The sequence below is a fragment of the Pseudomonas sp. P5_B3 genome (assembly GCF_056400405.1).
Genome location: NZ_JBFULI010000009.1, coordinates 1 through 115343 on the forward strand (window position 1 = coordinate 1; position 115343 = coordinate 115343).

General features: G+C 58.5%; 104 protein-coding genes, 3 tRNA genes and 7 pseudogenes (1 of these 114 running past the window's edge). 74 read left to right on the forward strand and 40 right to left on the reverse strand.

Annotated features, from left to right (window positions below):
* Positions 1-139 precede the first annotated feature (139 nt).
* Positions 140-1048, forward strand: a complete 909-nt coding sequence (locus tag AC1DRN_RS07970) for a LysR family transcriptional regulator (protein ID WP_457265978.1) — start codon at positions 140-142, stop codon at positions 1046-1048.
* A 9-nt stretch (positions 1049-1057) separates the two neighbouring features.
* Here the strand turns inward: AC1DRN_RS07970 and AC1DRN_RS07975 are convergent, their stop codons facing one another.
* Positions 1058-1312, reverse strand: coding sequence for a hypothetical protein (locus AC1DRN_RS07975; protein ID WP_057400121.1), 255 nt, complete (start codon positions 1310-1312; stop codon positions 1058-1060).
* A 97-nt stretch (positions 1313-1409) separates the two neighbouring features.
* Between AC1DRN_RS07975 and AC1DRN_RS07980 the strand changes: the two are divergent.
* Positions 1410-1490: pseudogene (locus AC1DRN_RS07980) on the forward strand (glycine zipper domain-containing protein); the annotation flags it as partial.
* A 144-nt stretch (positions 1491-1634) separates the two neighbouring features.
* Here AC1DRN_RS07980 and AC1DRN_RS07985 read toward each other — a convergent pair.
* Entirely contained in the window at positions 1635-2675 is a 1041-nt protein-coding gene (locus tag AC1DRN_RS07985; protein WP_457265977.1) for an Ldh family oxidoreductase, read from the reverse strand.
* Between the two features lie 122 nt (positions 2676-2797).
* Between AC1DRN_RS07985 and AC1DRN_RS07990 the strand changes: the two genes are divergently transcribed.
* The 3 genes and pseudogenes from AC1DRN_RS07990 (at position 2798) to AC1DRN_RS08000 (ending at position 3859) form a co-directional block, all read left to right on the forward strand.
* Positions 2798-3109 carry a hypothetical protein gene (locus tag AC1DRN_RS07990; protein WP_457265976.1) on the forward strand — a complete coding sequence of 104 codons (312 nt, stop codon included), beginning with the start codon at positions 2798-2800 and terminating at the stop codon, positions 3107-3109.
* A gap of 91 nt (positions 3110-3200) precedes the next feature.
* A pseudogene (locus tag AC1DRN_RS07995) lies at positions 3201-3332 on the forward strand (peptide ABC transporter substrate-binding protein); the annotation flags it as partial.
* A gap of 155 nt (positions 3333-3487) precedes the next feature.
* Complete coding sequence (locus AC1DRN_RS08000; protein ID WP_223463112.1) at positions 3488-3859, forward strand: fe2+ zn2+ uptake regulation protein; 372 nt, start codon at positions 3488-3490, stop codon at positions 3857-3859.
* Positions 3860-3867: 8 nt separating this feature from the next.
* Here the strand turns inward: AC1DRN_RS08000 and AC1DRN_RS08005 are convergent, their stop codons facing one another.
* Complete coding sequence (locus AC1DRN_RS08005) at positions 3868-4056, reverse strand: hypothetical protein (protein ID WP_007970993.1); 189 nt, start codon at positions 4054-4056, stop codon at positions 3868-3870.
* Between the two features lie 157 nt (positions 4057-4213).
* Here AC1DRN_RS08005 and AC1DRN_RS08010 point away from each other — a divergent pair, with 157 nt between their 5' ends.
* Positions 4214-4351: a hypothetical protein gene (locus AC1DRN_RS08010; RefSeq protein WP_178086788.1), complete on the forward strand. Its 138-nt coding sequence runs from the start codon at positions 4214-4216 to the stop codon at positions 4349-4351.
* Positions 4352-4358: 7 nt separating this feature from the next.
* On the opposite strand, the gene AC1DRN_RS08015 is transcribed toward AC1DRN_RS08010, so the two are convergent.
* Positions 4359-5282 (reverse strand): LysR family transcriptional regulator, encoded by a 924-nt coding sequence (locus AC1DRN_RS08015; RefSeq protein WP_223463111.1) that lies wholly within the window; start codon positions 5280-5282, stop codon positions 4359-4361.
* A gap of 117 nt (positions 5283-5399) precedes the next feature.
* Here AC1DRN_RS08015 and AC1DRN_RS08020 point away from each other — a divergent pair, with 117 nt between their 5' ends.
* From AC1DRN_RS08020 to AC1DRN_RS08055, 8 genes are all read left to right on the forward strand, one after another.
* On the forward strand, positions 5400-6395 hold the full coding sequence (locus AC1DRN_RS08020) for an aldo/keto reductase (protein WP_457265975.1): 996 nt from the start codon (positions 5400-5402) through the stop codon (positions 6393-6395).
* 207 nt (positions 6396-6602) lie between these two features.
* Positions 6603-7049 (forward strand): DUF411 domain-containing protein, encoded by a 447-nt coding sequence (locus AC1DRN_RS08025; RefSeq protein ID WP_223463109.1) that lies wholly within the window; start codon positions 6603-6605, stop codon positions 7047-7049.
* Positions 7049-7483 carry a YqaA family protein gene (locus AC1DRN_RS08030; protein ID WP_457265974.1) on the forward strand — a complete coding sequence of 145 codons (435 nt, stop codon included), beginning with the start codon at positions 7049-7051 and terminating at the stop codon, positions 7481-7483. Before AC1DRN_RS08025 ends, AC1DRN_RS08030 begins: the two co-directional genes overlap by 1 nt.
* Positions 7484-7568: 85 nt before the next feature.
* Positions 7569-8594 carry an alpha/beta fold hydrolase gene (locus AC1DRN_RS08035; RefSeq protein ID WP_457265973.1) on the forward strand — a complete coding sequence of 342 codons (1026 nt, stop codon included), beginning with the start codon at positions 7569-7571 and terminating at the stop codon, positions 8592-8594.
* Between the two features lie 13 nt (positions 8595-8607).
* Complete coding sequence (locus AC1DRN_RS08040) at positions 8608-9561, forward strand: D-2-hydroxyacid dehydrogenase family protein (protein ID WP_223463106.1); 954 nt, start codon at positions 8608-8610, stop codon at positions 9559-9561.
* A 279-nt stretch (positions 9562-9840) separates the two neighbouring features.
* Positions 9841-10383: a tetratricopeptide repeat protein gene (locus AC1DRN_RS08045; RefSeq protein WP_223463105.1), complete on the forward strand. Its 543-nt coding sequence runs from the start codon at positions 9841-9843 to the stop codon at positions 10381-10383.
* A 66-nt stretch (positions 10384-10449) separates the two neighbouring features.
* Positions 10450-10932 carry an RNA polymerase sigma factor gene (locus AC1DRN_RS08050; protein ID WP_411740717.1) on the forward strand — a complete coding sequence of 161 codons (483 nt, stop codon included), beginning with the start codon at positions 10450-10452 and terminating at the stop codon, positions 10930-10932.
* Positions 10932-11693 (forward strand): anti-sigma factor family protein, encoded by a 762-nt coding sequence (locus AC1DRN_RS08055; protein WP_223463104.1) that lies wholly within the window; start codon positions 10932-10934, stop codon positions 11691-11693. The genes AC1DRN_RS08050 and AC1DRN_RS08055 overlap by 1 nt, the downstream gene beginning before the upstream one ends.
* Positions 11694-11740: 47 nt before the next feature.
* On the opposite strand, the gene AC1DRN_RS08060 is transcribed toward AC1DRN_RS08055, so the two are convergent.
* Both AC1DRN_RS08060 and AC1DRN_RS08065 read right to left on the reverse strand, forming a co-directional pair.
* A complete protein-coding gene (locus AC1DRN_RS08060; protein ID WP_457265972.1) occupies positions 11741-13042 on the reverse strand; it encodes an ATP-binding protein in 1302 nt (433 codons plus the stop codon).
* 4 nt (positions 13043-13046) lie between these two features.
* On the reverse strand, positions 13047-13748 hold the full coding sequence (locus AC1DRN_RS08065) for a response regulator (RefSeq protein WP_223463102.1): 702 nt from the start codon (positions 13746-13748) through the stop codon (positions 13047-13049).
* Positions 13749-14041: 293 nt separating this feature from the next.
* Between AC1DRN_RS08065 and AC1DRN_RS08070 the strand changes: the two genes are divergently transcribed.
* The 10 genes from AC1DRN_RS08070 to AC1DRN_RS08115 all read left to right on the forward strand — a co-directional run bounded on the left by AC1DRN_RS08070 (position 14042) and on the right by AC1DRN_RS08115 (position 26148).
* Positions 14042-15199 carry an efflux RND transporter periplasmic adaptor subunit gene (locus AC1DRN_RS08070; protein ID WP_457265971.1) on the forward strand — a complete coding sequence of 386 codons (1158 nt, stop codon included), beginning with the start codon at positions 14042-14044 and terminating at the stop codon, positions 15197-15199.
* Positions 15200-15214: 15 nt separating this feature from the next.
* Positions 15215-18313 carry a multidrug efflux RND transporter permease subunit gene (locus AC1DRN_RS08075; protein ID WP_457265970.1) on the forward strand — a complete coding sequence of 1033 codons (3099 nt, stop codon included), beginning with the start codon at positions 15215-15217 and terminating at the stop codon, positions 18311-18313.
* Positions 18314-18447: 134 nt separating this feature from the next.
* The gene (locus AC1DRN_RS08080) at positions 18448-19089 is read left to right on the forward strand and encodes a DUF1345 domain-containing protein (protein ID WP_223463099.1); all 642 of its coding nucleotides are present in this window, start codon (positions 18448-18450) and stop codon (positions 19087-19089) included.
* A gap of 76 nt (positions 19090-19165) precedes the next feature.
* On the forward strand, positions 19166-20005 hold the full coding sequence (locus AC1DRN_RS08085; protein WP_223463098.1) for an AraC family transcriptional regulator: 840 nt from the start codon (positions 19166-19168) through the stop codon (positions 20003-20005).
* A 53-nt stretch (positions 20006-20058) separates the two neighbouring features.
* Positions 20059-20667, forward strand: a complete 609-nt coding sequence (locus AC1DRN_RS08090; RefSeq protein ID WP_223463097.1) for a LysE family translocator — start codon at positions 20059-20061, stop codon at positions 20665-20667.
* 140 nt (positions 20668-20807) lie between these two features.
* Entirely contained in the window at positions 20808-21833 is a 1026-nt protein-coding gene (locus AC1DRN_RS08095) for a LacI family DNA-binding transcriptional regulator (protein ID WP_457265969.1), read from the forward strand.
* 152 nt (positions 21834-21985) lie between these two features.
* Entirely contained in the window at positions 21986-22768 is a 783-nt protein-coding gene (locus AC1DRN_RS08100) for a sugar phosphate isomerase/epimerase family protein (protein WP_457265968.1), read from the forward strand.
* On the forward strand, positions 22761-23747 hold the full coding sequence (locus AC1DRN_RS08105; protein WP_457265967.1) for a sugar kinase: 987 nt from the start codon (positions 22761-22763) through the stop codon (positions 23745-23747). Before AC1DRN_RS08100 ends, AC1DRN_RS08105 begins: the two co-directional genes overlap by 8 nt.
* A 103-nt stretch (positions 23748-23850) precedes the next feature.
* Entirely contained in the window at positions 23851-25149 is a 1299-nt protein-coding gene (locus AC1DRN_RS08110; RefSeq protein WP_457265966.1) for an MFS transporter, read from the forward strand.
* A gap of 21 nt (positions 25150-25170) precedes the next feature.
* Positions 25171-26148: an NAD(P)-dependent oxidoreductase gene (locus AC1DRN_RS08115; RefSeq protein ID WP_223463094.1), complete on the forward strand. Its 978-nt coding sequence runs from the start codon at positions 25171-25173 to the stop codon at positions 26146-26148.
* A 126-nt stretch (positions 26149-26274) separates the two neighbouring features.
* Here AC1DRN_RS08115 and AC1DRN_RS08120 read toward each other — a convergent pair whose 3' ends face one another.
* A complete protein-coding gene (locus tag AC1DRN_RS08120; protein ID WP_223463093.1) occupies positions 26275-27462 on the reverse strand; it encodes a pyridoxal phosphate-dependent aminotransferase in 1188 nt (395 codons plus the stop codon).
* A 291-nt stretch (positions 27463-27753) separates the two neighbouring features.
* Between AC1DRN_RS08120 and AC1DRN_RS08125 the strand changes: the two genes are divergently transcribed.
* The 5 genes from AC1DRN_RS08125 (at position 27754) to AC1DRN_RS08145 (ending at position 34496) form a co-directional block, all read left to right on the forward strand.
* Positions 27754-28950, forward strand: coding sequence for an RHS repeat-associated core domain-containing protein (locus AC1DRN_RS08125; protein ID WP_457265965.1), 1197 nt, complete (start codon positions 27754-27756; stop codon positions 28948-28950).
* Between the two features lie 423 nt (positions 28951-29373).
* Positions 29374-29928: a fimbrial protein gene (locus AC1DRN_RS08130; protein ID WP_223463091.1), complete on the forward strand. Its 555-nt coding sequence runs from the start codon at positions 29374-29376 to the stop codon at positions 29926-29928.
* A 173-nt stretch (positions 29929-30101) separates the two neighbouring features.
* Complete coding sequence (locus AC1DRN_RS08135; RefSeq protein ID WP_223463115.1) at positions 30102-30791, forward strand: fimbrial biogenesis chaperone; 690 nt, start codon at positions 30102-30104, stop codon at positions 30789-30791.
* Positions 30792-30828: 37 nt separating this feature from the next.
* Positions 30829-33360, forward strand: a complete 2532-nt coding sequence (locus AC1DRN_RS08140) for a fimbria/pilus outer membrane usher protein (protein WP_457265964.1) — start codon at positions 30829-30831, stop codon at positions 33358-33360.
* A 101-nt stretch (positions 33361-33461) separates the two neighbouring features.
* A complete protein-coding gene (locus AC1DRN_RS08145) occupies positions 33462-34496 on the forward strand; it encodes a fimbrial protein (protein WP_411740716.1) in 1035 nt (344 codons plus the stop codon).
* Positions 34497-34569: 73 nt separating this feature from the next.
* On the opposite strand, the gene AC1DRN_RS08150 is transcribed toward AC1DRN_RS08145, so the two are convergent.
* The 4 genes and pseudogenes from AC1DRN_RS08150 to AC1DRN_RS08165 all read right to left on the reverse strand — a co-directional run bounded on the left by AC1DRN_RS08150 (position 34570) and on the right by AC1DRN_RS08165 (position 42051).
* Positions 34570-36033, reverse strand: coding sequence for a hypothetical protein (locus tag AC1DRN_RS08150; RefSeq protein ID WP_457265963.1), 1464 nt, complete (start codon positions 36031-36033; stop codon positions 34570-34572).
* A 134-nt stretch (positions 36034-36167) separates the two neighbouring features.
* Positions 36168-38381 carry an autotransporter outer membrane beta-barrel domain-containing protein gene (locus tag AC1DRN_RS08155; protein ID WP_457265962.1) on the reverse strand — a complete coding sequence of 738 codons (2214 nt, stop codon included), beginning with the start codon at positions 38379-38381 and terminating at the stop codon, positions 36168-36170.
* Positions 38382-38611: 230 nt separating this feature from the next.
* Positions 38612-40603, reverse strand: coding sequence for a hypothetical protein (locus tag AC1DRN_RS08160; protein WP_457265961.1), 1992 nt, complete (start codon positions 40601-40603; stop codon positions 38612-38614).
* 236 nt (positions 40604-40839) lie between these two features.
* Positions 40840-42051: pseudogene (locus AC1DRN_RS08165) on the reverse strand (pyridoxal phosphate-dependent aminotransferase).
* Positions 42052-42463: 412 nt separating this feature from the next.
* Between AC1DRN_RS08165 and AC1DRN_RS08170 the strand changes: the two are divergent.
* Complete coding sequence (locus tag AC1DRN_RS08170) at positions 42464-42823, forward strand: DUF6124 family protein (protein WP_223463085.1); 360 nt, start codon at positions 42464-42466, stop codon at positions 42821-42823.
* Between the two features lie 130 nt (positions 42824-42953).
* Here AC1DRN_RS08170 and AC1DRN_RS08175 read toward each other — a convergent pair whose 3' ends face one another.
* Both AC1DRN_RS08175 and AC1DRN_RS08180 read right to left on the reverse strand, forming a co-directional pair.
* Positions 42954-44090, reverse strand: a complete 1137-nt coding sequence (locus AC1DRN_RS08175; protein ID WP_457265960.1) for a glycerate kinase — start codon at positions 44088-44090, stop codon at positions 42954-42956.
* Positions 44091-44347: 257 nt separating this feature from the next.
* Entirely contained in the window at positions 44348-45469 is a 1122-nt protein-coding gene (locus tag AC1DRN_RS08180) for a sugar diacid recognition domain-containing protein (RefSeq protein WP_457265959.1), read from the reverse strand.
* 170 nt (positions 45470-45639) lie between these two features.
* On the opposite strand from AC1DRN_RS08180, the gene AC1DRN_RS08185 reads away from it, so the two are divergent.
* From AC1DRN_RS08185 to rarD, 3 genes are all read left to right on the forward strand, one after another.
* A complete protein-coding gene (locus AC1DRN_RS08185; protein ID WP_223463082.1) occupies positions 45640-46950 on the forward strand; it encodes an MFS transporter in 1311 nt (436 codons plus the stop codon).
* 207 nt (positions 46951-47157) lie between these two features.
* Entirely contained in the window at positions 47158-48171 is a 1014-nt protein-coding gene (locus AC1DRN_RS08190) for an aldo/keto reductase (RefSeq protein WP_223463081.1), read from the forward strand.
* Positions 48172-48368: 197 nt separating this feature from the next.
* Complete coding sequence (gene rarD / locus AC1DRN_RS08195; RefSeq protein ID WP_223463080.1) at positions 48369-49250, forward strand: EamA family transporter RarD; 882 nt, start codon at positions 48369-48371, stop codon at positions 49248-49250.
* 139 nt (positions 49251-49389) lie between these two features.
* On the opposite strand, the gene hppD is transcribed toward rarD, so the two are convergent.
* Together hppD and AC1DRN_RS08205 are read right to left on the reverse strand one after the other, a co-directional pair.
* The gene (gene hppD / locus AC1DRN_RS08200) at positions 49390-50466 is read right to left on the reverse strand and encodes a 4-hydroxyphenylpyruvate dioxygenase (protein ID WP_223463079.1); all 1077 of its coding nucleotides are present in this window, start codon (positions 50464-50466) and stop codon (positions 49390-49392) included.
* 250 nt (positions 50467-50716) lie between these two features.
* Complete coding sequence (locus AC1DRN_RS08205; RefSeq protein ID WP_223463078.1) at positions 50717-51661, reverse strand: DMT family transporter; 945 nt, start codon at positions 51659-51661, stop codon at positions 50717-50719.
* Between the two features lie 77 nt (positions 51662-51738).
* Between AC1DRN_RS08205 and AC1DRN_RS08210 the strand changes: the two genes are divergently transcribed.
* From AC1DRN_RS08210 to AC1DRN_RS08220, 3 genes are all read left to right on the forward strand, one after another.
* On the forward strand, positions 51739-52611 hold the full coding sequence (locus AC1DRN_RS08210) for a LysR family transcriptional regulator (protein ID WP_223463077.1): 873 nt from the start codon (positions 51739-51741) through the stop codon (positions 52609-52611).
* Between the two features lie 112 nt (positions 52612-52723).
* Positions 52724-54256 carry an EAL domain-containing protein gene (locus AC1DRN_RS08215; RefSeq protein ID WP_223463076.1) on the forward strand — a complete coding sequence of 511 codons (1533 nt, stop codon included), beginning with the start codon at positions 52724-52726 and terminating at the stop codon, positions 54254-54256.
* A gap of 233 nt (positions 54257-54489) precedes the next feature.
* Positions 54490-54855, forward strand: a complete 366-nt coding sequence (locus AC1DRN_RS08220) for a histone-like nucleoid-structuring protein, MvaT/MvaU family (protein ID WP_223463075.1) — start codon at positions 54490-54492, stop codon at positions 54853-54855.
* Positions 54856-55019: 164 nt separating this feature from the next.
* Here AC1DRN_RS08220 and AC1DRN_RS08225 read toward each other — a convergent pair whose 3' ends face one another.
* The gene (locus AC1DRN_RS08225) at positions 55020-55538 is read right to left on the reverse strand and encodes a DUF4946 domain-containing protein (protein ID WP_223463074.1); all 519 of its coding nucleotides are present in this window, start codon (positions 55536-55538) and stop codon (positions 55020-55022) included.
* Between the two features lie 144 nt (positions 55539-55682).
* Here AC1DRN_RS08225 and gloA point away from each other — a divergent pair, with 144 nt between their 5' ends.
* Positions 55683-56204 carry a lactoylglutathione lyase gene (gene gloA, locus AC1DRN_RS08230; protein WP_223463073.1) on the forward strand — a complete coding sequence of 174 codons (522 nt, stop codon included), beginning with the start codon at positions 55683-55685 and terminating at the stop codon, positions 56202-56204.
* Between the two features lie 192 nt (positions 56205-56396).
* On the opposite strand, the gene ahpF is transcribed toward gloA, so the two are convergent.
* From ahpF to AC1DRN_RS08245, 3 genes are all read right to left on the reverse strand, one after another.
* Positions 56397-57959 (reverse strand): alkyl hydroperoxide reductase subunit F, encoded by a 1563-nt coding sequence (ahpF, locus tag AC1DRN_RS08235; RefSeq protein WP_223463072.1) that lies wholly within the window; start codon positions 57957-57959, stop codon positions 56397-56399.
* Positions 57960-58086: 127 nt separating this feature from the next.
* Entirely contained in the window at positions 58087-58650 is a 564-nt protein-coding gene (ahpC, locus tag AC1DRN_RS08240) for an alkyl hydroperoxide reductase subunit C (protein WP_007975937.1), read from the reverse strand.
* 406 nt (positions 58651-59056) lie between these two features.
* The gene (locus AC1DRN_RS08245) at positions 59057-59995 is read right to left on the reverse strand and encodes a site-specific integrase (RefSeq protein WP_223463071.1); all 939 of its coding nucleotides are present in this window, start codon (positions 59993-59995) and stop codon (positions 59057-59059) included.
* A gap of 179 nt (positions 59996-60174) precedes the next feature.
* Here AC1DRN_RS08245 and AC1DRN_RS08250 point away from each other — a divergent pair, with 179 nt between their 5' ends.
* Positions 60175-61185, forward strand: coding sequence for a DNA-binding protein (locus AC1DRN_RS08250; RefSeq protein WP_223463070.1), 1011 nt, complete (start codon positions 60175-60177; stop codon positions 61183-61185).
* Here AC1DRN_RS08250 and gorA read toward each other — a convergent pair.
* From gorA to galU, 3 genes are all read right to left on the reverse strand, one after another.
* Positions 61182-62540 carry a glutathione-disulfide reductase gene (gene gorA / locus AC1DRN_RS08255; protein WP_457265958.1) on the reverse strand — a complete coding sequence of 453 codons (1359 nt, stop codon included), beginning with the start codon at positions 62538-62540 and terminating at the stop codon, positions 61182-61184. The genes AC1DRN_RS08250 and gorA overlap by 4 nt on opposite strands.
* A gap of 107 nt (positions 62541-62647) precedes the next feature.
* Positions 62648-64108, reverse strand: a complete 1461-nt coding sequence (locus AC1DRN_RS08260) for an MFS transporter (protein ID WP_457265957.1) — start codon at positions 64106-64108, stop codon at positions 62648-62650.
* Between the two features lie 389 nt (positions 64109-64497).
* Positions 64498-65337, reverse strand: a complete 840-nt coding sequence (galU, locus tag AC1DRN_RS08265) for a UTP--glucose-1-phosphate uridylyltransferase GalU (protein ID WP_093220174.1) — start codon at positions 65335-65337, stop codon at positions 64498-64500.
* A 272-nt stretch (positions 65338-65609) separates the two neighbouring features.
* Here galU and AC1DRN_RS08270 point away from each other — a divergent pair, with 272 nt between their 5' ends.
* Positions 65610-65798, forward strand: coding sequence for a hypothetical protein (locus AC1DRN_RS08270; RefSeq protein WP_223463728.1), 189 nt, complete (start codon positions 65610-65612; stop codon positions 65796-65798).
* A 137-nt stretch (positions 65799-65935) separates the two neighbouring features.
* Positions 65936-66217: a hypothetical protein gene (locus tag AC1DRN_RS08275; protein WP_223463727.1), complete on the forward strand. Its 282-nt coding sequence runs from the start codon at positions 65936-65938 to the stop codon at positions 66215-66217.
* A gap of 11 nt (positions 66218-66228) precedes the next feature.
* On the opposite strand, the gene AC1DRN_RS08280 is transcribed toward AC1DRN_RS08275, so the two are convergent.
* Both AC1DRN_RS08280 and AC1DRN_RS08285 read right to left on the reverse strand, forming a co-directional pair.
* Positions 66229-66459, reverse strand: coding sequence for a hypothetical protein (locus AC1DRN_RS08280; RefSeq protein WP_046038394.1), 231 nt, complete (start codon positions 66457-66459; stop codon positions 66229-66231).
* Positions 66460-66531: 72 nt separating this feature from the next.
* Positions 66532-66888 carry a hypothetical protein gene (locus AC1DRN_RS08285; RefSeq protein WP_223463726.1) on the reverse strand — a complete coding sequence of 119 codons (357 nt, stop codon included), beginning with the start codon at positions 66886-66888 and terminating at the stop codon, positions 66532-66534.
* Positions 66889-67089: 201 nt separating this feature from the next.
* Between AC1DRN_RS08285 and AC1DRN_RS08290 the strand changes: the two genes are divergently transcribed.
* From AC1DRN_RS08290 to ada, 5 genes are all read left to right on the forward strand, one after another.
* Positions 67090-67392, forward strand: coding sequence for a DUF1883 domain-containing protein (locus tag AC1DRN_RS08290; protein ID WP_007912251.1), 303 nt, complete (start codon positions 67090-67092; stop codon positions 67390-67392).
* 37 nt (positions 67393-67429) lie between these two features.
* A complete protein-coding gene (locus tag AC1DRN_RS08295) occupies positions 67430-67597 on the forward strand; it encodes a hypothetical protein (protein ID WP_191624874.1) in 168 nt (55 codons plus the stop codon).
* A gap of 117 nt (positions 67598-67714) precedes the next feature.
* On the forward strand, positions 67715-68419 hold the full coding sequence (locus AC1DRN_RS08300; protein WP_223463725.1) for a 2OG-Fe(II) oxygenase: 705 nt from the start codon (positions 67715-67717) through the stop codon (positions 68417-68419).
* Positions 68409-69089, forward strand: a complete 681-nt coding sequence (alkB, locus tag AC1DRN_RS08305; RefSeq protein WP_223463724.1) for a DNA oxidative demethylase AlkB — start codon at positions 68409-68411, stop codon at positions 69087-69089. Before AC1DRN_RS08300 ends, alkB begins: the two co-directional genes overlap by 11 nt.
* A gap of 87 nt (positions 69090-69176) precedes the next feature.
* Positions 69177-70241, forward strand: coding sequence for a bifunctional DNA-binding transcriptional regulator/O6-methylguanine-DNA methyltransferase Ada (gene ada / locus AC1DRN_RS08310; protein WP_457265956.1), 1065 nt, complete (start codon positions 69177-69179; stop codon positions 70239-70241).
* Here the strand turns inward: ada and acuI are convergent, their stop codons facing one another.
* Positions 70242-71225, reverse strand: a complete 984-nt coding sequence (gene acuI, locus AC1DRN_RS08315) for an acrylyl-CoA reductase (NADPH) (RefSeq protein ID WP_223463722.1) — start codon at positions 71223-71225, stop codon at positions 70242-70244.
* Between the two features lie 267 nt (positions 71226-71492).
* Between acuI and AC1DRN_RS08320 the strand changes: the two genes are divergently transcribed.
* The 6 genes from AC1DRN_RS08320 to AC1DRN_RS08345 all read left to right on the forward strand — a co-directional run bounded on the left by AC1DRN_RS08320 (position 71493) and on the right by AC1DRN_RS08345 (position 75898).
* A complete protein-coding gene (locus AC1DRN_RS08320) occupies positions 71493-72560 on the forward strand; it encodes an NAD(P)H-dependent flavin oxidoreductase (protein WP_223463721.1) in 1068 nt (355 codons plus the stop codon).
* Positions 72561-72682: 122 nt separating this feature from the next.
* Complete coding sequence (gene modA / locus AC1DRN_RS08325; RefSeq protein ID WP_223463720.1) at positions 72683-73450, forward strand: molybdate ABC transporter substrate-binding protein; 768 nt, start codon at positions 72683-72685, stop codon at positions 73448-73450.
* Entirely contained in the window at positions 73451-74131 is a 681-nt protein-coding gene (gene modB, locus AC1DRN_RS08330) for a molybdate ABC transporter permease subunit (protein ID WP_223463719.1), read from the forward strand. It begins immediately after the preceding gene.
* A 3-nt stretch (positions 74132-74134) separates the two neighbouring features.
* Positions 74135-75214, forward strand: coding sequence for a molybdenum ABC transporter ATP-binding protein (gene modC, locus AC1DRN_RS08335; RefSeq protein ID WP_223463718.1), 1080 nt, complete (start codon positions 74135-74137; stop codon positions 75212-75214).
* Positions 75215-75315: 101 nt separating this feature from the next.
* The gene (locus tag AC1DRN_RS08340; RefSeq protein ID WP_223463717.1) at positions 75316-75537 is read left to right on the forward strand and encodes a hypothetical protein; all 222 of its coding nucleotides are present in this window, start codon (positions 75316-75318) and stop codon (positions 75535-75537) included.
* A gap of 130 nt (positions 75538-75667) precedes the next feature.
* On the forward strand, positions 75668-75898 hold the full coding sequence (locus AC1DRN_RS08345) for a hypothetical protein (RefSeq protein WP_056724476.1): 231 nt from the start codon (positions 75668-75670) through the stop codon (positions 75896-75898).
* 148 nt (positions 75899-76046) lie between these two features.
* Here AC1DRN_RS08345 and AC1DRN_RS08350 read toward each other — a convergent pair whose 3' ends face one another.
* On the reverse strand, positions 76047-76709 hold the full coding sequence (locus AC1DRN_RS08350; RefSeq protein ID WP_223463716.1) for a TetR/AcrR family transcriptional regulator: 663 nt from the start codon (positions 76707-76709) through the stop codon (positions 76047-76049).
* A 178-nt stretch (positions 76710-76887) separates the two neighbouring features.
* Between AC1DRN_RS08350 and AC1DRN_RS08355 the strand changes: the two genes are divergently transcribed.
* Both AC1DRN_RS08355 and AC1DRN_RS08360 read left to right on the forward strand, forming a co-directional pair.
* Positions 76888-77730, forward strand: coding sequence for an NAD(P)H-binding protein (locus tag AC1DRN_RS08355; protein ID WP_223463715.1), 843 nt, complete (start codon positions 76888-76890; stop codon positions 77728-77730).
* 92 nt (positions 77731-77822) lie between these two features.
* Positions 77823-78017 carry a hypothetical protein gene (locus tag AC1DRN_RS08360; protein ID WP_223463714.1) on the forward strand — a complete coding sequence of 65 codons (195 nt, stop codon included), beginning with the start codon at positions 77823-77825 and terminating at the stop codon, positions 78015-78017.
* A 126-nt stretch (positions 78018-78143) separates the two neighbouring features.
* Here the strand turns inward: AC1DRN_RS08360 and AC1DRN_RS08365 are convergent, their stop codons facing one another.
* Complete coding sequence (locus AC1DRN_RS08365) at positions 78144-78749, reverse strand: transglycosylase SLT domain-containing protein (protein WP_457265955.1); 606 nt, start codon at positions 78747-78749, stop codon at positions 78144-78146.
* Between the two features lie 390 nt (positions 78750-79139).
* A complete protein-coding gene (locus tag AC1DRN_RS08370; protein ID WP_457265954.1) occupies positions 79140-80072 on the reverse strand; it encodes a helix-turn-helix transcriptional regulator in 933 nt (310 codons plus the stop codon).
* Between the two features lie 586 nt (positions 80073-80658).
* Between AC1DRN_RS08370 and AC1DRN_RS08375 the strand changes: the two genes are divergently transcribed.
* From AC1DRN_RS08375 to AC1DRN_RS08390, 4 genes are all read left to right on the forward strand, one after another.
* Positions 80659-82008 carry an MFS transporter gene (locus AC1DRN_RS08375; protein WP_457265953.1) on the forward strand — a complete coding sequence of 450 codons (1350 nt, stop codon included), beginning with the start codon at positions 80659-80661 and terminating at the stop codon, positions 82006-82008.
* Positions 82009-82122: 114 nt separating this feature from the next.
* Positions 82123-82815 carry a fumarylacetoacetate hydrolase family protein gene (locus tag AC1DRN_RS08380; RefSeq protein ID WP_223463710.1) on the forward strand — a complete coding sequence of 231 codons (693 nt, stop codon included), beginning with the start codon at positions 82123-82125 and terminating at the stop codon, positions 82813-82815.
* A gap of 42 nt (positions 82816-82857) precedes the next feature.
* Complete coding sequence (locus tag AC1DRN_RS08385) at positions 82858-83616, forward strand: SDR family oxidoreductase (protein WP_223463709.1); 759 nt, start codon at positions 82858-82860, stop codon at positions 83614-83616.
* Between the two features lie 33 nt (positions 83617-83649).
* Positions 83650-84606, forward strand: a complete 957-nt coding sequence (locus AC1DRN_RS08390; protein WP_223463708.1) for a 2-hydroxyacid dehydrogenase — start codon at positions 83650-83652, stop codon at positions 84604-84606.
* Positions 84607-84711: 105 nt separating this feature from the next.
* Here AC1DRN_RS08390 and AC1DRN_RS08395 read toward each other — a convergent pair.
* Positions 84712-84984: pseudogene (locus tag AC1DRN_RS08395) on the reverse strand (divalent metal cation transporter); the annotation flags it as partial.
* Between the two features lie 357 nt (positions 84985-85341).
* Between AC1DRN_RS08395 and AC1DRN_RS08400 the strand changes: the two are divergent.
* From AC1DRN_RS08400 to AC1DRN_RS08415, 4 genes and pseudogenes are all read left to right on the forward strand, one after another.
* Positions 85342-86469: a RelA/SpoT domain-containing protein gene (locus AC1DRN_RS08400; RefSeq protein ID WP_457265952.1), complete on the forward strand. Its 1128-nt coding sequence runs from the start codon at positions 85342-85344 to the stop codon at positions 86467-86469.
* 103 nt (positions 86470-86572) lie between these two features.
* On the forward strand, positions 86573-88015 hold the full coding sequence (locus AC1DRN_RS08405) for a DUF2971 domain-containing protein (protein ID WP_457265951.1): 1443 nt from the start codon (positions 86573-86575) through the stop codon (positions 88013-88015).
* Between the two features lie 1052 nt (positions 88016-89067).
* On the forward strand, positions 89068-89496 hold the full coding sequence (locus AC1DRN_RS08410; protein ID WP_457265950.1) for a hypothetical protein: 429 nt from the start codon (positions 89068-89070) through the stop codon (positions 89494-89496).
* Positions 89497-89703: 207 nt separating this feature from the next.
* Positions 89704-90042, forward strand: a pseudogene (locus tag AC1DRN_RS08415) (SOS response-associated peptidase family protein); the annotation flags it as partial.
* 47 nt (positions 90043-90089) lie between these two features.
* Here AC1DRN_RS08415 and AC1DRN_RS08420 read toward each other — a convergent pair.
* From AC1DRN_RS08420 to AC1DRN_RS08430, 3 genes and pseudogenes are all read right to left on the reverse strand, one after another.
* Positions 90090-92048: an AAA family ATPase gene (locus AC1DRN_RS08420; RefSeq protein WP_457265949.1), complete on the reverse strand. Its 1959-nt coding sequence runs from the start codon at positions 92046-92048 to the stop codon at positions 90090-90092.
* A gap of 47 nt (positions 92049-92095) precedes the next feature.
* Positions 92096-93157: a phage portal protein gene (locus tag AC1DRN_RS08425; RefSeq protein ID WP_477786665.1), complete on the reverse strand. Its 1062-nt coding sequence runs from the start codon at positions 93155-93157 to the stop codon at positions 92096-92098.
* Positions 93157-94182: pseudogene (locus AC1DRN_RS08430) on the reverse strand (phage terminase large subunit family protein); the annotation flags it as partial. The gene AC1DRN_RS08425 and the pseudogene AC1DRN_RS08430, both read right to left, overlap by 1 nt.
* Before the next feature lies 1 nt (position 94183).
* Here AC1DRN_RS08430 and AC1DRN_RS08435 point away from each other — a divergent pair.
* Positions 94184-94390: pseudogene (locus AC1DRN_RS08435) on the forward strand (site-specific integrase); the annotation flags it as partial.
* 81 nt (positions 94391-94471) lie between these two features.
* Here AC1DRN_RS08435 and AC1DRN_RS08440 read toward each other — a convergent pair.
* The 7 genes from AC1DRN_RS08440 to AC1DRN_RS08470 form a co-directional block, all read right to left on the reverse strand.
* Positions 94472-94558, reverse strand: a tRNA-Leu gene (locus tag AC1DRN_RS08440).
* A gap of 195 nt (positions 94559-94753) precedes the next feature.
* Positions 94754-94827, reverse strand: a tRNA-Cys gene (locus tag AC1DRN_RS08445).
* Between the two features lie 47 nt (positions 94828-94874).
* Positions 94875-94950 (reverse strand) — tRNA-Gly (locus tag AC1DRN_RS08450).
* A 63-nt stretch (positions 94951-95013) separates the two neighbouring features.
* A complete protein-coding gene (gene pgsA / locus AC1DRN_RS08455) occupies positions 95014-95574 on the reverse strand; it encodes a CDP-diacylglycerol--glycerol-3-phosphate 3-phosphatidyltransferase (RefSeq protein ID WP_007992985.1) in 561 nt (186 codons plus the stop codon).
* A 32-nt stretch (positions 95575-95606) separates the two neighbouring features.
* The gene (gene uvrC, locus AC1DRN_RS08460; protein WP_477786666.1) at positions 95607-97430 is read right to left on the reverse strand and encodes an excinuclease ABC subunit UvrC; all 1824 of its coding nucleotides are present in this window, start codon (positions 97428-97430) and stop codon (positions 95607-95609) included.
* Positions 97431-97432: 2 nt separating this feature from the next.
* Positions 97433-98074: a response regulator transcription factor GacA gene (gene gacA, locus AC1DRN_RS08465; RefSeq protein ID WP_008015884.1), complete on the reverse strand. Its 642-nt coding sequence runs from the start codon at positions 98072-98074 to the stop codon at positions 97433-97435.
* Between the two features lie 98 nt (positions 98075-98172).
* Complete coding sequence (locus tag AC1DRN_RS08470; protein ID WP_457265946.1) at positions 98173-98646, reverse strand: GNAT family N-acetyltransferase; 474 nt, start codon at positions 98644-98646, stop codon at positions 98173-98175.
* A 663-nt stretch (positions 98647-99309) separates the two neighbouring features.
* On the opposite strand from AC1DRN_RS08470, the gene AC1DRN_RS08475 reads away from it, so the two are divergent.
* Positions 99310-100389 carry a 3-deoxy-7-phosphoheptulonate synthase gene (locus AC1DRN_RS08475; protein WP_457265945.1) on the forward strand — a complete coding sequence of 360 codons (1080 nt, stop codon included), beginning with the start codon at positions 99310-99312 and terminating at the stop codon, positions 100387-100389.
* 57 nt (positions 100390-100446) lie between these two features.
* On the opposite strand, the gene AC1DRN_RS08480 is transcribed toward AC1DRN_RS08475, so the two are convergent.
* Positions 100447-101511 carry a hypothetical protein gene (locus AC1DRN_RS08480; protein ID WP_477786667.1) on the reverse strand — a complete coding sequence of 355 codons (1065 nt, stop codon included), beginning with the start codon at positions 101509-101511 and terminating at the stop codon, positions 100447-100449.
* A 338-nt stretch (positions 101512-101849) separates the two neighbouring features.
* Here AC1DRN_RS08480 and AC1DRN_RS08485 point away from each other — a divergent pair, with 338 nt between their 5' ends.
* The 11 genes from AC1DRN_RS08485 to AC1DRN_RS08535 all read left to right on the forward strand — a co-directional run.
* The gene (locus AC1DRN_RS08485) at positions 101850-102731 is read left to right on the forward strand and encodes an esterase/lipase family protein (RefSeq protein ID WP_223463979.1); all 882 of its coding nucleotides are present in this window, start codon (positions 101850-101852) and stop codon (positions 102729-102731) included.
* A 106-nt stretch (positions 102732-102837) separates the two neighbouring features.
* Positions 102838-103119, forward strand: coding sequence for a peptidylprolyl isomerase (locus tag AC1DRN_RS08490; protein ID WP_223463978.1), 282 nt, complete (start codon positions 102838-102840; stop codon positions 103117-103119).
* A 135-nt stretch (positions 103120-103254) separates the two neighbouring features.
* Complete coding sequence (locus tag AC1DRN_RS08495; protein WP_457265943.1) at positions 103255-105123, forward strand: extracellular solute-binding protein; 1869 nt, start codon at positions 103255-103257, stop codon at positions 105121-105123.
* A complete protein-coding gene (locus tag AC1DRN_RS08500) occupies positions 105123-106187 on the forward strand; it encodes a microcin C ABC transporter permease YejB (protein ID WP_477786668.1) in 1065 nt (354 codons plus the stop codon). Before AC1DRN_RS08495 ends, AC1DRN_RS08500 begins: the two co-directional genes overlap by 1 nt.
* Positions 106187-107209, forward strand: a complete 1023-nt coding sequence (locus AC1DRN_RS08505) for an ABC transporter permease (RefSeq protein ID WP_457265942.1) — start codon at positions 106187-106189, stop codon at positions 107207-107209. Before AC1DRN_RS08500 ends, AC1DRN_RS08505 begins: the two co-directional genes overlap by 1 nt.
* Before the next feature lie 14 nt (positions 107210-107223).
* Positions 107224-108801: an ABC transporter ATP-binding protein gene (locus tag AC1DRN_RS08510; RefSeq protein WP_457265941.1), complete on the forward strand. Its 1578-nt coding sequence runs from the start codon at positions 107224-107226 to the stop codon at positions 108799-108801.
* 146 nt (positions 108802-108947) lie between these two features.
* Complete coding sequence (locus AC1DRN_RS08515; RefSeq protein ID WP_457265940.1) at positions 108948-110363, forward strand: sigma-54 interaction domain-containing protein; 1416 nt, start codon at positions 108948-108950, stop codon at positions 110361-110363.
* A 288-nt stretch (positions 110364-110651) separates the two neighbouring features.
* Positions 110652-112043 carry a GntP family permease gene (locus AC1DRN_RS08520; RefSeq protein WP_102702089.1) on the forward strand — a complete coding sequence of 464 codons (1392 nt, stop codon included), beginning with the start codon at positions 110652-110654 and terminating at the stop codon, positions 112041-112043.
* A gap of 7 nt (positions 112044-112050) precedes the next feature.
* Positions 112051-112824: a 3-hydroxybutyrate dehydrogenase gene (locus AC1DRN_RS08525; protein ID WP_108217301.1), complete on the forward strand. Its 774-nt coding sequence runs from the start codon at positions 112051-112053 to the stop codon at positions 112822-112824.
* 127 nt (positions 112825-112951) lie between these two features.
* Complete coding sequence (locus AC1DRN_RS08530) at positions 112952-114907, forward strand: acetoacetate--CoA ligase (protein WP_457265939.1); 1956 nt, start codon at positions 112952-112954, stop codon at positions 114905-114907.
* Positions 114908-115097: 190 nt separating this feature from the next.
* A protein-coding gene (locus AC1DRN_RS08535; RefSeq protein ID WP_457265938.1) for a PAS domain-containing hybrid sensor histidine kinase/response regulator crosses the window boundary here: on the forward strand, positions 115098-115343 show its 5' portion. The gene runs 2292 nt beyond the window's last position; only the first 246 of its 2538 coding nucleotides appear in the window; it begins with the start codon at positions 115098-115100; the stop codon falls past the right edge of the window.

Genomic DNA, 115343 nt, shown 5'->3' on the forward strand with positions numbered 1-115343 from the left:
CCTTGCCACCGGGCAAGGCGCCGATTTGCAGGGCCGCAACGATTGACTTGGGCATTTCGAAAACTCCATTCGCATCAGGGGTTGCTCATTCTCCGGCGTCACATGATCATCAATAAAGACCGATTCACTGCTGAATGATATGAGCCAAATGAATATCACCGACATCGACCTCAACCTGCTCAAAGTCTTCGAAGCGCTGCACGAAGAGTCCAGCGCCAGCCGTGCCGCCTTGCGCCTGGGCGTGACGCAATCGGCAGTCAGCGCGGCCTTGCGTCGGTTGCGCGAGGTGTATGGCGATCAACTGTTCGTGCGCACCGGACGAGGCCTGGCCCCCTCGCTCAAGGCCAATCAGCTCAAACCGGTGGTCAGCGATGCCCTGAACAAATGCCGGCAGAGCCTGGCGATGGTCGATCCGGCCGCGCAACAGTACGAAGGTCGCTCGGTCACTGTGGGAATGTCAGATGATTTCGAGATTGCCTACGGCCGGCGGCTGATCAAAGAAATCGCCCGCAGTGCGCCGAAGTTGCGGCTGATTTTCCGCCAGACCCACAGCCAGATCGTCGCCCAGGCGTTGCTGGAGCGCAGCATTGACCTGGCTATTACCGCGGGCGGGTTTGCCGAGCGGCTGCTCAGCCGTCAGGTGCTGGGGGAAGGTGGTTATTTGTGCCTGGCGGACCCGTCGAGCCTGGTCGAGGGCCAGCAGAGCATCAGTCTTGAGGAGTTTGTGGCCCGCGAACACATTCTGGTGTCGTCCGGCGGTTTTATCGGGATTACCGATGAAGGATTGGCGGCGCTGGGACTGAGCCGACGGGTGTGCGCCTCGACTACGCATTTTGCCGCGTTGCCGCATTTGCTCAAAGGCAGCCGGGCCGTGGCGACCATTCCGGCCCATGCCGCCCGAAGCATCGCAACGCTCAGCGGACTGGCGCTGCTGCCCTGCCCCCTGGCGTTGCCGCGTTACCCGATCGAACTGGGCTGGCGCACCAGTACCCAGCTCGACCCGGTGGTGTTGAAAGTGCGCGAGGCGATTGTCGCGAGTTTCACGTGACGACCGATGTTACTTGTTGGCCGCCATCAGGCGATTGACTTCACTGCGCACCATGTTGGCGAATTCCGGGGGCGACATACCGTCCAGCTCGGCACGTACCCATTCAGCCCACTTGCCTTTGCGCTTGGCCCGCTCGCCGAACAACCGCGCGGCCTCGCCCTTGGCTTTGCCGAGGTTGTTTTGCCAGAGTTCGAACAGACGGGATTTCTCGTCTTCAAGCGCAGCGCGCTCGGCGAGGGGTTTGTCGGCCAGATTGAAGCTCATGGGAATTTCCTGCTGCGTAAAATAGGCGACATCTTACACTGTAGGACGAAATGTCCTGCGTCGGTTTTTCAGCAAGATGGCCTTCCCCGGCAAAATAATTGGTGGGCATCCATGGCAAACCGTGGCCATTTGCGTCGGGTTCGGTCTGGTCGTCGGGTTGCTGCTGGGCCAGCGATAAACGCGCAATCCGCCAGCCATGAAGTCCCCTGTGGGAGCGAGCTTGCTCGCGATGGCGGCAGTCCAGTCAACATCTGTGTTGAATAGGCTGACGTAATCGCGAGCAAGCTCGCTCCCACAGGTTCTACAGCGCCTGTTGACAGCGTCACTCCCCCGCCAGCTCCCGCAAGTTCGCCAGCATCTGCGCATCCAGCTCAATGCCATTGACCTGTGATTTGGCGCGTTGATGGTGACGCCGGTCACCGGGCAAACGCTTCAAGCCGACACCGTGCATTTGCCGCACCAGTTCCTGGCTGCGCTCGGCAAAATTTTGCCCCGCCGATTTGCTCGGGTCGATCACGATAAGCAATTGGCCAGTCCAGGGCGTCTTGGCGCCGGGATGGTTGTTCCAGTCGAATTCGAAGGAAAAATTGCCGCCGGTCAGTGCCGCCGCGAGCAACTCGACCATCATCGACAATGCCGAGCCCTTGTGCCCGCCAAAAGGCAGCAATGCGCCGCCCTCAAGAATCGCTTTCGGGTCTGTGGTCGGCTGGCCGAGGCTGTCCACGCCCATCCCTGCCGGCAAGCGTTTGCCCTCGCGTGCGGCAATTTGCACATCGCCATGGGCAATGGCACTGGTGGCCAGGTCGAAGACAATCGGTGCGCCATCGGCCCGCGGCGCAGAGAAGGCAATCGGGTTGGTGCCGAACAGCGGCCGGTCGGCACCGTGGGGCACCACGCAAGTCATGCTGTTGACCACGCTCAAGGCCACGAGGCCTTCATCGGCGAAGGGCTCGACATCCGGCCACAAGGCAGCGAAATGGTGCGAGTTACGGATTGCCAGCACCGCAATGCCGGCACTTCGGGCCTTCTGCACCAGTAGTTCACGTGCAGCCGCCAGGGCCGGTTGCGCAAAGCCGTTAGCGGCGTCGACCCGCACAAACCCTGAAGCCACATCTTCGACCACCGGAACGGCCTGGCCATTGACCCAGCCGCTTTGCAGCGTCGAAACATAACCCGGAATCCGGAATACCCCGTGACTATGCGCGCCGTCGCGCTCGGCACTGGCGCAGTTTTGCGCAAGCACCCGGGCAACGTCGGCCGACGTGCCGTGACGCAGAAAAATCTTCTCGAGCAAAGCGCTCAGCGCTTCGAATGACAGGTGTGACGAGATCGCAGTAGACGTGTGATCGTGTGGCGCAGACATCTGAAGCTCCAGACTGATTATTGGAGGGAACAACAGCGTACAAAGACCCGCCGATTAACAACGCGCGGCGAGCGACCTGTCAACCTTTCGCTCAGGGTCGATGAGGTATATCCGTATCACGAATGCCCAAGGCCCGTGCGTTAGCCTTGTCGATGGAAACACCCAAGGAAGAATTGTTCGCACGCTGGAACAGTGGACTGAAAAAGTGGGTCAGCCTTGATTCGATTCCGGATTCTGATCACGTCGGCAAGGCCATTCTACGGCTGACTGGCAGCAAGACCATGGAGAAGGCACGGGAAGCTTTTTTAAACGTGCAGGATCCGAAATCCCGAGCCGATGTCATTTTGCACAATGCCGACTCGATCGCCTTTCTGATCTGCGAAATGGACCGGCAACTGGACCCGGTGCCGGTCGCCACGACCTCTGACACCTGATCCCGACGTAATAACGCGCAGATCTGCGGATCTGCGCTGCACAGCGGTGTTTGTCTTGATCTCTTTTTCACGCGCCTCACGCGCACTGTGGATTCGCGTGACCGGTACCCAATTCAACGTCTGGATGTATGAAGACCAGGTCAAGGTCAATCTGATCGAAGGCTCGGTACTGGTCGGCAGCAACGCCGACCAGCCCGGTGACGGCTTGCGCCTCGACCCGGCGCGTTTTACCGCGTAATGGCGCATGGACTCACGGGTTGATCACGCGATGGCGACAAATTTTCTACATTTGAGCCTTCATGATTTGCGCTGCTCATGCGTCTAGTCTTGTAAGAGCGCCCACTTTTTCCTGATCAGGCTCTGAAAAGGAGTTTTGCAATGTACAACTCGCAACTGCCAACGGACGGTAGCAATGCGCCAAAGGGTACTTCCATGGGAGTCGGCGTATTCGAGCCGCGTACCGATCGCCACCGCAACGAGCGGATCAGGATCCTGCTCAAAAGCTTTGGCCTGCGCACCAGCCTGATCCGCCTGAAAGTCATCGATGCCCTGCTGACGGCCGCCGAAAACGACCGCAGCCTTGGCGTGCGTGGCGTGCACAGCCAATTGCTGGACCTGGACATTCCGTTGTCGTTTCTAAGCGTGCGTGAAGTGCTCAAGCGCTTGTGCAGCGAAGGTGTGATAGTCCTCAACCCCGACAAAAGCTACAGCCTGCATCCCCAGGCTGCCGCCATTCTACGCACCCCTTGATCGACTGATCAGGGCTTGACCTTGCGGCGCATCACACCATTGATGACCACCACGATCACCGCCACGCCTATGGCGATGTACTGGAACATTTTTTCGCTGATGACGCCGGTGTTCTGCAACCAGGAAAGGCCAAACATGATCCCCAGCACCACCAGGGAGATCAGAATCGAGTATTTCAAACGTTGCGACTGAGTCATTGCAGGTTCCTGAATCTGAAAATGTATCCGGTTTGTATCGATACGCATGCCAAGTGCCTACCCTGTTTCGGGGATAAACAACTACGAGCGGGGGTCTCATGTTACAGCCGATGAAGAGTTTTGGCTTCATAACGGCGATAACCATGAGGACTTTCACATGTTGCGTCGAATCACATTGCTGATGCCTCTGCTGGCCATCCTGACCTTGAGCGGTTGCATTGTTTACCCCTACGGGGGCTGGCACCACCATCACCACTACGACCATCGCGGACCGGGTTACTACCAACATCGTTAACAGCCATTCAACGTCCTGAATCCTTTCGATAGAAGTCATTGCCGGGCTGGGCACACAGCTCCACCAGCCAATCGACAAACACACGCACCCGCCGGGATAACTGGCGGTGCGGCGGATAAAGCGCCGTCATCGGCATGCCCGGTGGCGGCACTTCTCCAAGCACTTCACACAAGCATCCCTCCTGCAGTTGCCGCGCCACGTGATAGTACGGCGTCTGCACCAGACCATATCCGGCCTCGCACGCTGCCAGATAACCATCGGCACTGTTGACCGCCACCTGCTTGGGCAGATCGACCGACCGCACCTGGCCATCCACGACAAACTCCAGCCCATAGCGTTTTGCGTTGCTGGAGATGTACTCGACCATCCGGTGCCCGTCCAGGTCGTCCAAGGTATGGGGCGTTCCGTGCCGCTGCAGGTAGTCGGGACTGGCACAGGTCACCTGATCCATCATCACCAGCGGCCGTGCCACCAGCGAATCGTCCAGCGGCGAGCCTCCGCGCAACACACAATCGACACCTTCGCGAATCAGGTCCACCGGCCGGTCATTCAAACCTATTTCCAGCTCGATCAAGGGATAGCGGGCCGTGAATTGCGGCAGCGCCGGAATCACTACCAGGCGCCCCACTCCCGCCGGCATGTCCACCCGCAACAGCCCCTTGGGATTGTGGCGTGCAGCACTGAACACCGCTTCAGTCTCTTCAAGATCCGCCAGCAAGCGCACGCAACGCGGGTAATAGGCCGCACCGTCGAGCGTCAGGCTGATCTGCCGCGTGGTGCGTTGCAGCAGTTGTACCCCCAGATGTGCCTCCAGTTGCTTGATCAGGATGGTCACCGAGGCCCGGGGCAATTGCAGGCTGTCGGCGGCCCTGGCAAAGCCACCCAACTCGACGATTCGGGTAAAGACGCGCATGGCGTTGAAACGGTCCATTGCTGGCTCCACCGGCAGATTGTTTAGATTTAACGAATAGTGATAGCCGATTTAGCCGGTTTATCTAGTTTCTGTCGAGACGAACAATAGCGACTCACTTCACAGGGAGCTGATTTCATGCACACACGTCAATTGGGAAAAAACGGTCCGCAGGTGTCGGCCATCGGCCTGGGCTGCATGGGCATGACCGACTTCTACACCACCGGCACGGATACCCGCGAAGCCACGGCCACCCTGCATCGCGCGCTGGAACTGGGCGTCAACCTGCTCGATACCGCCGATATGTACGGCCCGCACACCAATGAAGAACTGATTGGCAAGGCCATTGCCGGCAAGCGCGACCAGGTGTTCCTGGCCAGCAAATTCGGGATCGTCCGCGACCCGGCCAACCCCACCGCCCGGGGCGTCAACGGTCGGCCGGACTACATTCGCCAATCCATCGATGGCAGCTTGAAACGCCTCGGCGTGGAGACCCTCGACCTGTATTACCAGCACCGAATCGACCCACAGGTGGCTATCGAGGAAACCGTCGGCGCCATGGCCGAACTGGTCAGTGCCGGCAAGGTGCGTTACCTGGGATTGAGCGAGGCATCGGTGGCGACCCTGGAACGGGCGCACAAGGTTCATCCGATCAGTGCGTTGCAAAGTGAATATTCATTGTGGAGCCGTGACCAGGAAGAAAACGGTTGCCTGGCGGCCTGCCAGCGTCTGGGCGTCGCCTTTGTGCCCTATAGCCCGTTGGGCCGAGGCTTTCTGACCGGCGCTTTGAAAAGCCCGGATGATTTCGCGGCGGACGATTATCGTCGCTTCAGCCCGCGCTTCCAGGGCGAAAACTTCGCGAAAAACCTGCTGCTGCTGCAACAGGTACAAGCGCTGGCGGCAGAAAAAGGCGTGACGGCGGGCCAACTGGCGCTGGCGTGGGTGCTGGCCCAGGGTGATTACCTGATTCCGATTCCGGGCACCAAGCAACGTAAATATCTGGAAGAAAACGTGGCTGCTCTGGATGTGACGCTGAACGCCGAAGAACTGCACGCGCTGGAAGCGATCTTTCCGGCGAATGCCACCGCAGGCCTGCGTTATCCGGAAGAAGTCATGAAACTGCTCGACCGCTAAGGGTCACCGGCCCGTTCGATGAACCGGGCGGGCCGGGCAACATTCCAACCTGACGATTTTGTAATGCATCCCTCATCAGCCTGACAGCGTTGATCTACGATGATGAAGCTGCCGAGCTCTGTAGTAATTCGAAACACTCCAAGAATACCTGACCCGGAAAAGTGGTCAGAATGCGTTTTTTGCCCGTGAGCCGAGACGAGTTTCCCCATGCGAACCCACTTGCGACTGATCGCCCTGAGCGCCCTGTTCATGTCCTCCCTGGCCCAGGCCGCCGACCTCATCCCGATCGAGGTTCATCGCGACGCCAATTGTGGTTGCTGCAAAAAATGGATCAGCCACCTGGAGGCCAATGGCTTCAAGGTCGAAGACCACGTCGAAGCCAGCATGAGTGAGTTCAAGCAACAGCACGGTGTGCCGCCGCGCCTGGCGTCGTGCCACACCGCGTTGATCAACGGCAAATTCGTCGAAGGTCATGTCCCGGCCGACCAGGTCCTGGCCCTGAGCAAGCGCGACGATCTGTTGGGTATCGCCGCACCCGGCATGCCCATGGGTTCGCCCGGCATGGAAATGGACGGCATGAACGATGCCTATCAGGTCATCGGCCTGAAAAAGGACGGCACTGACGTGGTGGTTGCGGATTACCCCGCCCATTGATGTCCGGCGCGTATCTCGGGCTGTTTTTCGCGGCATTCGGTGCCGCCACGCTGCTGCCGCTGCAATCCGAAGCCATGCTGGTGGGCCTGTTGCTCAGCGATCGGTATTGGCTCTGGGCACTGCTGGCAGTGGCAACATTCGGCAATGTTCTGGGGTCGCTGCTTAACTGGTGGCTGGGGCGCGGGATCGAGCGGTTCCGCGACCGGCGCTGGTTTCCGGTAGGCCCCCGACACCTGGAAAAAGCCCGGCTGCATTATCAACGCTACGGCCACTGGTCATTACTGCTCAGCTGGCTGCCGGTGATCGGCGATCCGCTGACGCTGGTCGCCGGGGTCATGCGCGAACCGCTGGGGCGCTTCCTGCTGATCGTCACCCTGGCCAAAGGCGCCCGCTACGGCGTGCTGGCCGTGGCGACCCTGGGCTGGATGGGTTGAACCATCGAGGGCGGCGATTGCCTGTGTTTAATAGCGCCCTAATCGAGCCGATCCAGCATCGGCGGATTTTCCATGGAGCTCTCCCATGTCGCGTCCCCTCACCCGCTGGTTACCCAGCCTGTTGCTGACCGCCGCCCTGCCCGCCATCGCCCACGCCGAAGGACCGGCATATGGCCCCCAATTGCAAGGTTTCGACTACCCCTACACCCTCAAGCACTTCGCCTTTGAATCCCAGGGCCAATCCCTGCAAATGGGTTACATGGACGTCGCCGCCCACGGCAAGGCCAATGGTCGCAGCGTGGTGTTGATGCACGGCAAGAATTTCTGCGGCGCCACCTGGGACACCTCGATCAAAGCCCTCAGCGACGCCGGCTATCGGGTCATCGCCCCGGACCAGATCGGTTTCTGCACCTCCAGTAAACCGGCGCACTATCAGTACAGCTTCCAGCAACTGGCGACGAACACTCAACAATTGCTCAAGGCGCTGGGCATCCAGAAAGCCACCCTGCTGGGGCACTCCACCGGCGGCATGCTCGCCACCCGCTATGCCTTGCTATACCCCGAACAGGTCGAACAACTGGCGCTGGTCAACCCCATTGGCCTGGAAGACTGGAAAGCCCTCGGTGTGCCCTATCGCACCGTTGATCAATGGTACGAACGCGAACTCAAACTCAGCGCCGACGGGATCCGCACCTACGAGCGCAACACCTATTACGGCGGCCGCTGGAAGCCGGAATTCGATCGCTGGGTCGACATGCTCGCCGGCCTGAACAAAGGCCCGGGGCATACGCAAGTCGCGTGGAACTCAGCGCTGATCTACGACATGATCTTCACCCAACCGGTGTACTACGAATTCCAGAACCTGAAGATGCCGACCCTGCTGTTGATTGGTACGTCCGACACTACCGCCATCGGCAGTGACATCGCCCCGCCCGAGGTCAAGGCGAAGCTCGGGCACTACGACGTCCTCGGCAAACAGGTGGCCAAGCGGATTCCCCAGTCCACGCTGGTGGAATTCCCTGGCATGGGCCACGCGCCACAGATGGAAGAACCGGCAGAATTCCACCAGGCCCTGCTCGCCTGGCTGAACAAGACCAACCCCGTGCGTTGAAGAGGAAAGGCTGATGCCCGTGCAAATTGCAGTGCTTGATGATTGGCAGGATGTGGCGCGGAACGTGGTGGACTGGTCGGCGCTGGACAGCGTCGGCCAGGTGAGTTTTCTCCATGACTACCCCACCGATACCCCATCCCTGGCCGAGCGCCTGGCCGGGTTCGAGGTGATCTGCGTGATGCGCGAGCGCACCCGTTTCGATGAAGACCTGCTGCGCCGCCTGCCGAAGCTCAAACTGCTGGTGACCGGCGGTATGCGCAACGCCGCCCTGGATCTGAAAGCCGCTGCCGCGCTGGGCATTCAGGTCTGCGGCACCGACAGCTACAAACACGCCGCGCCGGAACTGACCTGGGCGCTGATCATGGCCGCAACCCGCAATTTGGTGGTCGAGGCCAATGCCCTGCGTGCCGGCCAGTGGCAACAAGGCCTGGGCGGTGACTTGCATGGCAAGACGCTGGCCATCCTCGGTCTGGGCAGCATCGGTCAGCGTATTGCACAGTTCGGTCAGGTGTTCGGCATGCGCGTGATCGCCTGGAGTGAAAACCTCACCGCCGAACGTGCGGCGCAGGTCGGTGTGACCTATGTCAGCAAGCAGGAACTGTTCGAACAGGCTGACGTGTTGTCGGTGCACCTGGTGCTCAGTGAGCGCAGTCGGGGCCTGGTGGATGCACAGGCACTTGGCTGGATGAAGCCCACGGCGCTGCTGGTGAACACCGCTCGCGGACCGATTGTCGATGAAGCGGCGCTGATCAAGGCGTTGCAGAAACAACGGCTGGCCGGTGCCGCACTGGATGTCTTCGAGCAGGAACCGCTCCCTGCCCACCATCCGTTTCGGACCCTGGATAACGTGCTGGCAACGCCCCATGTCGGATACGTGAGCCAACAGAACTACCAGCTGTTTTTCTCGCAAATGATCGAGGACATCCAGGCCTGGGTGGCGGGTTCACCCATTCGTTTGCTGGGCTGATACCGCGTCATCGTTCATCGCGAGCAAGCTCGCGCCCACAGGGTTACATTGGCGGACGCAGCAATTGTGCCCGGCACAAATCCTCTGTGGGAGCGAGCTTGCTCGCGATAGCGGAGTTTCAGTCGACATAAACGTTGAATGACACTGCGCTATCGCGAGCAAGCTCGCTCCCACAACGAATAATTGTTCATGCTGCAGTGTTCTCATCACATCGACCTTGCACTGCGTCTGACGAGGCGCGACCTGATCTGAAACCCGTGAACCTCTGGAGCAAAGCCCATGAATATTCGTTTTGCCGTTCTGATGACCCCGCTGTTGCTGACCGTTGCGTTGTCCGGCTCCCTTGCCCTGGCCAACGGTGGTGGCGGCGGTAACGACATGCCCACCAGACCCACCTGCCCGAAAGGTCAGGTGCTGGATACCCGATCGCAGCGGTGCGTCAGGCAGACCAGCAACCTGGTGCCGGACGAAGACCGCACCAACTATGCGTATCAACTGGCCAAGGACGGACGTTACGAAGAAGCTCTTGCCCTGCTTGACACGCTGAAACAGCCAAATACGGCAAAAGCGCTGAACTATCGCGGCTACGCCACGCGTAAACTAGGGCGTACCGACGAAGGCATCGGCTATTACCTGCAATCGGTGAAACTCGACCCGCAGTACGCGCAAGTCCGCGAATACCTCGGCGAGGCCTATGTGATCAAAGGCCGGCTGGATCTCGCGCAGGAGCAACTGCAGCAGATCAAATCCATCTGCGGCAATACCCAGTGCGAGGAGTACCAGGACCTGGCCGAAGCCATCAACGACTCATCGAAAACCTGACAACCCGAGCGGACGGAGGTCGCCATCGCCAGCGATCAGGCAATACGAACGGAACTGAACCAGCATCTGGCGCGGTTATGGCGCTACGGCCTGCTGCTGTCCCGGCAACGGCATGTCGCCGATGACCTGGTGCAGGCCACCTGCGTGCGGGCGCTGGAACGGGCCGCGCAATTCGTGGCGGGAACGCGCATGGACCGCTGGCTGCTGAGCATTCTGCATTCGATCTGGCTCAACGAAGTCCGCGCCCAGCGGGTGCGTCAGGGTCAGGGTCAGGTGGATGCCGATGAGGCCTTGTCGTTCGATGGTGAATCCGTGGCCCAGACCCATGTGTTGGCGGCACAAGTCATCCGTCGCGTCGATGCGTTGCCCGAGACCCAGCGCGAAACGGTGTTTCTCGCCTACGTCGAGGGCTTGTCCTACCGCGAAGTCGCCGACGTGCTGCAAGTGCCCATCGGCACGGTGATGAGTCGCCTGGCCACCGCTCGGGCGAAACTGGCCGAATATCCACCGTTGCACACGGTGCCGCACCCTTACCGAGGAGAACATTGATGAGCGCGAGAACCTCGGACGAACAACTGGTGGCCTACCTCGACAACCAACTCGATGCCGAGCAGCGCTCGCGCGTCGACGCGGCCATCATCAAAGACCCGATGCTCGGCCTGCGCCTGCAATGGCTGGATCGCAGCAGCCTGCCGTTCAAGGACGCCTACGATGAACTGGCCCGGCAGGCGCCGGTGGATCGCCTGCAAGCCATGCTCGCCACGCTGCCTTCACCCGCCCGCCCCGGGCTCAGTCGACGCTGGTTCCTGGCCGCCGCGGCCGGGCTATTGGCCGGCGGCGTGCTGGCGGACCGTTTGTTCCTCGGCTGGCAAGCGAGTCGGCAGACACACAACTGGCGCGGCCTGGTGGCCGATTACATGGCGCTCTACGTGCCGGAAACCCTGGATCATTTACCCGCTGATGAAGCCGCCCAACGGGCACAACTGCGGACCATCGATGCGCGCCTGGGCCTCGATCTCGCGCCGGCAAAACTGAGCCTGCCTCGTGCCGAGTTCAAGCGTGCGCAAATCCTCGAGTACGACGGCGCGCCCATTGCCCAGATCACCTACCTCGATCCGGTGCACGGCCCCATGGCGCTGTGCATGACCCGCTCCAACAGCGGCAGCCGCCAATTCGCCCATGAACAGCGGCGCGAGCTGAACATCGTGTATTGGGCTGACATGGAACACGCCTGGATGCTGATCGGGCATCAGCCGATCGCGGATCTGGAGGCGATGGCGAAGCTGTTGCGTAGTCGCCTGAGTACCTGAGAAACCCTGGCTCAACGCAGGCGCTGCGACAGTGCCTGCGAAGCGCGTCAGGCCGAACCCGGCAACCACAAGCGAAAGCGCGCCCCGCCCAGCGGCGAGGCTTCCACCGTCAGCGTGCCGCCTTGGGCCTCCAGCGCGCGGCGGCTGATCGCCAGCCCCAGGCCGAAACCACCCGTGGCGCGGTCGCGGCTGCGGTCGAGGCGGTAGAACGGTTCGAAAATCCGTTCGCGCTCGTCATCCGGAATGCCAATGCCGTCATCGTCGACCCAGATTTCACAGGCGCCGGCATACACCTGCACACCGATCTGGATACGCTTCTCGCAGTAGCGCATGGCGTTGCGCAGCAGGTTTTGCAGGGCGCGAGCGGTCAGGCGCGGGTCCAGGCTGAAGCGTTCGAGTTGGCCGTGCAGCAGCACGTCGATGACGATATCCGGGGACTCCAGTTCTTCGTCGACGCTGCCCAGAATGCTGTCGATGAATTCATCCAGCGACACCTCGACCTGCTCTGGTAGCCGCGCCGGGTTTTGCAGGCGACTGTAGGACAGCAACTCCAGCACCAGCTCATCAAGCTCACGAATGTGCGCCACCAGGCTTTGCAGGCGCTCGCGGCTGGCCGCTGGCAAGTCGTCGGACAGCGCCAGCGCCAGGCCGAAATCCAGGCGCGTCAGGGGCGTGCGCAACTCGTGGGATACCGCATTGAGCAAGTCCCGCTGCTGGTTGAGCAGGTTTTCGATGTCGCCGGCCATGGTGTCGAACACTGTGGCCAGGCTACCAATGTTGGAGCTCGGGGAGATTTGCGTGCGCTCGCTCAGGTGCCCCTTGCCAAAGCGTTCGGCCGTGCCCTTGAGGCGCTCCAGATCACGCCAGTGCGGGCGCAGCCACAACAACAGGCAAGCGAGCATGGTCGCGCCGATCAGGACGTTGATGCTCCAGTACAACAGGTTGACGTCCAGTGGATCGGGCGGCACGACCATTTGCACCACGGTGTGCTCATTCAGCGGCGCGACCGCCAGCGTGCGCCAACCCCAGTCGCCCACGCGCACGACGTTCTCGCCGCGCTGCAAACGCTGCTGCTCATCAGGCGTCAGGCTGCTGTCGTCATTGCTGCCGAGCACGATGTGCAGCGGATTGAAGTCCTTGTCCATTTCAGCGGCCAGGGCCGGCCACTGCTCGGCCGGGGCTGCGTGAAACTGTTTGACGATCAGCGTTTGCAGCCCACGGGAATAATCGAGGTTGTAGGTGACAAAGCGCTCGTGGAACACCTTGATCACCAGATCCGGCACCAGGTAAATCGCGGCGCTGAAGGAGACGATGGTCACCAGGTACAAACGAAAGAGGATTCTGAACATTGGCTCAGCATTCCCATTCGGAACGGCTGAACAGGTACCCCTTGCCCCACACGGTCTTGATCTTGCGCGCCTCGCCGGCGTGGTCGTCGAACTTGCGCCGCAATTTGGAAATCGCCACGTCCACCGAACGGTCAGTGCCATTGAATTCGATGCCACGCAGGCGTTGCAGGATCTGGTCGCGACTCAACACTTCACCGGCATGCCGGGCCAGCACCACCAGCAGGTTGTACTCACCACTGGACAGGTCCACCAATTGCCCGCGCCAGGTCACGGTGCGTTCAGACAGGTCGATGCACAGGTTGCCCATCAGAATGCGGTCGTTGGCGGTCTGCGGTTCGCTGAGGCTGCTGCGGCGCAACAAGGTTCGCACCCGGGCCAGCAGCACCCGCGGCTCGCACGGTTTGGTGACGTAGTCGTCGGCGCCCATTTCCAGGCCCAGGACCTGGTCGTGGCTGTCATCGCGGGCGGTGAGCATCAGGATCGGCAGGGTCGCCGAATCGGCGCGCAGCAAACGACAGACTTGCAAGCCGTCGAGGCCGGGCAGCATCAGGTCGAGGATCACCAGGTCCGGCGGATTGAGCCGCGCTCGTTCGCGCACATGGTCACCACGACCGATCACGCTGACGGAATAACCGTTGCGTTCCAGGTAGCTGGCAATCAGTTCGGCGAGGGCGGTGTCGTCTTCGACCAGGAGGATGTTGGGCATGGGTGTTTCCAGAAAGTGCTTTGGCGCCAGATAGATTGCCATCGCGAGCAAGCTCGCTCCCACAGGGATTTGATGTGAACACAAATGTTGTGAACACCACCGGCCACTGTTGGAGCGAGCTTGCTCGCGATGGCGGCGTATCTGGCGCAATAGAAATCAAGGACTGAAGGATATACGCCCTCACGCACACCTGAGTAAAACCCTTACACAATTTCACACAGCACCAACAAAGCTTCACCGCTACCCTCGCCTGCGCCCAGTAGGATGCTGGGGGTCATTATTGGGGTTATTACATGTCAAACAATCTGCTTGCCAGGCTCAGCCTGATTGCACTGGCGCTGATGCTGGCCGCTTGCGACAAGGCGCCGACTGCCGAAGAGCAGACGCCACTGGCCACGGTTCGCATCGAAACCATCGAAGCGCGGCCACTGACCATCAGCAGCGAACTGAGCGGGCGGATAGCCGCACCGCGCATGGCCGAAGTGCGTGCCCGCGTGGCCGGCGTGGTCTTGCAGCGGACTTTCCGTGAAGGCAGTGATGTGAAACAGGGTGATGTGCTGTTCCGCATCGACCCGGCGCCGTTCAAGGCTGACCTGGACAGCGCCGAAGCGGCGTTACGCAAGGCCGAAGCCAACGCGTTCCAGGCCAGATTGCAGGAACAGCGCTACGCCCGGTTGATCGACGACAAGGCCATCAGCGGTCAGGACTACGACAACGCCCGGGCCAATGCGCGGCAGACCGCCGCCGACGTCGCCGGCAACAAGGCGGCGGTTGAGCGCGCCCGGTTGAACCTCGGTTACGCCACAGTCACGGCGCCGATTTCCGGGCGCATCGGCCGGGCGCTGGTCACCGAAGGCGCGCTGGTCGGGCAGAACGAAACCACGCCGCTGGCGCTGATTCAGCAACTGAACCCGATTCACGCCGACCTGACCCAGTCCACCCGCGAACTCAACGAACTGCGCCGCGCCTTCCGTTCCGGCCAGTTGCAGCAGGTCGGCCAGGACCAGGCCAAGGCCACGCTGATTCAGGATGACGGCAGCCTCTACCCGCTGCCGGGCAAAATGTTGTTCAGTGACATCAGCGTCGACCCGGGCACCGGCCAGATCATCCTGCGCAGCGAGTTCCCCAACCCCGACCTCGACTTGCTGCCCGGCAGTTTCGTGCGCGTACGCCTGGAACAAGCGGTCAACCAGCAGGGCATCAGCGTGCCGCAACGGGCCATCCAGCGCGACAGCGCCGGCATCGCCCAGGTGCTGCTGCTCGACGGCGAACAGCGGGTCGGCCAGCAACCGGTCGAACTGGGCGCCGTGCAGAACGATCGCTGGATCGTCACCAGCGGCCTGAAAGCAGGCGACCGCATCGTCATCGAGGGACTGCAGCACGCCCGCCCCGGCGAGAAAGTGCAGATCGACGACACCCCTCTTCCACTTGCCCAGGTGACTGGTCAGTAAGCAGGACGCTTTTTTATGCCGCAGTTCTTTATTGACCGCCCGGTGTTCGCCTGGGTGGTTGCCCTGTTCATCCTGCTGGCCGGTGCGCTGGCCATTCCACAACTGCCGGTGGCGCAATACCCGGATGTCGCGCCGCCACAAATCGAAATCTACGCCGTGTACCCGGGCGCTTCGGCGCAAACCGTGGACGAGAGCGTGGTCAGCCTGATCGAGGAAGAGCTCAACGGCGCCGATCACCTGCTGTATTTCGAATCCCAGAGCAGCCTCGGCAGCGCGACCATCAAGGCCACCTTCCAGCCGGGCACCAACCCGGAACTGGCTCAGGTAGATGTGCAGAACCGCCTGAAAGCCGTGGAGTCACGCCTGCCACAAGCGGTGATCCAGCAAGGCTTGCAGGTGGAGAAAGTCTCCTCCGGTTTCCTGCTGTTGATCACCCTGACGTCCAGCGACGGCAAACTCGACGACGTGGCGCTCAGCGATTACCTGGCGCGCAACGTGATGAACGAGGTCAAGCGTCTGGACGGCGTCGGCAAGGCGCAGCTGTACGGCGCCGAGCGGGCGATGCGGATCTGGATCGACCCTCAGAAACTGCTTGCCTTCAATCTGACACCGGCGGACGTCAACGCCGCCATCGTCGCGCAAAACGCCCAGGTGTCGGCGGGCAGCATCGGCGATCTGCCGACCCGCACCACCCAGGAAATCACCGCGACCATTCTGGTCAAGGGTCAGTTGTCGACCCCCGAAGAGTTTGCCGACATCGTCCTCAAGGCCAATCCGGACGGTTCTACCGTGCGCGTCAGCGATGTGGCGCGGGTCGAGATCGGTAGCCAGGAATACCAGTTCTCCACGCGCCTGAACGGCAAGCCGTCCACCGCCGTCGCCGTGCAGTTGTCGCCCGGTGCCAACGCCCTGAACACCGCGACCCTGGTGCGGGCGAAGATGGATGAACTGTCGCGCTACTTCCCGGCGAACGTCGAATACAAGATCCCGTATGACACCTCGCCCTTCGTCAAAGTCTCGATCACCAAGGTGGTCTACACCCTCTTTGAGGCGATGTTGCTGGTGTTCGCGGTGATGTTCCTGTTCCTGCAAAACATCCGCTACACGTTGATTCCAACCCTGGTGGTGCCGGTGGCGTTGATGGGCACCTTTGCGACGATGCTCGCGCTGGGGTTTTCGATCAACGTGCTGACCATGTTCGGCATGGTGCTGGCCATCGGCATTCTGGTGGACGACGCCATAGTGGTAGTAGAGAACGTCGAGCGGATCATGGCCACGGAGGGTTTGTCACCCAAGGAAGCCACGCGCAAGGCCATGCGGCAGATCACCGGGGCTATCATCGGCATCACCCTGGTGCTGGTCGCGGTGTTCATTCCAATGGCGTTCATGCAGGGCTCGGTCGGGGTGATCTACCAGCAATTTTCGCTGTCGATGGCCACGTCCATCCTGTTCTCGGCCTTCCTCGCCCTGACCTTGACTCCGGCCCTGTGCGCGACATTGCTCAAGCCGATTGCCAAGGGCGAACACCACGAAAAGACCGGCTTCTTCGGCTGGTTCAACCGTCGCTTCGAGCAACTGACCGAGCGCTATCAGGGCTGGGTTGCCTATGCACTGAAACGCAGCGGGCGTTTCCTGCTGATCTACGGTGTGCTGCTGGTGGGTCTGGGCGTGTGCTTCAGTCGTCTGCCCTCCTCGTTCCTGCCGGTGGAAGACCAGGGTTACACCATCACCGACATTCAATTGCCACCGGGCGCGAGCAAGAACCGCACAGTGCAGGTGGCCGAGCAGGTTGAAGCGCACAACGCCGGGGAACCGGGCATTCGTGACAGCGTGGTGATTCTCGGATTCAGCTTCTCCGGCAGCGGGCAGAATGCGGCGCTGGCGTTCAGCACGCTCAAGGACTGGTCCGAGCGTGGCAGTGACGATTCGGCCAGCTCGATTGCCGACCGGGCCAACGTTGCCCTCAGCCAGATCAAGGACGCGGTGACATTTGCCGTACTGCCACCGCCCGTGGATGGCCTGGGTACATCCAGCGGATTCGAATTTCGCCTGCAGGATCGCGGCGGCCTCGGTCATGAGAAGTTGATGGAGGCTCGCACCGACCTGCTCGCGGCGGCCGAAAAAAGCCCGATCCTGATGAACGTGCGCGAAAGCGCCCTGGCCGAGGCACCGCAGGTGCAACTGATCGTCGACCGCAAGCAGGCCAACGCGCTGGGTGTGTCCTTTGCCGACGTCGGCAACGTGCTGTCCACGGCCGTGGGCTCGGCCTACATCAACGACTTTCCCAATCAGGGGCGGATGCAGCGCGTCGTGGTGCAGGCCGAGGGCGACCAGCGCAGTCAGGTGGCTGACCTGCTGAAGATTCACGTGCGCAACACCCATGAAAAAATGGTGCCGTTGTCGGCCTTTGTGCAGGCCAAGTGGACTCAGGGCCCGGCGCAGTTGACCCGCTACAACGGCTACCCGGCAATCAGCATTTCCGGTGAACCGACGCCGGGCCACAGTACCGGCGAGGCCATGGCCGAGATCGAGCGGCTGGTGGCGCAAGGCCCGGCAGGCCTGGGCCAGGAATGGACCGGGTTGTCGTTGCAGGAACGCCTGTCCGGTAGCCAGGCACCGATCCTGCTGGGGTTGTCGCTGTTGATCGTGTTCCTGTGCCTGGCGGCGTTGTACGAGAGCTGGTCGATCCCGACCTCGGTGCTGCTGGTGGTGCCACTGGGTGTGCTCGGCGCGGTGCTGGCAGTGACCTTGCGCGGAATGCCCAACGACGTGTTCTTCAAGGTCGGGCTGATCACCATCATCGGCCTGTCGGCGAAGAACGCGATCCTGATCATCGAGTTCGCCAAGAGCCTGTACGACGAAGGCCACGACCTGATCGACGCCACCCTGCAAGCGGCACGCCTGCGGTTGCGGCCGATTGTCATGACCTCGCTGGCGTTCATCCTGGGCGTGGTGCCATTGGCGATCGCCACCGGCGCCAGTTCGGCGAGCCAGCAAGCCATCGGCACCGGGGTGATCGGCGGGATGATCACCGCGACCCTGGCCGTGGTGTTCGTGCCGGTGTTTTTTGTGGTGGTGATGAAGCTGGTGCGCAAGCGACATAAAAACACCTGACCAAACACTGGTCCCTGTGGGAGCGAGCTTGCTCGCGATGGCGGTGTGTCAGTCGATGACGGGGGCCTCAGTGATTTCAAGAATGTGTTCACCTGGGCTAAGGTGATTGCACAGCCCCAATCCAACGAGCCTCCATGATCTTCCTCGCACGCACCCACCCTCGCCTGTCCGCCGCCATCCTGCTGGGCATCGCGGTGGGCATTCTGGTTCCGGCCGATTCGCCGATCGGCAAGATCCTCATCGGCTGGAATGCCGGCGTCTGGATCTACCTGTTGCTGATGTTCTGGCTCACCGTGCGTTCGAAAGCGACTGACGTAAAACGCATCGCCGAAATCGAAGACGAAAACGCCGGGCTGGTGCTGGCGCTGGTGTGCATTGCGGCACTGGCCAGCCTGGCGGCCATCACCTTCGAACTGGCCGGCAGCAAAGACCTGGAAACCACCCGCAAGCTGCTGCACTACGGCTTCACCGCGCTGACCGTCATCGGCTCATGGCTACTGATCGGCGTCATCTTCAGCCTGCATTACGCCCGGCTGTATTACATCTGGGACGGCAAGGAACCGGCGCTGCGCTTTGCCGAAGGCCTGACGACACCCAACTACTGGGACTTCCTGTACTTCTCGTTCACCATCGGCGTGGCGGTGCAGACCTCGGATGTCGGCGTCGCCACCCGGGGCATGCGCAAGATCGTGCTGGCGCAGTCGTTGATCGGTTTTTTGTTCAACACCGCCATTCTCGGGTTCTCGATCAACATCGCCGCAGGCCTGTTCGGCTGATGCCTGCACAAACGTTCTAGGCATGGTCCTCGGCCGAGGCGTTTAATAGCCCGGCAAACCGTTTCACAGGTACCCCATGAACACTCACAACTGGATCGACCTGGCCCAGGATGCCGACACCGGCATCGAGACCCTGCGCGCGCATTTCGAAGGTCACGCCTACGACCCGCACTGGCATGACAGCTATTTGGTGGGCGTTACCGAGCAAGGGGTCCAGCAATTCAATTGCCGACGGGCCAGGCACCAGAGCACGCCGGGCAAGGTGTTTCTGCTTGAACCGGGTGACATCCATGACGGCGAAGCCCCGACCGCCGACGGTTTCACCTACCGCATGCTGTACCTCGACCCACAGTGGTTGCAGCGTGAACTCAGTGCCGTGTTCGACCATGCCCCCGACAACAGCCAGCTCAGCTTCGCCGCCACCTTGGCCTGCGATGCGCGTCTGGCCCAGGCCACCAGCCTGGCGTTTGAAACCCTGCATCGCGGTGAACTGAAGATCGTCCGCCAGACCGCCCTCGACGGTTTGCTCGAGCGCCTGACCAGCCACTTGCACTGGCGCGCCCGCGATGGCCAGGACCCGCGTCTGCCGCGGGTGGCACAGAAAGCCCGGGAATACCTGCATGCCAACGCGCAATACGACATCGGCCTCGATCAACTGGCCGCCGTCACAGGCGTCGACCGCTTCCGCCTCTCCCGCGCGTTCAAGGCTGCCTATGGCATGGCGCCCCACGCGTATCTGGTGCAACTCCGCCTGGCCACCGCCCGCCGCCTGCTGGCCCGTGGCGAACAACCGGCGGCGGTGGCGATGGCGCTGGGCTTTGCCGATCAGAGCCATCTGGGGCGCTGGTTCATGCGTGCCTACGGCCTGACGCCGGCGCTGTACCGCAAACGCTGCTCAAATCTTCCAGACAGATAACCCCCGGGATTGTGAAGATCGACTTCACTGATCTTCACCGGAGTTAGCCCGCGATGCTGCCCTCGTTCCCGACGTTACTGCCGTTCCTGCTGTTTGCCTTTGTGGCTTCGATCACCCCCGGCCCGACCAATATTCTGGTGCTAAGCAACAGCGCTCGATACGGGTGGGTCGCGGCTGTGCCGATCATCGTCGGCGCCTGTGCCAGCGCTGCGACGCTCGTGTTGCTGGTGGGCACGGGCATCGGTTCATCATTGACCGCGTGGCCCGCTGTGCAAAGCGTCATGCAATGGGCCGGCGTGGCGTGGCTGAGTTATCTGGCCTGGCAGATTTTCAGCACCCCGGCGACTGCCATTGCCGCCCGCAACAGCGAAGCGCGCCTCGGATGGATGGGCGCCGCCAGCCTGCAACTGGTCAATCCGAAAACCTGGATGATGGCGCTGGCGGTGGTCAGCGTATTCGCCGGGGGTGGCGAGCATCGCGCCGTGCAGGTGGTGTATTTGTCCCTGGTGTTTTTTCTGGTTTCCCTGCCATGTCTCGCGGTCTGGGCGATGCTCGGCGCCGGTTCAAGCCGCTGGTTGCGCTCACCCCGTGCCATGCAACGCTTCAATCGCTGCATGGGCCTGTTGCTGCTGGGTTCGGCATGGTTGAGCGTGCTGGCCTGACGGTCACTTGTCGCTCATTGTTCGACAATCAACCATTAGGGGCTTGACGGCGAATTGGATTTTGGTGTCTTCTGAAACCGGTTTCAGTGCTGTCTCACGAAGCACTCGACCTTATAAATCCAATAAGAAGGTTTCAGACCGTGAACGATTTCTCCGCCGCCCAGCGCAGCCGCGTGACCATGCTTGACGTGGCCGAACACGCCAAGGTCTCCAAGGCCAGCGTGTCGCGGTTCATTGGCGAAGACCGTGCCCTGCTTTCCGATGCAATTGCCTTGCGCATCGAGCAGGCGATTGCCGAATTGGGCTACCGCCCGAACCAGATGGCCCGCGGCCTGAAGCGCGGCCGAACCCGCCTGATCGGCATGCTGGTGGCCGATATCCGCAATCCTTATTCGATTGCCGTGATGCACGGGGTGGAAACCGCGTGCCGTCGGCACGGCTACAGCCTGGTGGTGTGCAACACCGACCGCGATGACGAGCAGGAACGCCAGCACCTGGCCCTGCTGCGTTCCTACAACATCGAAGGCCTGATCGTGAACACTCTCGGCCACCATCGCGATGAATTGCGCGAACTGCACCGGGAAATGCCGCTGGTACTGGTGGACCGCAAGGTCGAGCAGCTCGAAAGCGATCTGGTCGGGCTGGACAACCCGGCGGCGGTCGAGATGGCTCTGACCCACCTTGAAGCCCAGGGCTACCGCGATGTGCTGCTGGTCACCGAACCCTATGACGGCACCAGTTCGCGAATCGAGCGGGTCAGCAGTTTCAAGGCGCGGATTGCCCAGCGTCCGGCGCTTCGCGGCACGCTCATCGAAACCGGCAGCGAACTGACTGCCCGACTGAAAACCTTCCTCGATGCGCCAGGTCCCGGCCCGAAAGCGCTGTTCTGCGCGAACGGTATCGCGGCGCTGGCCAGCACCCATTCGTTGCGCGAATTGCAGTGCAAGCTGTTCGAGGATGTCGGCCTGATCGCCCTCGATGACCTGGATTGGTACCCCTTGGTGGGCAGTGGCATCACTGCCCTCGCCCAGCCGACTGCCGAGATTGGCGCGAGCGCTTTCGAGTGTTTGCTCAAGCGTTTGCGTGGGGATGACGGTCCGGTGCGGACGGTGGATTTTTCGGCGCGGTTGATTGTGCGGGGGTCGACGCTTGGGAATTTGCGTTGAATGTTAAGACGCCATCGCGAGCAGGCTCGCTCCTACAGTGGATTTGTGAATATAGGCCCATTGTAGGAGTGAGCCTGCTCGCGATGGGGCCCTGACTAGCACCACAAAAAAATTTGAACAAAAATGAAACCGGTTTCAGAGGTAGAAAAACAATGAACAGACCAGCCGTTTCCATCAGCCTTTCCAGCTACGGCGCCGACCTTGTGCGTCAACGCGGCCAAGGCAGCTTCATCGAGATTCTCGCCGCCGCCGGCGCCACGCGCATTGAGTGGCGTGAGGAATTACTGACCATCGAGGACCCCGCTCAACTGGCCGATGCCACTCAAGCAGAAGGCCTGCAGAGCGTGTATTCATCACCCATGGAGCTATGGCTGGCCGGGCAATCCAGACCCAACCCCGAACTGATCACGGCCCTGCAGCGCGCCCAGGCGTTCGGCGCCAAATGGCTGAAAGTGTCGTTGGGCTATTTCACCGACAACTGCGATCTGCAAACCCTCGCCCGAGTGCTGGGCGAAAGCGCCGTGCAGTTGCTGGTGGAAAACGACCAGACCCTGCACGGCGGCCGCATTGAACCCTTCCAGCGCTTTTTCGCGGACGTCGAGCGGCACGAGCTGCCGATCAAAATGACCTTCGATATCGGCAATTGGCACTGGCAGGACCAGTCCGCCGCCAGCGCCGCACGGTTGCTCGGTCGTCATGTCGGTTATGTGCACTGCAAAGCCGTATCGCGCCGCGCCGACGGCAAACTGGTCGCCCTGCCCCCCACCGCCACTGACCTGCATCTGTGGGAACAACTGCTGCGGCACATGGCCCAAGGCGTGATGCGGGCGGCGGAATATCCGCTGCAAGGCGAGGATCTGCTGCAACTCACCACCGAACACGTCGCGACACTGGCCCGCCTCGGTCAACCCCGCCTGGAGAGTGCGCATGTCTGAGTTCGATATCCTGTCATTTGGCGAAACCATGGCAATGTTCGTCGCCGAACAAAACGGCGAGCTGGCCCAGGTCGGTCATTTCCACAAACGTATTGCCGGCGCCGACAGCAACGTCGCCATCGGCCTGTCACGGCTCGGGTTCAAGGTGGCGTGGCTGAGCCGGGTCGGTGCTGACTCCCTGGGTCGCTTCGTGATCGACACCCTGGAGAAGGAAGGCCTGGACTGCAGCAACGTCGCCATCGATTCTGCGCACCCGACCGGTTTTCAGCTCAAGTCGCGCACCGACGATGGTGGCGATCCGGTGGTCGAGTATTTCCGCCGCGGTTCGGCGGCGAGTCATCTGTCGCCGCAGTCGATCATGCCCAAATTGCTCAAGGCCCGGCATTTGCACGCCACCGGCATTCCCCCGGCGCTGTCTGCCACGGCGCGGGAAATGTCCTTCGAGTTGATGACCCGCATGCGCGCCGCCGGACGCAGCGTGTCCTTCGACCCGAACCTGCGCCCGAGCCTGTGGGCGAGTACGCAACAGATGATCACTGAAATCAACCGCCTCGCCGCCTTGGCCCATTGGGTGCTGCCGGGCTTGAGCGAAGGTCGGCTGCTGACCGGTTTCGAAGACCCCGCCGACATTGCGGCGTTTTACCTCGACCAGGGCGCCGAAGCCGTGGCGATCAAACTCGGGCCGCATGGGGCGTACTACCGCACCCACCAGGATCAGGGATTTGTCGCGGGCGTACCGGTGAATACCGTGGTCGACACCGTCGGTGCCGGCGACGGGTTTGCCGTCGGCATGATCAGCGCGCTGCTGGAAAACCATAGCTTTGCCGACGCCGTGAAGCGCGCCAACTGGATTGGCAGCCGGGCGGTGCAGAGTCGGGGGGATATGGAGGGGTTGCCTACCCGATCCGAAATGGTCAGCGAATTTGAGGCCGCCATCGCGAGCAAGCTCGCTCCCACAGGGGATATGTGTCGAACCTAGATCCCTTGTGGGAGCGAGTTTGCTCGCGATGAGGCCAGTAAAGGCACCGAAGATTCAAACCGTTACCTGCTGCGACAAAAACAACAAGCTCAGGAGCACCACCATGAAAACCGCAACCCTCGCCACCCGCCGCTGGTGGTACATCATGCCCATTGTGTTCATTACCTACAGCCTGGCGTACCTCGACCGCGCCAACTACGGATTCGCCGCCGCATCCGGCATGGCGGCGGACCTGATGATTACGCCCGGCCTGTCGTCGATGCTCGGCGCGCTGTTCTTCCTCGGCTACTTTTTCTTCCAGGTACCCGGGGCGATCTACGCGCAGAAACACAGTGTGAAAAAGCTGATCTTCGTCAGCCTGATTCTCTGGGGCAGCCTGGCCACCTTGACCGGGATTGTCTCCAACGCCTGGTGGCTGATCGTCATCCGTTTCATGCTCGGCGTGGTCGAAGCCGCGGTCATGCCGGCGATGCTGGTGTACCTGTGCCACTGGTTCACCCGTGCCGAACGCTCGCGCGCCAATACCTTCCTGATCCTCGGCAACCCGGTGACCATGCTCTGGATGTCGGTGGTGTCGGGCTATCTGGTGCAGCATTACAGCTGGCGCTGGATGTTCATCATCGAAGGTTTGCCGGCAGTGCTCTGGGCGTTTATCTGGTGGCGCCTGGCCGATGACCGTCCGGCCCAGGCCAAGTGGCTCAGCGACCAGGAAAAACAGGACCTGGAAAGCGCCCTGGCCGCCGAACAGGTCGGCATCAAGGCGGTGAAGAACTACGCCGAAGCCTTCCGCTCGCCGAAGGTGATCATCCTGGCCTTGCAGTTTTTCTGCTGGAGCATCGGCGTCTATGGCTTCGTACTGTGGCTGCCGTCGATCCTCAAGGCCGGGGCGCAAATGGACATGATCGAAGCGGGTTGGCTTTCGGCGTTACCTTATCTCGCCGCAGTGATCGGCATGCTGCTGGCGTCCTGGGGTTCGGACAAATTGCAAAAACGTAAACGCTTCGTGTGGCCACCGCTGTTGATCGCCTCGATTGCGTTCTACGGCTCCTACGCCCTGGGCGCGGAACATTTCTGGTGGTCCTACACCTTGCTGGTGATCGCCGGCGCTTGCATGTACGCACCTTACGGGCCGTTTTTCGCCATCGTTCCGGAAATCCTTCCGGCCAACGTGGCGGGCGGCGCCATGGCGTTGATCAACAGCATGGGTGCCCTCGGTTCGTTTGGCGGTTCCTATCTGGTCGGTTACCTGAACAGCTCCACCGGATCGCCCGGTGCGTCGTATCTGTTGATGAGCGGCGCACTGATGCTGTCGGTGGTGCTGACGTTGTGTCTCAAGCCAGGCGCCAGTGACCGGGTCGTGAACAAGGTTGCTGTACAACGGCCAGTGGCTACTCACCCTTGAATTGATGTTGAGATGACGACAATGAAAAAGCAGGTTGTGCTGTACAAGAAACTCTCGCCGGCGCTGATGGCTCGCCTGCAAGCGCAGGCCGAGGTGACGCTGATCGAAAGCCTCGACGCCGCAGGCCTGGCCAGTCTGCGTGATGCCCTGCCCCGGGCTCATGGCTTGCTCGGTGCCAGTCTGAAACTGGATGCCGAGCTGCTCGATCTGGCGCCACATCTGCAAGCCATCGCCAGCGTCTCGGTGGGCGTCGACAATTACGACGTCGACTACCTGACCGAACGGCGAATCCTGCTCAGCAACACCCCGGACGTGCTAACCGAAACCACCGCCGACACCGGGTTCGCGCTGATCCTGGCGACTGCCCGACGCGTGGTGGAACTGGCCAACGTGGTTCGCGCCGGCGAGTGGACGCGCAATGTCGGCGCTGCGCAATTCGGCACCGACGTGCATGGCAAAACCCTGGGCATCATCGGCATGGGACGGATCGGCGAGGCGCTGGCCCAGCGCGGGCATTTCGGTTTTGGCATGCCGGTGATCTACCACAGCCATACGCCGAAACCGGCGGTGGAACAGCGATTCGATGCGCAGTACAGGAGCCTGCCACAGTTGTTGCAGGAGGCTGATTTCGTCTGCCTCACATTGCCACTGACGGCTGAAACCGAAGGACTCATTGGTGCTGAAGAATTTGCCCTGATGGGGCCTGAAACGATCTTCATCAACATCTCCCGAGGCAAGGTGGTGGATGAAACCGCCATGATCGAAGCGCTGCATAACGGGCAGATTCGGGCCGCGGGGCTGGATGTGTTCGAGCGTGAGCCGTTGAATGCCGACTCGCCGTTGTTGCAGCTACACAACGTGGTGGCGACGCCGCACATTGGCTCGGCGACCCACGAAACGCGCGAGGCGATGGCGAAGTGTGCGGTGGATAATCTACTGGCGGCGCTGGGGGGTGAGCGGCCGAAGAATCTGGTGAATGTTCAAGCGTGGAAGGCCTGATGGATCTGGCGATTATGAGATAGCCTTCGCGAGCAGGCTCGCTCCCACAGGGTTTTGTGAACACCACAGATCAAAATGTGGGAGCGAGCCTGCTCGCGAAGAGGCCAGCCAATCTGCACAAAACCCTCAGGCCCGCCTCGCCTCCAGAAGCTGCGACGCACACGACGCAATCCGCCGACACGCATCGGCCAGCTTGCGCCTGTCCACTACCAGTCCAATCCGGATATGCCCCGCCGCACTCGGTCCAAACGCTTCGCCGGCCAGCACCGAAACGCCATAACCGTCCAGTAGTCGCTCGGCAAAACGCTGGGCCGACAGGCCGGTCTGGCGCACGTCGACCATCACGAACATCCCGCCATCCGGGCGTATCGGCCGCAGGCCCGCGCATCCGTCCAGGCTCGCGCACACCAGGTCGCGACGCTGGCGGTACTCCTCGCGCATCGACGCCACCTCGGGCAGCTCCTCTTCCAGGGCCCGTTGCGCCGCCTTCTGCACGAACTCCGGAATACCGAACAGCATGCACAGCGACAGATGTTCCAGGTGATCGGCCAAGGGCTTGGGCCCGATCACCCAGCCCACCCGCCAGCCACTCATGGCGTGGGATTTGGACAAGCTATTGATGGTCGCGGTGCGTTCGGCCATGTCCGGCAGGCTGGCCGGACTGATGTGGTCGCCCTCGTACAGCAGATCGCTGTACACCTCGTCACTGATCAGCCACACGTCATGCCGAATGCACAACGAAGCCAGTGCCTGCCAGATCTTCAGAGACAGGCTCGCACCGGAAGGATTGTTCGGGCTGTTGAGTAAAATGGCCCGGGTTCGTGGCGTGATCAGCGCCGCGACATCGCCCGGATCGACCCGAAAGCCGTTCTCCGGACACACCGCAACAGGCACGACTTTCGCCCCAATGGCACCGAACACGCCCTCATACGTCACGTACATCGGTTCGGCGACAATTACCTCGTCCCCCGGATCGAGCAGGCATTGCGCCACCGAATACACCGCACACTGGGCACCGGGCATGACGATCACATGCTCGGCATCCACCGCCTGCCCGCTCTGTCGCTGATGGCGACGGGCGATGCTGTCGCGCAACCGACGGTTGCCGCGGACTTCCGAGTAATGGGTGTCACCCGCCAACAAGCTGTCTATAGCGGCTAGAACGATAGGTTGCGGGGTATCGAAATCCGGGTCGCCGACCGAAAGCAGCAGTATATCGACGCCCTGTTCGCGCAATTGCACTGCGCGATTGTGTATCTGCCAGGCCGCGGCGCCTTCACCGGCGATGCGTTGGGTCAAGCCTGAATAGCGCATGTGGTTCTCCAGTCGCGCAGGTTCCTGAGTCAACCCTATCTCAATTCACCAAACGCGCCACCCTGGCATTCAAAATCCCTGGCATGGGACGAACGGTGGGGAGAATCGAAGTTTTTTTTTGGGGCAAAACACAGAAGATTCAGGAGGTTCCGGCGAATGAAGGAAGCTACCTGTAATTTGTGACAGGTCCCAAGAATTATTATTCGCGATATAAGAAGACCGAACCGACAGCCGCCCACACAGGCCTCTGACCATCTCGTCAATGCGCAACAAGGCAATCAGAGCGAGACTTTGCGTTTTTATCAGGGCCAGCAACTGAACGCTGTCGTTCAGGATGATCGCCAGACTCAAATCCTCTACAACCTGGACCAGCCCCTAGGGCAACAACAAACGGGTGACACTGCACAAACCTTGCTGTTGATGACTGACGCGAACAACAGCGTACTGGGTGAAAGCCAGCAACGTGACCTGCGCACGGCCGTCTACAGCGCCTACGGCGAACGCCACAGTGATGACGCGCTACAAAGCCTGCTGGCGTTCAACGGCGAAGTGCGTGACCAAGCCAGCGGTTGGTACTTGCTGGGCCGGGGTTACCGGGCTTACAACCCGTGCCTGATGCGCTTTCACAGTCCGGACTCGCTCAGCCCGTTCGGCAGCGGCGGGGTCAATCCTTACACGTACTGCCTGGGCAACCCAATCGCGCTGCGTGACCCGACCGGGCATGAGGCGATCGGCTGGAGTGGCAGGTTGCGGCGGCCGGATGAGGACCAGACGCCTTCATTGTCAGCGGGTGGGGGCGGTGACTGGCTGGCATGGGTGTTTGTGGGTGTCGGAGCACTGTTTACCGTGGGTGCCAGCGTTGCGGCATACAAATCCGTTGTCGTCGCTACAAAATTGGCTGGGAAGGCCTTGATCTCTGCCGCTATCGGTGCTGCGCTGCTTGTAACGAGTGCGACCTTAACGGCTGCATCAACTGTCGCCCATGGATACGCCGCTGCRACCGGTGACGAGGAGGCAAACGAATGGGCAACGTATTTCGTGATTGGGGCGATGGCGACGGGGATACCCGCGATCGGCCGTGGCATTTTTGGGGCGGTGAATAAGTTCTTCACGAGGAGGGCTGCAAACTCGGCGTGGAAAGAGATGTTGGATGAGATACCCATTTACTTGGCACAACAGGCGCCCCGAGCATCCGCCGGAGCCGGAGCCGGAGCCGGAGCCGGGGCCGGGGCCGGGGCCGGGGCCGGCCTTATGATGGACGTGGGTGCACATTTTTCCCACCCTGTTGCAAAGACGCGACGAGCTAAAGAAATATTTGCAGCGTTAAAAACGCCAGACGCACAGAAACGAGCACAAAATCTGGAAAGGCTAATTGCGATTCACCGGCAACCCAGAGCTAAACCTGGATTACCGAATGGGCGTTCAAACGGACCTTCCACCAACGTCAATCAAAATGCTGCGACAAACGGTGAACAAGTTCGTTACTAACATTTAGCTAAACTTCGGCGACAGCTTATCAACTTTGTCGCCGAAGTATTTTTCCATCGCCACTTCGATTTAAAATCCGGTCACAAACAAAAAAACCCCAACACCCGCCACACCAATTTTTTTGTACGCCCTCCTTAAACATCCCTTATCAGTCATCAACATTTTTTTCTCGCAACACACTTTGAAAAGAATAATATCAATATAAACAATAATTTACCGATGAAATCGGCCAATGGCCGGCGCCAGGAATATTCCTACATACCCCGTCGAAATATCAACATAGCGATCACTGTTCTAATTCCAAAACCCCCTCTAAGATCCCTCCCGGTCATGACAACTGATCACAATCAAACCCAGTACAAGTGCTACCCATCCAAAACAACACTATGTACTAATGCGCACCAAACCAACTAAGGATTCACCATGAAAAAACATCTACTCGCACTTTCCCTGGGACTTTCTGCTGCAGTGGCAGGCACTTCCGTGTATGCAAACACCGGCACCATCCATTTCGAAGGCAAGATCAAGAACAGCACCTGCCCGATTGAAATCATCAACCCGGAAGATGGCTCTGTCGGCAATCAGGTGAAAATGGGTAGCATCGAAGCATCCCGCTTTACCGCCGTTGACCAGGAGTACAGGGGCAAGAGCTTTGCATTACGCGTAAGTGGCGGTCCCGGTTGTGGCCTTAAGCCAGCTGACAACACCGCCAAAGTCACCTTCAACGGCACTGCACATGCGGACGACAGTGATTACTTCGCGGTCACCAGCACCCCTGATGGTGCCGGAGGCGTAGCGATCTCACTAAGGGATAGAAGCGGTGCCTCGATCGCGCCGGGCACATCGTCCGTCGATTACGATCTGGCAGATACCGGTTCTACCGACATGGTATTCAACGCCTACTACCGCTCCATCACCCTGCCAGTGACAGCCGGTGCGGCTTCGGCCGACGTCCCGTTCATCGTCACCATCAACTGATAGTCACCCTGCCCTCTTGAACACAGTGCCTGAGTGCGTCGTGTTCAAGCGGCATTTCGATACGTCCGGGTGCAATGTGCTCACCCGGGCGTATGGAGTTAGATCCCATGTCCCGCATACCCCCACCACCGGTAATTTCATGGCGTGCACTGGGCGTCTGCCTGACCGTGCTCATGCTCAATGTACAGGCCCCCACCGCCCAGGCGGCTTTGACCATCGGCGCCACTCGCGTGGTATTCGACAGCGACAAGCGCAGCACCTCGGTGATAGTCGCCAACCCCAGCAACCGGCCGTTCGCCGTGCAAACCTGGGTTAACACGGCCAGTGACGATGACACCGTTGCCGTTCCCTTCATCCCGTCCCCGCCCTTGTTTCGACTCAACCCCGGCAAGGAGCAGCAAGTACAGATCAATGGACTGCCTAACATGCTGCCAAGCGATCGCGAGTCGCTGTTCTATTTCAATGTGCAGGAAATTCCTCAGGCCGACGGCAATGACAGCAATGTCCTGAACATTGCCCTGCGCACCCGTATCAAGCTGTTCTATCGCCCCGTCCAGCTCAAGGACAACCCCGTCACACGCCTCAAGGACCTGCAATGGTCGATCAAGGACCTCAATGGCCAGCCACACCTGATGGTGGATAATCCGACCCCCTTTCACGTGTCATTTGTTCGTATCGAGATGACGGGCAACGGTGAGCATCAGGCGATCAAGAACCCGGACATGGTCGAGCCGCTCAGCCGCCAGACGTTCGCCCTCAAACCAGGCAAATCCAGTCAAGGCTTGCAGGTCGTGTTCTCGGCGATCAACGACTATGGCGGCTACACCGTGCCATTGACCGTGCCAATTCAACTGGCCCCCTGAGGCAGTGCTTCCGCACTAACTGCCAGGAACCATCACCATGACTTTTTCTTTACCCGCCCGCGGGTGCGCGGCCGTGCCTGCGCGTCTGCGCCTCGCTCAGTTGCTCTTCATCGGCAGCAGCGGTGCTCTTTTGCTGGAAATCAAGCCCGCCAATGCCGCTCAGCCGATTGAATTCCAGAGCGGTTTCATGCGCCAGAGCCCGGCACATGCCAGCGACGCCGGCGTCGCGGCCCTGCGCGCCCTGACCCATGCCCAGGACTTGGGACCTGGGCGCTATTGGGTTGATATTCAGGTCAACCTGCGTTACTTCGGCCAGCGCGAAATCACCTTCGAGCCCGGTCCCGAACGCGATCGTCTGTTGCCTTGCCTTTCTCCCGAATTGCTTGAAGAGTTGGGGGTTCGGCTCGACAGCCTGGCCGACCCGACGTTGTTGCGAAGCCCATGCGTCGATCTGTTCGCACTGATCCCCGGTGCCGAGGTCGACCTGGACGCCGGCAAGCTGTTGCTGTCGATTTCCATTCCGCAAATCGCCATGCGCCGCGATGTCATTGGCCGCGTCGATCCGGAGCGCTGGGACTACGGTATCAACGCCGCCTTCGTTAATTACCAGGTGTCTGCGCAACAAGGTACCAGCCGCTATGGCGGGCGTAACACCTCTGACGATCTGTACCTCAATAGCGGCATCAATCTGGGCCCCTGGCGATTGCGCAGCAACCAGTCGATGCGGCAGGACGAAGAAGGTAAACGCGTCTGGAGCCGGGCGTATACCTATGCCCAGCGCGATCTGCCCGGCACCCATGCCAACCTGACATTGGGTGAAACCTTCACCGGCGGCGATGTTTTTCGTAGCGTGCCGATCAAGGGTGCGCTGATCCATTCGGACCTGGGCATGCTGCCCGACTCGGCCCAAGGCTATGCACCGATCATCCGCGGCGTGGCGCAATCGCGCGCCAAACTGGAGGTACTGCAGAACGGCTACCCGATTTATTCCACCTATGTCAGCGCCGGCCCTTATGAAATCGACGATCTGAGCACCGTGGGCGGCGGCGGCGAACTGGAAATCGTCCTGACCGAGGCCGACGGCCAGGTTCGGCGGTTTACCCAGCCATACGCCACGCTCGGCAACCTGCTGCGTGAAGGTATATGGCGCTACAGCGGCGCGGTCGGACGCTACAACGCCACCGGCGACCTCGATGAGCCGCTGCTATGGCAAGGCACTCTGGCGATGGGAACCGTCTGGAACTCGACGCTGTATGGGGGCCTGATGGCCAGTGACTTCTATCGTGCCGGCACCCTGGGCATTGCGAGGGATCTGGGATCGATCGGTGCGGTGGCCCTGGACGTCACTCGATCCGACGCCGACATCGACACCCTTGACACGCAATCTGTTCATGGCATGAGTTATGCACTCAAATATGGCAAATCCTTTGCGACCAAAACCAACCTGCGTTTTGCCGGGTATCGCTATTCGACCGAGGGCTATCGGGACTTCGATGAAGCCGTTCGCCAACGCAGCGCCAGCTCGACGTTCCACGGCAGCCGCCGCAGCCGCCTGGAGACTTCGATTTATCAGCATCTCTGGACCGGTAGCGCACTGAGCCTGAGTCTGTCCCAACAGGATTACTGGCACAGCACTTATCGACAACGTCAATTCCAGTTCACCTTCAGCACCCAACTCAAGGGGGTGAGTTACAACCTGTATGCCTCCCAATCGCTCAGCGATAACCGCAGCAACCGTGAGACCGACCGCCTGTTCGGCCTGAGTGCGTCGTTGCCCCTTGATTTTGGCCATTCCAGCAACGCGACCTTTGATGTACAGCGCAACCGCGACCGCTACAGCCAGCGAGCCAGCCTCGGCGGCAGCGCCGACGACAACCGGCTTAACTACAGCGTCAGCCTGAGCAGTGATGAAAGCCGCCGGCAATCGACAGCATTGTCGGTCGGTTATCAAGCGCCCTTTGGCGCTGTCGGTGCGGGGATGACCCAAGGCCAGGATTACCGCAGCGTTTCAGTCAATGCCAGCGGTGCCGTGCTGTTACACGCCGACGGTCTCGAGACAGGTCCTTATCTGGGCGAAACCAACGCTTTGATCGAGGTGCCAGGCATCGCCGGCGTCGGCGTCATGAACGCGGCGGGCACCAAGACCACCCGACATGGCTACGCCTTGGTGCCGCATATGCAACCCTACCGGGCCAATCAGGTGGTGCTGAAGACCGACGATCTGGGGCCCGAGGTAGAAATCGATAACGGCTCCGCCCAAGTCGTCCCCAGACGCGGCGCGGTCGTCAAAGCCACCTTCCCCGCACGCACGGTCAATCGCCTGATTATTTCTGGCCGAACCGCAAAGGGCCAGCCATTGCCTTTCGGTGCTCAGGTCAGCAATGCCGAAGGCACCCTCATGGGGATCGTCGGCCAGGCCGGGCAAGTGATGCTATCCACCGGCACCGATCCTCAGACCCTCGATGTTCACTGGGGAGAGCAAGCCGACCCGCAGTGCCGGCTGAGTATCGATCCTGAGAGCATGGAGCAGGCTCAAGGTTACCGATTACAGGAACTGACATGTCTTTGAGCATGAAGAAGTCGGCCCACACCCACGGCCGCCCATCAGGAAACACCATGAAACTCAAGATGCACCGAGTGCTGCGCGCCGCCCTGCTGGCCGCCGGATGTATGCCTCCATTGGCGCTGGCGGCCAATTGCGAATGGGTCCCCGCGGGGGGGCCGACCACCATGAACTATCAGAGGAACATGGGCACCCTGTACGTTCCTCGAGACGCCCGTGTCGGCACCATTATTGGCAGCATTGATATGAGTCATTTCACGCCTAACAACGCGAACATGCTAGCAAGCTGCCGTAACGATGGTAGCCATCGTCTGGAGTTCAACGCCCGCGCCACTGCACCGATCTTTCCTGGCCCGCTGGAGCCGATCAATGGAGAGGATGTCACTGGCAAAATCCTGCAAACCAATATTGCCGGCGTGGGCGTTCGAATAAAACTGGGCTTTCCACTCAATGGCGAGGGTACCACCTCTTTCGTCCCTATCGGCCGTCCGACCGTGCCCTATGATGGATTCAACGACAAAAACATATTGACAGCCATTCAGCTCAATAGCTTGAACAATCAGGTAACACTGGTGAAAACCGGCCCTTTGGCACCCGGCCCTCACAGCCTTGATGGTAGCGAGCTGTTCAGTGGGCATATCACTGATCTGGGCAAAGCGTTCGGATATGGATTGATTGGCACCATCATTCAGGCCCAATGCAGCGTCGGCGTCAACCCGGTCAGTGCCGACCCCGTACCACTTGGGAGTTGGGACACCACTGACTTCACCGGGGAGGGCTACACCACCACGCCGGTCCCTTTCAATATCACGTTGAGCCAATGCGAGACCGATCCGCGTGTAGGTTTCGTCGCGACGGCCAATATCCGCCTCGACGGCATCCTTGGGTCAGCCCCCATCGGCCCTACCACCGACGGCGTATTCAGCCTGACAACCGATTCGGATGCCAAAGGAATGGGCATTCAGATACTCAAGGGTGATGGTTCGCCCGTGGAGCTTGCCACCGAAGTGCCAATAACCGCGATATCGCCAGGCACCACCGTGCTGAATTTCAAAGCGCGCTTCTACCAGACCGAACCCACCACTGCGGTTCGCCCTGGTGTGGCCAAAGGTGCACTGAGCTTTACCCTCACCTACAAATAAACCCAGATAAGGGGTACCCGGAACGAAGGAGCGGGTTTGTCCTGTCAGACAAACCCGCTCCTCCAATCAAGCCTCAGGCAATGAGTTGCGGGGTCAATTTTCCAAACGTCTTCCAGGTCTGCAGGCTGTCGAAACTTACCTTGACCACCACCTCAAACCCCAGATTCAGTTTGAAACGTTGCAGATCGGCCTTTGCAATCCGCCCGACAGAAATGACTGGCGCCACTTCCGGAACCCGGGAGTCGGTGAGTATCGGGATCTCGAGTTTTTGACTGTTGCTGTCGACGCCTACCACGGTGACGGTAAGGTACTGATCGGTCGCCATGAAGGTCCAGCTTGCGAGCGTGAAGTCAGCGACCCCTGTCGTGAGGCTCGCGAGGCTGAGCTTGCCGCCCGCTACCTGGGTGCATTGCACACTGGGTAAACCGGTCAGCTCTTCAACCCGTAAACTGTAATTTTGCGACTTATGCGGGTCTGTCACACCGGGCTCGATGACCTCGTAATACACCGGCAAGGTCTTGCCCAGATGCTGAGCAATCTTGTCTTTTGGAATGTTGTACTCCCTGGAACCTGCCGAGACCGGCGTATTGGTTCGAAATTCGCCGACAGTCCCTGGCGCGGCCCATTGCACGAAGGCCTCTTCACCCTCGTAAATGACTGCGTCGGACGGGATAGTGACCGTGACACCGTTGACCCCATGGCTGGGGATCAGTACACCGCTCGATGCTCCCGACGACGCCTCCTTGACTTTTGATGGTGGCAATTTGCGCGGGATTGGCGTGGCGTCGACGTCCAACTCGACGAAATCCACAGACTTGCTGACGTTGCCAGCCCGGTCTTTGATCTCGTATCGCACGTACCGCACGCCATTGCCCCGATCACGTATCAGATCTCCAGTAACGTTGAACTTAACAGGCAAGGTGTAATTGGTATCGTTAAGCTCAATGACGCCGCCAGGGTTCTCATCACTCAGTCTTACCCCCCAATGCCAAGTGATGCGGTCCCAGGGTCGGGGGGCTGTATAGCCAGGCAGTTCAACCTTTACCTGATCGCTGTTTTGCTCGAGGTAGCGGGCGGTGAGTTTATTGGGCGGGAGCACTTCAGGAGGGAAAATCAGTTTGCTGTCGGCCGCCAGAACAGGGGCCATGATATCGAGCGTGACCACCAGATCTTCGGAAAACTCTTGCGCCCCGTTATAAATCGTGAACCGATAAGCCAACCGGTGTTGACCTTCATTACCTACGTTTCTCAACCACGCTTTGGGCAACCAGACAAACTGATCCGAATCCTCGATGGGGGCGCTCCACTCCCGTTTAGAAATCGGGATCGAGGTGTCGTCAACATAGTCAACGAACAGTTCGACTGTTTCCTCGTCGGCCGAGGGATCCGAGTGAGCCGGCACTGTGAACCATACTTTCAAATCGTCATGGGTCAACGTCGCTGGAATCAGGTTCGGCTCCCCTCCCGGCACTTCGGGAAGCAATCCTGACACCTCGGCTTGTGGCATTTTGATATCACTGAAAATACTCATGACCATGAACAAGACTCCTCAGCAAAAGTGCGCCGGAGAAATCATCCAGTCCCCTGAACAACTCTCCCGCGCCCCACGAAAAGAATATTGAATGCACGGTGTAACGGTTTGCCTCAGCCCGGTGACATCAAGTCATCCGACTACCAGTTGTAACGAACACCGACATTGGCGCCCCAAGGCTGCTCGATCTTGTCGCCATTGCTGTAATCAAGATCAACGTGCATCGACACCCTGTCGGTCACAGTCATCGCCACGCCCGCGCCCAACTCGCCGCGAGAACCCGACAAATCATTACTGAAACGGTTGCTGTTGACTTCGACGTCACTGTTCTTGGCGAATTCATGCACGTAAGCGGCGCGCAGATACGGCTGCACCACCTTGCCTTCACTGAGGGTGAAATTGCGTCCGACCGTGGAGCCCAGCTTGGCCAGCAACGAGCGTGAGCGGTCGCCGTCAGCTGACAAGCCATTGTCCAGATCGTATTTCGCGCCCTCGAAGGTCACGGCGGACAGTTGGGTAAACGGCTCGACAAAGTAGTCATCCGCCAGCTTGATGTTTCGCCCAAACTCCAGCGATGCACCGATGCCGTCAGTGTCGTAATTGCCCTTGGTTTTCTTGCCGTCGCTGAGTTGAACGTCAGATTCGTTCTGGAACCGGTTGTATTTGATGACACCGTCGAAGTAATACCCGCTCTGCGCATCCAGCCAGGTGGTATAGGCGCCCAGGTAGTAGCTGTCGACTTCGCCGGTGGTGCCACGGCTCATGTCCAGGTCGGACTGGCTGTAACCGCCCAGCACACCGACCAGCCATTGCCCGCCGCCCATGGGCAGCGGCGCATCGGCACCGAACGAAATGCCTTGCTGGGTTTGCTTGTAGGCCACGCCGGCACTGTCACTCACGTTGTATTTGTTGCCGTAGGCACGGACCCAGCCACCGGCCTTGCCCTGATCCATGCGCACCTCGCCCATGCGGGTGCGCAACGTGCTGAGCTCACCGTACCAGACCGTCGGGGCCGCATTGAACAACGCCATGACCGACTGTGTACCGGGGCTGATCGTCTTTGTGGCCGTATCCAGCACCCAGTCGTTGTCGCCTTGCTTGATCAAGTCGTAGGAAAACGCCCCGAGGTTCACGGCACCACCGGCCAGGGCGAATGTTGCGTCACCCGAGCCGATATGCACCACCGCCTTGGAACCAGCCCCTGCCGGCTCTGTGCCCTGGCTGTCGAGGGCGACAAGATGGTTGCCACTGGCATTGCCAGACACGGTCAGGGTATCCACCTGCCCGGTGGTGAAGTCGTTGTGCATATGGAACGTTCCCCCCGTACCCGACAGGGTTTCCACGGAGAGATTGAAATACTGCCCCGGGTTGCCGAACTGGACGCCACCGCCGTTGAGCGAAAGGTTCTCGACACTACCGTCACCGACCATCACCCAGAGCGCATTGTTGTTGACCGCCAGGTTCTGAACGTTTTCCAGGCGCCCGGTCAGGGTTGCAGACTGGTCGAGCAACACGTCGGCACTGCTGCCGTCGGCCACGACGATATCGCCGACCAGATGGCTGTTGTTGACGTTGAAATTAGCTGCAGAACCGTTGGTGACTTCCAGCAGCGTGCCGTTTCCCCCTTTCAACGTAGAACCGTTCGTGACCGTGATATTGGCCCGCTCGGAGTTGGTTTGGGTCTGGCCGTTGACAATAATGGCCGAGCCACTCAAGCCCTCGACATGGGTCTTGTCAAGAATCAGTGCATTGTTCGCTGGCAGGTTGCCCGCGGTGAACAGGCTGACACCGTTGAGCCCGCCGACGATCGTGCTGCCAGTCGCCTGTACCTTGCCGCCGAAGCTTTGAATACCAATGCCGTCAGCGTTGCGAGCGGTGACCGTGGTGCCGGACTCCAGCGTCAGCTCCGATTGCGCGCTGAGGCTTGCGCCAAACTGGCCGCCGGTGATCTGGCTGGCGCTGACCCGTGCAGTTGAGCCACCGTTGGCCGTGCCGATCAGACGCAATCCAGTGCGATCACTGACGACCCGACTGTTGGTAATGCTCGCCTCACTGTTGGACAGTTCGATGCCGTTGCTTGTACCCAAGGCCGTCGCCGTGGTGCCGTTGAGTGAAAGCTTCGACCCCGTCTCGACACGAATCTGGTTAGTGGCGGCACCGTTGGCCGTCAGACTGGAACCGCCTCGCACCAACCAACTGTCCTGCGTCGTGGTTGCGTCGATGGTCATGGAGGCGCCATTTTCAATCGTTGAAAGTGCCAGCGCGCACGGACTGATCAATAGCATCGGCGCAAAGGTGGCAAGCTTGAGCTTGCGTGCGAGCGGCGAAAATGAAAATGAATGTCTGACGTACATGAGGTCGCTCCTGAGTCTGTCGGCTATAGGCAAAAACTCCACCTACTGGCGCTTTTCCAGATCGTGTATCTGTTGGGGCGGCAATCCTAAGAAACTTCCTACACCAGATATGTAGGAGTAATCCGAAACAACACTTGAGTACTCCCTTCCAACTGGGTAGCCGATGTTCACAAGTGTTGAGCCAGAGTCGACACGGACGGCAAACATCCGAATCGACTCTGTGATTTCACCTAAGGCACTATTGGGCAAGGATCATTCGGCCTGTGGAACGCTGTGCGACTGACCAACGCCTCAGACTCGACCGTCTCTGTTCCATCATCGAAGAAATACTGGATCTTCACTCGCCCCCGGCGAGTCGTCGGATTCTGGTCATAAAGCGGCTGGATATAAGTGGCGTAAGGCTCAACCCGAAATTCGAAGCCGGTCACGGGCGTACCCGCACTACCCAAGTCAAAATCCTTTTCGAACTTCACGTTGGGAATGGGATTGTCGGGCGAGGACAAGTCATCCCCTATCATGGGAGTGAACTCGAAACTGATGGTGTCGCCATCGTCTAGCAGCCCCGTCAGATCGGGTATTCGCACCAACAGCGCGCCATCAGACTCCAGCGCCGAACACCCCGGATAACCGGCTGGATTGGGGATTTTCGGAAAGCTTGCAGCGGGCAACTCAACTGCTACCGCATTGACCTCAACGTCCGTGGTTTTGGAATCCTGGTCGTTTTCCACACCAGGCCGGTGGACCCGATAGTGCACTGGTACGGGGTCGCCATTGCCACCGTCTCTGATGTATTTCCAAAGGATATCAACCGTAAGGTCATCGCCAGGCGTATGGGTTGCTGCGTCAAAAATGACCTGTGCCTCAACGACTCTCAGCCCGTTCCAGAAAAAATCAACGACATCATCATCCTTTGCCGAGGCATACCACTTGAAGGTGAATTTGGCGTCCTTGCCCTTGTCAGCCCTTATCAGCTGATTGGTCCGGCTGTCATCGAAGTTTTTGACTTCACCGGCGAGCAGGTCTGGATGAACAGGATTCGGCCAATCAATGGGGGGCCACGGAATCCATGGAATAGGTACCTCGAAGTTCACTGGAAAGTTGGCGGACTGAGGGCCGAACGGGCGGCCCTTGCGGAAAATCTGATAACTGACCGGTGTCGCTTTGGTTCCGGTGCTGGCCTGCCCGTACTCATTCAACATGAGCACGGCAGGCAACACCGGAACTTCCATGGTGGATATGTTGAGAAAGTCAAGGTCCGGCTCTACGCGAGTGGCGCCCCATGTAACACGAACCTTGTCACCAGCCTTCCAGTTATCGTACTTGTCGATCCAGACACTCACACCCGCTCGAACATGTTCGTTCACCAACGGCCCCGGGTCCGCTTGCGGAACTTTCGGTGGTTTTAAATTTGCGGGCAGAGGCCCGAAGGTCAGGCCAACCAATTTGTGCACAGACACTGCGCTGGGGTTTTGCGCCTCATCAATCAACACATAAAGAAGCACACATTCCGCATCGCCAAAAGCACGGATCTTATCGGCAGGAACCTGCACCGGTGTATCGCTGATACCGGGTGACGGAACATTGTCGAAAAACACCAACTCGGCATCCGTCGGATCAGGCGGAATTTGCGCAGCATCCACCAGATAGATGGCAATTTTATCTTTTGCTTTCCAGTCCGGATAACCGGGAACCGTAACAGTGAGGTTTCCTCCAGCGGGCAGATTGGTGTCATCCAGGTAATCAGCAGCGAGTTTCAGTGCATCGGGGGGCAAGTGCTTGTAGGGTGGCAAACGATCGCAAATGACCGTTGTTTCCTGAGAAGGAGTTTCCTCTTCGTTGTAACTGGTAATGATGTACTGCAGTTTGCACGTCGCGTCATCCGGAAGACTATTGACACCGATAGTCATGGGATAAGGGAACTTCTCCGGGAAGGGCGCAATGAACTCGTGATAGCCGACCTCCTCCCAGCCCGCTCCGCTATCAAAATAAAGCCTGACTTCATCACTGGCACCTGGCGGGGCCGCGTTGTCCCATTCCGGGATATAAACCGTCAGCCCGCTGGCCAGCCTGGGTCCGTTGAGCAGCCCCGTTGCAGCGTCGGCATAATCCTCAGATTTGATCTCGATCACCATATCGGCAAGATTTGCCCGATACTCCGTGCGCATTTTCAAATAGGCCGCGCTTGCCTCCTGTCGTTGCAGCTTGCTCGCTTGAGTTGCCATGTCCCGCTCTCCTGGTAGCCACTTGAACCATCGGCCATGTAATGGCCTTTCCATCGGTCGACAACAGGGACGCTGCGGGCAAGCCAAATGAACGTCTTCGCGCAGCAGGCCGAACTGACCTTGGGCGGATTAAGCACTCATGGAAAAAAAAGCGATACTGTCAAAGTTGACAGGTGGGTGCCGATTCCCTGCGCAGGAAGGATGGGGGCGCAGGGTTCAAAACGACGAAGAAAACCTCAAGACCGCGCCGAAAAGCTCAGGCTCGCAGCCCCCTCGAGCAAGTCCGTTACACACAGAGAAATACGTCGACAGGCGTCCGCCAGCTTCAGCCGGTCCACCACCAGGCCGATGCGAATGTGCCCCGCCGCACTCGGCCCGAAGGCTTCGCCGGCCAGCACCGAAACGCCATATAGCCATCCAGCAGCCGCTCGGCGAAATGCTGGGCCGACAACCCGGTCTGGCGCACGTCGACCATCACGAACATGCCGCCATCGGGGCGAATCGCCCGGATGCCAGGGCACAGATCCAGACTGGCGCGCACCAGGTCGCGACGCAGGCGATATTCCTCACACATCAGCGCCACGTGCGGAAGGTTTTCATCCAGCGCCAATTGCGCGGCGTTCTGGATGAAATCCGGAATGCCGAACAGCATGCACAACGACAGATTCACCAAATGTTCACACAGCGATTGCGGCCCGACCACCCAGCCCACCCGCCAGCCACTCATGGCGTGGGATTTCGACAGGATGTTGATGGTCGCCGCTCGCTCGGCCATGCCCGGCAAACTCGCGGGGCTGATGTGCTCGCCCTCGAACAGCAGCTCGCTGTACACCTCGTCGCTGATCAACCACAGGTCATGGCGAATGCATAATTGGGCCAGCGCTTTCCAGGCCTTCATTGGCAGGCTGGCGCCGGAGGGGTTGTTCGGGCTGTTGAGCAACATCGCGCGGGTGTTCGGTGTGATCAGTGCCGCGACATCGGCCGGATCGACCCGAAAGCCGTTCTGCGAACACACCGGCACCGGCACCACTTTGGCCCCGCTGGCACCAAACACGGCTTCGTAGGTCACGTACATCGGTTCAGCGACGAGCACTTCGTCGCCCGGGTCAAGCAGGCATTGCACCACCGAATACACCGCGCACTGCGCCCCGGGGAATACGATTACATGCTCGGCATCCACCGACTGGCCGCTGCGCTGGCGATGACGCCGGGCGATGCTGTCGCGCAAGCCTTGGCTGCCGCGCACCACCGGGTAGTGGGTGTCGCCGGCCAGCAAACTGCCAATCGCGGCCTGGACGATGGGTTGTGGGGTGTCGAAATCCGGGTCACCGATCGACAGCAGCAAGACATCGACACCCTGCTCGCGCAGCGCCAGCTGCTCGATCATGAATCTGCCAGGCCGCCGCTCCGTCACCGGCGATTCGTTGGGTCAAGGCTGAGTAGCGCATGGTGTTCTCCTGTGGCGCGTGTTCCTTGCCTCAACCCTATGTCAAATCGCGAAACACGCCAGCCGCGGGCGCCTGTTTAAAGGCGTTTAAGATTACTTCATGCAAGCTACAAGACCTTGCACCATTGCCTACGGTTACGCCAGAATCCGCCGGCTTGTGCGCCTTGGAGCCCATCGGTAACTTGATTCGCGTCACTGATTGTCAGTGATCGGGTTTAGCAGCCTGTGTTAACTCAGTTGTGCGTGCATCTGTCATGCAGGTCTTTCTGTTGCCTGTACTTGATGGTAGCTGTACGCAGGGCGCTCTCGAGCGCGCCGGATTGCTGAGTTTCCGGTCTGCTAACCTGCGTGCAGTTGCCACCCTCTTCGTTTAGCAGCCGGAGGGTTGGCACATCATTGGGACAACTCAGCATATGTTCAAAGTAACTCCAAACCCGCCGGACACCGACCCGACATCCCCGTACGAACCCGATTCAAAAAAACTCAACGAAGCCGCCGAGCGTGCCCTCGCCTTCCACTTCCCCTCGACCGCCGACATCAAAGCCACGCCGCGTACTCCCGGCACGCTGTTTACCGTGAACCTTGAAGCCACGACCGAAACCCTGGTGGTGTATCTGGTGGAAACGCTGGCGTCAGTCGACGTGATGGTCCACCAGTTGGTGGATCATCTGGACGGAGGGTCACGCAATGCGCTGCTGGGGATTTCCAACAGCGTGATGCTGGCGGAGATCACGGCGAATCGAGTGCTGGATCAGATTGATCCGCCCGAATAGCCGATCAAGACACAAAACCTGTGGGAGCGAGCTTGCTCGCGATGGCGTCTTGTCAGTCAGCATTGATGTCGCTGACACTCCGCTATCGCGAGCAAGCTCGCTCCCACAGGGATCGTGGTGTTCAAACGCTTTACTGACTGGCCGCCCGCCACACGCGTGCAATATCACTCGCCCGCTCGCGCAGCAAGCGCGGCGCCTCGGCACAGGCCTGCTCCAGGGTCATCGGCCCGCTCGCCAGGGCAAACGCAGCGTCGATGCCGTGTTCATAGAGCGCCTGATAACCGTCGCCCAGGGTGCCGGCGATGACGATGACCGGCACCCCGTGTTCCCGGGCGACCCGTGCCACACCAAAGGGCGTCTTGCCGCGCAGGGTTTGCGCATCGAAACGACCTTCGCCGGTGATCACCAGGTCGGCGCCGGCTACGGCGTCAGCCAGGCCCACGAGTTCGGCCACCACCTCGACCCCGGCCTTGAACTGCGCACCGAGGAACGCCTTGGCGGCAAACCCCAGGCCGCCCGCCGCGCCACTGCCCGGCTCGTCGCGCACGTCGTTGCTCAAGGCAATCGCGCAATGGTCGGCAAAATGCCCCAGGGCACGGTCCAGTTGTTCGACCTGTACGGGCGAGGCGCCTTTTTGCGGGCCAAAAATCGCCGAGGCGCCGTGGGGACCGCACAATGGGTTGTTGACGTCGGCGGCGATGTCGAAGCGCACCCGCGCCAGACGCGGATCAATGCCGCTCAGGTCGACCCGGGCCAATTGCGCAAGGGCAAGACCGCCTGGTGACAACGTCTGCCCCTGGGCGTCCAGCAGTTTCACGCCCAGGGCCTGCATGGCACCGGCGCCGCCGTCATTGGTCGCACTGCCGCCAATCGCCAGGATCACCCGTTGCGCACCGGCATCCAGCGCGGCGCGGATCAATTGCCCGGTACCGAAAGTGCTGCTGATGCAGGCATCGCGTTGCGCCACCGGGACCAACTGCAAACCGCTGGCCTCGGCCATTTCGATGATCGCGGTGTGGCTCTGCGGCAACCAGCCCCAGGCGGCATCCACCGTTGCTCCCAGCGGCCCGCGAACCATGGTGCGGCGCTGTTCGCCTTCACAGGCGGCAAGAATCGACTCGACAGTCCCCTCCCCGCCGTCGGCCATCGGGCATTTGATCAGTTGGGCATCAGGCCAGACTTGCGCCAATCCCAATGCAATGGCGTCGGCCACGCCTTGAGCGCTGAGGCTGTCCTTGAACGAGTCGGGGGCGATCACGATTTTCATGGGAATTCTCCAGTTCCAATGCCCACATGCTGCCAGCCGCCTTGAACAATAACGCCGGGCCGCTGCACAAGCGGTGTTGAGGATTATTGTTCATTTCCACAAAGCCCGGCGGAAGCGGCATCGTCCACAAATCTGTGCACCACCACAAATAACTGTGGGAGCGAGCTTGCTCGCGATGGCGGCGCATCAGTCAGCATTAATGTCTCTGACACACCGATATCGCGAGCAAGCTCGCTCCCACAGGGAATGTGTATGGTTCAGGGGTTCGTGTCTGTCTGGGGGAGCAGTTGCACGCCGAGGTACAGCGCGAGCATCCCATCGAGTCGCAGTGGATCAACCCCGCTGAGCTCGGCAATCCGCTCCATGCGATAACGCAGGCTGTTGCGATGGATGCCCAGTGCATCGGCGCAGGCCTGGCTCTGGCCGTCGTGTTCGCACCAGCTGCGCAGGGTCGCCAGCAACTGACCGTTGCTGTCCTTGGCAATGACCCTGCGCAGCGGGTTGAGCAGTTCGTCGAGGGCGTCGTCGTTGCGGTGGCGCCAGAGCATCACCGGCAGCCGATAGCGGTTCAGCATCAGCAATCGGGAGCGCGGCAGCACCTCGCGTCCATAGGCCAGCAAGTCACCGACCCGACGATAGCAGCGGCGCAACCCGGCCAGCCCGTCGGCTTGCCCACCCACGGCGATACGCAGGATGTTCCAGCCAAGGCCATCGAGCTTGTCCAGCAAGCGCTCGTTCTCCACCGACTGACTGGCCGGCCGGCACCAGAGCAATGAAGTTTTGGCCGAACTCACGCACCAACTGTCGGGGTGACGGGTCGTCAACCAGGCACTCAGAGCCTCGACGGTTTGCCCTGGAGCGTGTTCCAGGCCCAGCTCGAACAGATAGGGCACCCGGGTCATTTGTGGTTTGAGCCCAAGCTGCTGCGCTTCATCGACCAGTCGCGGAGAATCTCCGGCTTCGCTGAGCAACAGCGCCAGCAGATCATCGCAGCGCTGGCGCCGCCATTGCTGTTCGGCCTGCTGGTTGCGCTGGCCCACCAGCATTTCGGCGGTCATGCGCACCAGTTCGGCGTAGGTGCGCAGTTGCTCGGGTTCGCCGGTGATGCCCAGTACGCCGATCAGGCGCTGATCGAGCAACAGCGGCAGGTTGATGCCCGGCTGCACGCCCTTGAGATGAATCGCCGTCTGCGCATCGATCTCCACCACCCGGCCGTTGGCCAGGACCAGTTGCGCACCTTCATGCCGGGTGTTGACCCGCTCCGGCTCGCCACTGCCCAGGATCAAGCCCTGGCTGTCCATGACATTGACGTTGTACGGCAGGATAGCCATCGCCCGGTCGACGATGTCCTGGGCCAGGTCGTGATCGAGTTCGAACATGCATGTGATCCTTGAAGACGGTGATGGAACGGGTTGTTCACCCGCACAGGCCTTGGTAACAAACCCTGTGCTCAGGCACAAAGACAGCCACCCTGAGGGTGGTCGAGACTCTCTTGGCGATCAACGTTACCCTTTGCATCGCAAAAAATCATAATAAAGAGAGAGCCGCCATGACACAGAGCGCCATAGCGTCCGACGCCATCGCTGACGACAAAAACGCCGTCTACAAGCGCATCACCCTGCGTTTGATCCCCTTCATTTTCATCTGCTACCTGTTCAACTACCTCGACCGGGTAAACGTTGGATTTGCCAAACTGCAGATGCTCGACGCGCTGAAGTTCAGCGAAACCGTGTACGGCCTCGGTGCCGGCATCTTCTTTATCGGTTATGTGCTGTGCGGTGTGCCAAGCAACCTGGCCCTGACCAAATTCGGCCCGCGACGCTGGATCGCGCTGATGATGATCACCTGGGGCACGCTGTCGACCTGCCTGCTGTTCGTCACCACCCCGACCGAGTTCTACACCTTGCGCCTGTTCACCGGCGCTGCCGAAGCCGGGTTCTTCCCCGGTGTTGTGCTCTATCTCTCGCAGTGGTTCCCGACCTTCCGCCGTGGCCGCATCATGGCGCTGTTCATGTCGGCGATCCCGGTGTCCGGCCTGCTCGGCAGCCCGTTCTCCGGCTGGATTCTCAACCACTTCGGCGCAGGCCAGGGCGGTCTCGCCGGCTGGCAATGGATGTTCCTGCTACAAGGCATTCCGACCGTGATCCTCGGTGCGCTGGCTTATTTCCTGCTCAGCGACAGCTACGCCAACGCCAAGTGGCTGACCCCGTTCGAGCGCTCGGTGCTGGAAGCCGACCACGCCGAAGATCTGGCGAACAAGCCGAAAACCACCACCGACTCACTGCTGGCGGTGTTCAAGAACCCGGCGATCTGGGCCTTCGGCCTGATCTACTTCTGCATCCAGAGTGGCGTCTACGCGATCAACTTCTGGTTGCCGTCGATCATCAAGAACCTGGGCTTCAGCGATAACCTGGTGATCGGCTGGTTGAGCGCGATTCCGTACCTGCTGGCCGCCGTTTTCATGCTGATGGTCGGCCGTTCGGCGGACCTGCGCAAAGAACGCCGCTGGCATTTGGTGGTGCCGATGTTGATGGGCGCGCTGGGGCTGCTGATTGCGGTGAACTTCGCCGCCAACCCGGCCATCGCGATTCTCGGCCTGAGCATCGCCACCATGGGCGCCCTCACCGGCCTGCCGATGTTCTGGCCGGTGCCGACCGCCCTGCTCAGTGCCGGCGCCGCCGCGGGCGGCCTGGCGCTGATCAACTCCATGGGACAGATGGCCGGCTTCCTCAGCCCGTACCTGGTGGGTTGGGTCAAGGACAGCACCGGTTCGACCGATGCGGCGCTGTACCTGCTGGCGGGCGTGATTGTCTGCGGCAGTCTGTTGGCGCTGCGCATGACCCGTACCCTGCGCGCCTGACCACCACCTGACCACTGTAGGAGCGAGCCTGCTCGCGATGGACGTCAACGATAACGCGTTTATCCTGGATAAACGTGGTGTCCTGAAGTTCTTCGCGAGCAGGCTCGCTCCTACAGTTTGATTCGAGTGTGTTTGAGATTTACGTTTGCTCCTGGCAATGATTCTGGTATCTGATTGAGCCTTTCCCACTGGTAAAAGGATTTGCTCATGAGCTACCGCACGCTGGGTCATTCGGGTCTGCAGGTGTCCACCCTGACCCTGGGCACCATGATGTTCGGCGAACAGACCAGCACCGAAGATTCCCTGCGGATCATCGACAAGGCCTGGGACCAGGGCATCAATTTCATCGACACTGCCGACGTCTACACCAACGGCCGCTCCGAGGAAATCGTCGGCGAAGCCATCGCCAGCCGTCGCCATGAATGGGTGTTGGCCACCAAGGTCGGCTTCGGCCCCGTAGACGGCGTCCCCAACCGCAGCGGCCTGAGCCGCAAACACCTGTTCAACGGCATCGATGCCAGCCTGACGCGCCTGGGCACCGACTACCTCGACATCTATTACCTGCACCGCGAAGACCACGACACGCCGCTGGAAGTCACGATCTCGGCCATCGGCGACTTGATCCGCCAGGGCAAAATCCGCTATTGGGGCCTGTCCAACTACCGTGGCTGGCGCATCGCCGAAGTCATTCGCGTGGCCGACAGACTTGGCGTTGACCGGCCGGTGATCAGCCAGCCGCTGTACAACATCGTCAACCGCCAGGCTGAAACCGAGCAGATCACGGCGGCGCAAAACTACGGTCTGGGTGTGGTGCCCTACAGCCCGCTGGCGCGCGGGGTGCTCAGCGGCAAATACGCGCCGGATGTGAAGCCGGACGCCAACAGCCGTGCCGGACGTCAGGACAAACGCATCCTGGAAACCGAATGGCGCGTCGAGTCCCTGCGCATCGCCCAGCAGATTCAGGAGTACACCCAGGGCCGTGGCGTGGGTATCGTCGAGTTTGCGATTGCCTGGGTGCTKAACAACAGCGCCGTCACCTCGGCCATTGTCGGGCCTCGTACCGAAGCGCAATGGGACGCCTACACTAAGGCGCAGGCGGTGAAGATCACGGCCGAGGACGAGGCGTTCATCGATTCGCTGGTGACGCCGGGGCATGCGTCGACACCGGGGTTCAATGATGTGAGTCATTTTGTGTCCGGCCGTAAACCGCGCAATAACTGAACAAACACATAACCCTTTGTAGGAGTGAGCCTGCTCGCGATAGCGGTACTACGTTCAACAGAGATGTTGACTGGAAGATCGCCATCGCGAGCAGGCTCGCTCCTACAGTTGGACAGCGTTGATCGATCGGACAATATTCGTCCCGAAAACCACGTATCCTCCGCACCCCGTTTCACCTTCAACCTTGCGAGGACAGCTTGTCTAAAGGTATCGCTCTATCGGTTTCAGCCTCGGTGCTGTTTGCCGTCATGTATTACTACACGTCGCTGCTCACCCCCTTGAGCGGCGTGGAAATCTTCGGTTGGCGCATGCTGCTGACCGTGCCGTGCATGACCGTGTTCATGGTGGCGTCCGGCGAGTGGAAGCGCGTGCTGGAGATCGTTCGACGCGCCATGGCCAATCCGAAACTGATTGGCGGGCTGATCGCCTCCTCTGCCCTTCTCGGCGTGCAACTGTGGTTGTTCATGTGGGCGCCGCTCAACGGCTACAGCCTCGACGTATCACTGGGCTATTTCCTGCTGCCGCTGACCATGGTCTTGACCGGTCGCCTGGCCTACGGCGAACGCCTGTCCTACCTGCAAAAAGTTGCCGTGGTATTCGCCTGCCTGGGCGTGATCAACGAGGTGTATCGGGTCGGTGGTTTTTCCTGGGCGACCTTGCTGGTCTGCATTGGCTATCCGACCTACTTCATCCTGCGCAAACGGCTGGCGGCGGACAACCTCGGCGGGTTATGGCTGGACATGGCATTGACGCTGCCGGTGGCCGTCTGGTTCGTTCAGAGCGGCGCGCAAGGTTTCGCTGTGTTTGACCAGCATCCATGGTTGTCGCTGTTGATCCCGCTGCTCGGCGTGATCAGTGCGTCGGCGCTGGTGGTCTACATCATTGCCAGCCGCTTGTTGCCGTTCAGCCTGTTCGGCCTGTTGAGCTACGTCGAACCGGTGCTGCTGCTGGGGGTGGCATTGCTGTTGGGAGAGAGCATCAAGGCCGGCGAATGGCTGACCTACATCCCGATCTGGATGGCCGTGCTGGTGCTGATGTTTGAAGGGTTCAAGCATCTGGTGCGGCAGCGCAGGCCTTAAGCTCACACAAAACAAATGTGGGAAACAAAATGTGGGAGCGAGCTTGCTCGCGATTACAGTGTGTCAGTCAACATTAATGTTGAATGTACAACCGCTATCGCGAGCAAGCTCGCTCCCACAGTTTTATCGGTGTAACGGCTTAGTCGGTGGAGAGAACACCACGACGAACCTGGTCACGCTCGATGGATTCGAACAGTGCCTTGAAGTTGCCTTCGCCGAAACCATCGTCGCCCTTGCGCTGGATGAACTCAAAGAACACCGGCCCCATCAGGGTTTCCGAGAATATCTGCAGCAGCAGACGCTTGTCGCCCGACTCGGACGAACCGTCCAGCAAAATGCCCCGTGCTTGCAGTTCACCAACCGGCTCGCCGTGGTTCGGCAAACGGCCTTCGAGCATTTCGTAGTAGGTCTCCGGTGGCGCGGTCATGAAGCGCATGCCGATGCTTTTCAGGTGGTCCCAGGTCTTGAGCAGGTCATCGGACAGGAACGCAACGTGCTGGATGCCTTCGCCGTTGAACTGCATCAGGAACTCTTCGATCTGCCCGGCGCCCTTGGACGATTCTTCGTTCAACGGAATGCGGATCATGCCGTCCGGCGCGGTCATGGCCTTGGAGGTCAGGCCGGTGTATTCGCCCTTGATGTCGAAGTAACGGATTTCGCGGAAATTGAACAGCTTCTCGTAGAAGTTGGCCCAGTAGGCCATGCGACCGCGATACACGTTGTGGGTCAGGTGATCGATGATCTTCAGGCCGGCACCGACCGGATGGCGGTCCACACCTTCGATGAACACGAAGTCGATGTCATAGATCGAGCTGCCCTCGCCGAAACGGTCGATCAGGTACAGCGGCGCACCGCCGATGCCTTTGATCGCCGGCAGGTTCAACTCCATCGGGCCGGTTTCGATGTGGATCGGCTGGGCGCCGAGTTCCAGGGCGCGCTTGTAGGCTTTTTGCGAATCCTTGACGCGAAACGCCATGCCGCACACCGACGGGCCGTGCTCGGCCGCAAAGTACGAGGCCACGCTGTGGGGTTCGTTATTGAGGATCAGGTTGATCGCGCCCTGGCGATACAGGTGCACGTCCTTGGAACGGTGGGTCGCCACCTTGGTGAAGCCCATGATCTCGAAGATCGGTTCCAGGGTATTCGGGGTTGGCGATGCGAGCTCGATGAATTCAAAGCCCATCAGGCCCATTGGGTTTTCGTATAAATCTGCCATGGTCGGCGCCTCATCATGCTTTTGGAATTAACAAATGTTAGTTGCTAGCAATGCTGAGACCGGTGGGTGGCGCACAGGAGATGCCCCGCACGCTGCGGGCGAGAAAGTCACCGTAGATCAGTTGAAACCCGAATATCTTCATTGTCGACCCAAGGCTCTTGCGGGCGAGGCTTCTGCTGCCAGAAGACGATTATTATTGTATGCGTAAACCGATTCTACACAGCGTAAATCAATTTGTCCGCCTTCTGTATCAAATCCCCTTTTTCCCTGCTCGTGCAAGGGGTTTATTGCACAGGAAAATCCCCGTCAGAATCAGCCCGCCACCCAGACACATTGCCAGCGTCAGCGGCTCACCCAGCAGCAGTGCGCCAAGGAGAACCGCCGTCAGCGGATTCAAGGCAATGAACACCCCGGAACGCGTCGCACCGATTTTGCGGATGCCGTCGTAATAGCCGATATAGGCCAGCGCCGAGCCCAGCACACCCAGGTACAACAGGCTCAACCATTGCTGCGCACCCAGGCTGGCGACCGCGTCGATACTCACCTCGCCGCGGACGATGCAGGTTATCCAGAGCATGATCGTGCCCAGCAGAATCGAATACGTCACCGTTTGCACCGGCCCCAGCGTGTGGTTCAGCTCTCTGGAGCACAGCGAGTAGATGCCCCAGCCGAGGACGCAGCCGAAAATCAGCAGATCGCCAATCCAGGCGTCGGCACCACCGGCCATTAACTGCGGGTTGCGACTGACGATCACCATGCTCGCGCCCGCTATACAGATCGCAATACCGGCGACTTTGGCCCGGTTCAAACGCTCCTTGAACAGCAGCCAGGAAGCCAGGCCGATCACCGCCGGATTCAGCGCCACGATCAAGGATGCCCGTGAGGCGCTGATGTAGTGCAGGCCGTAAAAGAAGCACAGGTTGTAAAAAAAGATCCCGAAAAAGCCAAGCAAAAGCAATTGCAGCCATTGCCGGGGGTTGGGCCAAACCAGCGGTGTCCGCGCCATGCGTACAAACAGCAGCAACGCCACGCTGGCCAGCAGAAACCGCAGGCTGGCCGCCAATAGCGGGCTGAGGCTGTTGGCCAGATAGCGTCCGGCAACGAAGGTGCCACCCCACACCATGGTGACCGCCGCCAGTTTCAGATACACCGGCAGATCCGAGGGTTTTGCCAGGCTTTGCTCACAGATCGTCATGGATTCCAGGACCGGAAATTGGAGAGATGACGTATCATTTGGCTAATACCCAGTCATCGTAAAATGAGCAAACACTCATGACCCTCACTCAACTGGAGGTTTTTTCCCTCGTGGCCGAACTCCACGGCTTCACGGCAGCGGCCAATCGCCTGGGTATTTCCCAATCGGCGGTGTCCCATGCCTTGAAGTCCCTGGAGCTGGAGTTGGGTGTCGAGTTGTTGCGCCGCCATCAATCCCAAGTCGAGTTGAGCGACATTGGCCAGCAGCTGTTGCTGCGCGCCCGAGCGATGCTCGGCCTGGCCAACACCCTGCGCCAGGAAGCGGCCGATGCGCGGGGCATGAAACGCGGCACGCTGCGCATCGGCTCCTTCGGCCCGACCTCATCGATCAAATTGCTGCCGTTGATTCTGCAGCAGTACCGCGCCGCCCATCCCGGCATAGAGGTGCATATCGACGAAGGCCCCGACCGCCAGGTGCTCCAGTGGCTGGAGGAACGACGGATCGACATCGGCTTTGTGGTGCTGCCCGAGGAGCGTTTCGACACGGTCGCGTTGATCGAAGACCAGATGGTCGCGCTGCTGCCCGCCGACCACCCGCTGACGGCTCACGACAGCCTGAGCCTGAAGGACCTGTGCGATTTCCCGTTTGTGCTGACCGAGGCCGGTTCTTCGGAGCTGGTTTCACGCCTGTTCACGGCGGCCCGGCTGACGCCCAACATCCGTTATCGCTGCTCGCAGTTGATGAGTACCCTGGATGTCGTCGCTCGTGGCGACGGGGTGACGGTAGTTGCCGAAGGTTCATTGCCCGATCAAATTGACGGCCGCTGTGTGAAAAAACCGCTGTCGCCGGCAGTGTTGCGCCAGGTCGGCCTGGCGGTACTCGATCGACGCCAGGCATCACCCGCGACGCTGGCCTTTATCAAACTGGCCGCAAGCCTTGACTGGCGTTGAGCGGCATAACCGCCAAGGGCCAACTATCATGGCCCGTACCCGAACTCTTCATGGGAGGCGTTTTGTCCTGCCAGCGTTTGAGAGCATTACTTCTTCGTGACAGGATTCGCGAATGCCGCTGAAAGCCAAAACCCGCAGTCGCAGCACAAGAATGGCTGTCACCCTGATCAGTGGATTGCTCCCGGTGCTGCTGGGGGTCGCCATTCTTTACATGCAAGCGGGGCGTGCGCTCAAACAAGGCGCCGAACAAACCGCCGAAGAAGCGATTCGCCAGTTCGACTTGATGCTCGACAACACCGCCCAGGCCGCTCGTGAACTACTGCCGCTGGCCGGCCAAAGTTGCGGCGATGTCAATCTGGCCCTGCGCGAGCAGGTCACTCGCCGCCCATTCGTGCGCTCGACCAGTCTGGTGTGGGACAACAATCTCTATTGCAGTTCTTTGTTCGGCGACTACCAGGAGAAGGTCAACCCCGGTGACTACACCCAGGGCGCCTTATGGCTCATGAGCGGCAATCCGGTGACGCCCGACACCGCCTTGCTGGTCTACCGCCTGAGTGAAGGAAAAAAAGGTGCACTGGCGAATCTCGATGGTCATCACTTGAGCAATATTCTGCGCTTGATCGGCCGCAAGACCTTGCTCTTGCTGCAAGTTGGCCCGGACTGGATAGCCGCCGACGGCAAGGTTCACAGGGAAGCCGCGCCTGACCTGCCCGTTGCACAAAGTCGATTGACCTCCCGGCACTATGCTTTTGCCGTGGAAGCCGGCTTTCCCAAAGGCGAAACCTGGCGATACATGAGCAGCGAATATCCACCGCTTTTCAGTCTGCTGATTTTCTTTGGCGTGATTGCCGGGTCAATCGGTCACTTCCTGCAAAAGCGCTCATCGGCCCCCACCCAGGAAATGCAACGGGCACTGGAAGCTCAAGAGTTCATTCCATATTTCCAGCCTGTGGTGCATGGCGACAACAAACACTGGTCCGGCGCTGAAGTGCTGATGCGCTGGAAACATCCGAAAGAAGGCCTGGTGCGTCCGGATCTGTTCATCCCGTTTGCCGAGCACTCCGGGCTGATCGTACCGATGACCCGCTCGCTCATGCGACAGACCGCCGCCCTGCTCGCGCCGCAATCCGCCGGATTCAACAAGCCGTTCCACATCGGCATCAACATCACCGCCAGCCATTGCCAGGACCTGGAACTGGTCAAAGACTGTCGCGAGTTTCTCGATGCGTTCGAGCCGGGCTCGATCCATCTGGTGCTGGAACTGACCGAACGTGAACTGATCGAGCCCACGGCCATCACCCTGCAACTATTGGAGCAACTTCGCGAACTGGGCGTGAAAATCGCCATCGACGACTTCGGCACGGGCCACTCGAGCCTTGGCTACCTGCGGCAGTTCAATGTCGATTTTCTGAAAATCGACCAGAGTTTTGTCGCCATGATCGGCATCGACACACTCTCCAGCCACATCCTCGACAGCATCATCGAACTGGCGGTCAAACTCGACCTTGCCCTGGTGGCCGAAGGTGTCGAAACCCGTGAACAGAGTGATTACCTGAGTGCTCGTCAGGTCAACTTCCTGCAAGGTTATCTGTTCGGCAAACCCATGCCCGGTGCGGAATTCATTAGTGCATTAAGCAACCATTAACTAGCGGATTTAACCGAGAAAACAACGACTACACGCACCAATTTGAATCAAAACACTACTGCCGTTACATGAAGAAAAAGACAGGATTTACTCTTGGCCAATTAACTACTACAATTTTACATGCCTGCGCAAAATTGACAGGTGAGCCACTATCACCGAGTCGCTACAAGGCTCTTGGCTTATAGCTTTGTTTGCGGTTGGTATCAGCCAAACACACTATTGGAGTAAAGATATTGTCCAGACTCGCTGAATTTCGTGCAGCCGAAAAGGCCCTTCAAGAACAGCTCAAGCAGTTGGAATCCCTGAAGAACGATGCCGGGCTCAAGAAAGAAATCGAATTCGAAGAGAAGCTCCAGGGCTTGATGAAATCCTATGGCAAGAGCCTGCGCGACATCATCGCCATTCTCGATCCCAACCCGGCAAAATCCGGATTGCTGCAGGCAGCAGCACCTAAAACCCGCCGCGCCCGAGTGGTCAAGGTTTATCAGAACCCGCATACCGGCGAGCTGATTGAAACCAAGGGCGGCAACCACCGCGGCCTGAAAGCCTGGAAAGAACAGTACGGTGCAGCCACCGTTGATTCCTGGCTGCGCGGCTAACTCTCGCGGCGACAAAAAAGCCCTGCTTATGCAGGGCTTTTTCATGGGTTATCTAATATGCCAGGGGCGGACACCCGTCAACTACCTGACTGCCACCAACTTTGTGCTTAATCCATTTGGATATCTAAAATTTTCTTCATGCATCGAAAAAGCACTGTCGCTTACTAAAGTTTCAAGCTGTTACGGGCCGCGTCTATTTCATCCTGGCTCGCCTTATAAGCCTCGGCCTGCCCGGCGTAGGAAAGAACATAGGCCTTATCGGCATCCACCGCGGCCACCAATGTTTGAGAAAGCACATGCCTGCCGTTTTGCGTGACGGTACAGGTTGTTTCCAGCGCGGCCAATCGACTCAGCGTAGTCGCATGAATTCGCGTGCAGACACTTTGATACCCGCCCTGAAAGAAGTCTTTTTGAACTGACTTGCGCATCTCCAGCAATACGCCTTCGAGGTTTACCTGGTGATCGCTTTGCACCGGACTCATGGTCAGTTCCATCACCATGAGCGGCGATCCATTCTGGTCATTTTTCACCGCCCGCTGGCGACTCACCCCCGACACCGATTCAGGCACGACTTCGACCTGCCAACCTTCCGGCCAGGTCACTACGGGCGCATCGGCACGCGCAGCGCCAGCCACCGAAAGCACGCTTAACAGAATGAACAGCAGTTTATGGAATCTAATCATTGCACTGGGCACTCACGGATCAAGCCGTAAAGTCTGGGCCCAGGCCGGCCGCCAGGCAATAGCCGACTGCTTGGGTTTGGTGATGTCCGAGCCCTTGCGTATCATTGTCGCCATTCGTTAGCCCACATATTTCCCGGAGGGCCCATGAGCCTGCACGAATTGAACACCTTCCCCGGCGTCACCGCCCAACCGGACGCCGCCACACAGAAGTTTGTCTTCAACCACACCATGCTGCGGGTCAAGGACATCACCAAGTCCCTGGATTTCTACACACGCATTCTGGGCTTTACCCTGGTGGAAAAACGCGACTTCCCGGAAGCCGAGTTCAGCCTGTATTTCCTGGCACTGGTCGACAAAAACCAGATCCCGGCCGATGCGGCCACGCGCACCGAGTGGATGAAATCGATACCCGGCATTCTGGAGCTGACCCACAACCACGGCACCGAGAACGATGCGGATTTCGCCTACCATAACGGCAACACCGACCCCCGCGGTTTCGGCCACATCTGCATCTCGGTACCGGACATCGTCGCCGCCTGCGAGCGCTTTGAAGCACTGGGCTGCGATTTCCAGAAACGCTTGAGCGATGGTCGTATGAAGAGCCTGGCGTTCATCAAGGACCCGGACGCCTACTGGGTCGAGATCATTCAGCCAGCACCGCTCTAAGCTTCACCGCAAATCCCCTGTGGGAGCGGGCTTGCCCGCGATGACGGCGGCACATTCAGCATTGATGGTGACTGGAGCACCGCCTTCGCGGGCAAGCCCGCTCCCACAGGAAAGCATTCCAGATTCAGGAATGTGAACGACACAAAAAACCCCACGATCACTCATGGGGTTTTGTGTTTTCAGCGCCAGGATTCATGCCGGGGCGGAAGTCCGGATCAAGTGATCGAAAGCGCTCAGGGAAGCCTTGGCGCCCTCGCCCACTGCGATCACGATCTGCTTGTACGGCACGGTGGTCACGTCGCCGGCGGCGAACACACCCGGTACCGACGTTTCACCACGAGCATCGACGATGATCTCGCCACGGGGTGACAACTCGATCGTACCTTTGAGCCAATCGGTGTTCGGCAACAAGCCGATCTGCACAAAGATCCCTTCCAGCTCCACACTGCGCAATTCGTCGCTCTGACGATCCTTGTAGCGCAGGCCGTTGACCTTCTGGCCGTCGCCGGTGACTTCAGTGGTTTGTGCACTGGTGATCACGGTGACGTTCGGCAGGCTGTGCAACTTGCGCTGCAATACCGCATCGGCGCGCAACTGCACGTCGAATTCCAGCAACGTGACATGGGACACGATACCGGCCAGGTCGATGGCCGCTTCAACGCCGGAGTTGCCGCCGCCAATCACTGCCACGCGCTTGCCCTTGAACAGCGGACCGTCGCAGTGCGGGCAGTACGCCACGCCTTTGTTGCGGTACTCCTGCTCGCCCGGGACGTTCATTTCACGCCACCGTGCACCGGTCGCCAGAATCACGGTTTTGGCTTTTAACGATGCGCCACTAGCGAAGTGGACTTCATGCAGTTCGCCGTTTTTGCCAGGAATCAGCTTGTCGGCGCGCTGCAGGTTCATGATGTCGACGTCGTACTGCTTGACGTGTTCTTCCAGGGCCACGGCCAGTTTCGGCCCTTCGGTTTCCTGCACCGAGATGAAGTTTTCGATGGCCATGGTGTCCAGCACCTGCCCACCAAAACGTTCCGCCGCGACACCGGTGCGAATGCCTTTACGGGCCGCGTAGATTGCCGCCGAGGCACCGGCCGGGCCACCACCGACCACCAGCACATCAAAAGCTTGCTTGGCACTGATTTTCTCGGCCTGGCGTTCGATGCCGCTGGTGTCGATTTTGGCGAGGATTTCTTCCAGGCCCATGCGGCCCTGACCGAAGTTCACGCCATTGAGGTAGATGCTCGGCACCGCCATGATCTGGCGCTCATCGACTTCAGCCTGGAACAGCGCACCGTCGATGGCGACGTGGCGAATCTTCGGATTCAGCACGGCCATCAGGTTCAGCGCCTGGACCACGTCCGGGCAGTTCTGGCAGGACAGCGAGAAGTAAGTCTCGAAGTTGAACTCACCTTCGAGCGAGCGGATCTGTTCGATCACTTCGGCACTGGCCTTCGAAGGGTGACCGCCGACTTGCAGCAAGGCCAGCACCAAGGACGTGAATTCGTGGCCCATCGGGATGCCGGCGAAACGCAGGCTGATATCGGCTCCCGGGCGATTGATCGAGAACGACGGCTTGCGTGCATCATCGCCGTTGTCGAGCAAGGTAATCCGGGTGGAAAGACTGGCAACGTCTTTCAACAGTTCGAGCATTTCCCGGGATTTCGCACCGTCGTCGAGGGAAGCAACGATCTCGATCGGCTGGGTGACCCGTTCCAGGTACGATTTCAACTGGGCTTTAAGATTGGTGTCCAACATACGGGCGATTTCCTTGAATTCTTGAGACAAAAAAACGCCCGAGCGAATCTTGCCCGGGCGTTTTTATTGGGCGGTGCAGCTTGCTTAGAAGGTGCGCAAGTGCGCCCTGATGAAGCGCGTCACAGACTTAGATCTTGCCGACCAGGTCCAGGGACGGCGCCAGAGTGGCCTCGCCTTCTTTCCACTTGGCCGGGCAAACCTGGCCTGGGTGAGCAGCGACGTACTGGGCAGCCTTGATTTTGCGCAGCAGCTCGGAAGCGTCACGACCTACACCGCCGTCGTTCAGTTCAACGATCTTGATCTGGCCTTCCGGGTTGATCACGAAGGTGCCACGGTCAGCCAGACCGGCTTCTTCGATCAGCACGTCGAAGTTGCGGGAGATGGCGTGGGTCGGGTCACCGATCATGGTGTACTGGATCTTGCCGATGGCTGGCGAAGTGTTGTGCCAGGCAGCGTGGGCAAAGTGGGTGTCGGTGGAAACGCTGTAGATCTCGACGCCCAGCTTCTGGAACGCGTCGTAGTTGTCGGCCAGGTCTTCCAGTTCGGTCGGGCAGACGAAAGTGAAGTCGGCCGGGTAGAAGAACACCACAGACCACTTGCCTTTCAGGTCGGCGTCCGAGACTTTTACGAAGTCGCCATTTTTGAATGCGTCAGCTTTGAACGGTTTAACTTGGCTGTTGATGATAGGCATCGTTGACTCTCCGTCATGGGTTAAGAAGTTGATGGAGAGAACTTTACCCACTCGACGGACGGTTGGCTCATTGGCAAACCTGATGCTGCTGATTGGCTTTCGCTATTAGCCAGCTGTATTAATAGAAGAAAACGGTATCTAGGGGGTGTTCTCAATTAGTTTCCCCTCCGCGTTGTCGCCTTAAAGCTGGCCAGGCAAGGCGTAGGCCGCTGGGAATGGTTGTTCCCTTTCCAAGGCCTGCAACGCAGCATGGCCAGCTTTAAGGCACAACCCGAAGGGCCGGGCCTGCTGTTGTGCAGGGCTGTGTTGCTCCAAGCTGATTTGGAATGACCAAACTGCGCTTCTCGCGCCTTGCCCTGCACAACAGCAGACCCGGCGCGGTGGGGAAACTAATTGAGAACACCCCCTAGGGTGACACGGGCTTTTCCGTGATGCGCGCCATGCCGAGGAACGGACTGGCTTCGATGTAACGCATGGCCGACTTCATGTCCTTCCAGCCCACATAGCTCATCAGCGACTTCAAATCCCAGCCACTCTGATGCGCCCAGGTCGCAAAACCGCGACGCAAGGAGTGACTGGTGTAAAGCTCGCCAGCGATACCCGCCCGCGCCAACGCCTGGCGCAATAACGGAATCACGCTGTTGGCGTGCAATCCTTCCCCGCCCAAATGCCCCCAGCGGTCTATGCCCCGGAACACCGGTCCGCGCACCAGTGCCGCCTCGGTAATCCAGTCGATATAGGCCTGCACCGGACACAACCGCTGCAAGGCCGGCGTTTGATAGGTCTTGCCGAGGTTATCGCGATCACTCTTGCTGCGCGGCAGATAGAGACTGATGCCGGAGCCGACGCTGGCCTGAACGTGTTCAACCTGGAGCCGGCACAACTCATCACTGCGAAAGCCGCGCCAGAAGCCCAGCAGGATCAACGCCATGTCGCGCCTGGCCCGCAGTAAACCCGGTCGGTCGCCTGCGGCCCTGGCGGTTTGCACTTCTAGCTCCAGACAACTGACCACCTGTTCCAGATGCCGAAGCTGCAAGGGTTCAGCCTGCTTCTCTTGGGCCGGATGCAGCGCACGAATACCCTTGAATACTTTGCGCACCACCGGCGCCTTGGTGGGATCGGCAAAGCCCTGACTGTTGTGCCACTGCGCCAGCGCCGAAAGCCGCAACTTGAGCGTATTGATCGACAACACCCCGGCATGCTCCACCAGATACCGCGCCACGCTGTCGCCGGTGGCCGGCAGAAAACCGCCCCACGTGACTTCGAAGTGTTCGATGGCCGCGCGATAGCTGCGGCGGGTGTTGTCGCGTGTCGCAGCCTGCAGGTAACGATCCAGCTCGGTCATGGGGGTCAACTCTTGAATTCATACCGTTTTGACGGGTCAAAAACCGGTACTTGGCGTATCACACGGGGTAATACCAGTATATCCCGCGTTAATAGCATTCAGTATTTAACTTTATGGATTGAATGGTACAATGTGTATTTACGTGGTACGTACCACATCATCAAAACCCGGGAGAACTCATGGCACGCGGCGGTGTAAATAAAGCGGTGGTTCAAGCCGCTCGGTTGGCGATCCTCGCCCGCGGCGAAAACCCCAGCATCGATGCAGTACGCATCGAGATGGGCAATACCGGCTCGAAAACCACGATCCATCGCTATCTCAAGGAGCTCGATGACAGGTTTGAACCTGTCGAAGCGCCGACAGAGCCGATTGACGACGAACTGATGGCGCTGGTGGCGCGGCTCGCACAACGACTCAAGGAGCAGGCGCAGGAACCTATCGATCAGGCGCGCACGCAGTACGAAGAACAACGCAAGTCGCTGGAACATCAGCTCGGCGAAGCGCAAGAGGCCAACAGCGAACTGCACCAGCAATACGAATTTCAGAGCCTGGCGCTGACTCAGGAGTCCGAGGCCCTGCACGAAACCCGCGCCATGCTGCAAACGGAGCAAACCCGCAACGCCGGACTGAACCAGGCGCTGGCCGATTTTGAATTGCGCTTGAGAGACAAGGACGAGCAGATCCGCTCCCTTGAAGAAAAACACCTGCACACTCGCGACGCACTGGAGCACTACCGCAATGCGGTCAAGGAACAGCGCGAACAGGAAATGAGTCGCCACGAAGGCCAGGTGCAACAGATACAGATGGAACTGCGCCAGGCACAACAAAGCGCACTGGTACGCCAGGATGAAATCACCCAGTTGCACCGTGACAATGAACGCTTGCTGACTGAAAACCGCGGCACGCTGCGCGAGCTGAGCCTGCTGCAAGAACAGCTCAAGCAAAGCAATAGCCGTCAGGATCAGTTGCTGGAACAGGCCACTCGCGTCGACGGCGAACGCACCCTCCTCCAGGAACGCCTGCGTGTTGCCCTGCTGGAAAGCCAGGCACTCAAACAGAACGTCGATGAGCAGTCGCAGCTCAACAAGTCACTGGAAATGGATCTGGCCAAGACCCGGGTGGATCTCGAAGAGCGCGTACGTCTGGCCGCGACCCTTGCGGCAGCGGCAGACGCAGCGAAGGACGATTAACCGGCGACCGGCGTACGCATGGTGACGAACTCTTCGGCGGCCGTCGGATGCACCCCGATGGTTTCGTCGAAGTCGCGCTTGGTGGCGCCGGCCTTCAAGGCAATCGCCAGGCCCTGGACGATTTCACCGGCGTCCGGGCCGACCATGTGACAACCCAAAACCTTGTCGGTCCTGGCGTCCACCACCAGCTTCATCAGCGTGCGCTCCTGGCATTCAGTCAGGGTCAGCTTCATCGGCCGGAAGCGGCTTTCGAAGACCTGCACGTCGTGGCCGGCTTCGCGGGCCTCTTCTTCGGTCAGACCGACAGTGCCGATGTTTGGCAGGCTGAACACCGCCGTCGGGATCATCTTGTAATCCACCGGACGATACTGCTCTGGCTTGAACAGGCGCCGTGCAACCGCCATGCCTTCAGCCAGCGCCACCGGTGTCAGCTGAACACGACCGATCACATCCCCCAGCGCCAGGATCGACGGCTCGGCGGTCTGATACAGCTCATCGACCTCGACAAAGCCTTTCCTGTCGAGTTTGACCCCGGTGTTTTCCAGCCCGAGATTGTCCAGCATCGGACGACGGCCTGTGGCGTAGAACACGCAATCAGCTTCCAGTTGGCGACCATCCTTGAGCGTGACCTTCAGGCTGCCATCGGCCTGCTTGTCGATGCGCTCGATGTCCGCATTGAATTGCAGGTCCATGCCGCGCTTGGTCAACTCTTCCTGCAAATGTTTGCGCACGGATCCGTCGAAACCGCGCAGGAACAGTTCACCGCGATACAGCAGCGTGGTCTGCGCACCGAGGCCATGGAAGATCCCGGCGAACTCGACCGCAATGTAGCCACCGCCCACCACCAACACGCGCTTGGGCAGCTCTTTGAGGAAGAACGCCTGGTTGGAACTGATGGCATGCTCGCGCCCCGGGATCTCCGGAATCTGCGGCCAGCCGCCGGTAGCGATCAGGATGTTTTTGGCGCTAAAGCGCTCGCCATTGATCTCGACCTGATGCGGATCGACGATCTTCGCGTGGCCTTCATGCAAGGTCACACCGCTGTTGACCAGCAGGTTGCGATAAATGCCATTGAGGCGATTGATCTCACGATCCTTGTTGGCGATCAGCGTCGCCCAGTCGAACTGCGCTTCATCCAGGCTCCAGCCAAAACCGGATGCCTGCTCGAAGTCTTCGGCAAAGTGCGCACCGTAGACCAGCAATTTTTTCGGCACGCAGCCGACGTTCACACAGGTCCCGCCCAGGTAGCGGCTCTCGGCCACGGCCACTTTCGCGCCGAACCCGGCGGCAAACCGCGCAGCCCGCACACCGCCGGAACCGGCACCAATCACATAAAGGTCAAAATCGTAGGCCATTTTCAATCTCCTCGGCAGGCCAACAGCATACCTGCGGACGGCCGCTGAGCAAGCATTGTGCTGAAATGCTCAGGCCGTGCGATGCGCGGCCCAATCTTCGTTTTCGATCAATGCCCCTCTGCGGATTGCGTTTTCGGTGCCCGCAGAGTGCGCAAAGCAATCAAAATCGCCATGAGTGCCAAGCCGAACGTCACCCACGAAACCAAACCGATCCCACCTTCGAATGCCCTTCCCGCCTGCGCCATCAATTCCCTTGCTTGATCCCCCGACAAGTCTGCCGCCACATGATAGGCGCCAGATAGCGTCTCACTCGCCAGCATCATCTGCACTTCGCTCAGGAACCCCGGAAGCTGCAATGCGCCGCGATAGTAGGCGGTGACGACACCGCCGAGCACTGTCGCCCCCAAAACTACGCCCACTTCATAGGCCGTTTCGCTAATGGCCGACGCGGCGCCCGCCTTTGCCGGTGGTGCGGCTGACAAAATCACATCATTGGACACCGTCGCGATCGCGCCCACGCCAATGTTCAGCAAGGCAAAAGCCACCACTAGAACGGTCAGGCTACTGCCCATGCTGGCGACCAGCAAAAACGCCGCTCCAGCAAACGCCATCAAAATCGGTATCAGCACATGCACCTGTAATCGCCGTGCGACAGGCACGACCGCCATCCCCACTACAATCGCCATGACCTGACCAGGAATCAACGCGAGGCTAGCACTCAAGGGCGACATCTGAAGAACGATCTGCAGGAACTGAGTGGCAAAGAATACGAAACCGACGAGAAACGCGAGACTCATCAAATTGATCGCGACAGAGCCGCTAAAGGTGCCACTGCGGAACAGGCTCAGATCCATCAGCGGCACAGGCAGACGTAACTGTCGACACACAAACATCCAGCCCGCAACTGCGCCTACTGCAAATGCTGTCAGCGCCATCCAGTCGATACCATTACTGGCGCTGTGTTTAATGCCATAAACAATGGCACCAAGGGCTACCATCGATTGCAGGATGCTAATTGGATCCAACGGTCCTGCAGCATCTCGCTCGGACTCGGGCAACAACAGTGGCCCCAACACCAGCAGTGGCACCAACACGGGCACCGCCAACAGGAAAATCGACCCCCAACTGAAGAATTCCAGCAACACCCCACCCACCAAAGGACCGAGTGCCGAGCCGACCGTCAACGTCGTTGCCCAGATCGCGACTGCCAGTCTGCGTTCTTCTCGGTCCTCGAACACCGAACGTATCAACGCCAGCGTTGAGGGCATCAGCATTGCACCGAAAACACCCATACAAGCCCGCCCGGCAATCAGTTGCGTGGCGGTATCGGAATGCGCGGTTAGCACCGACACAATCGCAAAACCCAAGGACCCGGCCAGCAACAACTTACGATGACCGACTCGATCCCCCAGACTACCCATCGACACCAGCAACCCCGCCAATACCAGCGAATAAGCATCGATCATCCACAACTGCTGGCTAGCACTCGGACGCAGGGCCTCGGCAATTTTTGGTAATGCGAATCCAAGCACCGTATTGTCAATTGTTACCAGCAGTACAGGTAGCATCAGGACGCTTAGAGCCAACCACCGTTTTAGAGTCACGCTTCCTGTTATCGCCACTCACGAAACTCCATTTCCTCATAAAACCCCAGCGACTTTAAGCGCGCCCTTGAAGTGACATCAGTCACGCCGAGCAAACCGGCTCTGGTGTATCCCATTTAATACAGAGGGTTTTAGCCGCAACAATCATCGTTTGCCCCTGCAATTAACAAATCAGGATGTTCTTTCACAAATTCTGCCGATGGATGTCAGACGATACCTACGTCTCGCCCCTGCGTACCTGAGCCCCGCACAAAAGCAAACGCCCCGAACGAAGTCGGGGCGTTTGCTTGATTCCTCACCTGTGTTTTTTACACAGAGCGAAGTTCGATTTCCAACACGAGCAACTCAGGCTATCAGTAAGCCTTGCCCGTCTTGTAGAAGTTCTCGAAGCAGAAGTTGGTTGCGTCGATGTAGCCTTCGGCGCCACCGCAGTCGAAACGCTTGCCCTTGAACTTGTAGGCAATCACGCAACCATCCTGCGCCTGTTTCATCAGGGCGTCAGTGATCTGGATCTCGCCACCTTTGCCTGGATCGGTTTGTTCGATCAGGCTGAAGATGTCCGGCGTCATGATGTAACGACCGATGATCGCCAGGTTCGACGGGGCATCTTCCGGCTTTGGCTTCTCGACCATGTTGCGCACGCGGTACAGGTCATCACCAATCAGGTCGCCGGCAATCACACCGTATTTGCTGGTTTCTTGCGGGTCGACTTCCATGATCGCGACGATGGTGCAGCGATACTGTTTGTACAGCTTGACCATCTGCTTCAGTACGCCGTCACCTTCCAGGTTGACGCACAGGTCGTCCGCCAGCACCACGGCGAACGGCTCGTCGCCGATCAGTGGTCGACCGGTCAGGATCGCATGACCCAAACCTTTCATTTCAGTCTGGCGAGTGTAGGAGAACGAGCACTCATCCAACAGGCGGCGGATGCCGACCAGGTATTTTTCCTTGTCGGTGCCCTTGATCTGGTTTTCCAGCTCGTAGCTGATGTCGAAGTGGTCTTCCAGGGCGCGCTTGCCGCGACCGGTGACGATGGAGATTTCGTTCAAGCCAGCGTCCAGTGCTTCTTCAACGCCGTACTGGATCAGTGGCTTGTTCACCACCGGCAGCATTTCTTTGGGCATGGCTTTAGTCGCTGGCAGGAAGCGAGTGCCGTAGCCGGCTGCTGGGAACAAGCATTTCTTGATCATATAAGTCCTTGTAAGGGCTGTGCGTGTACGAGTTTCGGCGCAGTCTAATCAGGCGGCGTGCACCTTACAATGCCCCCGCGCTGGCCAACCGATGCCAACATAGAGAAATAATCTTGCCGATAGTTCCCTGCGCAAGCCCTTATGCATAGCAGAGACTTGCGCAATTGCACGGCATTCAACCGCCCGGAACGAACCACCATACGCCCATCGGCACCCGTTGAGTGCGTTTGGCGGTATCATGGCGCGATTGAACCAGACAACGAGGCAAATAGATGTCGGCAGAAAAAAGCGTCAACGGATTCCTGATCAATCAGGTGAAAGACGGTCAATGGTGGGTAGCCAGTGTCGCCGGTGAAAATATCGCCGGACCTTTCCCTTCCGAATCCCTGGCAATCGAAGTGGCCTCGGTGCTGGAGCTTGAGCACCCGGAGCCCAAGCGACGCGGCAAGGACAAGAGCTGATCGACGTCCAATGCGAAAAGCCCTGCCACTGCGCAGGGCTTTTTTATGAATGCATGCAATAACGTGGCCTTTGGCTATAACCTTTTGCCTGCGACGCTGTCTCAGCCTTAGCCCACCCCCCTGATGATGATCAAGCCATGAACAAAATTTTGCCTTTGCTAGCAGTATTGGCCCTGAGCGGCTGCGCAACGTCGAAAGAAACCTACCTGGGTAACGGAGAGCAAGGCCTGTCGATTGATTGCTCCGGGGAAGCCAACTCCTGGGCTGCATGTTACGAAAAGGCCGATGCGTCCTGTGCAGGCACCGGCTACAAGATTGTCGGAACCGATGGCACGCCCTCGCTCAAGGAGAGCGACAAGACCCTCGGCGCCGACATCGGCAACTACAAGAGCCGCAATGTCGTAGTGATCTGCAAGTAAGGCGCCGCGCCCTACAGATGTATCTCAGCGAATTTGATGCCAAGCCCGCGCACGGTATCGATCAGATCATCAAGGCGACTGAAAGACTCGACTTCATCATTGTCATCCACCAGGAAATAGCTGCGCCCGGCGCTTTTCTTGAAAAACACGATCCATTCCCCCAGCTCCGCCGGATTCTGAATCACATGAGTGGCAGAGATTAAACCCTCTGCATGGCGCTCCCGGACCTGCTCTCGCTTCATAGGCGACTCCATAAATAACGATGCCGCCAAAGCATGGCTTGGGCGGCATCGGTGCTGATCGTCGACAGTCTATCAGCCGGAAATGCACGCGTTGGCAGCATTCTGTACGTCCATTGGACGCACCGGGACATTGGACATGCTCTCGTGCAGCTTGATGCTGCTGCCACCCGAACGCTCTTCAATGTCGAAAACGGCAGACGGGCCGGAGGAATACTTGAGCGGCACGATGACACGCACTCCATCCTTGTGCGGTTCGATCTGTAAGGCGCCACGGCTTTTGGCCAGTTTTTCGCTCAGGCATTGCGCGTATTCATGGGGCTTCTTGCCAGAAATCACGTTCATGGTCGGCAGCGACTCGTTGATTTCCGAGACGTTCGCACAACCACTCACCAATACCGCCAGCGAAAGAACCAAAAAACCCCACTTCATACAAAACCTCCGATAAAGAGGCTCGGACAGCGCAGATGCGCTTTTTCTCCGAGACAAACTGCTTTATCGCTCATCAAACGTGAAATTAACGTTTTTAATTGTCAAAGTGGCCGGATAATAAGGCGTTCGGGCTGATAAACTGCGCCAATCGCCCATGCTATCGTTTTGATTTTGTAGAAAAAGCCCTTCTGGAGGCGCCTCATGAAATTTATCCATCAGCGCGAGCACCTCAATGAAGACGACATCGTCGTCATTCAATGCTCCCAAATGTGCAACATCCGCTTGATGAACGACGCCAACTTCCGCAGCTTCAAGAATGGCGGTCGTCACACCTATCACGGCGGTGCATTCGACACGTTTCCGGCCCGCATCACGGCCCCGAGCACCGGCTTCTGGAACATCACGATCGACACCGTCAACCGCCGCGCTATCAGCGTGACGCGCAAACCCACCCTGACCCACTCGATCAAAATCATTCGCCGTTCCAGCACGAAACTGAGCTGATCAGCGAACCCGAAACACAAGACAGGCAGATACAACCGTGGCCCAAACGACCAAGTACGTCATCAAATACAAACTCAACGGTGAGCGCCGCTTCGAGTTTGCCCAGCTTGAAAACGGCACCCCGGAAGAAGCCAAGGCGGCGCTGGATGCCATTCATGGACAAGACGACGTCATCAGCGAAATCAGCGTCAGCAAAGCGCTGTAACGCGATCAGGAGCGACAATGGACGTCAGCTCCCATTCGCAATTCGACCGCAAGCAGCGGAGTGCCTGCTTTATTTTTGCCTTGCAGACTGGCCACCTCAACAACAAGAGGCCCGGCAATGAGCGAGCAATATCTGGACAGGCTGGACTGGCCCCGGCTGGAACAGCAACTTGATCAGGACGGTTACGCCGTCATCCCGTCACTGTTGAGCCACAAGGCTTGTGATCAGGTCAGCGCCTTGTACCCTCGAACCGAGCCCTTTCGCTCCCACGTGGTGATGGCTCGCCACGGTTTCGGCCGAGGCGAATACAAATATTTCAGCTACCCGTTACCGGAACTTGTGGCCCGCTTGCGTAGCGCGCTCTACCCGCGCCTGGTGCCCATCGCCAATCGCTGGCAGGAGCAAATGGGTTTGCCCGACCGTTTTCCCCAAACCCATCAAGCCTTCCTCGAACGCTGTCATGCCGCTGGTCAGAACCGTCCGACACCGTTATTGCTGCAATATGGTCCGCAGGACTACAACTGTTTGCATCAGGATTTATACGGTGAGCATGTTTTCCCACTGCAAGTAGCGATTCTGCTGTCGGAACCCGATGAAGACTTCACCGGTGGCGAATTTGTCCTGACCGAACAGCGTCCGCGAATGCAATCACGCCCGATGGTCGTCAGCCTGAAGAAAGGCGACGGGCTGATATTTACCGTCAACCAGCGGCCGGTCAAAGGCGTTCGCGGTTACTACCGAGTAACCCTGCGCCACGGCGTGAGTCGCCTGCACAGCGGCAAACGGCATACCCTTGGAATCATCTTTCACGATGCGTCATGAACCCATGAATCCGCTGACTTTCGATCTGTTTGCCGATGCCGAACCCGAGCAACAATCCAGGCGCGAACAGATCGGTGAACAGTCCTACGTGCTGAGAGGCTTCGCCCTGCCCTGGCTGGAGCGTTTGCTGCCTACCCTGGAGGCGGTACTGATGGCCGCGCCGTTTCGGCAGATGGTCACGCCCGGTGGCTTTACCATGTCGGTCGCCCTGAGCAGTTGCGGTCAATTCGGCTGGACCACTGATCGTAGCGGTTATCGGTACACCCGTCATGACCCACAAACCGGCCGGCCCTGGCCAATGATGCCCGAGGTGTTTCTGCAACTGGCACAAGCGGCGGCACTGGCAGCGGGTTTCACCGATTTTGCGCCGGATTCCTGCCTGATCAACCGCTACGTCCCCGGAGCAAAAATGTCACTGCACCAAGACAAGGACGAACATTCCTACGCAGCCCCCATCGTTTCGGTATCCCTGGGCTTACCGGCGATGTTCCTGTTCGGTGGCTTTGCACGCGGTGACAAAAGCCAGCGCATCCCCTTGCTGCATGGCGACATCGTCGTCTGGGGTGGCGTGGATCGCCTGCGTTATCACGGCGTGTTGCCGATCAAGGAAGGCCATCACCCGAGACTGGGCGAGCAACGCATCAACTTCACCTTCCGTACCGCCGGATAAAGACTTCGAATTTGACCGCAAGCGCCGGAGTGTGTGGGAATTGCCCCATGGTTAATGTGCAGGCAACACCTCAAAGGACATGACGCCATGACAACCCAATCGAGCAAGATCACCATTGAAAACGATCCGCGCTGGGCCGCTGTGGTCGCGCGCGATCCCAAGGCCGACGGTCAGTTTGTCTATGCCGTGAAGACCACAGGCATCTATTGCAACCCCAGCAGCCTCGCGCGCTTGCCCAAGCCGCAGAACGTCGAATTCTTCGATAGCGCCGAACAGGCCCGGGCCGCGGGTTATCGTCCGAGCAAACGCGCGACCAAAGACCAGAGCGAACTCGCCGCGCAACATGCCGCCACCGTGGCCGCCGCCTGCCGCCAGATCGAAAGCGCCGAAACGCTACCTGCCTTGGGCGAATTGGCCGAGGCGGCGGGCCTGAGCAGCTTTCACTTCCATCGTGTGTTCAAAGCCGTCACCGGCCTGACGCCCAAGGGTTACGCCGATGCCCATCGCTCACGCAAGGTTCGCGAACGGCTGGCAGACGGCGGCTCGGTGACCGATGCCCTGTATGACGCTGGTTTCAACTCCAACAGCCGGTTTTATGAAGCCGCAGACCAACTGCTGGGAATGAAACCCGGGGACTACCGCGCCGCCGGTCAAAACAATGACATTCGTTTTGCCGTTGGCCAGTGTTCGCTGGGCGCGATTCTGGTGGCGCAGAGCGAGCGCGGGGTCTGCGCGATCCTGCTGGGTGATGATCCGCACCAACTGGTTTGTGATCTGCAAGACAAGTTCCGGCGCGCGAACCTGATTGGCGCCGATCATGAATTCGAGCAATTGATTGCCAGGGTCGTCGGCTTTATCGAGGCGCCGGCCATTGGCCTTGATTTGCCTCTGGACCTACGCGGCACGGCGTTTCAGGAGCGTGTCTGGCAAGCGCTGCGAGAAATTCCCGTTGGCAGCACTGCCAGCTACGCCGATGTCGCGCAGCGCATCGGTCAACCAAAAGCCGTTCGCGCCGTGGCTCAAGCCTGTGGCGCTAACAGCCTGGCAGTCGCGATCCCGTGCCATCGCGTGGTGCGCAGCGACGGCAATCTGTCGGGCTATCGCTGGGGTGTCGAGCGCAAACGGCAGTTGCTGGAGCGCGAGTCGCAGTGATCAGCGGTTCACATCCACCACCACGCGCCCGCGCAACTGCCCGGCCAGCAAGCGCGGCGCGGCTTCGATGGCTTCGCTCAAGCCGATTTCGTGACTGATCAGCGGCAACAGGTTGAAGTCCAGATCCTGGGCCAGGCGACTCCAGGCTTCCACCCGTTTGGCTTTGGGCTGGGTCACGCTGTTGATACCGGCCAGGGTCACGCCGCGCAAGATGAACGGCGCAACGGATGCGGGAAAGTCCATGCCCTGGGCCAGACCGCAGGCCGCGACGGTGCCATTGGCCTTGGTGCTGGCGCAAGCGTTGGCCAGGGTGTGGCTGCCGACCGAGTCGATGACCGCCGCCCAACGCTCCTTGGCCAACGGCTTGCCTGGTTCGGAAAGCGTGGCCCGGTCGATGATTTCGCCAGCGCCCAGTTGCTTCAGGTAATCATGCTCTGACGTACGTCCGGTAGACGCGACCACCCGGTAGCCGAGCCTGCTTAGTAACGCGATGGCGAAACTGCCGACGCCGCCGTTGGCACCAGTGACCAGGACTTCACCCTGTTCAGGCGTCACGCCATTGTGCTCAAGGGCCAGGATGCACAGCATGGCCGTGTAGCCCGCCGTGCCGATGGCCATCGCCTGGGCAGCAGTGAATGCCTTGGGCAGCGGGATCAGCCAGTCACCATTCAGGCGAGCCTTCTGCGCCAGTCCCCCCCAATGCCCTTCACCCACGCCCCAGCCATTGAGCAGGACCTGGTCACCGGGCTTGTAGTCCGGATGCCTGCTGTCTTCGACGACACCGGCCAGGTCGATGCCCGGCACCATCGGGAATTTACGCACCACCGGGCTGCTGCCGGTGATCGCCAGGCCATCCTTGAAGTTCAGCGTGCTGTAGGCAACACGCACCGTGACATCGCCCTCGGGTAACTGATCGTCCTGGATCTCCTGCAGTGTGGCCCGGTAACCGCTGTCGTCTTTGTCGATCAAAATACCTTTGAACATTACGGCCTCTCAATGGAATCAGTCTGGTTGGGGTGCAATGGAAATAACACATGGCAGCAGATTGTCGTACTCGACTTTAAGCCAATCTGCCAATTCCATAACTCTTCCCAAGTGATGAATCACTCCTTCGGTGGCGCAGGTGGAGGCTTCCATCGACGCTGAAGAATGCGTGAAGTGCTGAAATGACGACTGGCCTTGCGCCAGTCGTTGCGTTACAAATCCTGTTCTACCGTCCCTGCCCGGATTCAACGTCGGAGAACACAGCACATGAACCAATGGCCAGATACCCGCATTCTTGACCTGCTCGGGATCGAACTGCCGATCATTCAGGGGCCGATGGCCGGTGCCACAAACTCGTCCATGGTGATTGCAGCCTGCAATGCCGGCGGGCTGGGTTCGATGCCGGCGGCGATGCTCAGCACCGATCAACTGCGCGAAGAGCTGAAAACCATCCGCCAACACACCCAGCGCCCGATCAACGTCAATTTCTTCTGTCATCAACCTCCGGCCCCTGATGAACAACGCGCGCTGGACTGGAAAAACCTGCTGCAGCCCTACTACCAGGAACTCGGCGCCGATTTCGATGCGCCAACCCCGGTGTCCAACCGGGCACCGTTCGATCATGCGGCCTGCGAAGTGATCGAAGAATTTCGACCTGAAGTGGTGAGCTTTCACTTTGGCCTGCCGGAAAAATCCCTGCTCGACCGGGTGAAAGCCACCGGTGCGAAAGTGTTGTCCTCGGCCACAACCGTCGCAGAAGCCGTGTGGCTGGAGCAGCATGGTTGCGATGCAATCATTGCCATGGGCTACGAAGCCGGAGGCCATCGCGGGATGTTTCTCAGCGATGACCTGAGCAGTCAGGTGGGGACTTTCGCCCTGGTGCCACAAGTCGTCGATGCGGTGAAGGTGCCGGTGATTGCCGCCGGCGGCATCGCTGACGCACGAGGCGTCGCCGCCGCCTTCATGCTGGGTGCTTCGGCAGTGCAGGTGGGGACGGCGTACCTGTTCACCCCAGAGGCCAAGGTCAGCCCGTCCCATCACAAAGCGTTGCGCACCGCCAGGGAAAGCGAGACGGCCGTCACCAACGTGTTCACCGGTCGCCCGGCCCGGGGCATCCTCAATCGGGTGATGCGTGAACTGGGGCCCATGAGCGCCAAGGCCCCGGCCTTCCCCCTTGCCGGTGGCGCGCTGATGCCTCTGCGGGCCAAAGGTGAAGCGGACTTCAGCAACCTCTGGGCCGGTCAGGCCTTTACCCTCGGGGTCGAATTGACCAGCGAGGCACTGACTCGAAAACTGGCTGAAGAAGGATTAGCGAGACTGCTACGTCACCCCTGAGCAGCACTTGCGTTAAAATTGTATACAACTTTGTGACAGCACATTCCGTTTAAAGGTAATTCGCTATATATTTTTGTACATAACGATTAACCTGCTGCAATTGCCTTTAACGGAGCCGTTTCATGACCATTCGTGCCTCACGTTTTGCCCCGACCTGCCTGGCGAGCCTTCTCGCCGTATTCGCCTTCGGCTCAGCCCAGGCGGACGAAGTCCAGGTGGCTGTCGCCGCCAACTTCACCGCGCCCATCCAGGCCATCGCCGCTGACTTCGAAAAAGACACCGGGCACAAGGTGGTCACCTCCTTTGGCGCCACCGGCCAGTTCTACACCCAGATCAAAAACGGCGCGCCGTTCGAAGTGTTCCTCTCGGCAGACGACAGCACCCCGCAAAAACTTGAAACCGAAGGCGACACCGTCAAGGGGTCGCGCTTCACTTACGCGGTCGGCACGCTGGCACTGTGGTCGGCCAAAGAAGGCTACGTCGATGCCAAGGGCGATGTGCTGAAAAAGAACGAATACCAGCATCTGTCCATCGCCAACCCGAAAGCCGCGCCTTATGGCCTGGCGGCGACTCAGGTGTTGGCCAAGGAAGGTCTCACCGACAAGGTCAAGGACAAGATCGTTGAAGGCCAGAACATCACCCAGGCCTATCAGTTCGTTTCCACCGGCAATGCCGAGTTGGGTTTTGTCGCCCTGTCGCAGATCTACAAGGACGGCAAGATCACCAGCGGTTCGGCCTGGATCGTTCCGGCCAGCCTTCACGACCCGATCAAACAGGACGCTGTGATTCTCAACAAGGGCAAGGACAACCCGGCCGCCAAGGCGTTGGTTGACTACCTCAAGGGGCCGAAAGCGGCAGCTGTCATCAAGTCCTACGGTTACGAAATCTAAATGTCGCTATCGAGTGCCGATTACTCCGCCATTTGGCTGACCCTGAAACTCGCGTCCCTGACGACCGTCATCTTGCTGATTGTCGGCACTCCGATTGCGTTATGGCTCGCGCGCACCCGCTCCTGGTTGCGCGGCCCGGTCGGGGCGGTTGTTGCCCTGCCCCTGGTGCTGCCACCGACGGTGATTGGTTTCTATCTGTTGTTGGCGCTCGGCCCTCACGGGTACATCGGCCAGCTCAGCCAATCACTCGGCCTTGGCACCCTCACCTTCAGTTTTGCGGGGCTGGTCATCGGTTCGGTGTTGTATTCGATGCCGTTCGTGGTCCAGCCACTGCAAAACGCATTTTCCGCAATCGGCACGCGTCCGCTCGAAGTGGCCGCGACACTGCGGGCCAATCCCTGGGACACCTTTTTCAGCGTGACGCTGCCCCTGGCCCGCCCCGGTTTCATTACCGCGGCCATTCTCGGCTTCGCCCACACCGTCGGCGAGTTCGGCGTAGTGCTGATGATCGGCGGCAACATTCCCGAGAAGACCCGCGTGGTCTCGGTGCAGATCTACGATCACGTCGAAGCCATGGAATATGCCCAGGCCCATTGGCTGGCCGGGGTGATGCTGGTGTTCTCGTTTGTCGTCTTGCTGGCGCTGTATTCCAGCCGAAAAACCAAAGCGGGCTGGAGCTGATCGATGATTCAAATGCGCCTGAAACTACGCTACCCGGGCTTCGCTCTGGACGTCGACCTGCAACTGCCCGGACGTGGCGTCACTGCGCTTTACGGTCACTCAGGCTCCGGCAAGACCACTTGCCTGCGCTGCATTGCCGGCCTGGAACGGGCCGATCAGGGTTTTATCCAGGTCAACGATGAAGTCTGGCAAGACAGCGAAAACAAGCTCTTCGTCGCGCCGCACAAACGCGCGCTCGGCTACGTGTTCCAGGAAGCCAGCCTGTTTCCTCATCTGTCGGTGCTGGCCAACCTTGAGTTCGGCCTCAAGCGCATTCCCAAGTCGCAGCGTCGGGTCGATATGGCCCACGCCACCGAGTTGCTGGGCATCAGCCATCTGCTGGACCGGCACCCACAACACCTTTCGGGTGGTGAGCGACAGCGCGTCGGCATCGCCCGCGCCTTGCTCACCAGCCCGAAACTGTTGTTGATGGACGAGCCATTGGCCGCGCTGGACGCCCAACGTAAAAGTGAAATCCTGCCCTACTTGCAACGTCTGCACGACGAACTCGACATTCCGGTACTGTACGTCAGCCACTCCCAGGATGAAGTCGCGCGGCTGGCCGACCATATCGTGTTGCTCAACAACGGCAAGGCACTGGCCAGCGGCCCGATCGGCCAGACCCTGGCGCGCCTCGACTTGCCACTGGCGATGGGGGACGACGCTGGTGTGGTGATCGTAGGTCGCGTGAGCGCCTACGACGCCGACTATCAACTGCTCAGCCTGCAATTGCCCGACACCACTCTCAACATTCGTGTGCCTCACACACCGATGGGTACGGGTCAGACACTGCGCTGCAAGGTCCAGGCGCGGGATGTGAGCCTGAGCCTGCACAGTGCCGAGCAAAGCAGCATTCTCAATCGCCTGCCGGTTACTGTGGTCAGTGAAATGAGCGCCGACAACGCCGCCCATGTGCTGATTCGCCTGGACGCCGCAGGCACGCCGCTACTTGCACGGATCACGCGTTATTCCCGCGACCAACTGAACGTCCATCCTGGCCAGCAACTCTGGGCACAAATCAAAGCGGTCGCGGTGCTGGCGTAAATCCGGCGGCACCTGAGCCGACGAATTAACCTGCCTATTTTTTGCACGATCACCAATGGCTTCTATAGTTGATCTGTACACGAATCAGCTGCGGAGACGCCATGGAAGACATTTTCGTCGTGAAGCGTTGCAACAGGATCATCATCCATGGCCGCCGTGAGGGTGAATATGACCACCTGCCACCGGATGCCGCAGTCTGGTACCGCATCGCCGATACCCGAACCCAAGGCTTCATCGGAGACGGCTACGATATTGAAGAAGACGCCCAACGCATTTGCCGGCAGTTGAACGCCAAATCACAAGTGACAGCCCGACAAAGTTGACGGCCTGTTACCATTTTTTAACGGGTCTATACTGAATTGGTTGAAGGATCAGCGACCCCAACGGCAGAAAGCTCGCTCCAGGCGGGCTTTTTGTTGCCACACCCAGGTTTCTTGAACGGAGGTGTCACCCATGTCCGAAAAAGAGTCCATCACCACCCTGCTCACCTTGCTGGACTCCCGTCAGGCTCGCTTGGCCGCGGCCTGCAAGGAAATTGCCGACTGGGTCGATCATCAAGGCGGGCACCCCACCGCCCTCAGAATTCGTGATCGCCTGAACGACATCGAGAAGGACACGCCGCTGATTCGGCACACGCTGTCGTCACTCAAACCTGTCGACCCGCCTCTGCCCAGGTTCAGATGATCCGTCACGGATTTGCACTGCGAGGACAGGCCTGATTCGGGCAGCATGATCGGTGACAGTGACGTCTCCGAACGTTTGGCTGCCCGCTGGATTTCCATCCTTTCTTACAACCCGGCCTGGCTGCGGGCACACATGAACAGAAACCCCATTACTTGTCGACGCCCTTGCGCGCCGGCTCCATGACCTCGCGCAGGGACATGCGCTTGAACGCCTCGACCAGAGCTCGCCCTTCCTCTGGCGCACAAGTAACCGCCAGGCGCATGGTCGCCTCGCCCAGGTGCCAGATCAAAAACGCGGATTCCCGAACCTGCTGCTCATCGCTTTGCGCAAAGACACGAACCATGGCCTGGGCCAGCAGCGTTCCGGCAATCCGGCTCTCCCCCAACTCCAGCTGCAACAGCTGCTTGTCGGCCTGCATGCCGGACCAGATGTCACGCATCACCGGTGTCGCCATCACGATCTCGTAATACAGATCGAGCAACTGCGAATAGGCTGCCTGCAAGCCCCGGGCATCCTCGACAGCCTCCATCGCCTGTGTAATGCAACGACGACTTTCAGCGTTGTAGCGTTCGGCCAGTGTGCGGATGACGGAACTCTTGTCGGGGAAATACTGATAAAGGGAACCGATCGAGATCCCGGAACGCTCGGCAATTTCACTCATCTTGAGTTGGTCGCAGCCTTTGTCCGCAATCAATTGAGTCGCCACTGTCAGAATCCGCTCCTGACGTTCGCGGCTGCGTTGTTGCGTGGGATTGCGTCGAGCCGCTTGCACAGCAGGCTGTTCGAGGGCTTCAAGGGTCTTTTTGCGCACGAGTGAATTTCCCGGTCAATAACGTGACATGTACTCACCTTAGCATCGCATCCGCCAACGCCCAATAACAGATGTCCATCCGTCGGGGACTCCGATCCGCTGGTTGACGACAAAACATGAGTATCTATCATCTTTTAAACGTGAGCACCGCTCACATTAACCGATGGAGATGAACGTGATGAAAACCGATCAACCAATCACACTGGTCCTTGGCGCCACGGGCAAAACCGGGCGGCGAATCACCCAACGACTCGAGGCTGCCGGCCTGGCCGTTCGCCAAGGCTCCCGCCATGCGAATCCCCCTTTCGACTGGGAAGATCGATCAACCTGGGACGCGGTGATAGATGGCGCTCATGCGGTCTACATTTCCTTCCAACCTGATCTCGCCGTTCCAGGCGCCCTTGAAACCATTCAGGCGTTCACCGACCTGGCAGTGAAAAGCGGAGTCCGCAAACTGGTCTTGTTATCCGGGCGCGGTGAGATCGAAGCGGAACAGGCCGAACGTGTCGTACAGAACAGCGGGATTGACTGGACGATTCTGCGGGCCAGTTGGTTCTGCCAGAATTTCAGCGAGGCGCACTTTCTTGAACCCATTCTGCAAGGCGAACTCGCACTCCCCGTCGGCAATATCGCCGAACCCTTTGTCGATGCAGAAGACATCGCCGAATGTGCCGTCGCCGCACTGACCCAACCCGGACATACCAACCAGCTCTATGAATTGACCGGTCCTCGGGCGTTGACCTTTGCCGAAGCCGTGACCGAGATCGCCAGCTCCACCCATCGCAACATCGAATTCGTGGCCGTACCAGCGGATGCCTATCGACAAGCATTGGAACAGGAACAACTTCCCCCGGAGTTGATCGATCTGGTGCTGTACCTGTTCACGTCTGTGCTCGATGGCCGCAACACGCCCGTGACCGATGGCGTACAACGGGCACTGGGTCGGCCGGCACGCGACTTTAGCGACTACGTACAGCGCACTGGCGCTACGGGCATCTGGGGAAATGGAAGTCCGACGTAAAGCAGTGGCGAGAACCCGCTTCGTCGACTAGGGTTTTTTGCGTATCGAACTGCGACGCCTTTATTGGCAGGAGCCTGATCAAGGAGAAACCCATGTCACTCAATCGTAGTGCCGAACAAACCTACCGCCAGTGGTCCACCCCGATTCTGCTGGAACTCAAGGAGCGAGAACATCAAATGAACCCGTCAGACCGCCAGGCTTTGGAAAACGTACTGCTGGAAAGAAGGCTGATCGATACCGGCAACCCGACCGGCAGCGATCGCCGCAAGGCAGACCCGGCGTCCTGAAGCATCAGGCAACCACGATCAAGATAGAAATAATGGAGCGGAAACAACCAAGGGTTTGCACAGCGCTCGCTCGCGAACCCTTGATTTCAGATAACGCCGGGCAACGGAATCGATGGCTCTGCCGCGCTAAAACCACCCACTACGCTCGTCTTCCAACTCCTGGCGGCACTGCTTGAGTTGGGCGCTGTAAATCTCTGACTGCTTTTGCACTTTCTGGGCAACCTGCATCAGCCAGGGTTTACTGCGATAGGTATTGCGGCTATAGCCCCCACGCCCTTCGTGGTAAGCCAGGTACTGATTGTAGGTGTCCCATTTGGAGATCCCCAACTGACGCTGGGTGCCAGTGGTGTACCAACCGATAAACATGATCGCGTCGTCGAAGCTGTCACGCGAACCACCGTTGCCAGTATCGCCCTTGTACTCGCCCCACACCGGATCTTGAGCCTGCGCATAACCATAAGCCGAACTGACTCGCCCCCAAGGGATTACCCAAAGCAGATAGTCACGAGGCGGCAATGCATCTGCCACGAAGCTGCTTTCCTGCTGCATGATCGCCATGGCCACATGTGGAGGCGTCCCATATTCACTCTGCATTTCCAGCGAGTCCTCGTACCAGTCCGGATACTCACGGTAAATACTGCAGAGATTGCCTTGATCTTTGGGTGGCGTAGTCGTGCAACCTGTCAAAAACATAAACAACAAAGCCAACAGCGAAACTTGTCTTTGTTTCATCCAGCACCCTCAAAAAAAATAAGGGCATAAAGTGCCCTCCGATTACCGCAAGGAGCCTGAGTCGGGCCGTTGCAGGCAAAAACTTCAGAAGACATCCATCTTGACCACGTCACCCTTATTGAGAGACTGCTTTGTAAGTCCCTGTTGCAAAGCCAGGCCCTGCAAGGACTTCATGCCTGAGGTGATTCTTTTTGCGTGGGCATGACCGGGTAGTCCGTTCGGATGCGTAACGTGATGAACTGGCATCGGTCTGGGTGAGGCAGCCATAGCCTCGGGGGTCGCCGACCAGCCGCATCTAACCCGGGTCTACAAGTCAATCATGGGCGCTACGCCGGGCGAGTTCTGGCGCAGTCGAAACAGTCGCGCCGTTTAATAAAAATGCTCACTCAATCACGTATTCGACGGCGATTGCGGCGTATCAGGATTGAGCTGCTGACGCCTGAATTGTCCAGGTGGCTGGCCGTGTATCTGGCGGAAGCGTCGCGAAAAATAGGCCTCGTCGGCAAAGCCGCACAACCTCGCCACCTCCCCCACCGGCCTTGTTCCATTGAGCAGATAATTGCGCGCCGCGTGCATCCGGCGTTCGAGCACCAGCTCAGTGAAGGTCTTGCCGATTTCCTTGCGCAACCAGTGCGTCAGGTACGTTGGTGACAGGTAAGTCGCAGCAGCCACCTTGATCAGATTGAGATCGGGGTCGGCAATATTCTTGCGCAAGTATTCGGACATCCTGCTCAGCGCGTTGCGCCGGCTGACTTCGGCGGCATTCTCTTCGGCCAATCGTTTGAGCGGCTCGGCATACAAGGCACAAACGCTCCCCAGCAGTTGCAGCAACAACCCCTTGAGCATCTCGCGGGTGCCAAACTGACGGTTCTCATCGAGCACGCGCATCTGCTCGATCAAGCCACAGACTTTTCTGAAATCCTCATCGGCCAGAATGAAATCCAGATGCTCCTGAAAGCGGAACGGTGACAACTCCGGYGCCAACAGAATCGAGACTTCCTCCAGGTCCATCGGGTCGCATTGCAAATGCGGCAGCAGGAAGGTCTGGGAAAAATTTATCACCATGAAGTTGCTGTCTGCCGGATGCGGAATCACGTGCACGCGATGCGGCAGGATGAAGGCCAGCGTATTGCGCGGAAACGGACGTTCGACGTTGCCGATGTGCTGCACGGTATCGCCACCGAGGTTGACCTGGATCTGGAAATACTCATGGCGATGCGGGCTGGTTTCGGCGCGCCGTCCCTTTTTGTCGCGGATGTAAAAGTCCGTCAACTCACTGCGTTGCTGCATGACGTAAGTGGGTACTCGACTCGGTGACGACATCGCCTGAGGATCCTCGACAGGTACATGGACAGGTTGTCGTCGCGCCGCGATGCAGGCGGCGACCGCGGTGATTGTGAAGGCAGACACCGTTGGCTTCAACACGTCATAGGATGACAACGAAATACAGAGAATTAATTGTATTGGTGTGTGATGTGTCGTCTGTCCAAAAAAATACGAGCACACAAAAACAATTACTCTTTTATAAACATATAGTTATGAAAACCATGACACATAACGAAGGAAATGAGCTGATTTGATTTTTCTTGGACACCTGCATTAATCGCCTTTTTCAGAAGAAAAAACGATCTAACGCCTCAGTTGATTTTGAGAGGTTGTACGACCACTGTGACAGTCAATGCAGCCCGACCCTTCCAAAAACAATCAAAAGGTGCGCACGTGATGAACCTGTTTTTCCCCCTCGCCAACCCTCCCCCCGATCGAGCCAGTCCGAAGGCGTATCTGAGCGCCTGACAGCGGCTGTCCGCGCCTCTCATTCAAGTAGCGATTGCTCTGCCCCGACACTGGGGGTATCGGCTTCGGCTGCGCGCGAACATCTCGATTCTTCTAACAATAAAAAGGTCTACTCATGTCGAACTCGCAAACCTCCCCGTCCACCGCGCCGTCGGTGAGCGCCGGCGCCCGGGACGCCCTGTTGCCTCAGCGACTGCCGACGCGTCGGCGCTGGTTCATGCTGTCATTGCTGCTGATTGCGACCATCATCAACTACATCGACCGCGTGAACATCTCGATTGCCGCACCGTTCATGGCCAAGGATCTGGGCCTGGACAAGATCGAAATGGGCCTGATTTTTTCCGCGTTTGCCTGGACCTACGCACTGGCCTTGGTCCCCGCCGGGTTCATCGCCGATCGCTTCGGTTCCCGGTTCACCTACGGTGTATCGCTGATCAGTTGGTCGACGGTCACCGTGTGCCAAGGCTTTGCCACAGGATTCGCTTCGCTGTTCGGGCTGCGCCTGGCGGTCGGTACCATGGAGGCTCCAGCGTTTCCGGCCAACAGCCGAGCGGTCACGGTGTGGTTCCCGGCCCGTGAACGAGGCCTGGCCAGCAGCATTTACGTGTGCGGCCAATATCTGGGCACGGCACTGTTTACCGGCGTGCTGTTATGGCTGGCCACGACCTATGACTGGCGCCATGTTTTCTACAGCACCGGGATACTTGGCATTGTGTTCGGTGTGATCTGGCTGTACCTGTACCGCGATCCGTTGAACTGCAAGAACGTCAGCCAGGAAGAGCTGAAGTACATCGAAGCCGGGGGTGGACTGGTCAAGAGCAGTCAGGAACGCACCCGGTTCAACTGGCGGCAGATCGCCGAGCTGTTCAGTTATCGGCAGATCTGGGCGATTTGCATCGGCAAGTTCGCCAGCACCTCGGCGTTGTACTTCTTCCTGACCTGGTTCCCGACATACCTGATCGAGGAACGCAAGCTGACCATGATCAAGGCCGGGATCTTCGCGGTGCTGCCGTTCGTGGGTGCAACGGTCGGCATTCTGCTGGCCGGCATCGTCTCCGACCTGCTGATACGACGCGGCTATTCAATGTCCTTCGCGCGCAAGTTGCCCTTGGTGGTCGGATCGATGCTGGGCATGTCGATCGTCCTGGTGAATTTCACCGACTCGAACGTGATCTGCATTGCCGTGCTGACCATTGCTTTCTTCGCCCAAGGGATTGCCTCGTCATCGTGGGCAGCCGTATCGGAAGTCGCGCCCAAGGAACTGATCGGCCTGACCGGCGGGATTACCAGCCTGGCCGCCAACATCGGCGGGATCGTCACCCCGATCGTGATTGGCGGCATCGTCCACGCGACAGGCTCGTTTGCCTACGCCTTCTGGTTCATTGGCGGCGTGGCGCTGATTGGCACCCTGTCCTATTCGTTGTTGCTCGGTCGCTTGTATCGCATCGAGCTCAAGGCACGCTAAGTCCGGAAAACATGAGCGCAGAAAAGCGTTTTTCTCCAACACGAGGCGGCTTTCGTCCAACTTCGCAAAACGAAGCCGCCGTAGGCTGATGCTTCCAACAGGACCACGACAAAAATGACTATGACCGAATACGTTTTCACTCCGGATTTACCTGTGACCTTGCCAGTTGCCGGCAGCCAGCAGCGTTTCCCCGTTGGCCGGGTATTTTGCGTCGGCCGCAACTACCCTTGGCCAGACACCCAGGGTCAGTCCCGCCAGCCACCCGTGTTTTTCATGAAGCCGGCGAGCAACGTGGTGGATGCGTTGGGTGAAGTGGCGTTCCCGCCGCTGACCGAAGAGTTTGCCCACGAAATCGAATTGGTCGTCGCCATTGGAGAAGGTGGCGCCAATATTCCGGAGAGTCAGGCGCTGGCCTATGTCTGGGGCTACGCCGCCGGGCTTGACCTGACCCGTCGTGATGTACAGCGAGCGGCCAAGAGCAATGGCTTGCCGTGGGAAGGTGCCAAGGTGTTCGACGGCGCCGCGCCGATGACCGCCATCGTGCCAGTCACTCGCGCCGGACACCCGGACGGCGATTTGTGGCTGAACGTCAACGGCGAAGAGCGCCAGCGCGACAGCCTCGAYAGCCAGATCTGGTCGGTCAGTGAAATCATCAGCCGCATCTCGCAGTCGGTGGCGCTGCGGGCCGGTGACCTGATCATGACCGGCAGCCCGGCAGGCGTCGATGTGTTGCAACCCGGCGACATCATCAACGCCGGGATCGATGGCATCGGCCAACTGGAAATGCGCGTCGGTCAGCGACCTTGAACCCGGCTTCCGCCCTCGTGAATTGAAAAAGGAGATAACAACATGAACAGTCCATTGAAAGTGGCCCTGGTGAGCGGCGCCGGTAGCGGAATCGGCCGCGCCGTGGCCCTGGCTCTGATGGCCGACGGATTTACCCTGGTATTGGCTGGTCGTCGGCCAGAGCCTTTACAGGCATTGGTCGAATTGGCGCTCAGCGAGGGACACGAAGCGTTGGCGGTGCCCACCGATGTGCGCGACCCGGCCAGTGTCGATGCGCTATTTGCCACCATTACCGAGGTATACGGACGCCTCGACGTGGTGTTCAACAATGCCGGAGTCAACGCCCCTGCCGTGCCGCTCGATGAACTGACGTTCGAGCAGTGGCGCAACGTGATCGACACCAACCTGAACGGTGTTTTCCTCTGCGCCCGTGGTGCCTTCGCACAGATGCGCCGGCAACAGCCACAGGGCGGACGCATCATCAATAACGGCTCAATCTCAGCCCATACCCCACGCCCGTTCAGCAGCGCCTACACCGCCAGCAAACATGCGGTGTTGGGACTGAGCAAATCCCTGGCCCTGGACGGGCGCGAATTCAACATCGCCTGCAGCCAGATCGACATCGGCAACGCCTTGACCGAAATGTCGGTACGCATGACCAAAGGCGTGCGCCAGGCCAACGGCACCATCGCGGTGGAGCCGATGGTGGACGTCAAGCATGTGGCCGATGCCGTGCGCTACATCGCCGCTCTGCCGCTGGAGGCGAACGTCCTGAACATGACCGTCATGGCCAGCGCCATGCCGTTTGCCGGTCGCGGTTAAACCGGACTTTTTATTCTGTTACGCGAGGTTTACATGAAGCCAGAAGTCTTGCAGCTCAGCCCGATCCTGATCCCCGAAATCAACGCACGGCTCGATGAGTTGTTTACCGTCAGACGTTACTTCCAACAGGCCGACAAGCAGGCTTATTTGCAGGAACACGGCGCGAACATTCGCGGGGTGATCACCGGCGGGCATACCGGGATCAGCCAGGCGCTGATGGCCCAGTTACCCAAACTGGAAGTGGTGGCGGTCAATGGCGTTGGCACCGATGCGGTGGACCTGGCTTACGCCAGGGATCGCGGGATCCGCGTGACCGCAACCATCGGCGCGCTGACCGAAGATGTCGCCGACCTGGCCATCGGCTTGTTGATTGCTGTGTGTCGGGGTCTGTGCACCAGTGATCGTTATGTGCGTTCGGGGCAATGGCCCCATAGCCCGACACCATTGGCCCCGTTGCCGTTGGCGCGTCAGGTGTCGGGCATGCGCATCGGCATCGTCGGCATGGGCCGGGTCGGCCGTGCCGTGGCGACCCGGGCCGCAGCGTTCGGCTGCCCGATCAGTTACACCGATCTGCAGCCGATGAGCGATGTGAACCACACTTTCATCGCCGATCTGAAGCAGCTGGCCAGCAACAGTGATGCGCTGATTCTCGCGGCCGCTGCCGACAAGACAGAAGCCATCATCAATGCCGAGGTGCTGCAGGCACTGGGCAAGGACGGGTATCTGATCAACGTGGCGCGGGGCAAGCTGGTCAACGAGGTCGATCTGGTGGCGGCGCTTGCCGCTGGCGAGATCGCGGGCGCGGCGCTGGATGTGTTTGTCGATGAACCGAACGTCCCCGAGACACTGTTCGGCAACGAGAACGTGGTACTGCAGCCCCATCGCGCCAGTGCGACGCTGCAGACCCGCACGCGGATGGGAGAAATGGTGGTGGCGAGCCTGGTGGACAGTTTCGCCGGGAGAATACCGCAGGGTTCTGTGACTGACTGAAGGGTGGCTACCGAGGGGACCTTGCGTCCCCTCGACGGCTCGATATCAGGTGAACAGATCGACGCCCAACTGGAAGGAGACCCACAGCTAGAGGCCTGTCGCAAACAGCATCGGGAACGCGGTGGTCTTGCCTGAAATACTGGCAAACAGCGTCGCGAGTACGCCGATGAAGAATACGTACCAACCGATCGGGCCGAAGAGAATTTCCAGTGCCTTGCCCAGGTCGCCCAAGGTTTTCACCTCGATGCCGTTGGGCCGCAGGATTTCCGCGCCGACGATCCAGATGGCCAGATTGATGACGATCCCGACGAAGACTGCGAACAGCAGATCGTTACGTTGAACGCGCTTGTGTTGCCGCCCAACCCTGCCCTTTTGGCGCGAAGCCGGAATCGAACCGGCACGCCCTTACGAGCGGGGGATTTTAAGTCCGTTATAATTAACGTTATATTTCAATAGCTTATGACATTTTTTTTGCCGCAACCCCCCMCTTTCGCGCTTCTGCAAGCCTACGTTCCCGCACTCTTGAAAAATTTTGCGGCAAGCCTTTACGTCTTTGAGCGGCGTGTAAATTCGCCAAGCACCTCCCTGAAAATGTACCTTTCCCTGGACATAAAACCTTTAGTGGCGTTATGCCTCCTTTGAAACCGGCATTGGGCTCAAAGAGCAAACACTCAAAGCGATGGCGCTATACTGGCCTACAACCTACGGTCCACGTTGAAAATCACGAGAGAACACATGCCATTCGAAATGACCCTGGATGATTTTCTAGCTCACTGTGGCATCACTGAGGCTGAGTGGCTTCAGTCAAACGCAGACTGGGAAACCCTCTGCAATATAGCTAACGATTTTTCGACGCGACAGCACGCGTTATCCGCCGCGGCGGAGCAGATATCTTTGCGACTCAGAACATTCACTGGAGTTCATTCAGTACGCTGGCGCATCAAAGACCCTATACATTTACTAAAAAAAATTGTCCGCAAAAAACTTGATGTAGAGCCAAAACAGAAATGGATAATCATAGATAAAGACAACTACTTAGATACTGTCACAGATCTCATTGGCGTTAGAGCACTTCACCTCTTTAAAGATGAGTGCGTGGCCATTGACGCATCTATCCGCGATGTTTGGGATCTAAACGAAGAGGTAATTAACTATATCCGCACTGGCGACACTATTCCGCAGGCTATCATTGACCGAGGCGGCAGGACCGAAATTCATAAAGCAGGGTACAGGTCCATCCACTACATCGTCGAAAGCCGTCCAGAAAAAACAACATTTCGCGCTGAGATTCAAGTTAGGACGATATTTCAAGAAGGGTGGAGTGAAATAGACCACAAAGTCCGATACCCTGATTTCTCTGATAATGAGCACGTGGCATTGTTCTTGGACCTATTCAACGGACTTGCAGGAAGCGCCGATGAAATGGGCTCTTTTGTTAAAGACCTAACAAAGGTTTTAACCGCTGGTGAGGAAGAAAAAAACAGAGCAATACATGAACGTAAACTGGCAATTCAGGAGCGTGATCACGCCATAAATCACATGTCTGAAAAATTAAAAGAATTAAATATTCTAAAAAAGCAAGACGCAAAGTCCCAAGCAATAATAGCCACATTACAAACAGACTTAAATAAAATAAAGCAAACCCAGCACCGCTTTAACTCTCAATCTCCTAACACGAGCGGGCAATCCAAGATCAAAACGGTACTCGGTGTAACTATGCACAACTCAAGCCTTATAGGGGATGCGATCTCAAAGACAAGCGTCACAGGAACGGCCCTGACAAGTTCGCTGAGATCACTAAACAAGTACCTTACAGCTGCTGACCTGGCACATCCTGATGACGAAGAGGAAAAGAATGAGTGAAGTGTGATGAGCGCACGCCAAGTGGCGAGCTATCAAAACAAGCACCTTTCAGTTTTAACAATCCCTAATGATTAATTTTCGCGTGGGAATTAAGGAGGGGAAAATGTCCCACCAGACACCTGAGTATTTGTACCGATTTCGTCCGGTTGACAGCTTACTGGGCTTGGATAGAGAGAGCGAGCTAGAGGGTACATATCTATATTTTGCGGCACCGGAGCAGCTCAATGATCCGCTCGAAGGCTACAGAGAACTGGTCTGGAAGGGAGACAATGTGATTTGGACAAATTTCTTCAAACATTACATTGAGTGCGTTTTTATCCGCAACGTTCAATATCTCGCAGAAAATCTTGAGGAGCACAACTTTCCAATACAACCACACTTAAATGACATACCGCCGGAGCATGCCACACAAATAAAATCACAGATTTATAATTTCATCAAAAACAAAAACATACAACGACATATAAATTACTTAGCCGAAAACCAGAAAACCATATACAGCAGCGAACTATTACTACACCTCCGAGCCGTACAGCTATTTGCGATGTACATTGTTTCCACAGTCTTCGCTGAGCATAAATTAATTCCGAAAGGATACGGAATAAATGGCGAATCCCTTACAACTCTTCTAGTTACCTCCACCAGACTCCTGGACCATTTAGAAAATAGGACCGAATCAGAAAGAGGAAAAATTTTCGATCAGACCATGCTATTTGCGTTGCAAAGTATCGACTTGGCAAACAGCTATAGCAACTTCAAAGAAGGTGAATCATCGAATTGGTTGCGACTATGCAATGAAACTCCTGAGGAGTTTTTGAACTCTCGAGTTCGCCTAACCTATCCTTCATGGTTTGTGTCCTGCTTTATGGAAGACTGCTCCAGTTCATCTATTTGGGGAACCTATGGAAATAACCACAAGGGAGCATGTCTAAAGTTCAAGGTTGCTAAGGTTTCAGGAGCACCGACCATCCCACTAAAAGTTTTAACCGCTAATAAACCAGTACCCAATTGGTGGACAACTATAGACTTTGAGTTTCACAAAGTTATCTACGAAGAAAAAAGCCCCGAATTAGACTTCTTTTCTAGCCTTGGCTCCTACACAGAAAACGAACTCATTAGCAAATGGTATACAGATGAACGAGGCAGCAAAAGCACACGAATGAACGATGTGTTTGGAGACCTCGAGAAATGGCGATCCCATTACTACTTTAGCGAGAAAAAAAGTCTAACGACTAAAACCCGCCACTGGAAAGACGAGCAGGAATATAGATTAATCCTGAAAGCGAAATTTGGCTCGCAAACATCCATCGAGGCTCGAAAACTAAAATATAATTTTAGTGACTTGGAAGGAATTATATTCGGAATAAATACACCAACTTCTGAAAAATACAAATTAATGGAAATGATCGAAAGAATGTGTAGAAACCAAGGCAGGGAGGACTTCACATTTTATCAGGCATATTACTGCCACACAGATAACAAGGTCCGATACCGACCTATCGCCCACGCATCCTCATCAAACGGCATCACGCCACACTCATTCTGATAGGTACATCTACTCACTTGAAAAGGGCAGGCCTGCAGCAGCCCATTTTTCACCGTCCCCGAAGCAAGAAACGGAAAATCATTACGTATCACAGATTCCCAAGCTGATAACGAGGGTTCGATTCCTTTCACCCGCTCCACGTATTTCAAGGCCTCCAGCGGTGCATGTACATGACTGCAATCAGTTGGGGGCTGTATAGGGGTCCGTTTGTGTGTTTGCACGCACAAACAGCAGATGGACCTCTGCCTGCACCCTCCCCCTAGGTGCTTCAGGCTTTTCATGTTGACCCATCGGAAAACGGTTAGGACAGTTAGTTTTTGACTGGCTGCCCTGAAAGCCTTGTGCAGCGCGGCTTTGCGACGACTGCGGTAGGTTAGGTTTTGGTTAGCACTGGGTTATTTCCTAACCTTTATAGATGTTAAAAAGACAATAAATAAACTACTTATAAATCAACATGTTATAGATTGCTAACCCCAAACCTAACCATAACTAACCCCTCAAAGTTAGCCCTCAATCCCAGTAAACACAGGGCCTGCAGAACACTTCCCACCCCATTTTTAAAAACTAACCCTTTTCCCGAGCCATCTCTCAAATTCGCTGCCTGGGTACGTTCTGACCATCCGTTGCATTTACCCTACCCGTGCAGGGATCTGCAGGCTTTTTCCACCCCACATTCGCGTACACAGCCCCCAGTTTGAGCCGGGTGCAGGGATGCAGAAAAAACGACACATTTAGCCCGCAGGCGTGGCGGGGGGACGACGGCGCGCGCCAGGTGAAGACCCACCCTGCCCGGCCGACCAAGCCCCAAAACGGTGCGCGCCAGCCTTCCCGACCCCGGCTCGACCTGACCTCCGCCGCTGATCGCTCACGCCGCCCCATCGTCGCGTCCAAGGCACTTGTGCGACGTTACTCGTGACCTGCTCGGCTCCGTGCCTATTGGGATAGGCATGCCCCCACGCCCCTAAATTGGGAGAGTGCCGTCTCAGTCCGCTATGCTGATCTGGGGACAGTCCTAGCTGTCCCCCGAGATTAATCCTCTGAGAGGAATTACTGTGAAGACTTTATTAATTGCTACAGTGACGGGCATTGCGGTGATGAGCCCACAAGTAGAAGCATTTCTGGCGGAAAACTACGTCATCATCGATAACTGGGCAATTAACATACAGCCCCAAGCGTATGAATATTACGCGTTGATTGCTGACTCAAAGGCCAACAGATTAATTCAATGCAGAGCCCATATTGGCGCCACAAATGATAGGCGCTTCGATAAGGTCGACTGCTGGAAGCATGACATTGACCCGAAAGGAAATTTAGCCCGCTACCGAGTAACCCACGCTCCCATCGATGCATTAAGAGACCCGCCTTACCGGAACAGTAGAGCTGCGTACTGGATGGTCGATCCCGACTCAGGAAAAGGTGAGTTCTGCACGCAAATCGATAACCAAGGTCCTACCTGTTTCGATTTACCTTCTCCCTCCTAGCGTTCAGTTTTGAGCGACAGCCAACCGTCTTTCGACCCGCACGAACCCAGCTGGTTCTGGATGATGAATAACTGGACATTCGTTAAATACCTTCCGTCATCCAAGCCCATCCTGGTGGGCTTTTTTGTGGCTGCTGGACGGCAGTAGGTGGGGGACTGGCCTACCATCTCCCACATAGTTGGCTTGACCCTACGTCAGCCTGGTATACCGAATTTTTGTGCCGCAATAGGACAATACCCCAATGCTGAACACGAACCAGGTGAACACGATGGCTTCGTGATCATCACTGCTGACAGCGCTGGCGGCATGGTAGACATCCATGACCGAAGGCCTGTGGCACTGAATCCTGAATTGGCTCGCGAATGGTTGGACCCGGCAACACCGAAAGAGCGGGCAGAACAGATGGTGCTGCTCCAGGGGGAGCCGGCAGAATACTTCGAATGGTTCAAAGTAGACCCAGCGCTGGGCAACGTGCGAAACCAGGGGCAAGTATTGATCGAACCGAGGAGGGAGATTGAGGGAGGCAATTACAAGGGCAATGGCTGATAGCGCAGTTTTATATTCACTACGCCATCAAATACATTACCAACCACTTAACTCTGCAACGCCTTAAATAGCTTTTGAAACTCCACAGAAATAAACTCTCCATTCGTATGGTGCAAAAAATTCTCTACAAGTTTACTTCCCAGAGCATTTTCATTCCTCGCAATAGCACCAAATTCGTTATACCTACTGAACAATTCCCTGGCTATTCCATGGCCATCCTGTAAAAGATATCGCTTATCTGAACGTATGACCAAAGGCATGCCAACGTATGTAACATCCACATCCTTTGCATTATCGTAATCGAACAATTCTTTCAAAAACCAATCAACACTTGACTGCAATAACTCTTGATTTTTTAGCCATACACTATAATGAACATTATTTTGACAAAACTTAGAGATCGGGTAGGTTTTCGGTTCTTTATTATGGAGAAACAACATCACAGCTATTGGATCTATGGCAACATTCTCCATGGTGTAAGCATAATCACTCGCGAACACCTTAACATGCTCGTTACCTTTGTTCTTTTTATCCCAATCTGTAACCCCCCTGACAGTCTTACTTCCTTCCAAGGTCAGCCTCTCTACCATTCCAATCACTTGACTACAATCACCATCGCCACGCATCGCAGTCAAAAAATCCTGTAGAGATAAATCTTTAGGGTTAAAATACTGTCTCACTTTTTCTTCTAAAGCTTTCCTAGGGTATGCTGGACCCGAGCTAACAAAACTCAATGAAACTCCCGAATCAAGCCCTGAGATAGCGTTTAACCTATTGTAGACTTCAGTATATATCGAGCAGTCATATGTACTCTCCACAAACACTTGCCGTCTATTTTCGGGAGAGATTGATATGTGATTTATACCTTCAAGAAGTTGCGTAATTGCGTAATCTTTATCCACATCCTTGAGTGCACCTTCACTCATAATTGCCAAAGCCGCATCATCGGGAGCAAGAGCAACTGTTGTCGGAGAGTGCGTAGTGAGCACTACGACAGTGTCGAAATTTTTCACAACAGCCTCTAGCACCGTGTAAAGATTTTTCGCCATCTTTGGATGCAAAAATACATCTGGCTCGTCCAGCAAAAGGAGTGTTGGCGGCAACTGCCCGCTATTCTTCGAATAGAGCATATTAAACATAACTAGAGCCATCCACATGAGTGTTTGCTCGCCTGCGGACAAATCAATAGCAACTACCGGACGTCCCGTGCGCACTTCCTCTAGAACCGCGCTATAGTCGTAGGAAAACGAATTTACATCAGGAGTCTGAAATCTGAACTTCCCTCCTAGAGACGCATCCAGCACTCTATTCATTAATTCCCAAGGTGCTTCCCCAAAAAAGCTGACAATATCTTCCTGAGCCACAAAAGCCAAATCAGCCCCAAATTTTTCATTTCGCCACTGATTAAACAAACTATTGTGAGTCTGCTTTATATAAATATTACAGGTTGCTGCAAATGCATTAACACCTGCGAACACTTGAGTGGAGCCTTTAAAATTTAGTCGAACATCTTCCTCCGTAATTTTCGCCAAGGGCTTTTTAAACTCTCGAGAAATAAATGCGCACAATGAATGCAACTCGGCATAATTCAAACCCCGAACATGCCCTCCCCGAACATTGTAATGAGCATTATTATTCGCCGCATTAAACTCGACACTAAACAAATCTCGATTCTGCTTAAAATAAGCCAGTGTCTGCGTCAAACCTGTCTGATAATTACCCTCATCAAAGCCACCTTCAAACTGCGGCCTCATCGACTCAGAAGCAAGCGAAACCATGTCTTTTGTCTCTACTACATTATTGTTTTTAGCGAATACAATCCCACCTCCGGCTACCCCCTTTAATGTTCGAGTCTTTCCTACACCATTAACACCTGTAACAACTAAAATTTTCTTATCAAACGTAAAATCAACAAGAAGCGGCATTTCAGGTAGAGACTTATTCGCTAAAAACTTAAACATATCTGACGTCCTTGCGCTTATTTTGATCTTCAAGATATCAATCATAGCTTGCCTCAACCCCTATAAGACACGCTAGACACAACTCCAAGAGACTATCGTGCAACATCAGAGTCCGGTTCTAAAGACTTCCAGCGCACGACCTCCTCTCCAAGCCACTCATTGACCTGCTGCAGACGCGCCTGAATCGGCTCCAGCTCATTCATTGCCCAAATCAGGGCTGCTTCCTTAATCGATCCGAACCCGCCCGCGTTCTGAGGCACGATACCCATCAACTGCGGCGGAATGCGCAAAGCAGCCAGCATGTCGTCACGGCTGATGTTTTTGATCGAGCCGAACTCATCCTTCGCCGCCACCTCACTGACCGGTATCAACTGGATGCCGTCCTTCTTGCCACCTGGTGCGTACATGAACAGGTTGCGAAAGTTTCCCGGCCCCTTCGCTGACTTGAGCGCCGACCGCAACGCCGCAACATCGGTTTCGTTCTGCGCTGTATCCGTCATGTACATGATGAAACCGGCATGGCTGCCGTTGTTGTAGTACTTGCGGCGGAACAGGGTGGCAGACTCGTTGAGCAACGCGCTCTGCAAGGCGGGCAACCACTCCGGCAACCCGTAGATCTCCTGGTTGATGTCGGCCTCGCGCAGGTGGCAGATCGTGCCCTTCTTGAATTCGTGCTCATCCCGCCAGCCCCGCACCTGGTAGTAGGTCTCCAGATCCGCACCCCGACGCATGTATTTACCCAGCGCAGGCTGCAGGCCCAGTGCGGCGCCCAGTATGTTTTCGCGCTTTTCCAGGTAGGCATTGCCGCACCACAACCAGTCCAGGGCGAATTGCTCGAAGGTCTGCCGCGACAGCAATTTGTGAGGGATGAAGGTGCGAGCCAGCATGTTGCGCTTGAAGTTGAGGCCCGACTGCAGGAACACACTCGCCCTGGATGACTTGGCCAGGCCATCCAGCGACATCGGCGGCTCGTACCAACGCCCATTCAGCCAGCATTCCAGGTAGTCGAGAATGCCCCGCTCATCGAGCACAGGGGTCGGATCACCAAAGGTGAAGGCTTCCATGCGTCCGCCAGTGGGGGGCAGCAATTCGCCCTCGACAACGGGTTGGGTCGGTGCCGACAGTTGCCGGGAGTTGCCTCGACGTTTGCTCATCAATAAATCTCCATGAACCCGGTATTGACGGCGGTCTGCCCTTCAAGCGGTTCGTTCTGCAGTGCGTGGAATAGCGCCCAAGCCAGGTCGGCATGGCCGGTTTCGTCGTTGCGCCCAGCGGTGTAGGTGAATTGCCGACCGCTGGCGGTGATGGTTTTGCGGATGGCCATCAGCGATTCGGCCATGTCGGTCCAGCCGGCGTCGAATTCGAGCCGCCCTTTGTGAATCACGTCGTAGGCCTTTAGCACCAGGCGGGTTTTCACCTCCGGCGAATAACTGAAGGTCACCACGTTCGGGAAGAACTGGCGCACCAGCTGCGCCACGCCCGAGCCCATGCCGGTGATGTCGTTGCCGATGTAGGTCACCCAGTAACGCATCGTCACCTAGCGGATGGCCTCGGCTTGCGCGGCAAAGTCCATACCGCGGAACTGATGCCGCTCGAGCACGCGGAACTTGCCGCCCGGGACCATTGGCGGGGTCACCACCAGGCCCGAGCTGTCGCCGGTTTCCGCCGGGGCGTAGCCCACCCAAACCTGCCGATCTGCAAACGGCCGCGCGGCGAACGGCTTGTAGTCCTCCGACCACTCCACCCAACTGTCGACCATGCAGGGCTGCAACACGTTGAGCGGGAAGATGCTTGCGCCGTCGTCGACGAACTGGCACATGAGCAGGTTGGCGAAGGCGTCTGCGTTGTACTCCAGCCGCAGCTCTTCAAGATCGAAGAGATCACAGCCGCGCTGCTCGGCATCGAGGATGGTGACGATCTGGCGCCAGATGCGGTCCTCGCACAGTCGGCCCTGCTGCAGGTTGTCGTGGGACACGTCTAATGTGAGCCATTGCGCCGCCGGTTTACCCTTGTTGAAGCGCTCGCCGGTCCAGAATGTGTAGGCCTCATGGGCCATGCTCGACGGTGTTGAAAAGTAGGTGCGCCGGTATTGCTTCTACATCGCCATGCCGCTGGCGACTTTGTTCAGTTCGTTGAACTTGAACGTCCAGAAGAATTCGTCGAAGTAGAAATTACCGTGAGGGGGATTTGATCTGGCAAGGGAGAAAGCCCGGATCGACAAAGCCGACTTCCAAATGCGCGATTTGCGGGCAAAAGCAGCTACTGATAAGGAAGAGTCGACCGGCAACATTCAAGAGGCGACGGACCAACTGGGTCACACCACCGTCGTGATGACCGAGCATTACATCCGTAATCGAAAAGGTAAGAAAGTGACGTCGACAAAATAGGAATTGCGGCAAGATTCAAAAATTGCGGCAATAAAAACTAAGGGCCTGCATGAGGTATCTCACGCAAGCCCTTGATATTCATGGTGCCCGAAGCCGGAATCGAACCGGCACGCCCTTACGAGCGGGGGATTTTAAGTCCCATGCGTCTACCAGTTTCGCCATTCGGGCGGTAGCGCGGTGAAGCGTCCAGGTTCTGTCAAATAACGATCTGGCAGTTCTGACGCTTGTGCAGCAAAGGTGGAAATATATACATCCCGCCCCGGCGAAGCAAGTTCGCAAATACCCTTTTCAAGACTAAATCTTGCAGGCTACTGCAAATAAAAAAGCTCCGTAAATCATAGATCTACGGAGCTCGTTTATTAGTGGAGGCCGAGGTCGGAATCGAACCGGCGTAGGCGGATTTGCAATCCGCTGCATAACCATTTTGCTACTCGGCCTCAAAACATTTGGTGTCTAGTAGCACAACATCAAATGCGTACAAACTTGGAGCGGGAAACGAGACTCGAACTCGCGACCCCGACCTTGGCAAGGTCGTGCTCTACCAACTGAGCTATTCCCGCGTCTTGGTGTGGCGCATTCTATAGAATCCAGAAGCCCCGTCAACCCTTTGATTCAAAAAAGTTTTATTTCTTTTCAACGTCGGTCTTCAGATGTGGCCAGGCAGCCCGCAAGTACTGGACCATCGACCACAAAGTCAGGCCAGCCGATACCATCAGCAACGTATAACCCAGCAAGACCCAGAAACTGAAATCCTTGGGATTGGCCAGCAGGATTACCAGCGCCAGCATTTGCGCGGCAGTTTTCCATTTGCCCAGGTTCGATACGGCGACGTGGGCACGAGCGCCCAGTTCGGCCATCCATTCGCGCAGCGCCGAGACGACAATCTCGCGACCGATGATCACGGCAGCAGGCAGCGTGAGCCACAGGTTTCCGTGTTCCTGCACCAACAGCACCAGTGCAACCGCAACCATCAGCTTGTCGGCAACCGGATCGAGGAAAGCCCCGAACGGTGTGCTTTGTTCCAGACGGCGGGCCAGGTACCCGTCCAGCCAGTCGGTGGCGGCAGCGAATGCGAAGACCGAGGCGGAGGCCAGGTAGCTCCATTGGTAAGGCAGGTAGAACAGTAAAATGAAGATCGGTATGAGCAGAACGCGTAGAACGGTAATCAGATTAGGGATATTCATCGGCACAACTGGCTACGAGGTGAGGGGGCATTCTACTCGCTGTGCAGATTTGCATAAATCAACTCTGCGAGCTTTTTACTGATCCCGGGGGCTTTGGCAATTTCTTCGATGCTTGCACGAGACAGCTCCTGCAATCCACCAAAATGTTTCAACAAATCCCGCCGACGTGTTGGTCCGACGCCAGCGACGCCCTCCAGTGTAGACGTCCGACGGGTTTTTCCACGCCGGGCGCGGTGCCCGGTGATGGCAAATCGGTGGGCTTCGTCGCGAATCTGCTGGATCAGGTGCAACGCGGGAGAATCGCCGCGCAAGGTGAACTCATGTGCAGCGTCGTTCAGGTACAGGGTTTCGAAACCGGCCTTGCGTGTTGCGCCTTTTGCGACGCCGAGCAGAATCAAATCAGGCACGGCCAATTCATCGAGCACGTCGCGGGCCATGGACAACTGGCCTTTACCGCCATCCACCAACAGGATATCCGGCAGTTTGCCCTCCCCGTCCTTCAGCTTGCTGAAGCGTCGGGTCAACGCCTGATGCATCGCCGCGTAGTCATCGCCGGCCGTAACGCCCTCGATGTTATACCGGCGGTAATCGGATTTGATCGGGCCTTCGGGGCCGAAGACCACGCAGGACGCCACCGTCGCCTCGCCACTGGAATGACTGATGTCGTAGCATTCCAGTCGTTGTGGAGGCTCATCGAGCTTCAGCACTTGCGCCAGCGCATCGAAGCGTTCCGTAATGTGCTGACGATTCGCCAGGCGCGCACTCAGTGCCTGCTCGGCATTGGTCACCGCCAATTGTTGCCAGCGCGCCCGCGTACCACGCACACGATGGCTGATGGTCAGTTCACGACCGCGCAACTCGTCGATGGCCGCGATCAGAGTGGGAAAGTCATCGTGGACCACGTTGACGATCAGTTCACTTGGCAAGTCGCGCTCAGGACTGCTGATGAAGTACTGGCCGAGAAACGCGGCCATGACTTCGCTGACGTCTTCTTCAATACCAACCTGGGGGAAGAAGTTCTTGCTTCCCAGTACCCGCCCGCCCCGCACGCTGATCAAGTGAACACAGGCACCGCCCGGGTTGACGAAGGCGGCAATCACATCGACGTCCCCGGTCCCGCCTTCCATGCTCTGCTGATCCTGAACCCGGCGCAGTAACGCAATCTGGTCCCGCAACTCGGCTGCTCGTTCGAACTCGAGATTGATCGCCGCCTCTTCCATCCCGGCGGACAACTCGTCTGTCAGAGCATTGCTGCGCCCCTCAAGAAACATCACCGAGTGGCGCACATCTTCGGCGTACACCTGGGGCTCCACCAGCCCGACGCAGGGCGCCTTGCAGCGCTTAATCTGGTATTGCAGGCAAGGACGGGTGCGGTTCTTGTAAAAACTGTCTTCACATTGCCGAACGAAAAACGTCTTTTGCAGCAGGCTCAGGCTTTCGCGAATCGCGCCAGCACTCGGGTAAGGACCGAAATATTTACCCTTGGCCTTTTTCGCGCCGCGATGAATGCTCAGTCGCGGAAACTCTCCATCGGAGAGAAAGACATAGGGGTAGGATTTATCGTCGCGCAGCAGGATGTTGTAGGGCGGGCGCCATTCCTTGATCAGCGTCTGCTCAAGCAGCAAGGCTTCGGTTTMGTTGGCCGTGATCGTCGTTTCGATCTGGGCGATACGCGCTACCAGTGCGGCGGTCTTGGGGGCGAGCCCGGTCTTGCGAAAGTAGCTCGACAGGCGATTCTTGAGGTTCTTTGCCTTGCCGACGTAGAGCAACCGCGCTTCGCTGTCGAACATGCGGTACACGCCGGGGCGCCCGCTAACGGTCGACAGAAAGGCGCTCGGATCAAAGGTGTCGTTCATTTTCAGAGGCTGGCGTCGACCATACCGTGACGAACCGCCAACAGCGTCAATTCGACATCACTGCTGATCGAAAGCTTTTCGAAGATGCGGTAACGGTAGGTGTTCACGGTTTTCGGGGACAGGCACAACTTATCGGAAATAATCTGTACTTTCTGGCAGCCGACGATCATCAGCGCGATCTGGATTTCCCGCTCCGACAAGGCATCGAAAGGCGAATCGTTGGTGGGCTGGAAGGACTTGATCGCCAGCTGCTGGGCAATTTGCGGGCTGATGTAGCGTTGTCCGGCGAATACCAGGCGGATGGCCTGGACCATTTCCGGCAAACCTGCCCCTTTGGTCAGGTACCCTGCCGCCCCTGCTTGCAACAGCCGCGTAGGAAACGGGTCCTCTTCACAGACTGTCACCGCGACGACTTTGATATCCGGATGACTGCGCAATAATTTGCGAGTGGCTTCAAGACCGCCGATACCCGGCATCTTGACGTCCATCAGCACCACATCGGGTTTCAGCTCACGCGCCTTGAGCAGGGATTCCTCTCCCGACTCGGCCTGGCCGACTACTTGCAGGCCATCGATGTCAGCCAGCATTCGTGTAATGCCTGTACGAACGAGATCATGGTCATCGACAACTAGCACCCTAATCAAGCAGACACCTCGCGATATGGTCTTATTGGATTACCAGACACCTTAGCAAAAAAGCATCTGGCAGACCTAGCGGAAAGCGTCAGATTAAAAGTTTCAATTCATCTTGAAAGGGCTGTTGCAGGCGTGTTGCAGCAATCCCGATCGGAAATACCCAGCTGCATCCTCAAGAAACATTCGTCCTTGCCCACCACCCTTAATCCCTTGCGCTCGTACAACGCTTGCGCCGGGTTGTTTTCGAAAACCGTCAGGCGCAACGCCGGACGCCGCTCCTGGCACGCCAGAGCCAGCACCTGATCGATCGCCCAGGCTCCAGTGCCCTGCCCACGAAACGCTTCGACAATATGCAATTCGCGGATGTACAAGGCTCTGGCATCACGACTCAGACTGACATAACCCACGACATTTTCGCCGCATACGATCAACCGGTTGTCGCGCCCTGCCCAGGCCACATCAAACGCCTCGTCCTGCCACAGCAGATCATGCTCAATGTAGTAGCGCAGCATGCCTCTACAGGTCAGTTCGCGGGCGAAATTCAGGTCATCCAGTGTTGCCGGACGCCATTGGCATTCCATCATTCCAACCCCACTGCGAGGGACAGTACCGTCATGGTGCGTCCTTGTGACGATGTGTTTTTTTTTGAGGCGCTGAGTGTGTCACAACCTTCGGGGCACTCAAGCGATAGAAAGCGTGGTCGTTGGCCAATAGCATTTTCTGATTGAATCTGCGTACCGGCCTCTAGTAAGCTCGACCCATCCATCGGAGACAGACCATGTTCAGCACCCTCTTACAGCTTCGTACCGCCAGCGCCCCGCGCTCGGTTGCGGCTGCCCGGGTGAACGTCGGTTGTGCTCCGGTCAGCTTTTATTTTGGGTATTGGTTTAGCCACTGGCGCGCCTGATACCCACACGGCGCCCACTTTAAACGGGTCGCCACCAGAGAATTCTCAACCCCCGGTCGGCCTCCCGACCGGGGGTTTTGTTTTTTCAGTCCCAACACTTTTAGCGACACACCAGACATTTAGGGGATTCAGCACATGAACTACGCCACTTATTACCGTCACGACAGTTTTACCGCCTGGCGATTTACCACCCTCCGCTCGGGACAGCCTGCCGCCTCCGATCGGTCACCCACAGGTGGCAAGCACACACACGCAGCCAATCCGGCCAATTGTCGAACACCCCAGTAGGGCCGAGCGCGCGGGCACGAACCCGCCACCTGCCCAGGAAGCCTTGAATATGAATTCGTCCGTCTGCGCACTGCCGCTGTCCACCATGAGCCCTGCCAATGAAGCGCTGACCCTGCGTCTGCCCAGTTCATTGCAACTCAAACAGCAATTACCCCTCAGCAACGTCCTGACCCAGCAAGTTGCCGCCCACCGTCAGGCGGTTCGCGCGATCCTCAACGGTGAAGATTCCCGTCTGCTGGTCATCGTCGGCCCCTGCTCGATACACGATCCGAAATCAGCCCTCGAATACGCCGACAACCTTGCCCGCCTCGCCGCCGAAGTCAGCGATCAAATGTTGCTGGTGATGCGTGCCTACGTCGAAAAACCCCGTACCACGGTTGGCTGGAAAGGCCTGGCCTACGACCCGCACCTCGATGGCAGCGATGACATGGCCGGTGGCCTGACGCTGTCACGTGAGTTGATGCGCGAGATGCTCCGCCTGGGCTTGCCCGTGGCCACCGAACTGCTGCAACCGATGGCCGCCGGTTACTTCGACGACCTGCTGAGTTGGGTGGCAATTGGTGCACGCACGACGGAGTCGCAGATCCATCGGGAAATGGCCAGCGGCCTGGGCATGCCTGTAGGGTTCAAGAACGGGACTGACGGTGGTGTCGGTGTCGCCAGCGACGCCATGCGCTCCGCGGCTCACCCCCATCGCCATTTCGGTGTCGATAGCCAAGGACATCCGGCGATCATTCAAACACCGGGCAATGCGGACACTCACCTGGTATTGCGCGGCGGCCATCGCGGGCCGAACTACGACGGCGCCAGCGTTGCCCAGGTGAACAGCGACCTGACCAGGCTCAAGATTCCGGCTCGTATCATGGTCGATTGCAGTCACGCCAACAGCGGCAAAAACCCGTTGAACCAGCCAGCCGTGTTCAAGGATGTACTTGAACAACGCCTGCAAGGTGATCGTTCGCTGATCGGCATGATGATCGAGAGCCATTTGTTCGAGGGCTGCCAGCCGTTGAGTTCGTCATTGCAATACGGTGTGTCAGTGACCGATGGCTGTCTCGGCTGGACCGGGACAGAACGACTGTTGCTTGATGCGGCAGATCGGCTGCGGGCATCAAACAACGCCCGATAATTGGCATCATCCTTTCGCCCTCCGGCCTTCATGGGAAGACTGGAGGGCAAATGGCAATCAAAACCCCATCAGGGACTGCACTTGAACCCGTGTCACTGCGGATTGCTGGCGGGTGCCGTCAAGGTACTCGACTGAATAGGAAACACGGATCGCGCAATCTCGATGCTCCCTCCAGAACCGGTAGGGAACGATGAACACCAACGGCTCGCCCGCAGTGTCTCTGRTTATTTTGCGCTCGTTACAGTGATTGAATTTCTCCCCGTCGCATCTCAGGTAAATCAGTTCACCTTTATCAGCCCTGGGGTTTTCGATGACGACGGTCACGCCATCCTGTGCATCATGCAGATCCACACAACCTTCGTCGGCTTCCAGCACAGTGGGCCCTGGCAGTGGTCGCCGTTCCAGGATGTCAACCATCAGTGCCGTTACTTCAGAGTAACGAGGCCCCTGACCTGCTTGCTTGACGCAATAATCGATGGAAACGCAGGAGCCCAGATTCGGCGCAATGCACTGCGGGCTGACCCAAAACGAAAGTTCCTCCCCCACAGCGAAGGACTCGACCTTGAGTGCATCACTGAAACTTGCTTCGACCGAAACGCCCGCCCAGGTCAGCAACACCCAGTCGCCTGCCGCCATGCGTGCATAGGGTTTGATCGTAACGATCGCCCCTTCTTTCACCTGATCGGGATCAAGCGTTCTACCCACCGCATCGTTCACTGTCGCAGGCAACAGGTCGGATTGCCCATCACCCACATTCAATTGCAATCGATGGGAGCGCACGGGCTCGGCAAAACGGGTGCTTGTGAGTGAGTAACCGATTTCGAGTGAACCACCATCAAGCGTCGCAATATGTGCGCTACCCACGGCAAAGATCATGTCCTCGCCGACCCGGTCCTCACTGACATAACGCACTACCTGATGGTTGCGGGCGACGCCATCGGCATCCAGACCCGCCCAACTCAATAGCAATTTGTCGCCGCAGGTCATGCCCGGATAAGGCTGGACCCTGATGACGGCTTTTCTGTCAGAGGGGTTCAGAACGCCGTTTTCCGCCTGCTCAAGTATTGGAGGTGGTAATGGTTGCTGCGCGAGATTCAAGGTATCGGGTTCATAAACAGTCATTCATTCGCTCCAGTCCTTGAAATAAACACCGAACAGGTGGCCGGCTTTGGATGACGACTATTTAACCTCGCGGCAAGCAGCCGTGATGTCGGCCTCTCACCTCGTCTCGCTCGGAAAATCGATACATACGAAGTAGGTCTTTGATCAGCAGCAAGCTGATTGCCGTGAAAAGTCCTCAATTTATTCCGACTAAGGCCTCAGCCGCTCTTGAGCATTCGCACTTGTTCTATTCCTCTTTCCACAAGTTTCGGCGGACTTTTCATACATCGCGCCAACCTCGAGTGTTTTAGAGTGAAACGCCATGCAGTCCCAACGAACTTCTGTGCAAAGGTATGAACATGCAAAGGAATGCAAGCACTTGTTATCCAATACTGCTGGTCCACGGCCTTTTCGGCTTCGACAGAATCGGCAAGTTCGAACTCTTTCACGACATCAGGCAGGCGTTGAGGAACGCCGGAGCAAGGGTGTTCGTCCCCTACTTGTCGGCCATCCATGACAACGAGGTACGCGGTGACCAATTGCTCACACAGATCGAGCGGGTACTGGAAGGAACCGGTGCACGCAAAGTCAACCTCATAGGTCATAGCCAGGGCGCACTGACCGCACGTTATGCCGCAGCGATTGCGCCACACAGCGTGGCATCGGTGACTTCCGTCAGCGGTCCGAACCATGGCTCGGAACTGGCCGATTTCCTGCGCAAGGCATTGGCACCGGGCTGCCTGCCGGAACATGTGGCCGAGACGGTGGTGACCCTGTTCACCGACTTCCTCGCAACATTGAGCGACAACCAGTACCAACCGCAGAACGCCATTGCGGCCCTCAATGCCCTGACCACCGAAGGCGTAGGCGCATTCAACGACAAATACCCGCAAGGGCTGCCCACCATCTGGGGTGGCAAGGGGCGCGAACGGGTCAACGGTGTGCGTTACTACTCGTGGAGCGGCGTGCTGCAGTCGAATGTTCTTGAGGAAGGGCTCAATGGGTTCGATCCGCTCAACGCGTTCTGCCGGGCCCTTTCCGGTTATTTCGTCACGGAAAACGAGCAGAACGACGGGTTGGTCGGTCGCTTCAGTTCCCATCTGGGCACGGTTATCCGCTCCGACTATGCACTGGATCATCTGGACACCATTGGTCAACCGACCGGCCAGTTGCGCACAGGTGTCGACCCGATCGAACTGTATGTCCAGCATGCCGAACGCTTGAGAGACGCCGGCCTTTGAGGTGCCACCTGCCGTGATCCCGTGTGGAACGGAACTTTGAGGAGAAATAGCTCACGCAATCCGGTAGGCTCCGCACTTTATCGAGTATTGAAAGGAGTATTTTCCCATGGCTAAAGCCACTGCCCGTCACATCCTTGTTGCCTCGCAAGACAAGTGCACCGAACTCAAGGCCCAAATCGAGGCTGGTGCCGATTTCGCCGAAGTTGCCAAGGCAAACTCCACCTGCCCTTCCAGCCGCCAGGGCGGTGACCTGGGTTCGTTCGGCCCGGGCCAGATGGTCAAGGAATTCGACACCGTGGTTTTCAGCGCACCAATCAACGTGGTCCAGGGCCCGGTCAAGACCCAGTTCGGTTTTCACCTGCTGGAAGTGACCAGCCGTCAGGACTGATCGACGCTTGAACTACTCTCACAACGGCCCGCCTTTTGGTGGGCCGTTGTGTTTCAGGTGCGTAATTCGGCTGGCGAGGGACGCGCCGCTAGCGTACAAATTGTCGTTAACGACCACCCGGCTCCAAGGCTGACAATGCGACTGGCTTTCCCTACCTTATTATTCACTGCCGTGGCCCTGCTGATGGGTGCCGCCGGTGTGAATGCTGAATCGCAGCATGCGTTGACCGTTTATGGCGAACCGGCGAAATACCCTGCCGGCTTCAGCCATTTCGCCTACACCAATCCGCAGGCCCCCAAGGGCGGCACGATGCGGCGCTCCGCGATCGAAATCGGTCAGTTCGACCATGTTTTGCCTTATATCGACAAAGGCATCGGCGTCACGCAGATCGACGGCCTGCTCTATTCACCACTGGCCCAGCGCTCGCTGGACGAACCGTACACCGTGTACGGCCTGGTGGCTGAAAAGATGGAACGCGCCGAAGACGGCCTGTCCCTGCGTTTTTACCTCAATCCCAAGGCGCGTTTTGCCGATGGCAAACCGATTACCGCCGAAGACGTGCGTTACACCTTCGACCTGCTGATGACCCAGGGCAGCCTGCGTTACCGTACCCAGTTCGCCGACGTCAAAAATGTCGAAGTGGAATCGCCACTGACCGTGCGCTTTGATTTCAAGAACAACGAAAATCACACCCTGCCCCTGGATATCGCAACCTTGCCGGTGTTTCCCGAACACTGGTGGAAGAGCCGCGATTTCGCCAGTGGCGGCGGCTATGAAGCGCCGCTGGGCAGCGGCCCCTATAAAGTCGGCAAGATCGACTCCGGACGCAGCATCACCTTCGAGCGCAATCCCGATTGGTGGGGCAAGGACCTGCCGGTCAGTCGTGGCCTGTACAACTTCGATCACTTAAGCATCGAATACTTCGGCGATACCGACGTGGCGCGCCAGGTGCTGCGCGGTGGCGCCTATGACTACAACCGGGAATTTTCCGCCACCGCTTACTCCATCGGCTACGACAGCCCGGCCCTGAGCGACGGTCGCCTGCAAAAAGCCCACCTCGCCACCGCGGCACCGCAGCCGGCCCAGGGTTTTGTGTTCAATCTGCAAAAGCCCATGTTCCAGGACCGTCGCGTGCGCCAGGCGCTGGCGATGCTGTGGGACTTCGAGTGGAGCAACCGGCAGATGATGCGTGACATGTACATCCGCCAGCAGAGCTTTTTCTCCAATACCGATCTTGCGGCCCGACAACTGCCGGATGCGGGTGAGCTGGCGATTCTCGAACCGCTGCGCGGGAAGATTCCCGACGAAGTCTTCACCAAGGTGTTCGAAGCGCCGAAGACCGATGGCAGCGGCGTGATCCGCGACAAGCAACTGCAAGCCCTGGACTTGCTCGAACAGGCCGGCTGGAAACCCGATGGCGACCAACTGGTCAATGCCGACGGCGAGCCGTTGAGCTTCACGTTCCTGATCAGCCAAAACGGCATGGACCGTCTGCTGTTGCCCTATAAACGCACGTTGAAACAGATCGGCATCGACCTGAACATCCGCCGCATCGACTCCTCCCAGTACGTCAATCGCCTGATGAGCCGCGACTACGACTTGATCGTCACCGGCTACCCGGTCACCACATCTCCGGGAAACGAACTGCTCAATTATTTCGGTTCGGCGGCGGCCACCGACCCGGGATCAAACAACTACATGGTGTTGAAGAACCCGGCAGTGGACACCCTGATCACCGGGCTGATCCATGCCAATACCCAGGCTGACATGCTGCATTACGCTCATGCCCTGGACCGGGTGCTGCAATGGAATTACTACTGGATTCCCAACTATTACCCGCCAGGCACCTCGACGGTCTGGTGGAATCGCTTTGGCATCCCGAACGTGCAGGCGAGCAATGACGAAGCCATCGAGAGCTGGTGGGAGATGAGCACCACGCCATTGACCAACCAACAGATGACGGCCGAGCGTATCAGCCGTGGCAAACCCGGAGGGCCGCACTGATGTGGGCTTACATATTGCGGCGCCTGCTGCTGATCATTCCGACGCTGGTGATCATTCTTCTGGTCAACTTTGTCATCGTCCAGGCCGCACCGGGCGGGCCGGTCGAACAGGCCATCGCACACCTGCAAGGCATTGGCGGCGCAGCAGTTGGCGGCGGCGGTTCCGGCGAAGCCATGAGTGGCAAGTCCAGGGCCAGTCGCGGGCTCGATCCGCAGCTGATCAAGGACATTGAAAAACAGTACGGCTTCGATAAACCGGCACACGAACGCCTCTGGCTGATGCTCACCAGCTACGCACGCCTGGACTTCGGCAAGAGCTTCTTTCGCGGCGCCACCGTCACCGACCTGATCCTCGAAAAAATGCCCGTGACCATTTCCCTCGGGCTCTGGGCGACGCTAATCACCTATCTGGTGTCGATTCCCCTGGGCATCCGCAAGGCCKTGCACCATGGCAGCCAATTCGACATCTGGAGCAGTACCGCGATCATCATCGGCTATGCCATGCCGGCGTTCCTGTTTGCGATGTTCCTGATCGTGGTCTTTGCCGGTGGCACTTCGCTGAACTGGTTCCCGGTTCGCGGACTGGTCTCGGACAACTTCGACTCGCTGTCGACCCTGGGCAAAGTGGCTGACTACTTCTGGCATCTGGTGTTGCCGGTGACCTCGCTGGTAATCGGCGGCTTCGCCACGCTGACCATCCTGACCAAGAACTCCTTCCTCAATGAAATCACCCGCCAGTACGTGGTCACCGCCAGGGCCAAGGGTTTGAGTGAACGGCGGGTACTGTATGGACACGTGTTCCGCAATGCCATGCTGTTGGTGGTATCAGGCATTCCCCAAGCGTTTATCAGTGTATTTTTTGCCGGCTCCCTGCTGATCGAGGTGATCTTCTCCCTCGACGGCCTGGGCCGCATGAGTTACGAAGCGGCGGTATCCCGGGACTATCCGGTGGTGTTCGGCTCGCTGTTCATCTTCACCCTGTTCGGCCTTTTGATAAAACTGGTCGGCGACCTCTGCTACACCCTGGTCGACCCGCGTATCGACTTTGCCGCGAGGAACGCCTGATGTTCAAGCTTTCACCGCTGGCGCGCCGGCGCTTCGATCGTTTCAAGAAAAACCGTCGGGGCTGGTGGTCGCTCTGGCTGTTCATCGGCCTGTTCTTGATGACCCTGGGCGGCGAACTGATCGCCAACGACAAACCGCTGATGGTCAGCTATCAAGGCCAGTGGTACTTTCCGGTCTTCAAGCGCCACACCGAACAGGAATTCGGCGGGCAGCTGCCATTTCAGGCCGACTACCGCAGCGACTACGTGCAGAAGCTGATCGAGAAGGACGGTGGCTGGTTGCTGTTTCCACCGATTCCGTTCAGTGACGACACGCCCAACTATGACCTGGACAAACCCGCCCCCAGCCCGCCCTCCAGCGTCAATTGGCTGGGCACCGACGACCAGGCACGGGACGTTCTGGCCCGGGTGATCTTCGGTGCCCGGGTGTCGATCCTGTTTGCCTTGATGCTAACGTTTGTCAGTGCCCTGATCGGCATCGCGGCCGGCGCCTTGCAAGGCTATTACGGCGGCTGGGTGGATTTGCTCGGCCAGCGCCTGCTGGAGGTGTGGTCCGGGTTGCCGGTGCTGTACCTGCTGATCATTCTGTCGGGCTTCGTCGAACCGAATTTCTGGTGGCTGCTGGGCATCATGGCGCTGTTTTCATGGCTGGCCCTGGTGGACGTGGTGCGTGCCGAGTTCCTGCGCGGGCGCAACCTGGAGTACGTCAAGGCCGCGCGCGCGCTGGGCCTGACCGACCGCAAAGTCATCGTGCGGCACATTCTGCCCAACGCCATGAACGCGACCTTGAGCTACCTGCCATTCATTCTCACCGGGGCGATTTCCACCCTGACGGCACTGGACTTCCTCGGTTTCGGCATGCCTGCCGGCAGCGCGTCCCTGGGTGAACTGATCGGCCAGGGCAAGCAAAACCTGCAAGCGCCGTGGCTGGGCCTGACGGCGTTTTTCACCCTGGCGCTGATTCTTTCTTTACTGGTGTTTATCGGCGAGGCGTTGCGAGACGCCTTCGATCCGAGATCTTGATACGGACGGCTGATATGACCAACCTGATCGAAATCCGTGACCTCAGCGTGGCCTTCAGCGGCCAGACCGTGGTGCGCAATCTGTGCCTGGACATCCGTCCCGGCGAATGCCTGGCGCTGGTGGGCGAATCGGGTTCGGGCAAGTCGGTGACGGCCCACTCGATCCTGCAATTGCTGCCGCAAACCGATACCGAGACAACGGGCAGCATTCGCTATCGCGGCCAGGAACTGGTAGGCGCCGATGCTGGCAAGTTGCGACAACTGCGCGGCAATCGCGTCGCGATGATCTTCCAGGAGCCGATGACCTCCCTCAACCCGCTGCACAGCATTGAAAAGCAGATCGGCGAAACGCTGCTGGTGCACAAAGGCCTGGCGGGCAAGGCGGCGCAAGAGCGGATTGTTGAATTGCTGCACCTGGTGGGCATCCAGAAACCCGAGGAACGCCTCAAGGCCTATCCCCATCAATTGTCCGGCGGGCAGCGCCAGCGGGTGATGATCGCCATGGCCCTGGCCTGCGAACCGGAACTGCTGATCGCCGACGAACCGACCACTGCGCTGGATGTGACGGTGCAGCGCAAGATCCTGCTGCTGCTCAAATCCCTGCAACAACGGCTGGGCATGTCGCTGCTGCTGATCAGTCATGACCTCAATCTGGTACGCAGCATCGCCCAGCGCGTGTGCGTAATGAAGGCTGGGGAAATCGTCGAGCAGGCACCTTGCGAAATCCTTTTCACCGAACCGAAGCACCCTTACAGCTGCGTATTGCTGCACGCCGAACCCGAGGGCGAAGCCTTGCCCCGGGACGAGCGCGAAAACGTACTGGAGGTGGACAATCTGCAGGTGCGGTTTCCCGTCGGTGGTGGCCTGTTTCAACGCAAAACCTGGCTGCGCGCCGTCGATGGCATCAGCCTGAATATTCAGCGCGGCAAAACCCTGGGCATCGTCGGTGAGTCCGGTTCCGGCAAGTCCACGCTCGGTCAGGCGATTCTGCGTTTGCTCGACTCCGAAGGCAGCATCCGCTTTCAGGGCCAGGCGCTGGACGACCTGACGCAAAAACAGCTGCGACCGTGGCGCAAGAAGATGCAGGTGGTGTTCCAGGACCCTTTCGGCAGCCTCAGCCCAAGGATGTCCGTGGCACAAATCATCAGCGAAGGCCTGGAAGTGCACAGCCAGCTGAGCCCTGAAGAGTGCAATGCCGAAGTGATCCGGGCACTGAGCGAAGTCGGCCTCGACCCGCAAAGTCGCCATCGCTATCCCCACGAGTTCTCCGGGGGGCAGCGCCAGCGCATCGCCATCGCCCGGGCACTGGTGCTGAAGCCGGCGCTGATCCTGCTCGACGAACCGACCTCTGCGCTCGACCGCACGGTACAGAAACAGGTGGTCGCCCTGCTCCGCCAGCTTCAGGAAAAACACGGTTTGACCTACCTGTTCATCAGCCATGACCTGGCGGTGGTGCGCGCCCTGGCCCACGACATGATCGTGATCAAGGATGGCAAAGTGGTGGAACGCGGCGCCAGCCATGAGGTGTTTGACTCGCCGCAGCATCCGTACACCAAGGAGCTGTTGGCGGCGGCGATGTTGGGGCAGGCATAATCGGTTGCATGAAGTTGGACCGAGCCGCGGCCATCGCGAGCAGGCTCGCTCCTACAGTTGATCTGTGTCGTACACAAATCCCCTGTAGGAGCGAGCCTGCTCGCGAAGAGGCCGGCACAGGCAATACACAACCAGGATCAGTACCCATGAACACCACCGAAAGCCTCAAGGACTACCAGCGTGTTCGCCTGCTGGCGATCCGCTCGTTGTTCGAGATCATCGAGCAGTCGAGCGAGGGCACGGTGATTGTCGACCGCGATGCCAACATCGTCTGGATGAATGAACGCTATGCCCGGCGCTTTGGCCTGCAATCGGCGGAAGTTGCAATCGGCAAGCCCTGCGAAAGCGTGATCCCCGGCAGCCTGTTGCGTGAAGTGGTGCGCAGCGGCCGGCCGATTTTGCTGGATATGCAAGACACCCCCAAAGAACCGCTGGTGGTCATGCGCCTGCCGATTCACGATGACGCCGGCGTGGTGATCGGCGCCATCGGTTTCGCCCTGTTCGACGAATTGCGCAGCCTGTCGCCGATGCTCAAGCGCTACATGAGCATGCAGGAAGAACTGGCCTCCACCCGCTCGCTGCTGCGGGCGCGGCAGACCAGATACAACTTCGCCCATTTCATCGGCACCAGCGCCGCCAGCCTGGAAGTCAAACGCCGCGCCCGGCGCAGTGCGAGTACCGAATCGCCGGTGCTGTTGCTTGGTGAAACCGGCACCGGCAAGGAATTGCTGGCCCAGGCGATCCACAATGCCTCGCCCCGGGCGCACAAGGCGTTTGTCAGTGTCAACAGCGCGGCGATTCCCGAATCGCTGCTGGAAGCCGAGTTCTTCGGCACAGCCCCTGGCGCATTTACCGGTGCCGACCGCAAGGGCCGCGCCGGCAAATTGCAGATCGCCCAAGGCGGCACACTGTTCCTCGACGAAATCGGCGACATGCCGCTGCCCCTGCAAAGCAAACTGTTGCGGGTGTTGCAGGAAAAGGAATTCGAGCCGGTGGGCTCCAACGAAGTGATCCAGAGCGATGTGCGGGTGATCGCCGCGACCTCAACGGACCTCGAGGCTGCCATCAAACGCGGCGAATTCCGCGCCGATTTGTACTACCGCCTCAATGTGCTGCCGATCCAGGTTCCACCCCTGCGCGATCGCCTGGATGACGTGCCGGCGCTCAGTGAAGCGATTCTTGAGGAACTGCGCAGCCAGCATGAACTGCACCACGAGGCCCTGGAACTGTTGGGACAACACGCCTGGCCGGGGAACATCCGCGAACTGCGCAATGTGCTGGAGCGGGCCGCGCTGCTCAGTGATGACTTGCGCCTGACGGCGGCGGACATCCGCGCGGCGATTGGTACGTTCACCCAGGTGGAGCGCGTGGCGCTCTTGACCATCGAGCCGCTTGCCCATGAAACGTTCAGTGCGGCGCGGGAGCGATTTGACCGGCAATTGATTGAAACCACCCTTGCGCAATGCGGGGGCAAGGTGGTTGATGCGGCGGCGCGGCTGGGGCTTGGACGGTCGACGCTGTACAAGAAGATGGTGGCGCTGGGGATAGCAGAGTCTCCATAAAGAGACATACATCTCCATTGATAGACAATTCATCGCGAGCAAGCTCGCTCCCACAGTAGACCGTGTTCTCCCGACTTACTCCGTCCCCCTGTGGGAGCGAGCTTGCTCGCGATGAGGCCAGCACTATCGCCAGAAGTCTCCAGTTAGAGACAAATCATTCGAATCCAGCCCATAGAAATAAAATATATTCTTATATTTCAACAACTTAACAAGATGGCACAAAACTAGCTATACGCCTCTCCTACCAGGCTTCACCCAACAAAAATAACAACCCAGGAGAGACACACCATGAGTGTGATCATTGCCTTGGCAGCCCTCGCGCTGCTGATGCTGGCTGCCTACCGTGGCTACAGCGTTATCCTTTTTGCCCCGATTGCCGCTCTCGGCGCTGTCCTGCTGACTGACCCGTCTGCCGTCGCCCCCGCTTTCACCGGGGTGTTCATGGAAAAAATGGTCGGTTTCATCAAACTGTATTTCCCGGTATTCCTGCTCGGCGCGGTGTTCGGCAAGCTGATCGAACTGTCCGGTTTTTCGCGCTCCATCGTCGCGGCGGCGATTCGCCTGCTCGGCACCCGCCAGGCGATGCTGGTGATCGTGCTGGTCTGCGCCTTGCTGACCTATGGCGGCGTGTCGCTGTTTGTGGTGGTGTTCGCGGTCTATCCGTTTGCCGCCGAGATGTTCCGCCAAAGCAACATCCCCAAGCGCCTGATTCCGGCGACCATTGCCCTCGGTGCGTTCTCGTTCACCATGGACGCCCTGCCCGGCACGCCACAAATCCAGAACATCATCCCCAGCACGTTCTTCAACACCACCGCGTGGGCAGCGCCGTGGCTGGGCGTGATCGGCACGATCTTCGTGTTCTGTGCCGGCATGCTGTTTCTCCAGCGTCAGCGCAACAAGGCCCAGCGTGCCGGTGAAGGCTATGGTTCTGACCTGCGCAACGAGCCGGAAACCGCCGCCGATCTCAAGCTACCCAACCCGTGGCTCGCACTCTCGCCACTGCTCGCGGTGGGCATCATGAACCTGCTGTTCACCCACTGGATTCCGCAGGTGTATGGCAAGACCCACAGCCTCGCGCTGCCGGGCATGGCCGCGCCGGTGACCACGGAAATCGCCAAGCTCACGGCGATCTGGGCCGTACAGGCAGCCTTGCTGGTCGGCATCCTCATGGTGCTGGTGTTTGGCTACAAGGCGATCAGCCGCAAGCTCGCCGAAGGCAGTAAAAGCGCGGTGAGCGGTGCCTTGCTGGCGGCGATGAACACCGCCTCGGAATACGGTTTCGGCGCGGTGATCGCGTCCTTGCCGGGCTTTCTGGTGCTGGCCGACTGGCTCAAGAGCATCCCCAACCCACTGGTCAACGAAGCGATTACCGTGACCCTGCTGGCCGGCATCACCGGCTCCGCCTCGGGTGGCATGAGCATCGCGCTGGCGGCGATGTCCGAGCAGTTCATCAGTGCCGCCCATGCGGCGAACATTCCCCTGGAAGTGCTGCACCGGGTCGCAGCGATGGCCAGCGGCGGCATGGACACCCTGCCGCACAATGGCGCGGTGATTACCCTGTTGGCGGTCACAGGGCTAACCCACCGCGAGGCTTACAAAGACATTTTCTGTATTACGCTGATCAAGACCCTGGCGGTTTTCGTAGTGATCGGCACCTTCTACGCCACTGGCATTGTGTGAGGTATTCATGACGACTCTTTCGGGCAAGACCGCACTGGTCACCGGTTCCACCAGCGGTATCGGTTTGGGCATCGCCCTGAGCCTGGCCAAGGCTGGCGCCAACCTGATCCTCAACGGCTTCGGCGATGCATCCAGGGTGATTGCCGAAGTCGAACAGTTCGGCGGCAAGGTCGGCCATCACCCGGCCGATGTCAGCGATCCGGCACAAATTGCCGACATGATCGCCTACGCCGAGCGCGAGTTCGGCGGCGTCGACATTCTGGTCAACAACGCTGGCATTCAACACGTGGCAGCGGTGGATGAGTTTCCGGTAGAGCGCTGGGATTCGATCATCGCCATCAACCTGTCGTCGGTGTTTCACAGCACGCGGTTGAGCCTGCCGGGCATGCGCGCCAAGGGCTGGGGTCGGGTGATCAACATTGCTTCGGTGCATGGCCTGGTCGGCTCGGTGGGCAAGTCGGCCTATGTCGCCGCCAAGCACGGGGTGATCGGCTTGACCAAAGTGGTCGCGCTGGAAACCGCGACCACCCAGGTCACCTGCAATGCGATCTGCCCAGGCTGGGTATTGACGCCACTGGTGCAGAAGCAGATTGATGATCGTGCCGCCAGTGGGGTTGATCCGCAGCAGGCGCAGCATGATTTGCTCGCTGAAAAGCAGCCATCGCTGGAGTTCGTGACACCGCCGCAACTGGGTGAACTGGTGCTGTTCTTGTGTAGCGAAGCCGGCAGCCAGGTGCGTGGCGCGGCATGGAATGTTGATGGTGGGTGGTTGGCGCAGTGACTGACCGCTAAACCGCGTTATCGTTCTTCGCGAGCAGGCTCGCTCCCACATGGAAATGCGATCCCCTGTAGGAGCGAGCCTGCTCGCGATCGAGTGCACTGCACTCGCCAACAAGAAGAGGCAAACCATGTCCGACATCCTCTGGCAACCCGACGCCAAACGCATTGGCAAGACCCGCATGGAGGCCTTCCGGCGCTTCGTCAATCAGCGGCATCACCTCAAGATTGACGACTACCCTGACCTGCACCAATGGTCCATCGAGCAACGCCCGGACTTCTGGCAGGCCATCGTCGACTTCTTCGACATCCGCTTCCACGAGCAACCCGACGCGGTGCTGCTCGAAGGCCCGCAGATGCCCAGCGCCCAGTGGTTCCCCGGCGCAACGCTGAACTTTGCCGAACACCTGCTACAGCGTCGCGATGATGCGATCGCCGTGATAGCCGTTGGCGAAAACGGTCTGCGTGAACATTTGACCTGGGCCGAGCTCGCGGAACATGTCGCCGGCTTTCAAAACGGGCTGATAGCGGCCGGTGTCAGGGTTGGCGACCGGGTCGCCGCGTGCATGCCCAACACCTGGCAAACCCTGGTGGCCATGCTCGCCACCACCAGCCTTGGCGCAATCTGGTCCTGTTCTTCGCCCGACTTCGGCACCCAAGGGGTGGTTGACCGTTTCGGCCAGATCGAACCGAAAGTGCTGGTGACCTGCGCCGGTTATCGCTACGCCGGCAAGGAAATCGACCAGACCGCCAAGCTCAACGAAATCCTCGAGCGCCTGCCGTCGTTGCAGCAGTTGATCATCGTGCCCTATGCGCGGCCCCACACGCGGATCGAACACTTCCGTACCCCGGCCAACGTGACGCTGTGGAACGATTTCTATGAACCTGGCGGCGAGCCCGATTTCGTCCCCGTGCCCTTCGCCCATCCGCTGTACATCCTCTACTCCAGCGGCACCACCGGCGTGCCCAAATGCATCATCCACAGTACCGGCGGCGTACTCCTGCAACACGTCAAGGAACACGGCCTGCACTGCGATCTCGGCCCCGGCGAGCGCCTGTTCTACTACACCACCTGCGGCTGGATGATGTGGAACTGGCTGGTGTCGGCATTGGCGGTCGGCAGTGCGGTGGTGCTGTACGACGGTTCGCCGTTCCACCCCGACCCGCAACGCTTGATCGACCTGATCGACGACGAGGGCATCAGTGTCTTTGGCACCAGCCCCAAATACCTCGCGACCCTGGAAAGCAGCGGTATCAAGCCCCGTGAAAGCCATGACCTGAGCAGCCTCAAGATGCTGCTATGCACCGGCTCGGCGCTGTCACCGCACAGTTACGACTTCGTCTATCGCGACTTCAAGGCTGACGTGTGTCTGGCCTCGATGTCCGGTGGCACCGACATCGTCTCGTGCTTCGTCAACGGCAACCCTGTGTCGCCCATCAGACGTGGCGAAATCATGGGCAAGAGCCTGGGCATGGCCGTCGAAGTGTGGAACGACGAAGGCCAACCGGTAATCGGCGAAAAAGGCGAACTGGTCTGCACCCGGCACTTCCCGGCGATACCCGTTGGCCTGTGGAACGATCCCGATGGCGAGAAACTGCGCAAATCCTATTTCAGCCTGTTCCCCGGCGTCTGGGCCCAAGGTGATTACGCCGAACAACGGCCCCATGGCGGTATGATGATCCACGGGCGCTCCGATGCCGTGCTCAACCCCGGGGGCGTGCGCATCGGTACGGCGGAAATCTATCGCCAGGTGGAAAAAATCCCACAGGTGCTCGACAGCGTGGCCATCGGTCAACAGTGGCAGGATGACGTGCGGGTGGTGCTATTCGTACAGTTGCGCGACGGGGTCGAACTGGACGAGGCGCTGCAACAGCAGATCCGCCAGACGATTCGCGCCAACACCACGCCACGCCATGTGCCGGCGAAGATTGTCGCGGTCACCGACATTCCCCGGACCATCAGCGGCAAAGTCGTTGAGTTGGCGGTACGCAATGTGGTGCATGGTCAGAAGGTGAAGAACACTGATGCCCTGGCCAATCCCGAGGCGTTGGAGCAGTACCGAAACAGGCCCGAACTCCAGTCTTGAAACCCGGTTACCTGTGGGAGCGAGCTTGCTCGCGATGGCGTCGGGTCAATTTGCATTGATGTCAACTGACACTCCGCTATCGCGAGCAAGCTCGCTCCCACAGTAACCGCTCAAGCCTTCGAATCAACCTGCGCCTGTCACCTGTGCAAGAATAGTCCCAGCCAAAGCGACTCATGTGCAGGACACCCGGATGAACGCAACACCAACCGCCAGCGATGCCCAAGCCTTGATCGCCCGCATCGACTGGACAAGCAGCCCCCTGGGCGCGGCCAGCAAATGGCCACAAAGCCTGCGAACCGCCGTGGACATCGTCATTCACTCACCGATGCCGATGCTGCTGCTATGGGGCCCGCAACTGACGCAGATCTACAACGACGGCTTCGCCCTGCTCGCTGGAAGCAAACATCCACACGCTTTCGGCCAACCGGCACACCTG

What these genes read in the sequence shown, in the direction of transcription:
- AC1DRN_RS08290 (WP_007912251.1), top strand. Translation starts at nt 67,090, where the DNA reads ATGAAATTTATCCATCAGCGCGAGCACCTCAATGAAGACGACATCGTC.
- AC1DRN_RS08175 (WP_457265960.1), bottom strand. Translation starts at nt 44,090, where the DNA reads ATGAAAATCGTGATCGCCCCCGACTCGTTCAAGGACAGCCTCAGCGCT.
- AC1DRN_RS08260 (WP_457265957.1), bottom strand. Translation starts at nt 64,108, where the DNA reads ATGCTACCTGTACTGCTGGTAACAATTGACAATACGGTGCTTGGATTC.
- AC1DRN_RS08375 (WP_457265953.1), top strand. Translation starts at nt 80,659, where the DNA reads ATGTCGAACTCGCAAACCTCCCCGTCCACCGCGCCGTCGGTGAGCGCC.
- AC1DRN_RS08150 (WP_457265963.1), bottom strand. Translation starts at nt 36,033, where the DNA reads ATGGTCATGAGTATTTTCAGTGATATCAAAATGCCACAAGCCGAGGTG.
- AC1DRN_RS08000 (WP_223463112.1), top strand. Translation starts at nt 3,488, where the DNA reads ATGTACAACTCGCAACTGCCAACGGACGGTAGCAATGCGCCAAAGGGT.
- AC1DRN_RS08135 (WP_223463115.1), top strand. Translation starts at nt 30,102, where the DNA reads ATGCTCAATGTACAGGCCCCCACCGCCCAGGCGGCTTTGACCATCGGC.
- modB (WP_223463719.1), top strand. Translation starts at nt 73,451, where the DNA reads ATGTCGCTATCGAGTGCCGATTACTCCGCCATTTGGCTGACCCTGAAA.
- AC1DRN_RS08120 (WP_223463093.1), bottom strand. Translation starts at nt 27,462, where the DNA reads ATGCGCTATTCAGGCTTGACCCAACGCATCGCCGGTGAAGGCGCCGCG.
- AC1DRN_RS08505 (WP_457265942.1), top strand. Translation starts at nt 106,187, where the DNA reads ATGTTCAAGCTTTCACCGCTGGCGCGCCGGCGCTTCGATCGTTTCAAG.
- AC1DRN_RS08340 (WP_223463717.1), top strand. Translation starts at nt 75,316, where the DNA reads ATGGAAGACATTTTCGTCGTGAAGCGTTGCAACAGGATCATCATCCAT.
- AC1DRN_RS08015 (WP_223463111.1), bottom strand. Translation starts at nt 5,282, where the DNA reads ATGGACCGTTTCAACGCCATGCGCGTCTTTACCCGAATCGTCGAGTTG.
- AC1DRN_RS08355 (WP_223463715.1), top strand. Translation starts at nt 76,888, where the DNA reads ATGAAAACCGATCAACCAATCACACTGGTCCTTGGCGCCACGGGCAAA.
- AC1DRN_RS08020 (WP_457265975.1), top strand. Translation starts at nt 5,400, where the DNA reads ATGCACACACGTCAATTGGGAAAAAACGGTCCGCAGGTGTCGGCCATC.
- ahpC (WP_007975937.1), bottom strand. Translation starts at nt 58,650, where the DNA reads ATGCCTATCATCAACAGCCAAGTTAAACCGTTCAAAGCTGACGCATTC.
- AC1DRN_RS08420 (WP_457265949.1), bottom strand. Translation starts at nt 92,048, where the DNA reads ATGATTGATATCTTGAAGATCAAAATAAGCGCAAGGACGTCAGATATG.
- AC1DRN_RS07985 (WP_457265977.1), bottom strand. Translation starts at nt 2,675, where the DNA reads ATGTCTGCGCCACACGATCACACGTCTACTGCGATCTCGTCACACCTG.
- AC1DRN_RS08145 (WP_411740716.1), top strand. Translation starts at nt 33,462, where the DNA reads ATGCCTCCATTGGCGCTGGCGGCCAATTGCGAATGGGTCCCCGCGGGG.
- AC1DRN_RS08055 (WP_223463104.1), top strand. Translation starts at nt 10,932, where the DNA reads ATGAGCGCGAGAACCTCGGACGAACAACTGGTGGCCTACCTCGACAAC.
- modA (WP_223463720.1), top strand. Translation starts at nt 72,683, where the DNA reads ATGACCATTCGTGCCTCACGTTTTGCCCCGACCTGCCTGGCGAGCCTT.
- AC1DRN_RS08485 (WP_223463979.1), top strand. Translation starts at nt 101,850, where the DNA reads ATGCAAAGGAATGCAAGCACTTGTTATCCAATACTGCTGGTCCACGGC.
- AC1DRN_RS07990 (WP_457265976.1), top strand. Translation starts at nt 2,798, where the DNA reads ATGCCCAAGGCCCGTGCGTTAGCCTTGTCGATGGAAACACCCAAGGAA.
- AC1DRN_RS08345 (WP_056724476.1), top strand. Translation starts at nt 75,668, where the DNA reads ATGTCCGAAAAAGAGTCCATCACCACCCTGCTCACCTTGCTGGACTCC.
- AC1DRN_RS07970 (WP_457265978.1), top strand. Translation starts at nt 140, where the DNA reads ATGAGCCAAATGAATATCACCGACATCGACCTCAACCTGCTCAAAGTC.
- galU (WP_093220174.1), bottom strand. Translation starts at nt 65,337, where the DNA reads ATGATCAAGAAATGCTTGTTCCCAGCAGCCGGCTACGGCACTCGCTTC.
- AC1DRN_RS08280 (WP_046038394.1), bottom strand. Translation starts at nt 66,459, where the DNA reads ATGAAGCGAGAGCAGGTCCGGGAGCGCCATGCAGAGGGTTTAATCTCT.
- AC1DRN_RS08155 (WP_457265962.1), bottom strand. Translation starts at nt 38,381, where the DNA reads ATGTACGTCAGACATTCATTTTCATTTTCGCCGCTCGCACGCAAGCTC.
- AC1DRN_RS08400 (WP_457265952.1), top strand. Translation starts at nt 85,342, where the DNA reads ATGCCATTCGAAATGACCCTGGATGATTTTCTAGCTCACTGTGGCATC.
- AC1DRN_RS08425 (WP_477786665.1), bottom strand. Translation starts at nt 93,157, where the DNA reads ATGAGCAAACGTCGAGGCAACTCCCGGCAACTGTCGGCACCGACCCAA.
- AC1DRN_RS08475 (WP_457265945.1), top strand. Translation starts at nt 99,310, where the DNA reads ATGAATTCGTCCGTCTGCGCACTGCCGCTGTCCACCATGAGCCCTGCC.
- AC1DRN_RS08090 (WP_223463097.1), top strand. Translation starts at nt 20,059, where the DNA reads ATGCTGCCCTCGTTCCCGACGTTACTGCCGTTCCTGCTGTTTGCCTTT.
- AC1DRN_RS08210 (WP_223463077.1), top strand. Translation starts at nt 51,739, where the DNA reads ATGACCCTCACTCAACTGGAGGTTTTTTCCCTCGTGGCCGAACTCCAC.
- AC1DRN_RS08080 (WP_223463099.1), top strand. Translation starts at nt 18,448, where the DNA reads ATGATCTTCCTCGCACGCACCCACCCTCGCCTGTCCGCCGCCATCCTG.
- AC1DRN_RS08320 (WP_223463721.1), top strand. Translation starts at nt 71,493, where the DNA reads ATGAACCAATGGCCAGATACCCGCATTCTTGACCTGCTCGGGATCGAA.
- AC1DRN_RS08130 (WP_223463091.1), top strand. Translation starts at nt 29,374, where the DNA reads ATGAAAAAACATCTACTCGCACTTTCCCTGGGACTTTCTGCTGCAGTG.
- modC (WP_223463718.1), top strand. Translation starts at nt 74,135, where the DNA reads ATGATTCAAATGCGCCTGAAACTACGCTACCCGGGCTTCGCTCTGGAC.
- AC1DRN_RS08515 (WP_457265940.1), top strand. Translation starts at nt 108,948, where the DNA reads ATGAACACCACCGAAAGCCTCAAGGACTACCAGCGTGTTCGCCTGCTG.
- AC1DRN_RS08405 (WP_457265951.1), top strand. Translation starts at nt 86,573, where the DNA reads ATGTCCCACCAGACACCTGAGTATTTGTACCGATTTCGTCCGGTTGAC.
- AC1DRN_RS08390 (WP_223463708.1), top strand. Translation starts at nt 83,650, where the DNA reads ATGAAGCCAGAAGTCTTGCAGCTCAGCCCGATCCTGATCCCCGAAATC.
- AC1DRN_RS08085 (WP_223463098.1), top strand. Translation starts at nt 19,166, where the DNA reads ATGAACACTCACAACTGGATCGACCTGGCCCAGGATGCCGACACCGGC.
- AC1DRN_RS08140 (WP_457265964.1), top strand. Translation starts at nt 30,829, where the DNA reads ATGACTTTTTCTTTACCCGCCCGCGGGTGCGCGGCCGTGCCTGCGCGT.
- AC1DRN_RS08065 (WP_223463102.1), bottom strand. Translation starts at nt 13,748, where the DNA reads ATGCCCAACATCCTCCTGGTCGAAGACGACACCGCCCTCGCCGAACTG.
- AC1DRN_RS08490 (WP_223463978.1), top strand. Translation starts at nt 102,838, where the DNA reads ATGGCTAAAGCCACTGCCCGTCACATCCTTGTTGCCTCGCAAGACAAG.
- AC1DRN_RS07975 (WP_057400121.1), bottom strand. Translation starts at nt 1,312, where the DNA reads ATGAGCTTCAATCTGGCCGACAAACCCCTCGCCGAGCGCGCTGCGCTT.
- gloA (WP_223463073.1), top strand. Translation starts at nt 55,683, where the DNA reads ATGAGCCTGCACGAATTGAACACCTTCCCCGGCGTCACCGCCCAACCG.
- AC1DRN_RS08225 (WP_223463074.1), bottom strand. Translation starts at nt 55,538, where the DNA reads ATGATTAGATTCCATAAACTGCTGTTCATTCTGTTAAGCGTGCTTTCG.
- AC1DRN_RS08245 (WP_223463071.1), bottom strand. Translation starts at nt 59,995, where the DNA reads ATGACCGAGCTGGATCGTTACCTGCAGGCTGCGACACGCGACAACACC.
- AC1DRN_RS08250 (WP_223463070.1), top strand. Translation starts at nt 60,175, where the DNA reads ATGGCACGCGGCGGTGTAAATAAAGCGGTGGTTCAAGCCGCTCGGTTG.
- alkB (WP_223463724.1), top strand. Translation starts at nt 68,409, where the DNA reads ATGCGTCATGAACCCATGAATCCGCTGACTTTCGATCTGTTTGCCGAT.
- acuI (WP_223463722.1), bottom strand. Translation starts at nt 71,225, where the DNA reads ATGTTCAAAGGTATTTTGATCGACAAAGACGACAGCGGTTACCGGGCC.
- AC1DRN_RS08215 (WP_223463076.1), top strand. Translation starts at nt 52,724, where the DNA reads ATGCCGCTGAAAGCCAAAACCCGCAGTCGCAGCACAAGAATGGCTGTC.
- AC1DRN_RS08520 (WP_102702089.1), top strand. Translation starts at nt 110,652, where the DNA reads ATGAGTGTGATCATTGCCTTGGCAGCCCTCGCGCTGCTGATGCTGGCT.
- ahpF (WP_223463072.1), bottom strand. Translation starts at nt 57,959, where the DNA reads ATGTTGGACACCAATCTTAAAGCCCAGTTGAAATCGTACCTGGAACGG.
- AC1DRN_RS08115 (WP_223463094.1), top strand. Translation starts at nt 25,171, where the DNA reads ATGAAAAAGCAGGTTGTGCTGTACAAGAAACTCTCGCCGGCGCTGATG.
- AC1DRN_RS08025 (WP_223463109.1), top strand. Translation starts at nt 6,603, where the DNA reads ATGCGAACCCACTTGCGACTGATCGCCCTGAGCGCCCTGTTCATGTCC.
- AC1DRN_RS08040 (WP_223463106.1), top strand. Translation starts at nt 8,608, where the DNA reads ATGCCCGTGCAAATTGCAGTGCTTGATGATTGGCAGGATGTGGCGCGG.
- AC1DRN_RS08530 (WP_457265939.1), top strand. Translation starts at nt 112,952, where the DNA reads ATGTCCGACATCCTCTGGCAACCCGACGCCAAACGCATTGGCAAGACC.
- AC1DRN_RS08270 (WP_223463728.1), top strand. Translation starts at nt 65,610, where the DNA reads ATGTCGGCAGAAAAAAGCGTCAACGGATTCCTGATCAATCAGGTGAAA.
- AC1DRN_RS08010 (WP_178086788.1), top strand. Translation starts at nt 4,214, where the DNA reads ATGTTGCGTCGAATCACATTGCTGATGCCTCTGCTGGCCATCCTGACC.
- AC1DRN_RS08035 (WP_457265973.1), top strand. Translation starts at nt 7,569, where the DNA reads ATGTCGCGTCCCCTCACCCGCTGGTTACCCAGCCTGTTGCTGACCGCC.
- AC1DRN_RS08285 (WP_223463726.1), bottom strand. Translation starts at nt 66,888, where the DNA reads ATGAAGTGGGGTTTTTTGGTTCTTTCGCTGGCGGTATTGGTGAGTGGT.
- AC1DRN_RS08495 (WP_457265943.1), top strand. Translation starts at nt 103,255, where the DNA reads ATGCGACTGGCTTTCCCTACCTTATTATTCACTGCCGTGGCCCTGCTG.
- AC1DRN_RS08205 (WP_223463078.1), bottom strand. Translation starts at nt 51,661, where the DNA reads ATGACGATCTGTGAGCAAAGCCTGGCAAAACCCTCGGATCTGCCGGTG.
- AC1DRN_RS08005 (WP_007970993.1), bottom strand. Translation starts at nt 4,056, where the DNA reads ATGACTCAGTCGCAACGTTTGAAATACTCGATTCTGATCTCCCTGGTG.
- AC1DRN_RS08045 (WP_223463105.1), top strand. Translation starts at nt 9,841, where the DNA reads ATGAATATTCGTTTTGCCGTTCTGATGACCCCGCTGTTGCTGACCGTT.
- AC1DRN_RS08060 (WP_457265972.1), bottom strand. Translation starts at nt 13,042, where the DNA reads ATGTTCAGAATCCTCTTTCGTTTGTACCTGGTGACCATCGTCTCCTTC.
- AC1DRN_RS08360 (WP_223463714.1), top strand. Translation starts at nt 77,823, where the DNA reads ATGTCACTCAATCGTAGTGCCGAACAAACCTACCGCCAGTGGTCCACC.
- AC1DRN_RS08385 (WP_223463709.1), top strand. Translation starts at nt 82,858, where the DNA reads ATGAACAGTCCATTGAAAGTGGCCCTGGTGAGCGGCGCCGGTAGCGGA.
- AC1DRN_RS08110 (WP_457265966.1), top strand. Translation starts at nt 23,851, where the DNA reads ATGAAAACCGCAACCCTCGCCACCCGCCGCTGGTGGTACATCATGCCC.
- pgsA (WP_007992985.1), bottom strand. Translation starts at nt 95,574, where the DNA reads ATGAATATCCCTAATCTGATTACCGTTCTACGCGTTCTGCTCATACCG.
- AC1DRN_RS08525 (WP_108217301.1), top strand. Translation starts at nt 112,051, where the DNA reads ATGACGACTCTTTCGGGCAAGACCGCACTGGTCACCGGTTCCACCAGC.
- hppD (WP_223463079.1), bottom strand. Translation starts at nt 50,466, where the DNA reads ATGGCAGATTTATACGAAAACCCAATGGGCCTGATGGGCTTTGAATTC.
- AC1DRN_RS08470 (WP_457265946.1), bottom strand. Translation starts at nt 98,646, where the DNA reads ATGGAATGCCAATGGCGTCCGGCAACACTGGATGACCTGAATTTCGCC.
- AC1DRN_RS08365 (WP_457265955.1), bottom strand. Translation starts at nt 78,749, where the DNA reads ATGAAACAAAGACAAGTTTCGCTGTTGGCTTTGTTGTTTATGTTTTTG.
- AC1DRN_RS08070 (WP_457265971.1), top strand. Translation starts at nt 14,042, where the DNA reads ATGTCAAACAATCTGCTTGCCAGGCTCAGCCTGATTGCACTGGCGCTG.
- AC1DRN_RS08100 (WP_457265968.1), top strand. Translation starts at nt 21,986, where the DNA reads ATGAACAGACCAGCCGTTTCCATCAGCCTTTCCAGCTACGGCGCCGAC.
- AC1DRN_RS08170 (WP_223463085.1), top strand. Translation starts at nt 42,464, where the DNA reads ATGTTCAAAGTAACTCCAAACCCGCCGGACACCGACCCGACATCCCCG.
- AC1DRN_RS08300 (WP_223463725.1), top strand. Translation starts at nt 67,715, where the DNA reads ATGAGCGAGCAATATCTGGACAGGCTGGACTGGCCCCGGCTGGAACAG.
- ada (WP_457265956.1), top strand. Translation starts at nt 69,177, where the DNA reads ATGACAACCCAATCGAGCAAGATCACCATTGAAAACGATCCGCGCTGG.
- AC1DRN_RS08510 (WP_457265941.1), top strand. Translation starts at nt 107,224, where the DNA reads ATGACCAACCTGATCGAAATCCGTGACCTCAGCGTGGCCTTCAGCGGC.
- AC1DRN_RS08105 (WP_457265967.1), top strand. Translation starts at nt 22,761, where the DNA reads ATGTCTGAGTTCGATATCCTGTCATTTGGCGAAACCATGGCAATGTTC.
- AC1DRN_RS08030 (WP_457265974.1), top strand. Translation starts at nt 7,049, where the DNA reads ATGTCCGGCGCGTATCTCGGGCTGTTTTTCGCGGCATTCGGTGCCGCC.
- AC1DRN_RS08275 (WP_223463727.1), top strand. Translation starts at nt 65,936, where the DNA reads ATGAACAAAATTTTGCCTTTGCTAGCAGTATTGGCCCTGAGCGGCTGC.
- gorA (WP_457265958.1), bottom strand. Translation starts at nt 62,540, where the DNA reads ATGGCCTACGATTTTGACCTTTATGTGATTGGTGCCGGTTCCGGCGGT.
- AC1DRN_RS08160 (WP_457265961.1), bottom strand. Translation starts at nt 40,603, where the DNA reads ATGGCAACTCAAGCGAGCAAGCTGCAACGACAGGAGGCAAGCGCGGCC.
- AC1DRN_RS08075 (WP_457265970.1), top strand. Translation starts at nt 15,215, where the DNA reads ATGCCGCAGTTCTTTATTGACCGCCCGGTGTTCGCCTGGGTGGTTGCC.
- AC1DRN_RS08180 (WP_457265959.1), bottom strand. Translation starts at nt 45,469, where the DNA reads ATGTTCGAACTCGATCACGACCTGGCCCAGGACATCGTCGACCGGGCG.
- AC1DRN_RS08185 (WP_223463082.1), top strand. Translation starts at nt 45,640, where the DNA reads ATGACACAGAGCGCCATAGCGTCCGACGCCATCGCTGACGACAAAAAC.